120 protein-coding genes (1 of these 120 running past the window's edge) are annotated in these 115,343 nt (G+C 42.7%); 31 read left to right on the top strand and 89 right to left on the bottom strand.

Annotated features, from left to right (window positions below; translation table 11 throughout):
- The 8 genes from coaD to G4P54_RS07855 all read right to left on the bottom strand — a co-directional run.
- Positions 1–321, bottom strand: the 5' portion of a protein-coding gene (coaD, locus tag G4P54_RS07890; protein WP_024716161.1) for a pantetheine-phosphate adenylyltransferase. 165 nt of this gene lie to the left of the window's left edge; only the first 321 of its 486 coding nucleotides appear in the window; its start codon is at positions 319–321; the stop codon falls past the left edge of the window.
- A 4-nt stretch (positions 322–325) separates the two neighbouring features.
- The gene (rsmD, locus tag G4P54_RS07885) at positions 326–880 is read right to left on the bottom strand and encodes a 16S rRNA (guanine(966)-N(2))-methyltransferase RsmD (protein WP_167872294.1); all 555 of its coding nucleotides are present in this window, start codon (positions 878–880) and stop codon (positions 326–328) included.
- Between the two features lie 324 nt (positions 881–1,204).
- Positions 1,205–1,477 (bottom strand): YlbG family protein, encoded by a 273-nt coding sequence (locus G4P54_RS07880; protein ID WP_003221373.1) that lies wholly within the window; start codon positions 1,475–1,477, stop codon positions 1,205–1,207.
- Positions 1,478–1,531: 54 nt separating this feature from the next.
- A complete protein-coding gene (ricF, locus tag G4P54_RS07875; RefSeq protein WP_003221370.1) occupies positions 1,532–1,981 on the bottom strand; it encodes a regulatory iron-sulfur-containing complex subunit RicF in 450 nt (149 codons plus the stop codon).
- A 114-nt stretch (positions 1,982–2,095) separates the two neighbouring features.
- A complete protein-coding gene (locus tag G4P54_RS07870; RefSeq protein ID WP_024716163.1) occupies positions 2,096–2,335 on the bottom strand; it encodes a YlbE-like family protein in 240 nt (79 codons plus the stop codon).
- Between the two features lie 15 nt (positions 2,336–2,350).
- Positions 2,351–2,749 carry a YlbD family protein gene (locus G4P54_RS07865; RefSeq protein WP_024716164.1) on the bottom strand — a complete coding sequence of 133 codons (399 nt, stop codon included), beginning with the start codon at positions 2,747–2,749 and terminating at the stop codon, positions 2,351–2,353.
- A gap of 184 nt (positions 2,750–2,933) precedes the next feature.
- Positions 2,934–3,974: a CAP domain-containing protein gene (locus G4P54_RS07860; RefSeq protein ID WP_167872293.1), complete on the bottom strand. Its 1,041-nt coding sequence runs from the start codon at positions 3,972–3,974 to the stop codon at positions 2,934–2,936.
- Positions 3,975–4,058: 84 nt separating this feature from the next.
- Positions 4,059–4,505 (bottom strand): CBS domain-containing protein, encoded by a 447-nt coding sequence (locus tag G4P54_RS07855; protein WP_167872292.1) that lies wholly within the window; start codon positions 4,503–4,505, stop codon positions 4,059–4,061.
- Positions 4,506–4,644: 139 nt separating this feature from the next.
- Between G4P54_RS07855 and G4P54_RS07850 the strand changes: the two genes are divergently transcribed.
- Complete coding sequence (locus G4P54_RS07850; RefSeq protein WP_081719930.1) at positions 4,645–5,007, top strand: YugN family protein; 363 nt, start codon at positions 4,645–4,647, stop codon at positions 5,005–5,007.
- Between the two features lie 28 nt (positions 5,008–5,035).
- On the opposite strand, the gene ctaG is transcribed toward G4P54_RS07850, so the two are convergent.
- The 6 genes from ctaG to cyoE all read right to left on the bottom strand — a co-directional run bounded on the left by ctaG (position 5,036) and on the right by cyoE (position 11,047).
- On the bottom strand, positions 5,036–5,932 hold the full coding sequence (gene ctaG / locus G4P54_RS07845) for a cytochrome c oxidase assembly factor CtaG (protein ID WP_167872291.1): 897 nt from the start codon (positions 5,930–5,932) through the stop codon (positions 5,036–5,038).
- Between the two features lie 26 nt (positions 5,933–5,958).
- Complete coding sequence (gene ctaF, locus G4P54_RS07840) at positions 5,959–6,291, bottom strand: cytochrome c oxidase subunit IVB (RefSeq protein WP_024716169.1); 333 nt, start codon at positions 6,289–6,291, stop codon at positions 5,959–5,961.
- A 2-nt stretch (positions 6,292–6,293) separates the two neighbouring features.
- Positions 6,294–6,917, bottom strand: coding sequence for a cytochrome c oxidase subunit III (gene ctaE, locus G4P54_RS07835; protein ID WP_024716170.1), 624 nt, complete (start codon positions 6,915–6,917; stop codon positions 6,294–6,296).
- Entirely contained in the window at positions 6,917–8,785 is a 1,869-nt protein-coding gene (ctaD, locus tag G4P54_RS07830; RefSeq protein ID WP_167872290.1) for a cytochrome c oxidase subunit I, read from the bottom strand. Before ctaD ends, ctaE begins: the two co-directional genes overlap by 1 nt.
- A gap of 32 nt (positions 8,786–8,817) precedes the next feature.
- Positions 8,818–9,888, bottom strand: a complete 1,071-nt coding sequence (gene coxB, locus G4P54_RS07825; RefSeq protein ID WP_167872289.1) for a cytochrome c oxidase subunit II — start codon at positions 9,886–9,888, stop codon at positions 8,818–8,820.
- A 241-nt stretch (positions 9,889–10,129) separates the two neighbouring features.
- Positions 10,130–11,047, bottom strand: a complete 918-nt coding sequence (gene cyoE, locus G4P54_RS07820; protein ID WP_024716173.1) for a heme o synthase — start codon at positions 11,045–11,047, stop codon at positions 10,130–10,132.
- A gap of 357 nt (positions 11,048–11,404) precedes the next feature.
- On the opposite strand from cyoE, the gene ctaA reads away from it, so the two are divergent.
- Complete coding sequence (gene ctaA, locus G4P54_RS07815; protein WP_024716174.1) at positions 11,405–12,325, top strand: heme A synthase CtaA; 921 nt, start codon at positions 11,405–11,407, stop codon at positions 12,323–12,325.
- A 307-nt stretch (positions 12,326–12,632) separates the two neighbouring features.
- On the opposite strand, the gene pyc is transcribed toward ctaA, so the two are convergent.
- The 4 genes from pyc to glsA all read right to left on the bottom strand — a co-directional run bounded on the left by pyc (position 12,633) and on the right by glsA (position 18,873).
- Positions 12,633–16,079 (bottom strand): pyruvate carboxylase, encoded by a 3,447-nt coding sequence (gene pyc, locus G4P54_RS07810; protein WP_167872288.1) that lies wholly within the window; start codon positions 16,077–16,079, stop codon positions 12,633–12,635.
- A 74-nt stretch (positions 16,080–16,153) separates the two neighbouring features.
- Positions 16,154–17,365, bottom strand: a complete 1,212-nt coding sequence (ftsW, locus tag G4P54_RS07805) for a cell division protein FtsW (RefSeq protein ID WP_167872287.1) — start codon at positions 17,363–17,365, stop codon at positions 16,154–16,156.
- Positions 17,366–17,564: 199 nt separating this feature from the next.
- Positions 17,565–17,846 (bottom strand): Fpa/YlaN family protein, encoded by a 282-nt coding sequence (locus G4P54_RS07800; protein ID WP_024716177.1) that lies wholly within the window; start codon positions 17,844–17,846, stop codon positions 17,565–17,567.
- A 97-nt stretch (positions 17,847–17,943) separates the two neighbouring features.
- The gene (glsA, locus tag G4P54_RS07795) at positions 17,944–18,873 is read right to left on the bottom strand and encodes a glutaminase A (RefSeq protein ID WP_167872286.1); all 930 of its coding nucleotides are present in this window, start codon (positions 18,871–18,873) and stop codon (positions 17,944–17,946) included.
- Between the two features lie 102 nt (positions 18,874–18,975).
- Between glsA and G4P54_RS07790 the strand changes: the two genes are divergently transcribed.
- Entirely contained in the window at positions 18,976–19,461 is a 486-nt protein-coding gene (locus tag G4P54_RS07790) for a peptidyl-prolyl cis-trans isomerase (RefSeq protein WP_167872285.1), read from the top strand.
- A gap of 2 nt (positions 19,462–19,463) precedes the next feature.
- Here G4P54_RS07790 and G4P54_RS07785 read toward each other — a convergent pair whose 3' ends face one another.
- Positions 19,464–20,792, bottom strand: coding sequence for a PhoH family protein (locus G4P54_RS07785; protein ID WP_024716180.1), 1,329 nt, complete (start codon positions 20,790–20,792; stop codon positions 19,464–19,466).
- 154 nt (positions 20,793–20,946) lie between these two features.
- On the opposite strand from G4P54_RS07785, the gene G4P54_RS07780 reads away from it, so the two are divergent.
- The gene (locus G4P54_RS07780; protein ID WP_167872284.1) at positions 20,947–21,576 is read left to right on the top strand and encodes a YhcN/YlaJ family sporulation lipoprotein; all 630 of its coding nucleotides are present in this window, start codon (positions 20,947–20,949) and stop codon (positions 21,574–21,576) included.
- Between the two features lie 83 nt (positions 21,577–21,659).
- Positions 21,660–21,869, top strand: coding sequence for a YlaI family protein (locus G4P54_RS07775; protein ID WP_072183306.1), 210 nt, complete (start codon positions 21,660–21,662; stop codon positions 21,867–21,869).
- Positions 21,870–22,024: 155 nt separating this feature from the next.
- Here G4P54_RS07775 and ytaF read toward each other — a convergent pair whose 3' ends face one another.
- Positions 22,025–22,660, bottom strand: coding sequence for a sporulation membrane protein YtaF (gene ytaF, locus G4P54_RS07770; RefSeq protein WP_167872283.1), 636 nt, complete (start codon positions 22,658–22,660; stop codon positions 22,025–22,027).
- 147 nt (positions 22,661–22,807) lie between these two features.
- Between ytaF and G4P54_RS07765 the strand changes: the two genes are divergently transcribed.
- The gene (locus G4P54_RS07765) at positions 22,808–23,440 is read left to right on the top strand and encodes a helix-turn-helix domain-containing protein (RefSeq protein WP_167872282.1); all 633 of its coding nucleotides are present in this window, start codon (positions 22,808–22,810) and stop codon (positions 23,438–23,440) included.
- A gap of 760 nt (positions 23,441–24,200) precedes the next feature.
- On the opposite strand, the gene G4P54_RS07760 is transcribed toward G4P54_RS07765, so the two are convergent.
- Both G4P54_RS07760 and typA read right to left on the bottom strand, forming a co-directional pair.
- Positions 24,201–24,518 carry a YlaH-like family protein gene (locus G4P54_RS07760; protein WP_024716185.1) on the bottom strand — a complete coding sequence of 106 codons (318 nt, stop codon included), beginning with the start codon at positions 24,516–24,518 and terminating at the stop codon, positions 24,201–24,203.
- A gap of 56 nt (positions 24,519–24,574) precedes the next feature.
- Positions 24,575–26,413: a translational GTPase TypA gene (typA, locus tag G4P54_RS07755; RefSeq protein ID WP_003232278.1), complete on the bottom strand. Its 1,839-nt coding sequence runs from the start codon at positions 26,411–26,413 to the stop codon at positions 24,575–24,577.
- A 112-nt stretch (positions 26,414–26,525) separates the two neighbouring features.
- On the opposite strand from typA, the gene G4P54_RS07750 reads away from it, so the two are divergent.
- Positions 26,526–26,714, top strand: a complete 189-nt coding sequence (locus G4P54_RS07750) for a YlaF family protein (RefSeq protein WP_024716186.1) — start codon at positions 26,526–26,528, stop codon at positions 26,712–26,714.
- 274 nt (positions 26,715–26,988) lie between these two features.
- Positions 26,989–27,600 (top strand): hypothetical protein, encoded by a 612-nt coding sequence (locus G4P54_RS07745; protein WP_167872281.1) that lies wholly within the window; start codon positions 26,989–26,991, stop codon positions 27,598–27,600.
- A 41-nt stretch (positions 27,601–27,641) separates the two neighbouring features.
- On the opposite strand, the gene G4P54_RS07740 is transcribed toward G4P54_RS07745, so the two are convergent.
- The 4 genes from G4P54_RS07740 to G4P54_RS07725 are packed head-to-tail and all read right to left on the bottom strand — an operon-like array spanning position 27,642 to position 30,646.
- A complete protein-coding gene (locus G4P54_RS07740; RefSeq protein ID WP_024716188.1) occupies positions 27,642–27,935 on the bottom strand; it encodes a zf-HC2 domain-containing protein in 294 nt (97 codons plus the stop codon).
- Complete coding sequence (locus G4P54_RS07735) at positions 27,932–28,453, bottom strand: sigma-70 family RNA polymerase sigma factor (protein WP_167872280.1); 522 nt, start codon at positions 28,451–28,453, stop codon at positions 27,932–27,934. Before G4P54_RS07735 ends, G4P54_RS07740 begins: the two co-directional genes overlap by 4 nt.
- On the bottom strand, positions 28,453–28,722 hold the full coding sequence (locus G4P54_RS07730) for a hypothetical protein (RefSeq protein ID WP_167872279.1): 270 nt from the start codon (positions 28,720–28,722) through the stop codon (positions 28,453–28,455). The genes G4P54_RS07735 and G4P54_RS07730 overlap by 1 nt, the downstream gene beginning before the upstream one ends.
- On the bottom strand, positions 28,712–30,646 hold the full coding sequence (locus G4P54_RS07725) for a hypothetical protein (RefSeq protein ID WP_167872278.1): 1,935 nt from the start codon (positions 30,644–30,646) through the stop codon (positions 28,712–28,714). The genes G4P54_RS07730 and G4P54_RS07725 overlap by 11 nt, the downstream gene beginning before the upstream one ends.
- A 283-nt stretch (positions 30,647–30,929) precedes the next feature.
- Between G4P54_RS07725 and nprE the strand changes: the two genes are divergently transcribed.
- Together nprE and G4P54_RS07715 are read left to right on the top strand one after the other, a co-directional pair.
- Positions 30,930–32,495 (top strand): neutral metalloprotease NprE, encoded by a 1,566-nt coding sequence (nprE, locus tag G4P54_RS07720; RefSeq protein ID WP_167872277.1) that lies wholly within the window; start codon positions 30,930–30,932, stop codon positions 32,493–32,495.
- 362 nt (positions 32,496–32,857) lie between these two features.
- Positions 32,858–33,772, top strand: a complete 915-nt coding sequence (locus G4P54_RS07715) for a class I SAM-dependent methyltransferase (protein WP_167872276.1) — start codon at positions 32,858–32,860, stop codon at positions 33,770–33,772.
- Between the two features lie 62 nt (positions 33,773–33,834).
- Here the strand turns inward: G4P54_RS07715 and G4P54_RS07710 are convergent, their stop codons facing one another.
- The 3 genes from G4P54_RS07710 to G4P54_RS07700 all read right to left on the bottom strand — a co-directional run bounded on the left by G4P54_RS07710 (position 33,835) and on the right by G4P54_RS07700 (position 35,412).
- Positions 33,835–34,263: a GNAT family N-acetyltransferase gene (locus G4P54_RS07710; protein WP_167873845.1), complete on the bottom strand. Its 429-nt coding sequence runs from the start codon at positions 34,261–34,263 to the stop codon at positions 33,835–33,837.
- Between the two features lie 25 nt (positions 34,264–34,288).
- Positions 34,289–35,086 (bottom strand): inositol-1-monophosphatase, encoded by a 798-nt coding sequence (gene suhB / locus G4P54_RS07705; RefSeq protein WP_167872275.1) that lies wholly within the window; start codon positions 35,084–35,086, stop codon positions 34,289–34,291.
- Between the two features lie 137 nt (positions 35,087–35,223).
- On the bottom strand, positions 35,224–35,412 hold the full coding sequence (locus G4P54_RS07700) for a YkzI domain-containing protein (RefSeq protein WP_024716196.1): 189 nt from the start codon (positions 35,410–35,412) through the stop codon (positions 35,224–35,226).
- A 239-nt stretch (positions 35,413–35,651) separates the two neighbouring features.
- Here G4P54_RS07700 and G4P54_RS07695 point away from each other — a divergent pair, with 239 nt between their 5' ends.
- Positions 35,652–36,290 carry a YktB family protein gene (locus G4P54_RS07695; protein WP_167872274.1) on the top strand — a complete coding sequence of 213 codons (639 nt, stop codon included), beginning with the start codon at positions 35,652–35,654 and terminating at the stop codon, positions 36,288–36,290.
- Between the two features lie 32 nt (positions 36,291–36,322).
- Here the strand turns inward: G4P54_RS07695 and G4P54_RS07690 are convergent, their stop codons facing one another.
- A complete protein-coding gene (locus G4P54_RS07690) occupies positions 36,323–36,589 on the bottom strand; it encodes a UPF0223 family protein (protein WP_014663837.1) in 267 nt (88 codons plus the stop codon).
- A 183-nt stretch (positions 36,590–36,772) separates the two neighbouring features.
- On the opposite strand from G4P54_RS07690, the gene speA reads away from it, so the two are divergent.
- Positions 36,773–38,245 (top strand): arginine decarboxylase, encoded by a 1,473-nt coding sequence (speA, locus tag G4P54_RS07685; protein ID WP_024716198.1) that lies wholly within the window; start codon positions 36,773–36,775, stop codon positions 38,243–38,245.
- Between the two features lie 32 nt (positions 38,246–38,277).
- Here the strand turns inward: speA and G4P54_RS07680 are convergent, their stop codons facing one another.
- The gene (locus G4P54_RS07680; RefSeq protein WP_167872273.1) at positions 38,278–38,397 is read right to left on the bottom strand and encodes a GapA-binding peptide SR1P; all 120 of its coding nucleotides are present in this window, start codon (positions 38,395–38,397) and stop codon (positions 38,278–38,280) included.
- Between the two features lie 410 nt (positions 38,398–38,807).
- On the opposite strand from G4P54_RS07680, the gene slp reads away from it, so the two are divergent.
- The gene (gene slp / locus G4P54_RS07675) at positions 38,808–39,182 is read left to right on the top strand and encodes a peptidoglycan-associated lipoprotein Slp (RefSeq protein ID WP_024716199.1); all 375 of its coding nucleotides are present in this window, start codon (positions 38,808–38,810) and stop codon (positions 39,180–39,182) included.
- Between the two features lie 44 nt (positions 39,183–39,226).
- Here the strand turns inward: slp and lpdA are convergent, their stop codons facing one another.
- The 5 genes from lpdA to G4P54_RS07650 all read right to left on the bottom strand — a co-directional run bounded on the left by lpdA (position 39,227) and on the right by G4P54_RS07650 (position 45,272).
- The gene (gene lpdA, locus G4P54_RS07670; RefSeq protein WP_024716200.1) at positions 39,227–40,639 is read right to left on the bottom strand and encodes a dihydrolipoyl dehydrogenase; all 1,413 of its coding nucleotides are present in this window, start codon (positions 40,637–40,639) and stop codon (positions 39,227–39,229) included.
- A gap of 4 nt (positions 40,640–40,643) precedes the next feature.
- Entirely contained in the window at positions 40,644–41,972 is a 1,329-nt protein-coding gene (pdhC, locus tag G4P54_RS07665; RefSeq protein WP_167872272.1) for a pyruvate dehydrogenase complex dihydrolipoyllysine-residue acetyltransferase, read from the bottom strand.
- Positions 41,973–42,085: 113 nt separating this feature from the next.
- Positions 42,086–43,063: a pyruvate dehydrogenase complex E1 component subunit beta gene (gene pdhB / locus G4P54_RS07660; RefSeq protein ID WP_024716202.1), complete on the bottom strand. Its 978-nt coding sequence runs from the start codon at positions 43,061–43,063 to the stop codon at positions 42,086–42,088.
- Between the two features lie 3 nt (positions 43,064–43,066).
- Complete coding sequence (gene pdhA, locus G4P54_RS07655) at positions 43,067–44,182, bottom strand: pyruvate dehydrogenase (acetyl-transferring) E1 component subunit alpha (protein ID WP_167872271.1); 1,116 nt, start codon at positions 44,180–44,182, stop codon at positions 43,067–43,069.
- A 418-nt stretch (positions 44,183–44,600) separates the two neighbouring features.
- Positions 44,601–45,272: a YkyA family protein gene (locus G4P54_RS07650; protein WP_024716204.1), complete on the bottom strand. Its 672-nt coding sequence runs from the start codon at positions 45,270–45,272 to the stop codon at positions 44,601–44,603.
- Positions 45,273–45,486: 214 nt separating this feature from the next.
- On the opposite strand from G4P54_RS07650, the gene G4P54_RS07645 reads away from it, so the two are divergent.
- The gene (locus tag G4P54_RS07645) at positions 45,487–45,645 is read left to right on the top strand and encodes a YjcZ family sporulation protein (protein WP_032682171.1); all 159 of its coding nucleotides are present in this window, start codon (positions 45,487–45,489) and stop codon (positions 45,643–45,645) included.
- Between the two features lie 109 nt (positions 45,646–45,754).
- Positions 45,755–46,309 (top strand): peptide deformylase, encoded by a 555-nt coding sequence (gene def / locus G4P54_RS07640; RefSeq protein ID WP_024716205.1) that lies wholly within the window; start codon positions 45,755–45,757, stop codon positions 46,307–46,309.
- Positions 46,310–46,338: 29 nt separating this feature from the next.
- Here def and G4P54_RS07635 read toward each other — a convergent pair whose 3' ends face one another.
- The gene (locus G4P54_RS07635; RefSeq protein ID WP_167872270.1) at positions 46,339–47,112 is read right to left on the bottom strand and encodes a Cof-type HAD-IIB family hydrolase; all 774 of its coding nucleotides are present in this window, start codon (positions 47,110–47,112) and stop codon (positions 46,339–46,341) included.
- 382 nt (positions 47,113–47,494) lie between these two features.
- Here G4P54_RS07635 and rnpZA point away from each other — a divergent pair, with 382 nt between their 5' ends.
- Together rnpZA and rnjA are read left to right on the top strand one after the other, a co-directional pair.
- On the top strand, positions 47,495–47,704 hold the full coding sequence (gene rnpZA, locus G4P54_RS07630) for an RNA polymerase subunit omega 1 (RefSeq protein WP_024716207.1): 210 nt from the start codon (positions 47,495–47,497) through the stop codon (positions 47,702–47,704).
- A 5-nt stretch (positions 47,705–47,709) separates the two neighbouring features.
- A complete protein-coding gene (gene rnjA, locus G4P54_RS07625) occupies positions 47,710–49,377 on the top strand; it encodes a ribonuclease J1 (RefSeq protein ID WP_024716208.1) in 1,668 nt (555 codons plus the stop codon).
- Positions 49,378–49,411: 34 nt separating this feature from the next.
- Here the strand turns inward: rnjA and ade are convergent, their stop codons facing one another.
- From ade to abhA, 5 genes are all read right to left on the bottom strand, one after another.
- A complete protein-coding gene (ade, locus tag G4P54_RS07620; protein ID WP_167872269.1) occupies positions 49,412–51,145 on the bottom strand; it encodes an adenine deaminase in 1,734 nt (577 codons plus the stop codon).
- A 157-nt stretch (positions 51,146–51,302) separates the two neighbouring features.
- Positions 51,303–51,968, bottom strand: coding sequence for a Ktr system potassium transporter KtrC (ktrC, locus tag G4P54_RS07615; protein WP_003222311.1), 666 nt, complete (start codon positions 51,966–51,968; stop codon positions 51,303–51,305).
- Between the two features lie 71 nt (positions 51,969–52,039).
- The gene (locus G4P54_RS07610) at positions 52,040–52,867 is read right to left on the bottom strand and encodes a gamma-glutamylcyclotransferase family protein (protein WP_024716210.1); all 828 of its coding nucleotides are present in this window, start codon (positions 52,865–52,867) and stop codon (positions 52,040–52,042) included.
- 1 nt (position 52,868) lies between these two features.
- A complete protein-coding gene (gene kinC, locus G4P54_RS07605) occupies positions 52,869–54,167 on the bottom strand; it encodes a two-component sensor histidine kinase KinC (RefSeq protein WP_024716211.1) in 1,299 nt (432 codons plus the stop codon).
- A gap of 190 nt (positions 54,168–54,357) precedes the next feature.
- Positions 54,358–54,636 (bottom strand): transcriptional regulator AbhA, encoded by a 279-nt coding sequence (abhA, locus tag G4P54_RS07600; protein ID WP_024716212.1) that lies wholly within the window; start codon positions 54,634–54,636, stop codon positions 54,358–54,360.
- A gap of 282 nt (positions 54,637–54,918) precedes the next feature.
- Here abhA and mreBH point away from each other — a divergent pair, with 282 nt between their 5' ends.
- The 3 genes from mreBH (at position 54,919) to G4P54_RS07585 (ending at position 57,504) form a co-directional block, all read left to right on the top strand.
- A complete protein-coding gene (mreBH, locus tag G4P54_RS07595) occupies positions 54,919–55,926 on the top strand; it encodes a cell shape-determining protein MreBH (protein WP_167872268.1) in 1,008 nt (335 codons plus the stop codon).
- Between the two features lie 100 nt (positions 55,927–56,026).
- On the top strand, positions 56,027–56,161 hold the full coding sequence (locus G4P54_RS07590) for a protein YkpC (protein WP_032682172.1): 135 nt from the start codon (positions 56,027–56,029) through the stop codon (positions 56,159–56,161).
- A 110-nt stretch (positions 56,162–56,271) separates the two neighbouring features.
- Positions 56,272–57,504, top strand: a complete 1,233-nt coding sequence (locus G4P54_RS07585) for an aminopeptidase (protein WP_167872267.1) — start codon at positions 56,272–56,274, stop codon at positions 57,502–57,504.
- A gap of 28 nt (positions 57,505–57,532) precedes the next feature.
- On the opposite strand, the gene G4P54_RS07580 is transcribed toward G4P54_RS07585, so the two are convergent.
- Together G4P54_RS07580 and G4P54_RS07575 are read right to left on the bottom strand one after the other, a co-directional pair.
- On the bottom strand, positions 57,533–58,444 hold the full coding sequence (locus G4P54_RS07580) for a ketopantoate reductase family protein (protein ID WP_167872266.1): 912 nt from the start codon (positions 58,442–58,444) through the stop codon (positions 57,533–57,535).
- Between the two features lie 61 nt (positions 58,445–58,505).
- Positions 58,506–60,125, bottom strand: a complete 1,620-nt coding sequence (locus tag G4P54_RS07575; RefSeq protein WP_024716216.1) for an ABC-F family ATP-binding cassette domain-containing protein — start codon at positions 60,123–60,125, stop codon at positions 58,506–58,508.
- A 179-nt stretch (positions 60,126–60,304) separates the two neighbouring features.
- Between G4P54_RS07575 and G4P54_RS07570 the strand changes: the two genes are divergently transcribed.
- The gene (locus tag G4P54_RS07570; protein ID WP_167872265.1) at positions 60,305–60,574 is read left to right on the top strand and encodes a hypothetical protein; all 270 of its coding nucleotides are present in this window, start codon (positions 60,305–60,307) and stop codon (positions 60,572–60,574) included.
- A 35-nt stretch (positions 60,575–60,609) separates the two neighbouring features.
- On the opposite strand, the gene sipT is transcribed toward G4P54_RS07570, so the two are convergent.
- The 16 genes from sipT to G4P54_RS07490 form a co-directional block, all read right to left on the bottom strand.
- A complete protein-coding gene (sipT, locus tag G4P54_RS07565) occupies positions 60,610–61,191 on the bottom strand; it encodes a signal peptidase I sipT (protein WP_024716218.1) in 582 nt (193 codons plus the stop codon).
- 142 nt (positions 61,192–61,333) lie between these two features.
- Positions 61,334–63,238 (bottom strand): PTS fructose transporter subunit IIABC, encoded by a 1,905-nt coding sequence (locus G4P54_RS07560; protein ID WP_167872264.1) that lies wholly within the window; start codon positions 63,236–63,238, stop codon positions 61,334–61,336.
- A 14-nt stretch (positions 63,239–63,252) separates the two neighbouring features.
- Positions 63,253–64,164 (bottom strand): 1-phosphofructokinase, encoded by a 912-nt coding sequence (gene pfkB / locus G4P54_RS07555; RefSeq protein WP_024716220.1) that lies wholly within the window; start codon positions 64,162–64,164, stop codon positions 63,253–63,255.
- Entirely contained in the window at positions 64,161–64,916 is a 756-nt protein-coding gene (locus G4P54_RS07550) for a DeoR/GlpR family DNA-binding transcription regulator (RefSeq protein ID WP_167872263.1), read from the bottom strand. The genes pfkB and G4P54_RS07550 overlap by 4 nt, the downstream gene beginning before the upstream one ends.
- A gap of 279 nt (positions 64,917–65,195) precedes the next feature.
- Positions 65,196–66,389: a sporulation-delaying-protein transporter subunit SkiZ gene (gene skiZ, locus G4P54_RS07545; RefSeq protein WP_167872262.1), complete on the bottom strand. Its 1,194-nt coding sequence runs from the start codon at positions 66,387–66,389 to the stop codon at positions 65,196–65,198.
- The gene (yknY, locus tag G4P54_RS07540) at positions 66,386–67,078 is read right to left on the bottom strand and encodes an ABC transporter ATP-binding protein YknY (RefSeq protein ID WP_167872261.1); all 693 of its coding nucleotides are present in this window, start codon (positions 67,076–67,078) and stop codon (positions 66,386–66,388) included. Before yknY ends, skiZ begins: the two co-directional genes overlap by 4 nt.
- Positions 67,079–68,212, bottom strand: a complete 1,134-nt coding sequence (locus G4P54_RS07535; RefSeq protein WP_024716224.1) for an efflux RND transporter periplasmic adaptor subunit — start codon at positions 68,210–68,212, stop codon at positions 67,079–67,081.
- A 4-nt stretch (positions 68,213–68,216) separates the two neighbouring features.
- Positions 68,217–68,912: a YknW family membrane protein gene (yknW, locus tag G4P54_RS07530; RefSeq protein WP_024716225.1), complete on the bottom strand. Its 696-nt coding sequence runs from the start codon at positions 68,910–68,912 to the stop codon at positions 68,217–68,219.
- Positions 68,913–69,027: 115 nt separating this feature from the next.
- On the bottom strand, positions 69,028–70,842 hold the full coding sequence (locus tag G4P54_RS07525; RefSeq protein WP_167872260.1) for an ABC transporter ATP-binding protein: 1,815 nt from the start codon (positions 70,840–70,842) through the stop codon (positions 69,028–69,030).
- A 10-nt stretch (positions 70,843–70,852) separates the two neighbouring features.
- Positions 70,853–72,610 carry an ABC transporter ATP-binding protein gene (locus G4P54_RS07520; protein ID WP_167872259.1) on the bottom strand — a complete coding sequence of 586 codons (1,758 nt, stop codon included), beginning with the start codon at positions 72,608–72,610 and terminating at the stop codon, positions 70,853–70,855.
- A gap of 222 nt (positions 72,611–72,832) precedes the next feature.
- Positions 72,833–73,066 (bottom strand): molybdopterin converting factor subunit 1, encoded by a 234-nt coding sequence (gene moaD / locus G4P54_RS07515; RefSeq protein ID WP_167872258.1) that lies wholly within the window; start codon positions 73,064–73,066, stop codon positions 72,833–72,835.
- A complete protein-coding gene (locus tag G4P54_RS07510; RefSeq protein WP_024716229.1) occupies positions 73,059–73,532 on the bottom strand; it encodes a molybdenum cofactor biosynthesis protein MoaE in 474 nt (157 codons plus the stop codon). The genes moaD and G4P54_RS07510 overlap by 8 nt, the downstream gene beginning before the upstream one ends.
- Positions 73,532–74,053: a molybdopterin-guanine dinucleotide biosynthesis protein B gene (mobB, locus tag G4P54_RS07505; protein ID WP_167872257.1), complete on the bottom strand. Its 522-nt coding sequence runs from the start codon at positions 74,051–74,053 to the stop codon at positions 73,532–73,534. Before mobB ends, G4P54_RS07510 begins: the two co-directional genes overlap by 1 nt.
- Positions 74,014–75,306, bottom strand: a complete 1,293-nt coding sequence (locus tag G4P54_RS07500) for a molybdopterin molybdotransferase MoeA (protein ID WP_167872256.1) — start codon at positions 75,304–75,306, stop codon at positions 74,014–74,016. Before G4P54_RS07500 ends, mobB begins: the two co-directional genes overlap by 40 nt.
- Before the next feature lie 17 nt (positions 75,307–75,323).
- A complete protein-coding gene (locus G4P54_RS07495; protein ID WP_167872255.1) occupies positions 75,324–76,343 on the bottom strand; it encodes a MoeB/ThiF family adenylyltransferase in 1,020 nt (339 codons plus the stop codon).
- A 49-nt stretch (positions 76,344–76,392) separates the two neighbouring features.
- Positions 76,393–76,992 carry a molybdenum cofactor guanylyltransferase gene (locus G4P54_RS07490; protein WP_167872254.1) on the bottom strand — a complete coding sequence of 200 codons (600 nt, stop codon included), beginning with the start codon at positions 76,990–76,992 and terminating at the stop codon, positions 76,393–76,395.
- 135 nt (positions 76,993–77,127) lie between these two features.
- Here G4P54_RS07490 and G4P54_RS07485 point away from each other — a divergent pair, with 135 nt between their 5' ends.
- The gene (locus G4P54_RS07485; RefSeq protein WP_167872253.1) at positions 77,128–78,093 is read left to right on the top strand and encodes a coiled-coil domain-containing protein; all 966 of its coding nucleotides are present in this window, start codon (positions 77,128–77,130) and stop codon (positions 78,091–78,093) included.
- Positions 78,094–78,135: 42 nt separating this feature from the next.
- Here the strand turns inward: G4P54_RS07485 and rok are convergent, their stop codons facing one another.
- The 3 genes from rok to ahpA form a co-directional block, all read right to left on the bottom strand.
- Entirely contained in the window at positions 78,136–78,720 is a 585-nt protein-coding gene (rok, locus tag G4P54_RS07480; protein ID WP_167872252.1) for a transcriptional regulator Rok, read from the bottom strand.
- Between the two features lie 447 nt (positions 78,721–79,167).
- A complete protein-coding gene (gene ykuV, locus G4P54_RS07475; protein ID WP_167872251.1) occupies positions 79,168–79,626 on the bottom strand; it encodes a thiol-disulfide oxidoreductase YkuV in 459 nt (152 codons plus the stop codon).
- 70 nt (positions 79,627–79,696) lie between these two features.
- Positions 79,697–80,239, bottom strand: coding sequence for a biofilm-specific peroxidase AhpA (ahpA, locus tag G4P54_RS07470; RefSeq protein WP_024716237.1), 543 nt, complete (start codon positions 80,237–80,239; stop codon positions 79,697–79,699).
- A gap of 244 nt (positions 80,240–80,483) precedes the next feature.
- Here ahpA and mscT point away from each other — a divergent pair, with 244 nt between their 5' ends.
- Entirely contained in the window at positions 80,484–81,287 is an 804-nt protein-coding gene (gene mscT / locus G4P54_RS07465; RefSeq protein WP_167872250.1) for a small-conductance mechanosensitive channel protein MscT, read from the top strand.
- 36 nt (positions 81,288–81,323) lie between these two features.
- On the opposite strand, the gene G4P54_RS07460 is transcribed toward mscT, so the two are convergent.
- The 13 genes from G4P54_RS07460 to fadH all read right to left on the bottom strand — a co-directional run bounded on the left by G4P54_RS07460 (position 81,324) and on the right by fadH (position 91,088).
- Positions 81,324–81,569, bottom strand: coding sequence for a YkuS family protein (locus G4P54_RS07460; protein ID WP_167873844.1), 246 nt, complete (start codon positions 81,567–81,569; stop codon positions 81,324–81,326).
- 61 nt (positions 81,570–81,630) lie between these two features.
- Positions 81,631–82,755 carry an N-acetyldiaminopimelate deacetylase gene (locus G4P54_RS07455; protein ID WP_167872249.1) on the bottom strand — a complete coding sequence of 375 codons (1,125 nt, stop codon included), beginning with the start codon at positions 82,753–82,755 and terminating at the stop codon, positions 81,631–81,633.
- A gap of 68 nt (positions 82,756–82,823) precedes the next feature.
- Positions 82,824–83,534 carry a 2,3,4,5-tetrahydropyridine-2,6-dicarboxylate N-acetyltransferase gene (gene dapD, locus G4P54_RS07450; protein ID WP_003218680.1) on the bottom strand — a complete coding sequence of 237 codons (711 nt, stop codon included), beginning with the start codon at positions 83,532–83,534 and terminating at the stop codon, positions 82,824–82,826.
- Positions 83,535–83,637: 103 nt separating this feature from the next.
- Positions 83,638–84,093 (bottom strand): flavodoxin, encoded by a 456-nt coding sequence (locus G4P54_RS07445; protein WP_167872248.1) that lies wholly within the window; start codon positions 84,091–84,093, stop codon positions 83,638–83,640.
- 13 nt (positions 84,094–84,106) lie between these two features.
- Entirely contained in the window at positions 84,107–85,000 is an 894-nt protein-coding gene (locus tag G4P54_RS07440) for an exo-alpha-sialidase (protein WP_167872247.1), read from the bottom strand.
- Positions 84,990–85,466, bottom strand: coding sequence for a flavodoxin (locus G4P54_RS07435; RefSeq protein ID WP_024716242.1), 477 nt, complete (start codon positions 85,464–85,466; stop codon positions 84,990–84,992). The genes G4P54_RS07440 and G4P54_RS07435 overlap by 11 nt, the downstream gene beginning before the upstream one ends.
- A 112-nt stretch (positions 85,467–85,578) precedes the next feature.
- Positions 85,579–86,460: a transcriptional regulator CcpC gene (ccpC, locus tag G4P54_RS07430; protein ID WP_024716243.1), complete on the bottom strand. Its 882-nt coding sequence runs from the start codon at positions 86,458–86,460 to the stop codon at positions 85,579–85,581.
- Positions 86,461–86,595: 135 nt separating this feature from the next.
- Positions 86,596–87,039, bottom strand: coding sequence for a cyclic-di-AMP-binding protein CbpB (gene cbpB / locus G4P54_RS07425; RefSeq protein WP_024716244.1), 444 nt, complete (start codon positions 87,037–87,039; stop codon positions 86,596–86,598).
- Positions 87,040–87,177: 138 nt separating this feature from the next.
- The gene (abbA, locus tag G4P54_RS07420) at positions 87,178–87,375 is read right to left on the bottom strand and encodes an AbrB antirepressor AbbA (RefSeq protein WP_081719932.1); all 198 of its coding nucleotides are present in this window, start codon (positions 87,373–87,375) and stop codon (positions 87,178–87,180) included.
- 133 nt (positions 87,376–87,508) lie between these two features.
- Positions 87,509–88,027, bottom strand: a complete 519-nt coding sequence (locus G4P54_RS07415; RefSeq protein WP_167872246.1) for a ribonuclease H-like YkuK family protein — start codon at positions 88,025–88,027, stop codon at positions 87,509–87,511.
- 109 nt (positions 88,028–88,136) lie between these two features.
- Positions 88,137–88,376, bottom strand: a complete 240-nt coding sequence (locus tag G4P54_RS07410) for a YkuJ family protein (protein WP_003218671.1) — start codon at positions 88,374–88,376, stop codon at positions 88,137–88,139.
- A 660-nt stretch (positions 88,377–89,036) separates the two neighbouring features.
- On the bottom strand, positions 89,037–90,260 hold the full coding sequence (locus tag G4P54_RS07405; RefSeq protein WP_167872245.1) for an EAL domain-containing protein: 1,224 nt from the start codon (positions 90,258–90,260) through the stop codon (positions 89,037–89,039).
- 63 nt (positions 90,261–90,323) lie between these two features.
- Positions 90,324–91,088, bottom strand: coding sequence for a 2,4-dienoyl-CoA reductase (gene fadH / locus G4P54_RS07400; RefSeq protein WP_167872244.1), 765 nt, complete (start codon positions 91,086–91,088; stop codon positions 90,324–90,326).
- Positions 91,089–91,231: 143 nt separating this feature from the next.
- On the opposite strand from fadH, the gene G4P54_RS07395 reads away from it, so the two are divergent.
- The 4 genes from G4P54_RS07395 (at position 91,232) to G4P54_RS07380 (ending at position 94,595) form a co-directional block, all read left to right on the top strand.
- Positions 91,232–92,092 carry a metallophosphoesterase gene (locus G4P54_RS07395; RefSeq protein ID WP_167872243.1) on the top strand — a complete coding sequence of 287 codons (861 nt, stop codon included), beginning with the start codon at positions 91,232–91,234 and terminating at the stop codon, positions 92,090–92,092.
- 56 nt (positions 92,093–92,148) lie between these two features.
- Positions 92,149–92,637: a L,D-transpeptidase gene (locus G4P54_RS07390; protein WP_420809522.1), complete on the top strand. Its 489-nt coding sequence runs from the start codon at positions 92,149–92,151 to the stop codon at positions 92,635–92,637.
- Between the two features lie 75 nt (positions 92,638–92,712).
- Positions 92,713–94,005, top strand: coding sequence for an MFS transporter (locus tag G4P54_RS07385; protein WP_024716251.1), 1,293 nt, complete (start codon positions 92,713–92,715; stop codon positions 94,003–94,005).
- A gap of 125 nt (positions 94,006–94,130) precedes the next feature.
- Entirely contained in the window at positions 94,131–94,595 is a 465-nt protein-coding gene (locus tag G4P54_RS07380; RefSeq protein WP_024716252.1) for a YkyB family protein, read from the top strand.
- Between the two features lie 43 nt (positions 94,596–94,638).
- On the opposite strand, the gene cheV is transcribed toward G4P54_RS07380, so the two are convergent.
- Positions 94,639–95,550 (bottom strand): chemotaxis protein CheV, encoded by a 912-nt coding sequence (gene cheV, locus G4P54_RS07375; protein WP_024716253.1) that lies wholly within the window; start codon positions 95,548–95,550, stop codon positions 94,639–94,641.
- A 205-nt stretch (positions 95,551–95,755) separates the two neighbouring features.
- On the opposite strand from cheV, the gene G4P54_RS07370 reads away from it, so the two are divergent.
- Positions 95,756–95,917, top strand: a complete 162-nt coding sequence (locus tag G4P54_RS07370) for a hypothetical protein (protein WP_167872242.1) — start codon at positions 95,756–95,758, stop codon at positions 95,915–95,917.
- Between the two features lie 201 nt (positions 95,918–96,118).
- Positions 96,119–97,300, top strand: coding sequence for an aminotransferase A (locus G4P54_RS07365; RefSeq protein ID WP_024716254.1), 1,182 nt, complete (start codon positions 96,119–96,121; stop codon positions 97,298–97,300).
- Here G4P54_RS07365 and kinA read toward each other — a convergent pair.
- The gene (gene kinA / locus G4P54_RS07360; RefSeq protein WP_167872241.1) at positions 97,297–99,126 is read right to left on the bottom strand and encodes a sporulation histidine kinase KinA; all 1,830 of its coding nucleotides are present in this window, start codon (positions 99,124–99,126) and stop codon (positions 97,297–97,299) included. The two genes, G4P54_RS07365 and kinA, sit on opposite strands and share 4 nt — an antisense overlap.
- A 164-nt stretch (positions 99,127–99,290) precedes the next feature.
- Entirely contained in the window at positions 99,291–101,411 is a 2,121-nt protein-coding gene (locus G4P54_RS07355) for a peptidoglycan D,D-transpeptidase FtsI family protein (RefSeq protein ID WP_167872240.1), read from the bottom strand.
- A 336-nt stretch (positions 101,412–101,747) separates the two neighbouring features.
- Between G4P54_RS07355 and G4P54_RS07350 the strand changes: the two genes are divergently transcribed.
- A complete protein-coding gene (locus G4P54_RS07350) occupies positions 101,748–102,521 on the top strand; it encodes a CAP domain-containing protein (RefSeq protein ID WP_167872239.1) in 774 nt (257 codons plus the stop codon).
- 37 nt (positions 102,522–102,558) lie between these two features.
- On the opposite strand, the gene G4P54_RS07345 is transcribed toward G4P54_RS07350, so the two are convergent.
- Positions 102,559–103,440, bottom strand: a complete 882-nt coding sequence (locus tag G4P54_RS07345) for an NAD(P)-dependent oxidoreductase (protein WP_420809526.1) — start codon at positions 103,438–103,440, stop codon at positions 102,559–102,561.
- Positions 103,441–103,586: 146 nt separating this feature from the next.
- On the bottom strand, positions 103,587–105,554 hold the full coding sequence (gene mcpC / locus G4P54_RS07340) for a methyl-accepting chemotaxis protein McpC (RefSeq protein ID WP_167872237.1): 1,968 nt from the start codon (positions 105,552–105,554) through the stop codon (positions 103,587–103,589).
- Between the two features lie 356 nt (positions 105,555–105,910).
- On the opposite strand from mcpC, the gene G4P54_RS07335 reads away from it, so the two are divergent.
- Positions 105,911–106,165 carry a hypothetical protein gene (locus tag G4P54_RS07335; RefSeq protein WP_240939744.1) on the top strand — a complete coding sequence of 85 codons (255 nt, stop codon included), beginning with the start codon at positions 105,911–105,913 and terminating at the stop codon, positions 106,163–106,165.
- Positions 106,166–106,173: 8 nt separating this feature from the next.
- Here G4P54_RS07335 and splB read toward each other — a convergent pair whose 3' ends face one another.
- The 8 genes from splB to papB all read right to left on the bottom strand — a co-directional run bounded on the left by splB (position 106,174) and on the right by papB (position 115,282).
- Positions 106,174–107,202, bottom strand: a complete 1,029-nt coding sequence (splB, locus tag G4P54_RS07330; RefSeq protein WP_151267374.1) for a spore photoproduct lyase — start codon at positions 107,200–107,202, stop codon at positions 106,174–106,176.
- Between the two features lie 77 nt (positions 107,203–107,279).
- Complete coding sequence (gene splA, locus G4P54_RS07325; protein WP_024716262.1) at positions 107,280–107,519, bottom strand: splAB operon transcriptional regulator SplA; 240 nt, start codon at positions 107,517–107,519, stop codon at positions 107,280–107,282.
- A gap of 90 nt (positions 107,520–107,609) precedes the next feature.
- Positions 107,610–109,322 carry a phosphoenolpyruvate--protein phosphotransferase gene (ptsP, locus tag G4P54_RS07320; protein ID WP_024716263.1) on the bottom strand — a complete coding sequence of 571 codons (1,713 nt, stop codon included), beginning with the start codon at positions 109,320–109,322 and terminating at the stop codon, positions 107,610–107,612.
- A complete protein-coding gene (locus tag G4P54_RS07315; RefSeq protein WP_003218637.1) occupies positions 109,322–109,588 on the bottom strand; it encodes a phosphocarrier protein HPr in 267 nt (88 codons plus the stop codon). The genes ptsP and G4P54_RS07315 overlap by 1 nt, the downstream gene beginning before the upstream one ends.
- A gap of 96 nt (positions 109,589–109,684) precedes the next feature.
- The gene (gene ptsG / locus G4P54_RS07310; RefSeq protein ID WP_024716264.1) at positions 109,685–111,784 is read right to left on the bottom strand and encodes a PTS glucose transporter subunit IIABC; all 2,100 of its coding nucleotides are present in this window, start codon (positions 111,782–111,784) and stop codon (positions 109,685–109,687) included.
- 228 nt (positions 111,785–112,012) lie between these two features.
- Entirely contained in the window at positions 112,013–112,858 is an 846-nt protein-coding gene (glcT, locus tag G4P54_RS07305) for a glucose PTS transporter transcription antiterminator GlcT (protein ID WP_489687040.1), read from the bottom strand.
- Positions 112,859–112,941: 83 nt separating this feature from the next.
- A complete protein-coding gene (locus G4P54_RS07300; protein ID WP_167872235.1) occupies positions 112,942–113,907 on the bottom strand; it encodes a LacI family DNA-binding transcriptional regulator in 966 nt (321 codons plus the stop codon).
- Between the two features lie 280 nt (positions 113,908–114,187).
- Positions 114,188–115,282 (bottom strand): di/tri-peptidase, encoded by a 1,095-nt coding sequence (gene papB, locus G4P54_RS07295; RefSeq protein ID WP_167872234.1) that lies wholly within the window; start codon positions 115,280–115,282, stop codon positions 114,188–114,190.
- Between the last annotated feature and the right edge of the window lie 61 nt (positions 115,283–115,343).

Here is a 115,343-nt window from a genome sequence, read left to right as displayed (position 1 = left end):
ACGGTTTACGGATGTCCCCTGCATCTCGTATTCAAAATCAGATACCGCTCTCAAGCCTCTTAAAATCGCTTTCGCATTCTTTTTTTTCGCATAATCAATTAACAGCCCCTCTGACGTTTCAACTGTTATGTTTGGAATGTCTTTTGTCACTTCTCTCAAAAGCTCACACCGCTCTTCGACACTAAACAAAGGCTTTTTTGAAGAATTATTCAGCACACATACATACACCTGTTCAAAAATATTCGCCCCGCGTCTGATGATGTCCAGATGCCCGTAGGTCACCGGATCAAAACTGCCGGGACAGACAGCTATACTCGCCATATCGCTACCCCCTCTTTTTATAAATCGCCACTCCTGTAATTCCATAGGTTTCTTTTCTTGTCATCTCAAGATCTCCTACGGTTTCAGGAAGCTCGACTTCTTTGTCATGCTCAACAACGATAAAGCCGTCTTCCTCCAGCATTTGATATTCGTCTATCATCGTTAAAAGCGCTTTTAGCTTTTGTTCCTTATACGGCGGATCAAGAAAAATTCCGCGAAAGCCTGATTCTCTTTTCGCAGCGGCGTGCAACGCCCGTTCCGCATCATTGCGGTATACCTGTGCCCGTTTTGCAAGCTCCAGCGTTTTTACATTTGATTTTATCGTTTGAATCGCTTTAAAATCCCGGTCAACGAAAATACAATGCTCAAACCCGCGCGAAAGCGCTTCAATTCCTAGACCTCCGCTCCCTGCGAATAAGTCAAGTCCCCTGCCCCCGTCAAAATAAGGGCCGATCATATTAAAAATGGATTCCTTCACTTTGTCGGTTGTCGGTCTTGTTGATGTTCCCGGCACAGCCTTTAGTGAACGGCCTTTTTTTGATCCAGAAATTACTCTCATGTTCCACACCACTTTTTCTAAAAGCTATTTTGTTTTCTTGTTCGGCCGGACGCCGCTATGTACATAGAAAAAAATCAATCCTATCTTAACATAAAGCATTCTTTCAAACAACGAACACTCATCTTGATAAACAGGTGTATAGCCAGACTGATCCTTGTCCATACTATTAGCAACAGCATCTAGAGGATGTTGTTGCCAACCGCGGAGAAGACTTACGTTTCCCCATAAGTTCTTCCTCCGGTTTCTCCTCTCCCTTTGCCTTCTCCTTAACATGTTAAGGAATAGAAGGACCCCGCAGATGTCTGCGGGGATTTTTTTATACTGCTATATGCCGATTTTATAATCGTATTCCTTTGCTTTATCAAGCTTTGACTCGAATTCCAATTTTAAAAACGGTTTATAAGAAGGCTCCACTTTTTTCACAAACGAGTACGATGCGATCTTGTCCATTGTTTTTTCAATCTGGTCCATATCGCAATACAGCACAACATATTTTAAGCGTTTTGATACATAGTGCACATTTCCGAACTTTCTCAGCATTTTGCTTTGCTTGAGGGAATGCAGATACACAATCATACCCTGGCGCCTATTCTCCAATACAATCACCTGCCTGATTTCTCTTATATGTAAAAGACGAGACGGCCAGTCTCGTCATGACACTTTGCATCCGCAGCTTCCGCCTGAACCGCAGCCGCCTCCGCATGAAGACAAACCGTCAAAATAAGGGTTCCCCGTCGGAACTTTCACATGCTCCGAAACAGCTGTCCCGATCTCGACGCTGACCTCATCAAGAATGGACTGGAGCTCATTTTCAGCTCTCTTGAAGTCAGCCACCTTATCGTTCAGGTCCAGCTCGCGTTTGATCTCCCTCATTTTTCGGGATATTTCTCTATAGTCAGGATGATATTTGCCAAAACGCTGTACATCCTCATACTGCTCTTTTATTTTGATAAAAGAACGAATAATCCGCCCTGCCTCTTCATCTTCCTGGAGACGCTTGTAACAATTGCGGTAGTTCTCAGCCGTCTCCGACTGCAAAATCATCTCGGCAAGCTGCTGAGCTTCACTTTGAAGCCGCACGGATTCCATCGTCGCATACATAGCACGCACCTCCAGTTGTTAGTTTACCATGAAACCAGCCAATTGGAAAATGCTTAATCTCCGCCCAAACAATCTCCATATGACCGCATGAAAAAAGACCCTCTTTCGGGCCTTTTAATCTTTTGTCCGCATCGCTTGGAACATTTGCATCATCATTTGCGCCATTTGAATCCCGCTCGTAAATTGGTTCACCCGGTGCGGTATGGTTTTTTCATAAAAGTTCATCATCTCAAGCTGAAAGGAGGACAAATCATCCGGTTTTCTCGAAAGCCTGCGGTACCATATCGGCTGTTCTCTGATGAATCGCTTGCGTTCTTCAGTTGCTGAAATAAATTCCTGTACCTCTTTGCGCATATGAGCTCTCCTTTTTTAATCCTTTCGAAAAGAAAAAGGATGCTGTACAGAGCCTGGCTGAGATTGCTTCTGGCCGCTCCCGGAAAATGTATTAAGAAGGTTTTGCAAAGATGAGATTGACTGACTCATTTTATTGATTTGTTCGTTCATTTGATTGACATCCATCTTTTTCACCGCTGTCACCATTTTCGAGACAAAATCATTTTTCGGCTCTGTTTCAGGCACTTCTTCAGCCGCTTCTTCCGGTTCACGATATGGATCCCAAATCGGGTCGCTCTCCCCGAAGAGAACCCAATTTTCATATACGTCCTGCCAGCTTCTTTGTTCTTTACGTACTTCTTTTATCAGCTTGGGATGCTTTTTGACGAATTGTTTAAAGTCATTGATTGAATGATTGGCATGTTGATTTGCCACAATCCTCACCCCCTCCGAAAATCGCTGCCTACTACAATGTATCGTTTTGTGAAGCATTGTGTTCGCCTATATTCATTCGCGAATTAGCTTTACGAAAAAGGAAACAGCCTCATCTGTTGCTCACTTATTCAGACCAGCCTGTATGAAAACAAAAAAGCCGCGGAACCATTCACCCGCGGCTTCATTACCATCGCTTAATAAAATTTTGAGTGTAATATTTTCGATCTACCCCGACACCAAGATGCGTATAATCTGGATGCAGAAGCGCTTTTCGATGTCCTTCGCTATTGAGCCAGCCTTCTACAGCAGCCGGGCCGTCGACATAATTGTACGCAATATTTTCTCCCGCTTGCTGAAAGTCAACCTGTCCGTCTTCTAAGCGGTCTTTCAGTGTGCCGTATTTTTTAGAGTCATGGGAGAAATAATTATTATCCTTCATATCCTCGCTATGTCCAAAAGCCACTTCTGCCGTCGGCTGATCCCACTCAAGCTTCGCAAGCCCATGTTTGACGCGAATGACATTCGTCAAATCAAGTATTTGCTTTTCGCTCGTCGTTTGGATTTTTTTCCACTTATCATCTGAAACAGCTTCCGGTTTTATTAATTCACCGCGGTATACAACCTCATAAGGCCTTTGCTTTACAAAGGTTTGCGCATCAAACGCCCTGATGCTGGATAGCTTCCCTTCAAATTTGTCCATGTACAGCTGGACATACATCTTTCCTACCTTTACAGTCGGCCTGGTGTTTATATCCTCTTCAGAAAACTCAAACCGGTAGGAATTTCCTTTATACTCTACATTCACAAACGGTGCCACCTGGGTCGTCTTAAATACATCTCCGGTTGATTCACCAATTTTGAAAGGCTTTGCGTTAATGTCATTCCCAGCCGCAAATAATGTGACGACTTTATTGTGTAATACCCCGATTTGGATATATTGGTCCTTTCCTTGATTGTACACCCACCAATCGTAATCATAAGCTGACGGGTCGATGCGTTCAGGTTCCCCAAGCTTTTTCGTTACATCATCGGCGGACTTGCCCATAAAGGACAACAATCCTGAAGTCGGCATATGTATTCGTTTGCCGCTTTGCGCTTCCTCATTCGACACCTGCGGCTCACTGTCAGTTGATTTTTTTTCAGGAACAGATCCATATTGAATAAACAGAACGTAGGTTCCGCAGATAATCAAGAGGATAACCAATGCTCTCAATATATTTTTCAATCTATCACCCCCGTGGCGAATCACAATGTCTTGCCTTACATCTCATTCCAATACAGCCTATTTAACAAGTCAATGATTTATGTGTTAATGAAAAAAGCCTTCTTCTCTATTATCACCCTCGGAAATATCCGATAAGGCGCTGCCCGCACGTTTATCCGTTTGTTCAGATAAAGAAAGATCACCAAGCGTGACAATGCCAATAAGCTTTTTGTTTTTTGTAACAGGTATCCTTCTGAGCTGATGAGATGCCATCAAATGAAGAACCTCATCAACTGAAGCATCTTCCTCCACACTGACAGGTTTTTCGGTCATTGCGTCAGTGATTTTTTGCGAATTTGGTTTTTTTATGGCGATTCCTCTTAACACGAGATCACGATCAGTCACAATGCCAACCAGAGTTTCTCCATCCTCATCAACGACGGGAATCGCACCTACATTCGCATCTTTCATCTTTACTGCAGCTTCATATACATTATCTAATACCGTGCAATATTGCAAGTCGGCTGTCATCAGATCTTTTATTTTTGCCATCCGTAAAACCTCCTTTAGTCTAGTGCTATTGTCGTCAAAATTTGATTTTTGCATACTTTCAAAAGAAGAAGATTCATTGAAAGTTTAACGCTTTCATACTATGATTGTCAGGAAAGGTAATTTTTATAAGGAGGGGTCAGTGTTGAAGTTTACTGAAAGCGGACTTGAAGGGGTAAAGGCTGAGCTCAGCTTGCTGGACGACTTGATGGAAAGCAAAGGCCTCATCAGAGCAGGTCAATGGGATTACGAAAGAGTCACCTACGACAGGAAGTTTTCGACGATCGAGGGTACGTTTTATCTGCGGATACAGGGCATTGCGGCAGAGGGCGACGTTGGAAGCGGCCGCGCCGTGATTCAATTAATGTCCCCTCTCTTAGGCAAGCATTACTACCCGCACGGCGTAGAATATGGAGAAACGGAAGAGTTTCCCGTACAGGTTGTCACAAAAAGCAAGGCACTGATTCAGGAACTATCTGACATGTTAAAAACCGTTCAAATGTAATGAAAAGGTACAGCATTTGCTGTACCTTTTATGATATCGTTTGCTGAATATACGGCGGCGGCTCCTCCTGCCCGTCCTTTTCTCTTTCTTTCTTCACCCATTGGAAAAAGATAATGGCCAAAAAAGTACCGTACACAATTTCCTGAATGATCTTCATCATAACGGCTCCGAGCTGCTGATCCTCTAATAAAGGCAGTGTATTCAATATCTCCGGTCCTGTTAATGGGACCTGCCCCATCATATCCGCAGGCACACAAAGCCTCATTGCCTCAGCCCACGCAGACGGATCTGTATAGGTGGCGTATAACGGCGCGCCGCTGAACATAATCAAGGCGCAAGCCGGTGTAAGCAGCATACCGTCCGCCATAATATAACCCAGCTTCATCAAGCCGCTGAGCTGCCGAAGACGCTCTACCTTATGAACAAGCGGCCACCACATCAAAAACGCAAGCACAAAGATAAACCAGGTGATTACTGTATGATAAAACGGATCCGTTTTGACCGTATCAAAGATAAGCGGAACATGATATAAAGAAAAAATCCCGTTAAACAAAACCAAAGCAATTAAAGGTGTTGTAAAAAAGGAAAAAAACGGTTTAACGACAGGCCTGAAAATGATTTTTTCCCAGAGCCATGCAGGAATTCCCGCGATTAACAGCGGCGGGACAACCAAATACAGGACAGCCATCTGCACCATATGCGCGCTGAACATAATATGTCCGAGCAAGTCAACCGGGCTTCCCTCGGCCGCATACAAAAACAGCATCGCCGACAGAAAGCACACCATCTCTTTACCAGTTATTCGATTCGGCTTTGAAGACATTCGCCTGTAAAAATAAAGATAAAGCGCCGTAATGCCTAACAGAATACAAAAAAGATAAGGGCTCCACATCGCGCGAAACCCAAACACGTCTAACTGATTCATCTCTTCACCTCCGGCGGCTGCTCAAATCACCACCATATAATTGTGACAAACGCAAGTACAGTGATAAACGCGACAAACATGCCTGAATACAAAAACAGTGCCGGCACCTCATGCCCTTTTTGATTCATATGCATGAAATAATACAGCTGGAAGATGACTTGAATCGCAGCAAGCAAAATAATGAAAGGGATCGTAAACCAGCTGCCGACACCGTCTGTTGCCACAGTCAGAAATGCAACAATCGTAAGCCCGATCATTAAACCAAAAGACAGAACCTGATATTTCATCTCCTGGGCGTGCTTCTTTTTCTTAAATTCAAGGCCGCTGTTGACATGCTCCCTGCTTTTTTTATCGACCATGTTTATCCCACCATCCCCATTAAATATACAACGGTAAAGATGAAGACCCACACGACATCAATAAAGTGCCAATAAAGACTGGCAACATAAAACTTAGGCGCCGTATACAGGTTCAGCCCTCTCTTGGCATTGCGGATCATCAGTGTGCTGATCCACATAAGCCCAAATGCCACGTGTGCGCCGTGCGTACCGACAAGCGTGTAAAACGCAGAACCGAGCGCAGAGCTTGTGATAGTAAATCCAAATTCATGGATGTAATGCTTAAACTCATAGATTTCAAGTCCTAAAAAGCCCGCCCCCAATAAAATCGTAATTCCCAGCCAAAGCTGCATTTTGCCAAAGGAAAAGTTCTTCATGTGATACATCGCATACACACTTGTTAAACTGCTCGTTAATAGCAGCATTGTGGCGATAAATACAAGCGTCACATCAAACATTTCCGTCGTAGGCGGATCACCGGCGTTTGAATTCCGGAGTGCAAGAAACGTGGCGAAGAGAGACGCGAACAAAACTGTCTCTCCCCCAAGAAAAAGCCAAAAGCCTAAAAATTTATTTTTCCCTTCCAGTGTTACTTTTTCGGGAGAAGCCGGAAAGGTTTCTGCGGTGAATTTTTCTTGAATTTGCATTATGCCTTCACCCCTTTATCATCGTTCGGCAGTTCCTCTTTATGAATATGATAGCCGTGATCATCAATAATTGAACGAAGCAGCATCGTAATAAATGTGATGCCGAGCCCGATAAAGATCACCGGCAGGCCCCAAGCATAATCACTTCTGTACAGCAGCCCGAACGCTGCGACAAAAAGGCCGAAGGAAATGACAAACGGCAGGATTGAGCCGTTCGGCATATGAATATCATCAACTGGTTCTGCCGGTGTCATTGATTTGTGTCCTGCCTGCTTTTCGATCCAAAGCGGATCAAGTCCTCTGACAAAAGGAAGCTGTTTAAAGTTATACTCAGGCGGCGGAGAAGAAACGGTCCATTCAAGCGTACGTCCGTCCTGCCATGGATCAGCTCCGACATATTCGCCTTTTACTGATGTCCAAATGACATTGATCAGCAGAATAATAACAGCCGCCGCCATAAAAAACGCCCCGATTGTGCTGATCAAGTTGCCGGTTTCCAGACCCTGGTCTGGTAAAAACGTATAAACCCGGCGCGGCATCCCCATTAAACCGACAAAATGCTGAATGAAAAACGTGAGGTGAAAGCCGATAAAAAACAACACAAATGAAATTTTCCCCATCGTCTCATGCAGCATCTTACCGAACATTTTCGGCCACCAGAAATGCACTCCTGCTAAAAGGCCGAATACGACGCCGCCAATAATGACGTAGTGGAAGTGCGCCACCACAAAATACGTATCATGGAACTGATAATCAGCAGCAGCCGCGGCCAGCATGACACCCGTCACACCGCCAAGCACAAAGGATGGGATGAATGAGACAGCATACAGCATAGCGGTCGTATACTTTACATTTCCTCCCCAAATCGTCAAAAGCCAGTTGAAAATTTTAATCCCGGTCGGAATCGCGATAGCCATTGTGGCAACCGCAAAAATCGCGTTTGCGATCGGGCCCAGACCAGTCGTGAACATGTGATGCACCCACACCATAAAGCCCAGAAAGCCGATGAGCACGATTGCAAAAACCATTGAAGAATAGCCGAACAAACGCTTTCTGGCGAAAACAGGGATGACCTCGGAAAAAATACCGAACGCAGGCAAAATTAAGATATAAACCTCCGGATGGCCGAAGATCCAAAATAAATGCTCCCAAATGACCGTATTTCCGCCAAGCTCTGGATTAAAGAAATTGGTGCCGAACAGCCGGTCCAGCATCATCAAGGCCAATCCGGCCGTTAGCGGCGGAAATGCGAACAAAATCAATGCCGAGGCCACAAATGTCGTCCATGTAAACAAAGGCAGCCTCATGTATGTCATGCCCGGAGCCCTCATATTGATAATCGTGGCCAAAAAGTTAATCCCGGCTATCAGCGTCCCGAGCCCCGATATTTGCAGTCCAAGGACGAAAAAGTCTATGCCGTGCCCTTTTGAATGAAGCGAAAGTGAGGCATATGATGTCCAGCCCGCGTCTGGCGCTCCGCCCAAAAACCAGCTTAGATTTAAGAAAATCCCCCCGAAAAAGAACAGCCAAAAACCAAGAGCGTTTAAAAATGGAAACGAAACATCCCGAGCCCCAATCTGCAAAGGGACGACCGCATTCATCAAGGCAAATAAGAGCGGCATCGCAGCCAGAAAGATCATCGTCGTTCCATGCATCGTCATCACTTCATTGTACGATTGGGCGCTGAGAAACGCATTTTCCGGCTTTGCTAGCTGGATTCTGATAAACATCGCCTCTATTCCCCCGACGACAAAGAAGAGTCCCCCCGCCACTAAGTAAAGAATTGCAATTTTTTTATGGTCCACCGTCGTCAAATAATCCCAAAGCATAGATCCGCGCGGCCGCTTTTCTGTAAGCGTATTCAACATATGTGACCTCCCCCAATATCTCCCTTTCTTCCCTACTTGCTTTCCGCTTTTAAGCCTTTTAAGTATTCATAAAGCGCATCAGTTTCACTGTCTGAGAGCTTCGGATATGTGCCTGTCATTTTGTTGCCCGGCTTTATGCTGTCAGGATCCTTCAGCCAAGCCTTCACATTTTCTTCGTCGGCATCTTTCACTCCTGCCACTTTTGCCCTATCACCGAAGGTCGCCAAGTTGGGAGCCGTTCTAGCAGCTTCTGCACGCTTATCATTCGGCTCTACCGCATGACAGCTCAGGCAGTTCTTCTGTTTAAACAGTTCTTCGCCCTGCTTAGCCAAATCGCTCTCTGTTGTGGACTTATAGTTTTTCATTTCTTTTGTCCAGCCTTGAAATTCTTTTGCAGACATGGTTTTGACCTTAAAATCCATCAGCGCGTGTGAAGGACCGCAAAGTTCTGCACACTTCCCAAAAAACATATCCCCTGCCTCTTTGCTTCGTTTTGAATCAAATGTCAGGTAGAACTTATTTTCATTATCCGTATTCGTATCAAGTTTTCCTCCAACTGAAGGAATCCAGAAGGAATGTTTTACGTCTGAAGCTTTTAAATTAAAATATACACGCTGGTCTGTCGGCACTATAAGCTCTTGGCTTGTGATAATGCCGTAATCAGGATATTCAAACTCCCACCAATATAAATTTGCCCGGACATTGACGACAAGAGCATCCTCTGCTTTGCGGCCTTTCTTATCCATTGGTGATGTATCCGCCAGCTCAAGCGTATATAATACGACAGGGATCACAAGAATAACGAGCAGCAAAATCGGGATCACGGTCCATGTGATTTCTAAAAATTTGTTCCCCTCTACCTGTTTCGGTAACGTGTTCTCACCGACCCGAGATCTTCTGAATCTCACAATCACATAAAAGAAGATAACAGAAACTACTGCAACAACAACCACCATAATCAATGTGCTGAGCACTGTCAGGTCATACTGTTTATCAGCCACCTCGCCAGCAGGCTTGAGCGTGGATAAAAAAGGTTTTCCACATCCGCTTAATAGAAGCGGCACTAAGGCTAATAATGAAATAAGACGCCAATGCTTTACCATTTCACCCAACCCCTTTTCTGGTCAATACAAAGGCGGAGAGCAGACTTGAAGATCATCGCAATCCAGCCTGTCACCAATAAAGCACTTACATTTCCTCTTCTCTTAAATTATGAGTTTTTTTACTCAAAATGCCATCTATGTATAAAAGTAAAGCCGCCTGATTAAACAAGAGGTCAAGGCGGCATTTACTAGTTGTCATCGTTTATTTTGAAGCAATAAAACAAGCAACGTATCTATTTTTTTAGAAAAGAGTCAAGACAACCATGGCAACGAAATAGATTGTCATGTAGTTAAGCGAGTAAACGAACATCTGCGTTGCCCACTTCATGATATTTTTAGAGCGGAAGCCCATTAAACCGAGAATCAGCCAGCCGATATTTAACAGCAAGCCAAGGATGACAATCGGAAGGCCAAGGCTTCCAAGGAAAAACGGAAGCGGCATCAGACATGCAACCCATACAATAATTTGTCTTTTTGTCACTTCAAATCCGTATACGACAGGAAGCATCGGAATATTTGCAGCTCTGTAATCCTCCGTTTTCTTAATAGCCAATGCTAAGAAGTGAGGAATCTGCCAAATAAATAAAATCATGAATAAGACCCATGCAACGACACCGATATTGCCTTCCACTGCCGTCCATCCAATAAGCGGCGGCACTGCACCGGAAACACTTCCTACTACTGTGTTAATCGTATAGCGGCGTTTCGTCCACATTGTGTACAATACAACATACGTAAATACTCCGATAAACCCGATAACAGCAGCCGTGACAGTTGTCATCAGCAACATGATCAATCCTAAAGCAACTAGCAAAATTCCAGACCACAACGCCTGATTCGGCTGAATTTTACCCGTAACCGTCGGTCTTACTTTCGTGCGCTCCATAACATGGTCAATGTCTCGGTCATACCAGTTATTGATTGCACATGAGCCCGCAATAATCAGAGAAGACCCGATTAATGTAAGAAGAACGGTGTTTATATTGCCTAAAAAACTCAGACCGGAAATATGCAGTGCAAGCCACATTCCAGTAAAAGTCGTGATAAGATTAGAATTGACGATCCCTATTTTAATAAGGGACAGAAAATCTTTCCATGCCGTTGTTTCTTCAATTTGTCCGTCTATAGCTGTATCATTTAAGATTCTGGAGTTAGCCATAACGTAAACCTCCCTTACAAACCTAACGCAGGAGAATGAAAAACCTGCAACTCTTTCTATCATACAAGATAACATCTTGTAAAAAAACATCCTATTAAATATTAAACGACAAATAGGAATTTATTTGTGAACTTTTTATGAATTTTACCAAAGATGAAGGCAATCGCCAAATCGGCAGTGCGTTTACCTTATTTCTATCAGACCCGGCATGAATAATCAAGTGTACATTTTACGGAAGCCGTCATTCTATTATATTTTTGTGAACAAAAGGCGCTAAGAATTGCCACAAAACACATATTCGCTTACACTTGGAACGTATATAAAATTGCAGCAGTATGTTGAGAAGGTGATTATTGTATGAATAAAGCATTAAAGGCTCTCGGTGTTCTGACAACATTTGTCATGCTTATTGTTTTAATCGGGGGAGCCCTCGTTACAAAAACAGGTTCCGGCCAAGGCTGCGGCAGACAGTGGCCGCTGTGTCACGGCCGTTTTTTCCCTGAACTGAATCCGGCGTCAATTATTGAGTGGAGCCACAGATTCGCAAGCGGGATCTCCATTATCCTTGTGTTAAGCCTTGCATTTTGGTCATGGAGAAAAATCACGCCGATTTTCCGTGAAACAACGTTTCTCGCGATTATGTCAATTATCTTTTTATTTTTACAGGCACTGCTTGGCGCATTGGCTGTCGTATTCGGTTCAAACGCGCTGATTATGGCGCTTCACTTTGGTATCTCATTGATATCTTTCGCTTCAGTGCTCATTTTGACGTTGCTCATATTTGAAGCTGATAAATCAGTCAGAAAGCTGGTAAAGCCGCTTGAAATCGGCAAAAAAATGCAATTTCACATGATAGGGATTTTAATCTACTCCTATATCGTTGTGTATACAGGCGCTTATGTAAGACATACAGAATCAAGTCTGGCATGTCCGGATGTGCCTCTGTGCAGTCCGCTGCACAATGGACTTCCGACTCAATTCCATGAATGGGTGCAAATGGGCCACAGAACAGCAGCATTGCTGTTGTTTGTATGGATTATTGTAGCCGCTGTTCATGCAATGACTTTCTATAAAGATCAAAAGCAGATCTTTTGGGGCTGGATTTCATGTCTTGTTTTTATCACATTGCAGGCACTGTCAGGTATCATGATCGTATACTCTGAACTGGCTCTGGGCTTTGCGCTTGCTCACTCCTTCTTTATTGCCTGCCTGTTTGGCATTCTATGCTACTTCTTATTATTAATTGCACGTTTCCGTTATGAATCAAGACAATCATAATGACTCTAGACCAAAGCCTTCAGTGCTTTGGTCTTTTTTCACGGCATGTTTTTTTTACTGTGCCTCAATAAGAAAACAGATAATGTCCGAAAGAAATATTTATGGCTCGTATCATACTTCACATCCAGCAAGTACGGATGGATATGAAACATCGGCAGCAGATAAGCATTTTTTGCTTTAAATAAGAAATAGCTTGGAAGCCTTAAAATCTCTTTTGAACCATAAATCCCAACCTATCTTCACCTGTTTCACCCCGTTTTTTCTATAAAACAAGAGTGTATGTCAAAAGACATACACTCTTGTTTTATTATGCTTTTTCAATTTCGAGAAGCAGATCTCCCGTTTGAATCGGCTCGCCATTTTTCACATGAACCTGCTTGATTGTTCCTGAGAAAGGCGCTTGAACCGTCGTTTCCATTTTCATCGCTTCATTGATCATCAAATGATCACCTTTATTGACTTTTGTGCCTGCTTCCGTCAAAACTTTAATAACCGTTCCAGGCATGGAAGCTGCGATGTGGCTTGGGTTTGTCCGGTCCGCTTTCAGCCTTTCCTGAACAGAAGATTTGATGCTTTCATCTTTGATGACAACTTCACGCGGCTGCCCGTTCAGTTCGAAATATACGACACGAGTGGCATCAGGCTGAGGCTCACCGATTGAGATCAGCTTAACGATCAGCGTTTTTCCGCGCTCAATCTCCACTTCTATTTCTTCACCTAATGTCATGCCATAGAAAAATGTCGGCGTATCTAATACTGAAATGTCGCCATAGCTTTCTGCCGTTTTCACATAATCAGTGAAGACTTTAGGATAAAGTGCATATGCCAAAGCATCTTGATCTGAAATCTCCATGTTATGCTGCTCTTTAAATTCCTGTTTGATCGCATCAAAGGATACCGGCTCAAGCAGTTCTCCCGGTCTGACCGAAATCGGCTTCTGTCCTTTTAAAATCAGCTTTTGCAGTTTTTGCGGGAACCCGCCATGAGGCTGGCCGATGTTTCCTTTGAAAAGCTCCACGACAGAATCAGGAAAATCTAATTGTTCGCCTTTTTCGTAAACGTCCTTTTCAGTCAGGTTGTTTTGCACCATGTAAAGCGCCATATCTCCGACTACTTTGGAGGAAGGCGTGACCTTTACAATGTCGCCAAACATATCGTTGACGCGTCTGTACATTTCCTTGACTTCATTCCAGCGATCGCCCAAGCCTACTCCCTTCGCCTGCTGCTGCAGGTTACTGTATTGGCCGCCAGGCATCTCATGTTCATAAATTTCTGTATGCGGAGACTTCATGCCGCTTTCAAATTCGCTATAGTATTTACGAACTGACTCCCAATATTGAGACAGCAATTCAACGCCTTGAACATTCATTTCCGGACGGCGGTCGTTGCCTTCCATCGCATGATAAAATCCGCTCGCGCTAGGCTGAGACGTTAATCCCGCCATAGAACTGACCGCAACGTCTATGATATCAACGCCGGCTTCAACGGCTTTCGCATACATATAAATGCCGTTGCCGCTCGTATCATGCGTATGAAGGTGAACAGGAATATCGATCGTCTCTTTCAGCGCAGAAACGAGCTCATAGGCAGCCTGCGGTTTTAACAGCCCCGCCATATCTTTAATTCCGAGAATATTGGCTCCGGCAGCCTCAAGCTCCTTCGCCATCGACGTATAATAGGCAAGATCATATTTCGTGCGATTTTTATCAAGGATATCTCCTGTATAACAAATCGCAGCTTCTGCCACCTTACCGGTATCCCGAACAGCATCAATGGCTAACGTCATACCTTTTACCCAGTTTAAGCTGTCGAAAATACGGAACACATCAATACCGGCTTGAGCAGATTGCTTCACAAATTCTTTAATCACATTATCCGGATAATTCGTATAGCCGACTGCGTTTGATGAACGAAGGAGCATCTGGAATAAGGTATTCGGCACTTCCTTGCGAAGGTCCTCCAAACGCTTCCATGGATCTTCTTTCAGGAATCGATAGGCTACATCGAATGTCGCGCCTCCCCACATTTCCATACTGAATAGTTCAGGCCATAACGCAGCTGTCGGATTCGCGATTTTTTTCAAATCATGCGATCTGAATCTCGTCGCCAATAATGATTGGTGAGCATCCCTGAATGTCGTATCAGTTAAAAGGACAGATTTTTGTTCCTTCACCCAATTTGCAAGCCCTTCAGCACCTTTTTCATCGAGAATTTGCTTTGTTCCTCTGGCAGGCTGCTGATCAACGTCTACTTTTACATTTAACGGCTTGTCAAACGCCGGCTTTTCTTTTTTCCCGATTCCTGGGAAGCCGTTCACTGTCACATTGCTGATATAAGTAAGCATTTTCGTTCCGCGGTCCTTCTGCTTAGGGAAAATAAATAATTCAGGTGTTGTATCAATGAAGGACGTATCATATTGTCCCGTCAGGAATTTTTCATGCTTTGCAACGTTCTCAAGGAACGGAATGTTTGTTTTAATACCTCTGATTCTAAACTCCTGAAGATTCCGGACCATTTTAGCCGCCGCCTGTTCAAACGTTAAAGCCCAGGTTGAGAGCTTAACGAGAAGCGAATCATAATACGGCGTGATCACGGCGCCTTGGAAGCTGTTTCCGGTATCAAGACGGACACCAAAGCCGCCGCCTGAGCGGTAGGCCATGATTTTCCCGGTATCAGGCATGAAATCATTTTGCGGATCCTCAGTCGTCACGCGTGATTGAATCGCATAGCCGATTGTAAAAATGTCCTTTTGCTCAGGAATATTTACTTGTTTGCTGTGAAGGCTGTGCCCTTGAGCAACAAGGATCTGTGTTTGAACAATATCAACACCCGTAATCATTTCTGTAATCGTGTGTTCAACTTGTACGCGGGGGTTTACTTCAATAAAGTAGAACTCGTTGTTCGCAACAAGGAATTCGACCGTGCCCGCGTTGATATAATTTACATTTTTCGCAAGCGCAACTGCCGCTTCACAGATTTGATCTCTTAATTCAGTGGACAGCGAGACACTCGGCGCCACTTCAATGACTTTTTGGTGGCGTCTTTGAACAGAACAATCCCTCTCAAATAGATGAACGACATTGCCCTGCTTGTCTCCAATAACCTGAACCTCAATATGTTTTGGATTTTCAATCAATTTTTCTACATAAACTTCATCATTGCCAAAGGCTGCTTTCGCCTCTGATTTTGCACGCTCATATGCTTCTTTGACTTCGCTTTCAGATCTGACAATCCGCATACCGCGTCCTCCGCCGCCCAGCGAAGCTTTAATGATAATCGGATAGCCGTTAGCTTGTCCGAATTGTTCGACTGCTTCAAGCGTTTCTGCAGGTCCGTCGCTTCCCGGAATCACAGGAATTCCAGCTTTTTCTGCCTGCTCACGCGCTTTTACCTTGTCACCAAACATATCTAGATGTTCGGACTTTGGACCAATGAACACGATCCCTTCTTCTTCACATCGTCTCGCGAAATGGATGTTTTCAGATAAGAAACCGTATCCCGGATGAATCGCATCGACTTTGTTTCTTTTCGCAATATCAATGATTCCTTCAATATCCAGGTAAGCATCAATCGGTTTTTTCCCTTCACCGACCAGGTATGCTTCGTCCGCTTTGTACCGGTGGTAGGAACCGGAATCTTCTTTTGAATAAACCGCAACTGTACGAATATTCAATTCGGTGCATGCACGGAATATTCGGATTGCAATTTCTCCCCTGTTTGCTACTAATACTTTTTGTATCGATTGCTGAGACAAACTTTTCTCCCCCTTACCCGAATGGAATATAATCTATCATAGCGGAATATCCTTCCTGTGTACACACTTGTTTTTTACAGATAAACAGTTTTTTTCGGCTGCTTCTTTTTCATTCCCTTTGTCGGCATTGGCTCTTTCTTTTTCTTATTCTCTGAATATTTCACAAACATGCTGATATTCGCTAATATCCCCATACTGCCAAGCAAGAGCACTAAAGAAGAACCCCCATAACTGATAAATGGCAGCGTAACCCCTGTAATCGGAATTAATCCGCTCACGCCTCCGAGGTTAATGAACGATTGGATGGCTATCATGCTTGAAATGCCGATCGCTAGAAGACTTCCAAACGGGTCCTCGCATTTTCTGGCTATATAAAAACCTTTTATGACGACAAAACCCAATAGGAAAATCACAAACAAAACCCCAAAAATACCAAGTTCTTCGGATATGACAGCCATGATAAAGTCAGTGTGTGATTCAGGAAGATACCCGTATTTTTGGATACTTTCGCCGAGCCCCAGGCCAAAAATACCGCCTGAGCCAATCGCATAATAAGAATTGATCACTTGCAAACCTGATGTCTGTGCGTACTTAAACGGGTCTTCAAAACTATCAAAACGCGCTAAACGGCCTTTAGTTAAAATGTTGTCCTGATTCAAATAGATAATTGGACTGACCAAAATGAAAACAATTCCGCCCAGCAAAACCAGCCTCATCAGCGTCTTTCCGCTGAAGCCGGAGCACAAGATCATACATGTCGCAATCAGTCCGATAATCATGGCTGTACCTAAATCTGGCTGCATGGCAATTAACCCGCAAATCACAAGCGTCATGACAACAGGAGGAGCCACTCCCGTTAACAGATGGTCGATATAGCTTTGTTTTTTGGCATATACGGCCGCAAGATATAAAATCACGACCAGTTTCACAAATTCCCCCGGCTGAATACTCATTCCGCCGATTTTAAACCAGCTTTGGGCGTTTCCGGCAACATGCCCGAATACGAACAGCGAGATAAGCGCCAGAACAGAAGCAAGCAGTATCCCTTTCTGAAACTTTTGGTGGGCCAGTGCTTTATAAGGAAACAAAGCCATGAGAATAAACAGAGCACCACCCGCAATTAAGGCAAACAGCTGCCGCATAAAGAAAAAATTACTGCTTACTCCATATCGAGAGACAGCCGTAATCATACTTGAGCTATAAACCATCACCAAACCGAATCCGCACAGTAAAACAATTGCGAATATCAGTGAGTAATCATAAGATTTGAGCATTTTTTTTAACATAACATCCTCTTCCCTGCTTCTAACTTCCATTAACTATGGTTTTTAAGTATGTATCTTTTTTATTTTACTACAATTTATCAAACGAGACGAAGAATCTCTATACGATTCGGAAGGAATGTGTGAAAAAAGACCGTCTTTAAGAGTGAAAATTAGCGGTTATAAAAAAACCCAAACTGTTAATAAGTTTGAGTTTTATCATTTATTTACCTGTAAACGCGTCATGCAAAGCTGACAATTCGCGTTCCAATGTGTATAAAAGGTCTTTACCGTCTTTTTCATCAACCAATCCCAGGCGGACAGCAAAATCGATTTCCCTCGAAAGCCCGAACATTTGAGTATCTAAGACCTCTTCATATAGAGGACATTGAGGCATCGTTAAGTTATCCATTTGTACTCGGATCAGCTTCAAAATCTTCTCAGCATCAACTTTTAAGAGCTCAAAAGCTTTTTGTCGATGGTCAACCATCATCTCTGAAGCCAAAAGTATCCCTCCGTTCCCCAGGCGAGTACCTAATTCTTCTATTTATCATAAAGGGTATCAGCAGAAAATGCAAGTGGATTTAAGCACATGACATAAATTAAAAAATACTCAGCCTGTACATTTCAGACATTATTTCCAATAGCTTCACACCTGCGATACTGTTGCCTTTTTCGTCCAATGCCGGGCCGAATATACCGATTCCGAAATCGTAAGGTGAAATGCCCATTATCCCTCCGGATACGCCGCTTTTTGCCGGAATTCCGACCTTAATTGCAAATTCCCCGCTTGCATTGTACATTCCGCACGTCACCATAAATGTTTTGCAAATTCTGGCGACATCTTTTGAGATCACTTGCTCCCCTGTCTCAGGGTGTCTGCCGTTCAGCGCAAATACAGATGCGATTTTCGCCAAATCCAGGCTGTTCATCTCAATCGCGCATTGCTTCGTGTACAAATCCATTACCGTTTCTACCTCATCCTCAAAAATGCCGTACTGCTTCATATAGTAACACAATGCCCGATTAATCATTGATGTGCTGTATTCGGATTCAGCCACTTCTCGGCAGTATGTAATCTTTTGGTTGTTTGTCAGCCTTCTGATAAAAGACAGCAAATAATCAAGTCTCTCTTTCGCCGTTTTCCCTCTAATCAAGCTTGTCACTGCCAATGCCCCTGCGTTGATCATAGGGTTTAACGGCTTGCTTGGATTCATTGTTTCCAGCTTGATAATTGAATTAAACGGATCACCGGTCGGCTCCTGTCCGACATAGCTGAAGACCTTATCTTTGCCGTATTCCATTAACACCAAAGCAAGTGAGAGAACTTTCGATATACTTTGAAGCGTAAATGTTTTTTCTACGTCACCTGCTGACAGACAAATATTATTGGAATAATAAATCGCCACTGACAGATCGTGTTTATCGGCTTTTGCCAAGGCGGGAATATAGCTGGCAACCTCCCCCTCGTCCGTCACTTTTTTTGCCTCTTTCACTAAGGCTTCAAGCTCGTCATTATGCCGGCATACCATACAACCACCCTCGCTCCTTGAGCAATTCAATACACATAATTTGTACACAAAGTGACAATTCATGCGAAAACTTTTATAATTTTGAGAGAAGGGGGTTATGTCATGAGCGTTATACAAGTAAAAGGCAATGTTACATATCCGATCACCATTGATCCTAGCGTATGGATTTTTGATGACCGCAAATTTTCGTTTGACCGCAAAGGGGAAGGTCAAGACACACATTTTCAATCAGCCGGGGATGAATCCGATCTTGATCCTGAACGTGTCATTAGAGAGGGCCGGATTACTCCGCCGACCTTAAAGACAGAAAAACAATACGAGAAGCAAAAGCTAATGAATGGCAGTTTTGCAATGAAACTTGGGATGGTGCTTAAAAATGCCGAGCCGCTCAGTTCTGCGACACAATGCGTATTTGTGACAAGTTCAGGGAAAGCCGCCGTCCCTCTGGAAGCCGCTCTTAACAGTATTGTCCATTTCAGTGAGGCAGGCAAGCCGATTCAAGAAGGCGGTCCCGTTCATATTTACTTTGAAGACCCAGTTAATCACGAACAGCCGATCACCGATATAAAAGAAATCGAAATCATGTAATATTACAGCAAGTCAGCGGCAAGCTGGGCGAGACCTGACCTCTCGCCTTTTAACAGCTTCACGCTGCCTGAGACGGGTTGTCCTTTAAACCGCTCCACCACATAGGCCAAACCATTGTTCAGACTGTCTAAGTATGGGTGATCAATTTGTTCAGGATCGCCCATTAGGACAATTTTACTGCCTTCACCGACTCTCGTCAGCAGCGTTTTCACCTCATGCCTGGTCAAATTTTGCGCTTCATCAATAATAATAAATTGATCTGGAATGCTTCTCCCTCTGATATATGTCAGCGCCTCTACCTGAATAGAGCCAATCCCCGCCAGAATGGCCTCAAGCTCCCCCGGTTTTTTCGCATTAAACAGAAACTCCAAGTTGTCAAAAATCGGCTGCATCCAAGGCTTTAGCTTTTCCTCTTTTTCGCCCGGCAGGTACCCGATGTCTTTGCCAACGGGAACAATCGGTCTCGCCACGACCAGCTTTTTGTATATTCCCAAGTCTTCAGTCTGCAATAGCCCCGCCGCTAATGCTAAAAGCGTCTTGCCGGTTCCCGCTTTTCCGATCAGGGTCACAAGTGGAATATCTTCCCGCAGCAAAAGCTCTAATGCCATTGTCTGCTGTACATTTTTCGGCCTGATCCCCCATATATGTTCATCATCAAATACCAGTCTTTTTAATACCGTTCCGGTTTTATCCGCAATTCCGACTGCCGAGGCGGAACCTCCCAGCTCATCCTTCATTAACGCGAATTGATTCGGATAAAAAGCATGCTGTTTGATATCATTTACTGAAATTTGGTTTTTCCCATAAAAAGAGCTGAACAGCTGCTGGCTGATATATAAATCCTTATAACCGCTGTACATTTCATTATTGTCCACAACCCGGTCATTCAGGAAATCTTCGGCAAGCAGTCCGATTGCGTCCGCTTTAACCCTTACCAGTACATCCTTGCTGACGAGGATAACCGGCCTGCCATTTTCTTTGGTTTCTTCCTCAAGGCTTAGATTTTTCGCAACGGCTAATATGCGATTATCGTTCGTCTTTTCAATAAAGATCTCTTGCAGCTGGTGAAACGAACGATGATTCAGTTCAATTCTCAGTGTGCCGCCGGTATCAAGCGGAACATGCTCATGCAGCCTGCCCTTTTGTCTTAGCGCATCGATCAGTTTAGATACGTGCCTTGCATTCCTCCCAACCTCGTCCATATACCGCTTTTTTGAATCAACCTCTTCTAATACGACAGCAGGGATGACAACCTCATTTTCTTCAAAAGAAAATATCGCGTTAGGATCCTGTAATAACACATTCGTATCTAACACATAAATTTTACTCAAGTCTCAGCCTCCTGATATAAGGGTCAAAGTTCTTCCTGCTTCTCTTACGATAAAAAAGGTGAATGCCTGCTAAAATATATGTTTTTGTGCATAAAGATAGAAGGTTAATTCAACAATAAAATTAATAAATGCATTTCAAGGAGGGAACCCGCAAGTGCGAATTCTTTTCATTTTGATACAGCTGACGCTTATCTTGTCCGCATGTGCCTACCAGCAAGGAAGACAGGATCAGAATGTTGAAAAAGAATCAACAAGACAGCAGGAGACTAAACCGATTCACGTAAAGGACACAGCTCAAGAGACAAAAGACAATGGAACAAGGACGGATATTGCCAGGCATCTTGTCAGCGTTGCTGAAAAAAACCCTGATGTCAAGGACGCAACAGCCGTAGTGCTGGGCGGTTATGCCGTTGTTGGGATTGATGTCGATGATACTTTGGACAGAAGCAAAGTGGAAACCATTAAATATTCTGTGGCACAGGGTTTAAAAAATGATCGATACGGCGCTAATGCAGTTGTCATTGCCGATCCAGATACAGTCAGCCGCCTGAGGGAAATGAGCAGGGAAATCAGTGAAGGTCATCCGATAACTGGCATACTAGATGAATTAGCGGCAATTGTCGGCCGAGTGCTTCCCGAAATGCCTAACAATGTGATTAACAATGAAGACGAGCCGCAAACAAAGCAGCAAAATGACCAATTAAACAGAAAACAACGGCAGGAAATGGATCAGGAGCAAAACGATCAATCTGATCATCATATGAAAAAGAATACCAATGATTAAGCTATAGCCTCGGTGCTTTAGCTTTTTCTTATTTTAGACAGCTTCTGATCCGTGCTATAATACATGTTAGTGAAAGAGGTGATATGATGAGGGTCCAATGTTCTATTTGCGATAAAATTGAAACAATTGATGATGATACCCTGATCGCGAAACGGCTTCGAAACCGCCCAATCCATACATATATGTGTCAGGAATGCCACGACCGGATTGCCCAGAAAACAGAAGAACGGCTGAAAACGGGAAAATTCACTTTTCACCCGGGACAGCAGAAGAAAGAAAAAGTTAAAAAATAAAGCGGCCGCTTTACCATACAGAACAAAAAAGACTCAGCTGAGAAGCTGAGTCAAGCTGTCGAGATTTTCTCGACAGCTTGAGAGCGCGTCATGCGCTCTCACGAATAAGAACGTTCATATTTATGTTGTGCTTTTCATAAAATGAACGGGACAACTTAAAAAAGCAGCGTATTGACGGCAATGATGAGAATAATGACTCCGCTCAGCATCGTGCTGAACTGTCCGACGCGAAAAGATCCTATGCGTAATGACGCAGCTTTTTTTCCTAGCGAGCAGCCGATCCATATGGTCAGGAAACTTCCGAGTGCCGCAGTGATTGAAATTGCAGCGGGATTAAACCCGATCAGGCCCGCGCTTAATCCATTGGTCAGCGCATTTGCAGATACGGCCACCCCGAGAACTATAGATTCCAATATACTGATTTCTCCCGAACCATCAGCATCCGCTGTCTCCGGATTTTGTAACAGACCGGCAATACGGCTTTTTTTTCTTGATGACACATCAACACGCGCTGAATTTTCTTCTTTTCTCGGCACAGCCAGCAGGATGATGCGGATGCCAATGACAGACAAAATAAAAGCCGCCAGCAACACAGGAAGAAAACCGGGTAAAACGACTGAAATCCATTTACCGAAATAAATCCCCATATAGCTGAATAAAAAACAGATAAAAGCGATCATCATATTTGACGCGTGAGATATTTTGATCTTTCTGATGCCGTATGACATTCCTACTCCTAAATTATCAATGCTCGAAGACACTGCCAGACCTAAAATCAATAACCAAGCCATGTTATGTTCTCTCCATTCTTTGATGTCTTTTCAACATGTTGTGCTGTTCCAATCTACACTATCCTATTCCTCAGCACAGAAAAGGTACCTTTTCTGCAAAAATTATTGACTGATTATCATCATTCCGGCGGAAACGAGGTGACACCCTTGGAAGAAAATGAAAAAAAGACATTGGGCCCCCTTTTAAAATCACTGCTTGATAAGCATTCGCTCTCCATGAGAAAACTCGGTGCCTTAACCAACATTGATGCAGCTACCATCTCCCGGATTATAAACGGCAAGCAAAAGGCCAATTTAAAGCATCTTCAGGAATTTTCTAAACACCTCCGCACCCCGCTGGAGGAATTACTTGAGGCATCGGGCATATCTATCAGCCATGAAAAAGAAACTGCACTGCAAGACCCGATGCACGCGATTCAGGATATGCTGAATATGGCGGAGATGTTTGAACAGCCTTTTTCTCGGGAGCAAATTGAACGCGAGCTGACCAGATATGAACAATATGCCAAAACCCAGCAGGGCCATCGCCTGATTTGCGATGAATTTCAAAAGAAAATGGATAACGAAGAAAGCGTCGGCCCTTTTATTGATCATTTAAAAAACATGTATTGTCAGTATATGGACGGAGCAACACCAGCTGAAGACCGTGTGATTCTCGGGAGCGCGCTGCTGTATTATATTTTAGCGACGGACGTCATTCCGGATTATATGTTTCCGATCGGCTATCTGGATGACGCCATTGCCGTTCAAATCGCTTTGCACCGGCTGAAAAAAAAGTAAGGGCGCTTAAAAAAGCGCCCTTTTTTGTTGAAAAATATGAAACACCGCATTGCGGTTTTGTCAAAACAGAGACAGCTGTCATATGATACATCAACCTAACAAAAAGGAAGGTGTCTTCTATGGACAGCAACACAGTTGTGGCAGTATGCGCTCTGTTAAGTGTGGTAATTCAGATCGGAACGATATTTGCCGCGGGAAAGTGGAAAAAAGAATAAAAAACAAATTGAGGGTTTTTCACACAAACGGATGCTTATAAATAACCTTGTAAAAGATAGAAAGAAGATATGCATATTAAAAATCATTCTCCTCTTTGCCACCTCTGTCACATATATTTTGATCAGCATCAACTTTCAGGCGGATATAAAGATCCTGAAAAGGAACGGAGAACCGTTCCTTTCGTTTCAATAAATGGTTCAGCCGGCCAGAACCTCATGATGAAAGACAAACAAAATAATTGCATACAATTAAAACACAAGCTAGAAAACGGGCGAGTTAACTCCCTAAGGAAGAAGGCGAAATGATGAAGTAAACTGATAAACCGCTGAGCCTATTACGTTCTAAAGCGGCGTCGTCACCATACTAAACCGACCGTCTTTCTGTCGCACCAATGACACACTATTCTTCAAACGATAACGGAATGATTTCCGACCGTGAATTAAGCGGTGAAGTGACACCAGGGCGATTGAAGCCAGGATTTAAAAAGCGCAAAACAAAAAAAGCTTGTAGAAAAAACGATGTTTTTTCTACAAGCTGAGTCTTTTTATGAATTTGCAGACTGTCCTTTTTTCGACTGATACAGCCGGATTTTGTAAATGATTAAAATCAGAGCAGCGACAACCAATCCCTCTGCAACGGGCAAAAACACTCCTAAAAAGGTCAAAACAGTGCAGCCCAAAGCAAGAAACACATACACCACCGCTGATTTTAATAACGGAAGCCGTTTAGCAAATCCAAGCTTAAATACAATAACAGCCAATACAAAAATCGTACCGTACAGCAGCCACATGCCTGCCGCAGGCTGCCGGTCTACTTGATATAGAGCGGCGAAGAACGACAGGCGTTCGCTTACGTCATTCAAAAAGATTCCCTCCCCTGTAAACGTACGGGTTCTATCTTTTCAAATTCTGCACGAGATTAAGACAATCCTGCTGTTTTTTTCTTTTTAGCCGCTTTTTCACGTTCGTTCTTATTGAGGATTTTCTTTCTTAAACGGATGGATTCTGGTGTGACTTCACAATATTCATCTTCGTTTAAGTACTCTAGAGACTCCTCAAGAGACATGATGCGCGCTTTCTTAATTGTAGTTGTCTGATCCTTTGTCGCAGAGCGGACGTTTGTTTGCTGTTTCATTTTGCTGACGTTAACAACAAGGTCGTTATCACGGTTATGCTCTCCAACGATCATTCCTTCATATACTTCAGTACCAGGCTCAACGAAGATGACACCGCGGTCCTCAATTCCTTGAATACCGTATGATGTCGCTTTTCCGTTTTCCATTGACACAAGTACACCCTGACGGCGTCCGCCGACTTGGCCCGCCTGCATCGGCTGGTAGCTGTCAAACGTATGGTTCAGAATACCGAATCCGCGTGTTAATGATAGGAACTCTGTAGAGTAACCGATCAATCCGCGGGAAGGAACTGTAAAGATGAGTCGGACTTGGCCGTTTCCGTTGTTGATCATATCAACCATTTCGCCTTTGCGGGCACCCATTGATTCCATGACAGAGCCAGTATGCTCTTCAGGTACATCAATTTGCACACGCTCAACAGGCTCACAGCGTACGCCGTCGATTTCTTTGATGATAACTTCAGGTTTTGAAACTTGAAGCTCATAGCCTTCACGGCGCATATTTTCGATTAAAATGGACAAGTGCAGCTCACCGCGTCCGGAAACAACCCAAGCATCAGGAGAAGCTGTTGGCTCGACACGCAAGCTCACATCTGTCTGAAGCTGAGACTGAAGACGCTCTTCAATTTTACGAGCTGTTACATATTTGCCTTCACGGCCTGCAAAAGGACTGTTATTCACGACAAATGTCATTTGAAGTGTCGGCTCATCAATGCGAAGCACTGGAAGCGGATCTTGATGGTCTACAGGACAGACCGTTTCACCAACGTTAATGTCTTCCATGCCGGACACCGCAACGAGGTCTCCCGCTTTTGCTTCTTCAATTTCCACACGCTTTAAGCCTTGGAAACCGAAAATCTTTGTAACACGGAATGACTTAGCCGTTCCGTCAAGCTTCATAAGAGAAACCTGCTGACCAACTTTCATCGTGCCGCGGAATACGCGTCCGATACCGATACGGCCTACATAGTCGTTGTAGTCAAGAAGTGCAACTTGGAATTGAAGCGGCTCCTCTGCATTATCAACAGGTGCCGGAACATGCTTAATAATCGTTTCATATAAAGCTTCCATGTTTTCATCCTGCTGTTTTGGATCAAGACTCGCTGTTCCGTTAATCGCAGAAGCATATACCACTGGGAACTCGAGCTGCTCTTCATTGGCATCAAGCTCAATGAACAGATCCAGAACCTCATCGATCACTTCCTCAGGACGGGCAAAGTCACGGTCAATTTTGTTTACAACCACAACCGGATTCAGGTTTTGCTCAAGAGCTTTTTTCAGAACGAAACGAGTTTGAGGCATACAGCCTTCATATGCGTCAACGACAAGCACTACGCCGTCTACCATTTTCATAATCCGTTCTACTTCTCCCCCAAAGTCTGCGTGTCCAGGGGTATCCAAAATATTGATGCGTGTATCTTTATAGTTAATCGCAGTATTTTTCGCCAAAATTGTAATGCCGCGTTCGCGTTCAAGATCATTAGAGTCCATTGCGCGTTCAGCAACCTGCTCGTTGGCACGGAATGTACCAGCCTGATGTAAAAGCTGATCGACTAGAGTCGTTTTCCCATGGTCAACGTGGGCAATAATCGCGATGTTGCGAAGATCGTTTCGAAGTTTCACTTTTTCATCTCCTAAAAAAATTAGATAACTTTCATATTATACCACACATCCTCTTTAAAAGCGTCACGTTTTTCAGTAAACTTATTATAAGACGTAAAAGGGGATGGGAAATATGAAAAAAATGAATGGGCTTTTACTATTATTTGCATTTGCAGCGGTTTTCAGTATTATGCTGATCGGCGTCTTTATCGCTGAAAAAAGCGCTCTTGGCATTATCGCCAGCATTGTACTTGTTTGCGCCGTGATGGGCGGCGGATTTACATTGAAAAAGAAAATGCGCGAGCAGGGCTTGCTTGATTAAAAGCATTGCCCGGCCGGAGACGTTGTAATCAAAAAACACCGCAAAGAAAGCGGTGTTTTTTTCATGTCTTTAAGTCTTATCTCCCCTGTTTTTTAGTCGGGAAGATACAAAACAGCCTGTATACCTAGATAATCGTGCTTACGATGACACATGAGACCCGAAAAAAGCAGTTCGGCAATGTTATACATAAAATACCATAGAGCCTATTTTTATCACACCAATATATCCCTATAATGGAATCTGCATCACAGTTCATAAAAGGGAGAGAAGAAACATGAAAAAAACATTTGTAAAAAAAGCGATACTAACGACTGCCGCAATGACCTCAGCAGCTCTATTCACGTTCGGCCCTGATACAGCCAGCGCAAAAACACCGGCTGGTCACACTGATGTTTATGTTCAGCATCAGACAGTCACAACCGAAGATATCAATGCATTTATTGATATTTTAAATCAATCTATATACGAAAAAGACGGTGTATATTATTTCGACAGTAAAAAAGCTGTCGAGTTAGGAATGACAAAAGAAGAGGCTCAAGTCATCGCAAAATTATGGGAGTCGACATCGGAATTTTTCAATATTGTTTCACAGTGTGTATATATTGAAGATGGAAATTACAAATTTGATACAGAAAAAGCAGTTGAACTTGGCTTCACAGAAAAAGAAGCACTCGCACTCGACCAATTTTTCTCTGCTGTTTCCGTAAAGATACACATTCTTCAAGCAGCAATTGTATTACAAGACGGCGTGTACAGCTATGACAAAGATGCAGCCGTACAAGCAGGCGCGACACCTCAGCAAGCTGACATTTACGAAAAGCTTTTCGGTGCTCTGTCACAAGAACAACTTGCCGCAATCTATGATATGATTCATCCAAAAGCTTAATCTACAAAAGCGCTTGTCCGTTTTCCGGCAGGCGCTTTTCTTTATAACAGCAATTTGATGATCAGCATCACGACAGCCGCCGCTCCAAACCAACAGGCAGCTTTAACGATCATCAAACCATAATACCTCTGTTTAAACCGCCTTTCTTCTTCCGGCAGAAAGGCCTCCTCAACAGCCTGTCCGTCTTCCCATTCAAAGGGCTCAGCCATCATGTCATACATGTCTCTGCAGCTGCCGCAGGTCTTTAAATGTTCTTTAATCACGTGTTCCGTTTCTCTTTTACAATCACCTTCAAGATACAGAGGAAGCAGGTCTCTTACTAGAAAGCAGGTCATATCCGCTCCTCCTCTCTTCTTTTCATCACGTTTTTCTTTAGCTCTAATCTGGCCCGGTGCAGTGTAGTTTTCACCTTTGAAAGACTCCATCCTAATATCTCTGCAATTTCCTCATAAGAAAGCTCTTGGAATTCTCTTAAAATCAAAACGGATTGATACTGATCTTTTAACTGCAGGATCTCATGCCTTATGGTTTCGCTTTTTACCGTCCGCGACAAATACTCTTCAGGCTGCTCATAAGTTGTTTGCGTTAATCCATCACTTTTGCTGATATCAGAAAATTTGTATTTGGCATTCCTGCGGTACCAATTGACAAAGGTGTGATGTGCAATGGTGTAAAGCCACGTTCTGATGGAAGAATGGCCCCTAAACGAAGCCAGACCGTTAAGTGCTTTCACAAACGTATCCTGCGCTAAGTCCTTTGCTGTTTCAAGGTGACGAGTTCTTCTATATAAATAATTCAAAATTTCTTGGTAATACTGTCGATACAAGTCCTCAATAGAATCTCTATGCTTCATTAAAAGTAAAACCACACCGTCATCCAAATAGCCAATAAAATAAAACAGATATACATGGAAGACAGGTATACTTTCATATGTCTGATTTTGCTCTCTTCTTCAGCACCCGGGCTTCTCTTCGTACTAGAATCACTCCTTAAGAATTCCGCATTCTTTTGATATAGGGGCTCGTGCTGTTTCATCCATTCCATTGATTCACTCTCTAGCTCTCCTTCTTTATATAGGTCATATAAATCTAAAAAAACAGATTCTTTTTCTTTATGATTCATAAAGACTTTTCACCTCTCGTGTTTCTCCATCCACCACATAAGCGTCATGGCGGTTTGAGCCGAACGGCTGAATAATGATCAGCCATGCATAATGCCGTTCATCCCCTCTTTGAACGATAATTGGACGCATGCGTTTTTTGTAAATGACATCCTGATATAGAGAAGCTACTTTTTCATAAGCCAATGTTCCGTTACGATACGTATATGGGAAAGGCTGCTCGGGTGTATCACTGTACACATTAACGTTTAGCTGACCCTGATCTTCAAAAAAATTATATGTTTTAGAAGAATCAGTATACATCACCATGTCACTCTGACTTTTTTTCTTTATTTCAGCTCCATGAGCATCGAAGATCGATAATATCTGCTGCTGCAATTGGTTGTTGTCCATTGAAATATTCTTCTTCATCGGAAGCGAAAGGCTATGTAAAGAACCGGATTCACTCTCAAATTCCAACACAATCGCGCCTCTCGTTTCCACACGCACCAAGCTCCCGAGCAGGCTGTCGCTTTCAATATCAGTGATCTGATAAGGCTGTTTCGGTATGTTCAAAGCTGTAAACATTTGATTCAATTTGTCTTGTATGTCTTGTTCTGTCACATGAACATGAAAAAGAGAATCAAGCTGATAAATAGAAGGGTCTTCACTAAAGCTCATTAAAGTTTCTTTTTCCCAATAAAATAGCGTTCCATCATCATTATCTTTTTTATGAAGTTGATTTTTCAGATATATACGAACGACTGTCTGACCGTTTTCTTTAGATACCTTAGTTTCGATCTGGTCCTTATTTAACACACGGCCGTGCCGTTCGAGAAAAGCGATAGACCTCCGCATGTACTCTTGATCCGTCAGCTTTTTTCCATGGGGTTTTTTTACGTATTGATAATTACGAATCAGCTGTGAGACTTCGTCTACCTCAGCTTTATAGCTCTTGCTTTCAAATGAGTAGAAATAATGCACATCCATGTTTGTATCGTGCAAATAAAGTGTTTCATTCGTAGGAAAAAATGACTTCACAATCTGTTCCGCTTTTTCAGATGAAATGTGCTCCCCGACAAAATTGAATGAATCATGGACATCTAAAGGCTTTGATACAGCAAAAGCGGCGGTTCCTGCGTTATATATCGGATTTAAGAGCAAGACAAAAAACACAACGACAGCCATCGTCAGCCGCTTATTCACACGCATATAAAACTTGTCTGACTTTTGGAAGAGATGATAGCTCATCAAAAATCCCGCCATTGCCAAATAAATCGTATAAGGCATTACTGCACCATAATCTATGGTGATTTGATGGGAAAATGGAACAAGCAGCTTGACAAGCAGTCCGATAATCAGCGTATAAAATAACCCTAGTAAAATCTTATTTGTTCTCCAATACAGCTTGAAAAACAGTACATTCAAAACAATTGGAAGAATGATGATAAAAAACAGGAACACGAATTCAGTTGGCTCGACTTCATCAGGATATTCCTTCCAATAAGAAAAGAAACTGAATATCATTTGTACGATCGGCAAACTGACAACGGCCAGATCGAATGTATAAAACATGCCTTTTCCGCCATGATCACGCGGCATCAGCATGTAGTGAAAAGCCGTCAGCAGTACATACCCGTATAACAAAAAATGCACCAGCGGCAGCAGTTCTTTGTCGTCCTCTCTTAAGTAAGCGCTGGTAAAGTTTGTCGCCTGCACCTGATGAATGAGTTCAACTGACACCCCAGCCAGCAGCACAATCCGCAATAAGACACCAGCTAAGAACATTGTGCGGCACCGGTTTATCTTGGGATGGTGCACCACAACATATAAGCCCACAAGAACTACAACTGCCCATTGAATCAGCAAGGTGCTTTGTCGGCTTAATATAAAATAACGTTCGAAATGCAATACATAATGACTGAATAACTCCAACACGAACAACAATCCTTTTCTTCTTATTAAGGCCTCATTCGGTTAGACAGCGGGATTTTCAAAAAGTTTCAAGAAGAAACAAAAATATCTCATCTTCCCCTTGATATGTAAAAACATAACTCCGTAATGAACCATCACATGACACTTGACTCATCTTGATATTATTCAAAAAAAACAAACGCAGGACAATACTATCAATTTTGTCTAGTTATGTTAGTTTTTGTTGAGTAATCCAGAATGCTAGTTTAATATAACAATAAAGATTATTCAGTATTTTCAAAAAGGGGGATTTAATGTGGGTTTAGGTAAGAAATTGTCTGTTGCTGTCGCCGCTTCATTTATGAGTTTGTCAATCAGCCTTCCAGGTGTTCAGGCTGCTGAAAGTCATCAGCTTAAAGAGAATCAAACACATTTCCTGTCCAAAAACGCAATTGCGCAATCAGAGCTGCCTGCACCAAATGACAAGGCTGTCAAACAGTTTTTGAAAAAGAACAGCGGCATTTTTAAAGGCGACCCCGCTAAAAGGCTGAAGCTTGTCGAAAGCACGACTGATGCCCTTGGGTACAAGCACTTTCGATATGCGCCTGTGGTGAACGGAGTGCCTGTTAAAGATTCACAAGTGATCGTTCACGTTGATAAATCCGATAATGTCTATGCGATCAATGGTGAATTACACAATCAATCAGCGGCAAAAACAGAAAACAGCAAAAAAGTCTCTTCTGAAAAAGCGCTGGCACTTGCTTTCAAAGCCATCGGCAAATCACCGGATGCTGTTTCTAACGGAGCGGCCAAAAACAGCAATAAAGCGGAATTAAAAGCTGTAGAAACAAAGGACGGCAGCTATCGTCTTGCTTATGATGTGACGATTCGCTATATCGAGCCTGAACCTGCAAACTGGGAAGTCTTAGTTGACGCTGAAACAGGCAGCATTTTAAAACAGCAAAATAAAGTAGAACATGCTGCTGCCACTGGAAGCGGAACAACTCTAAAGGGCGCAACTGTTCCTTTGAACATCTCATATGAAAGCGGAAAATACGTTCTAAGAGATCTTTCAAAACCAACAGGCACCCAAATCATCACATATGACTTACAAAACAGAAAAAGCAGCCTTCCGGGCACGCTTGTCTCAAGCACAACGAAAACATTTACCTCTTCATCACAGAGGGCAGCCGTTGACGCACACTATAACCTCGGTAAAGTGTACGATTATTTTTATTCAAACTTTAAACGAAACAGCTATGATAACAAAGGCAGTAAAATCGTTTCTTCCGTTCATTACGGCACTAAGTACAACAATGCCGCATGGATAGGAGACCAAATGATTTACGGTGACGGCGACGGTTCATTCTTCTCTCCGCTTTCCGGCTCATTAGATGTGACTGCACATGAAATGACTCACGGCGTCACTCAAGAAACGGCCAACTTGATTTATGAAAAGCAGCCGGGGGCATTAAACGAATCATTCTCTGACGTATTTGGTTACTTTAACGATACAGAAGACTGGGACATCGGTGAAGACATTACAGTCAGCCAGCCTGCTCTCCGCAGCCTGTCCAATCCGACAAAATACGATCAGCCTGACAATTACGCCGATTACCAAAACCTTCCAAACACAGATGAAGGCGATTACGGCGGTGTACACACAAACAGCGGAATTCCAAACAAAGCCGCTTACAATACCATTACAAAGCTTGGTGTTTCTAAATCACAGCAGATCTATTACCGTGCGTTAACAACGTACCTCACGCCTTCTTCCACGTTCAAAGATGCCAAGGCGGCTCTCATTCAATCTGCCCGTGATCTTTACGGCTCCACTGATGCCGCTAAAGTTGAAGCAGCCTGGAATGCTGTTGGATTGTAATGTTAGGAAAAGCCTGAGAAATCTCAGGCTTTTTCTGTTACATGTATTTCTCTCTTCAGCAGAAATAACGAAAGGATAATGTTAGTAAACAGAAACCGCTTCTGATTTGCAAAAAAGAGGAAGTACAGCCCCAAGTGTGCAGCAAAGGGAAAGCGGCAGTCGATCTTCCTGATTCAACGCACAAGATTGATAGAGAAATTCTTCTAGCGGACACTAGCTATGTGAAGGATTGCGCGTTCAGAAAAGAGCAAAAACATTGACAAAAAAACTTATTTATGCTAAAATTTACTATTAATATATTTATGTGTATAATAAGATTCTCCTGGCCAGGGGAATCTTATTTTTTTATGGAGGATCATTTCATGAAAAAAAATGAGTCCAGTTTAACGTCTTTGATTTCAGCTTTTGCCCGTGCGTATCACAGCCGATATGATACGCCTCTCATTTTTGATGATTTTATTGCAAAAGATCTCATAAATGAAAAAGAGTTTACAAGCATCAGTGAGAACATGATTCAAGGAATCTCGTTTTTCAACAAAGAGATTGCTGAACGTCTGCAACATGATCCTGAAGAAATATTAAAATGGGTTATACAAATCCAGCTGTCGCCCACGCCCTTAGCACGTGCTGCGTATTGCGAAAAAGTCTTACACAACGAATTGATGCTGGGAGCAAAACAGTATGTCATTCTTGGGGCCGGGCTGGATACTTTCTGTATCCGGCATCCAGAATTAGAAAACAGCCTGCAAATTTTCGAGGTTGATCATCCGGCTACACAGCAAGTCAAAAAAGATAAGCTGCAGGATGCAAATCTGGCAATTCCGGGACATCTTCACTTTGTTCCTATGGATTTCACCAAAATGTTTTCATATGAGCCTCTCTTAGATAAAGGATTTAAGAGCACAAAAACATTCTTCAGCCTTCTCGGAGTGTCTTATTATTTAACCCGAGAAGAAAATGCAAACTTGATCAGCCATTTATTTTCGCATGTCCCATCCGGCAGCTCGATCGTTTTTGATTATGGGGACGAAACACTCTTTACAGCAAAAGGAACGTCAAACCGAGTTGAACATATGGTGAAGATGGCTGCCGCAGGCGGTGAACCGATGCAATCGTGTTTCACCTATCAAGAAATTGAACATATGTTAGAGTCATCGGGATTACTGATCTATGAGCATTTATCACCGGACGACATTCATGACCTTTTCTTTTGCAATCGAGCGGACGATTTGTCAGCTTTTGAAACAATTCATTATATTCATGCGGTAAAAAAATAATGTTTTATTCAACAAAAGCCTCCCCTTTTTCGGGAGGCTTTTATAAAAAGAAACTGCCATCATCAAACGGCCGCTTCCGCTAAAGGCTTCACAAGGATCATAAACGATTTGCCTCTTTCATCTTTCTCCGTTTTCAGCTGTTCAAAGCCGCATTGGCTCAAAAACAGGATCCATTCACTGCGATCAATGGGAACTCCGGCAAACATCGCTTTATGCTTGTCTCTGAGCGATTTGCTGATCTGTTCAATGATCATCCTCGCATACCCCTTGTTTTCTTCAGCCGGATCGACCAGTACCGTTCCAAGCCACGGCTTTCCGTTTGAAGGCGCCCACTCAAGATGATAGCTGACGGCAACAGGATGACCGGCTGTTTCCCATACAAGCCATGACCCATTGTACATAGAGTAGGAGATAATATAGCTTTCTGCATCTTTTCCCCCAAACTCCTCCTCTTTCCATTCAGGATGAGCCTTGGCGAGCTTCTCTAACAAGCAGAGGTCGTCCTGTTCAAACGGCCTATTTCTCAGCATGAAGATACTCTTCAAATATCGTTTTATGTATGGATGGGTTTCCGGCAAGCACACTGTGATTTTCTAAAAAGCTAAACGGCTTTCCCTCAATGGTCGAATAAATGCCTCCTACTTCATTTAACAGAATACAGCCCGCTGCATAATCCCATGGCGCAAGCCGCATTGTGATGTAAGCATCGATTCTTCCTGCCGCGACATTCGCCAGCTCTAAAGCGGCAGATCCGTAGGAGCGTGTGCCCCTGACTCTTTTCACAAGGGGCGCCAGTACACTTGAATCAATTCTTCTGTTTTCCGTTACCCATGTCGCATTAATAGCAAGAATCGCTTCTTCAATGACAGTTTCTTTTAAAGGAGCCAGCTTTGTTTCATTCATATAAGCTCCTCTTCCGCTAAATGCGTGATACAGCTCATCATGCACCACATCATAGATCAAACCGATTTTTCCTTCTCCGTTTTCAAAAATCCCAATAGAAATCGCAAAGTTTCTTTGCTGGTGCACAAAATTCATCGTCCCGTCAATTGGGTCAATAATCCAGACGACTCCCTCAAGTGAATGGAGTTTGTCTCCTTGACCTTCTTCGCCGAGTATGCGGTGTCCCGGAAACGTTTCCTGAATGCGTTCAATGAAAAACTTTTCCGTTTCTTTGTCAATATTGGTGACTAAATCATTCGGATTTGATTTCGTTTCAATCGTCAGACTTTCATGCATAGATTGTTTAATTCTTGTGCCTGCTTCTCTTATCCATTTCTTTGCAATCTCATCAATTTCCGTCCAATTTGTCATTCATGTGTACCTCTCTTCTATGTAGACCTTTATTTTATAGGATACTGATAACGGCGGTGAAAAAGCAAGGGAAATGAAAAATATGCCTTCTCATGTAAAAACGAACCATTCATGCGGTTCGTTTTCACTATCGCTTTTTACCCGTTAATCCGATTCCATTCTTTTCTGAGTCGCTCAAGTTTGTTTTTGCTTTGTTCGATCTGTTCTTCATTTTCTTTTTGCATCGCTTCATATAGGGTTGCCAATTCATAATCAACCTCTAGTCTCCAGACAGCTACACGATTGTTTTTCTCTTCCTTAAATCCCTCTTTTACAACTTGCCTCATTGTCTTTCGCCCCTTCCAGAGATCATTTGTTTGTAAAAAAGCATCCCATTTTGCCATTCAACAATGATGACTTCTTATATCGTATGATTGTTCTATTTACGCGTAACAGGATTCTAAAAATTGTGTGTTTACCTATTCGTTCATTACCACATTTCCCCTTTCTTAAAACGCGCGCAATCTTTTTGCCGCTCGTCCTAACTGTGATAAAATATGTATACTGAGCATGAAGGAGGAAAATCATGACACAAATGCGTTTTACTGAAGAAGACTTTAACACATTTACAATAGAAGGCTTAGACGCGCGCATGGAGGTTTTAAAAGAGACGGTCCGCCCGAAGCTTACAGCACTAGGCGAACATTTTGCCCCGACTTTATCAGCTTTAACGGGAGATGAAATGTTTCCGCATGTGGCAAAGCACGCAAGAAGATCCGTCAATCCTCCTGCTGACAGCTGGGTGGCGTTCGCAAACAGCAAAAGAGGCTATAAAAAACTGCCGCATTTTCAAATTGGTCTATGGGAAAGCCACGTATTTGTGTGGTTCGCGATTATTTATGAATCTCCTATCAAAGAAGAATACGGCAAATGGCTTGAAACAAACCAGGAAACCATCACCAGAAATATTCCAGACAGCTTCGTTTGGTCCGCAGATCACACCAAACCGGGAGTACATAAGCAGTCTGATATGGACAAGGAACAGCTGAAGACACTGTTTGAGCGTTTGCAGATTGTAAAAAAAGCTGAGCTTTTATGCGGCATCCAGCTTCAAAAGGAAGAAGTGCTGAAGATGAATAACCAGGAATTCCTTCAGCGTATCGATGATGCGTTTCAGAAACTTGCTTTTCTGTATCGTCTCACCCAAAAAGTGTCACAAGCATAAAAAAGAGCCGGGATATTCCCCGGCTCTTTTTCCTACATCTTAATCTTCGCCTGATCAGATTCTCTCGCCTGTTTGACAGTGCGATAAGGCGAATATGTACTTTGTTCCTCAAACTCGCCGCATAGCTTTTTTTCCTCGGCCTTCCCCGGGACAATTTCCTTAAAACGGCGGTAAGCTTTCAGCAGTTCTTCGCGATCAGCGCCTTTTTCATATGCAAGCTCAACCTGCTGGAAAAACGCGATCACATCCACTGCTTCTTCGGTTGTCCAGTCTTCATTCATCGGATATTGGTACTCCATTTTCTTCACTCCTTATCATTTGCTTCCTTTAAGAAAAAGCATCTTCATTTGATCATAAATTGTTCTTTACATTCTTTCAAGTTCATAATATAATTCATTTGTTTTACGTCTAAAAAACGGTTGAGAAACTGATTTTAATACACACTATTATGCATAGGTATGATTACAAAGGTGGGAAAACAATTGTCGCAACACGAAACACCCTTATACACAGGACTGAAAAAGCATGCAAGCAGACAGCCTGTTCAATTCCACATTCCCGGCCATAAAAAAGGGGCAGGAATGGACCCAGAATTCAGACAATTTATCGGTGAAAACGCATTAAGCATAGATTTAATCAATATTGAACCATTAGATGACCTGCACGCGCCAAAAGGCATCATCAAACAAGCACAGGATCTTGCGGCTGAAGCATTTGGCGCGGACCACACATTTTTCTCTGTCCAAGGAACAAGCGGCGCCATTATGACAATGGTGATGGCTGTTTGCGGACCTGGAGATAAAATTATTATTCCGCGAAATGTGCACAAATCAATTATGACAGCTATTGTATTTTCCGGAGCGATCCCAATCTTTATTCATCCTGAAATTGACAATGAATTGGGCATCTCCCATGGTATTACACTTGATTCTGCTAAACGGGCGCTTACGGAGCACCCAGATGCAAAAGGGCTGCTCGTCATCAATCCGACATATTTCGGGGTTGCAGCCGACTTAAAAAGCATTGTAGAGCTTGCCCATTCGTTTGATGTACCTGTGCTTGTCGATGAGGCACACGGCGTGCACATTCATTTTCACAGCGAATTGCCGCTTTCAGCCATGCAGGCAGGAGCGGACATAGCAGCAACTAGTGTACACAAGCTGGGCGGCTCACTGACGCAAAGCTCTATTTTAAACATGAGAGAGGGCCTTGTTTCCAAAGACAGAGTGCAATCCATCCTGAGCATGCTGACAACGACGTCGACTTCTTACTTGCTTCTCGCCTCACTGGATGTCGCTAGAAAACGCCTTGCAACAGAAGGGCATCAGCTTGCTGAGGAGACACTGAAGCTTGCCAACCAGACGAGAAACCGCCTCAATCAGATTGAAGGTATTTATTGTGTCGGTGAGGAGATTCTCGGGTCAAAAGCAGCTTACAGCTATGACCCGACAAAATTGATTATCTCTGTTAAAAATCTTGGGCTTACAGGCCATGACGTGGAAAAATGGCTTCGTGAATCCTTTAATATTGAAGTTGAGCTTTCGGATCTATACAATATTTTGTGTATTTTTACCCCTGGTGACAGCCAAAATGATGCAGACCGGCTTGTAGAGGCTTTAACAGAGATTGCACATCATATGGCAGAGAAAGATGTCACACATCGGCAAACTGAGGTTCTGCTTCCGGAAATACCTTTATTGGCAATGACGCCTCGTGATGCTTTCTATGCAAATACGGAAGTCATCCCCTTAAAAGAAGCATCAGGACGGATTATCGCTGAATTCGTCATGGTATATCCTCCTGGTATTCCAATCTTTATTCCGGGTGAAATCATTACTGAAGAAAATATCAGCTACATTTTCAAGAATCTTGACGCGGGTCTCCCTGTTCAAGGACCTGAGGACTCGACCCTCACGATGATCCGGGTCATTAAAGAACAAAAAGCGATTCAATAAAGAAAGCATGCGGCTTAAGCCGCATGCTTTCTTTACTCTTTTTCAACAGGACATTGGCATTGTCCGCAGCACGTTCCGTATAATGTTGTCACTTTCTCATCTTCAAAGTAATGAATGGCTTCGTTGCAATCTTGACAAACGATCGTACCCATCTCTCATTCCCCATTTCTTTGAATTTTGAAAACGCTTAATTTCTTTTGTTGTTATTATATTAATATGTCACATTTAAAATGTCAATAATAAATTGTATAACACATTTGAGGTGAATATCGATATATATCACGTGTTTTTTCATTCTTCATCATACATTACCTTCTTCTTGTAACCGCTTTAACTGATACATATGCCAAAACCTATCATAAGATTTCATGCTATCTTGAACTTTTCAGCAATAAATCCTATACACCCTCAGATTCGCTATTTTAACCGAGTGATACGGAATGTAATCATACTTTAAAAACGGTTTCAATTATATAACAATTAGGTAACAAGGAGCAGATTAAGCTGTATCTCATGATAAACTAAAGCTAGTTTACTATTGTTTAAACAGAGGAGAAGATAGATGCGATACCGCGTGATATTCCCCATGCTGATAATAGTATTTGTTTTATCGGGCTGTACACTTTCCACCATCAACCCGATGAAAAAAAACCGGATTGATAACATTCATCATACACAAATCTTGTTTTTTTCTGATGAGAACCAAATTGATCAGGAAGCGCCATATTACGATGCCCTGCTGGATTTAGAAAAAGATTATCCCGAGCAAATTGATAAAATGAAGGTCTATGATAACAAAAAAGGCTGGGAAGATGAGATCAAAACCGTCCCTACCCTTATGGTTGTAGATCAGCGCCATGTCGTGGTGAAAATCGAGGGATGTGTGAAAAAGAAAGAAGACATCATTAAACCATTGCAGCATGTGCTGCCAAAATAAAAAACAGCCCCCGCTTAAAGGGAGGGCTGTTTTTTATACGAGCATTATTTTACGATGTGAATCGGACTTCCGATTGCCACTTCAGCTGCTTCCATTGTGATTTCGCCCAATGTTGGGTGAGCGTGAATTGTCATCGCGATATCTTCAGCAGTCATGCCGCCTTCGATCGCTAAGCTTAATTCAGAAATCATATCAGAAGCACTCGCGCCGGCGATTTGCGCACCGATCACAAGACCGTCCTCTTTACGAGTGATCAGCTTCATGAAGCCGTCTGTTTCGTTAAGAGAAAGCGCACGGCCGTTTGCTGCAAATGGGAATTTAGCTGCAACAATGTCAAGCCCCTCTTCTTTCGCCTGTGCTTCAGTGTAACCGACTGACGCAAGTTCAGGCTCAGAGAAGACAACCGCAGGAATACCAAGGTAATCGATTTCTGCAGGCTCTCCAGCAATAGCTTCTGCTGCGATTTTACCTTCGTAAGACGCTTTGTGAGCAAGCGGCGGTCCTTCGATGATATCACCGATTGCATAAATGTTAGGTACGTTAGTGCGGCACTGTTTATCAGTTTTTACGACACCGCGGTCCGTCATTTCAATACCGACTTGCTCAAGACCAAGCTCATCAGTATTTGGACGGCGTCCTACTGTAATCAGTACGTAATCAGCGTCAACAGTTTTTTCTTCGCCTTTTACTTCAAATGTAACTGTTACGCCGTCTGGTCTTTCTTCGACACCTTTAGCCATCGCATTTGTATGGATTTCAACGTTGCCTTTTTTCTTCAGTCTGCGTGTAACAAGAGAACTCATTTGTTTTTCGAAGCCAGGAAGAATTTCATCTCCGCCTTCAAGAATAACAAGCTCTGTACCGAAGTTAGCATACGCAGTTCCAAGCTCAGTTCCGATGTATCCGCCGCCGATAACAACGAGCTTTTTAGGAATTTCTTTAAGAGCTAAAGCGCCTGTTGAATTTAGGACGCGCTCAGAATATTTGAAGTTTGGCAATTCGATAGGACGAGAACCAGTTGCAATGATTGCGTTTTTGAACGTGTATGTTTGAGCAGAATTCTCATCCATTACACGAACTGAATTGCTGTCTACAAAGTAAGCCTCACCTTTTACAACATCTACTTTGTTGCCTTTAAGAAGACCTGCTACACCGCCAGTAAGCTTATTTACAACAGAAGTTTTCCATTCTTGAACTTTAGTGAAATCAACTGATACGTTCTCAGCAGTGATTCCCATGTCGTCAGAATGCTTTGCATTCTCATAACGGTGGCCTGCATTGATCAGCGCTTTTGAAGGGATACATCCAACGTTTAGACAAACGCCTCCAAGCGTTGCTTTTTCAACGACAGTTACTTTTTGTCCAAGCTGTGCAGCGCGGATGGCAGCTACATAGCCGCCAGGTCCCGCACCAATTACAAGAGTATCTGTTTCAATAGGGAAATCTCCTACTACCATAACATTACGCCTCCATTAAAATTAATTGTGGATCGTTCAGTAAACGCTTGATGTGATTTAAAGCATTTTGCGCAGTTGCTCCGTCGATCATACGGTGGTCGAAGCTGAGAGAAAGAGCTAAGACTGGAGCTGCTACGATTTCGCCATCACGAACAATCGCTTTTTCTGCAATGCGTCCGATACCAAGAATCGCAACTTCTGGATGGTTGATAACCGGAGTAAACCATTGTCCGCCAGCAGAACCGATGTTTGTAATTGTGCAAGATGCGCCCTTCATTTCAGCTGGAGCAAGCTTGCCTTCACGAGCTTTTGTAGCAAGGCCATTGATCTCATCAGAGATTTCAAAGACAGATTTACGATCTGCATTTTTCACAACCGGAACAAGCAAGCCTTTTTCAGTGTCAGCTGCGATACCGATATTGAAGTAATGTTTTTGGACTACTTCTTCTGTTTTATCGTCAATTGACGTGTTTAAAACAGGGAATTTTTTCAGTGCAGATGTAAGAGCTTTTACAACGTAAGGCAAATAAGTCAGCTTGATTCCTTGATCAGCAGCAACCTGTTTGAACTGTTTACGATGTGCAACAAGGTTTGTTACGTCCACTTCGTCCATTAATGTTACGTGAGGAGCTGTGTGTTTAGAGTTAACCATCGCTTTCGCAATTGCTTTACGGATACCGCTCATTTTTTCGCGTGTTTCTGGGAATTCACCCTCTGGAACTGAAGCAGCAGCCGGTTTAGCAGCTGTTTCTTGCGGCGCAGCCGTTTCTTGCGGCGCAGCTTCTTGTGCTCCTCCGTTTACAAAGCTGTCGATATCTTCTTTCACAACACGTCCGTTGTTGCCTGAACCAGTTACTTTACGGATGTCTACGCCTTTTTCACGAGCATATTTACGTACAGAAGGCATAGCGATCACGCGTTTGTTCGGGTCAACTTCAGCTTGATCCTGCTGTCCAGCGCCAGTTGCTTTTGCAGGCTCTTGAGCTTGCCCTTCTTTCGCAACGTCTTGTCCCGCTTCTGCAGTTGACTGAACTTGTGCTTCAGTTTTCGCATCGTCAGACTCATCGCTGCCTTTAAATTGAAGGTCTTCGTAACCAGGTGCATCAAACGTAATGATCGTTTGTCCAACAGTTGCAACCGTTCCCTCTTCAACTTTTAATTCTAATACTTTTCCTTTAACAGGTGAAGGAATTTCTACTACTGCTTTATCATTTTGGACTTCAGCCAGTACATCATCTTCGTCTACCTCATCGTTAGGCTTGACAAACCATTTTACGATTTCGCCTTCGTGGATACCTTCCCCGATATCCGGAAGTTTAAATTCAAATGCCACAGTTCTCGACCTCCTAGTTGATTAAGCAATTTTACAGTTTACATCGTAAGCATTGAAAACAGATATATTATAGAGGGAAAACGTTCATCTTCCCTCTCGATTATGCGGTTTGATTAAAATTCAAGTACTTTTCTTGCAGTTTCAAGAACGTCTTTATGGTTTGGAAGCCATACACTCTCAGCTTGTGAGAAAGGAAATACTGTATCAGGCGCAGCCACGCGAAGGACAGGTGCTTCCAAGCTCAAGATTGCGCGGTCATTAATTTCGGCTACTACGTTTGCAGCAATACCGGCTTGTTTTTGTGCCTCTTGAACCACAATCGCGCGACCTGTTTTTTCTACAGATGCGATGATTGTATCGATATCTAGCGGGCTTACAGTGCGAAGGTCGACAACTTCAGCAGAAATGCCGTCTTTTTCAAGCTCCTCGGCAGCTTTTAATGATTCATGAACCATTGCGCCGTATGTGATGATTGAAAGGTCAGTACCTTCACGTTTTACGTCAGCTTTGCCAAGCTCGATTGTGTATTCTTCTTCAGGAACTTCCTGACGGAAAGAACGGTAAAGCTTCATGTGCTCTAAGAAAACAACTGGATCATTGTCTCTGATCGCAGAAATTAAAAGTCCTTTGGCATCGTAAGGAGTTGATGGAATAACAACTTTGATACCAGGCTGCTGTGCAACAAGACCTTCTAAGCTGTCAGCGTGAAGCTCAGGAGTGTGAACACCGCCGCCGAATGGAGAACGAATTGTTACAGGTGAAGTCCAGCGTCCGCCAGAACGGTAGCGCAAACGAGCCATTTGGCCGGAAACTGAATCCATTACTTCGTAAACAAATCCGAAGAATTGGATTTCCATAACCGGACGGAAGCCGTTTAAGCCTAAACCAAGGGCAAGACCGCCGATACCAGATTCAGCAAGTGGCGTGTCAAACACACGGTCTTCACCGAATTCTTTTTGCAATCCTTCTGTCGCACGGAATACGCCGCCGTTAACACCAACGTCTTCTCCGAAAACTAAGACATTTTCGTCATTTTTCAGTTCTGTGCGTAACGCATCCGTGATTGCTTGAATCATTGTCATTTGCGCCATGGCTTACTTCGACTCCTTCTGTGTATAAATTTCAAATTGCTCCTCAAGGTTGTGAGGCATTTTTTCGTACATGATTTTCATTAAATCAGTTACTTTTTGCTTCGGCTCAGCATCAGCTTTTTTGATCGCTTGCTTAATTTCTTCTTTCGCATCCTCAATTACTTTTGCTTCTTCTTCTTCAGACCATAAGCCTTTGTTTTCAAGGAACGCGCGGAAGCGTACAAGCGGGTCTTTTTGTTCCCATTCATTTTCGATTTCTTTTGTGCGATATTTAGTCGGATCGTCGCCGGCCATTGTGTGCGGACCGTAACGGAAAGTAAGTGTTTCAATCAGTGTCGGGCCTTCGCCGTTGATCGCGCGCTCGCGTGCTTCAGCAGTTGCAGCGTATACAGCAAGCGGATCCATTCCATCTACTTGTACGCCGACAATACCTGCAGCTACAGCTTTTTGTGCAATTGTTTCAGCCGCTGATTGTTTTTCAACCGGAGTTGAAATTGCGTAGCGGTTGTTTTGCACCACGAAGATTGCAGGTGCTTTATAAGCGCCGGCAAAGTTAATTCCTTCGTAGAAGTCCCCTTGTGAAGCTCCGCCGTCACCAGTGTAAGTGATTGCGACAGCTTTCTTACCGCGTTTTTTAAGACCTAGCGCAACACCGGCAGTTTGAATGTATTGAGCACCGATAATGATTTGTGGAGAAAGGGCATTCACATCATCAGGCATTTGGTTTCCTCTGAAATGTCCGCGAGAGAAAAGGAACGCTTGATATAACGGGAGGCCATGCCAAATTAACTGAGGCACATCACGATATCCTGGAAGAACAAAGTCTTCTTTTTCAAGCGCAAAATGCGTTGCGATCTGAGAAGCTTCTTGACCCGCAGTAGGAGCGTAAAATCCGAGACGTCCTTGACGGTTTAATGAGATAGAGCGCTGATCAAGCACACGCGTAAATACCATGCGGCGCATGAGCTCTTTTAATTGATCATCAGATAAATCAGGCATTGCCGCTTCATTCACGACTTCTCCCTTTTCATTTAAAATTTGGAACGTTTCGAACTGCTTTTTAATGGCATCAAATTGCTTCTTACTGTCAGCGATAGCTTTTTTCGTTTTTGCAGCCATACTAAGTCACCTCTTCCTTTCTTTTAAACAGTCATTAGACGTGCATTCCTTTTATACATACAAACTTAGGGTACCCTAAAGTATCAGCAGTAAGTCGTATATATTTAGCCGATCCCCAGTTTGCCAAAACCTTTTATGTAGGATGGTTACACTCTGCTTTGAACTGTATTATTTCGAAGTTGTAAAAAACTAATACAACACCGCTTAACATGGATTAGTTTACACCAGATCAAGAAGAACCGTCAATCGTTTTCATCGTTGATTTTAAATAAATGTATTCGCTTTACATTTTTACAAAAAAAACAGATGCTGACGGCAGTCAAAACTGTACTAGTATACATCGGTATACTGTACTACAATAGAATTCAAAATTTTGAACTAAATTGGCATCGTGTTTATTAAAAAAAGAGCTGATCAATCAGCTCTTTTTCACGTGGTAGCCGGCGGCATCATAAAGATCATTCCGGGCTTTATTATATTTTTCTGTTTGTTCATTAAATTCACCGCTGTATTTGAGGACCTTTTCATAAGAGGCGTTGACTTTATCGATCTGCCGCTCCAGGTCATCTCGTGTCAAGTCTTTGTCTTTCAGCTGATTATACAGCTTTTTATTAAACTGAAGCGCTTTTTTATATTCTTCATACATGGACCCATATGATGTATATCTTTTCTCCATATGGCTTGCTGCGGCATCAGCCTTTTCTTTTATGTTTTCATCCTTAATATGTTCAGCTGACGTTTTTGCTTCCTCAAATTCCGATTCTGATTTTTTCATGCTGTCATTTTCAATCTTTAGATGTTCTTCGCGCTTATTGACATTTTCAAGCGCCTCGTTAGATAAAGCAACGATATTCTTATAATCATCCATGTTGAGCTTCATGACATCACCATAAAGCTGATTTTCTTTCGCCTCTAAATCCTCGAGTGTTTTCTGTTCCTCTTGAAACGGCTTTTCCGATTCTGCGGCTTTTTCTAATGAATGATGAAGAGAATCAACCGGGTCCTGTCCCGTGCATCCTGTTATCATCAGTGTCATCGCACAAAAAGCTCCGATTTTCATTCCGAACCGCCGTTTTATTGCGTCTTTCACGTTAAATCCCCCAATCTTGACAATTTCTACTATAGAATCCAAAAGCACATTTGGCAATAGATGTACTTTATGAATGCAACGTTAAAATCAAATCAAAAATAGTGAAAAATCAGGGCAGATGACCATACAACTTTTTTGTTTTTACATAGGTTATAGTAGACGCTATGCCTACTTCTAAAGGCTCTGGCGTAATTAAAAGAGGAGGTAATGCAATATGTTTGGATATGGTTTCGGCGGAGGATGCTGCGGTTATGGTGGTTACGGATATGGCGGTTGCGGTTACGGACATGGCCGCACCTTTGCGTTAATCGTTGTTTTATTCATTCTGTTAATCATTGTCGGAGCTGCTTATTTAGGCGGAGGCTGTTGCTAACCACACAGCATGAAATTGACCAGCCATCTACGGCTGGTCATTCATTTCGTTGCACCACTGTGAACAAATCCGATATAATTTACATATTAAGCTTTAGGAGTGAATTTTCTTGATTACTATGGAAAACATCGTACGTGACGGCCATCCAGCCCTAAGAGAGACAGCCAAACCTGTTGAGCTGCCTGCAACCGATGCAGAAAAACAGCAGCTGGCCGACATGATCGAATTTGTGAAGAACAGCCAAAATCCTGAATTAGCCGAAAAACACAATTTACGCCCGGGCGTAGGGCTCGCTGCCCCTCAAATTAATATTAAAAAACGAATGATCGCCGTTCATGCTGAGGATGCTTCCGGTAAGTTATACAGCTATGCTCTGTTTAATCCGAAAATCGTCAGCCATTCTGTTGAAAAAAGCTACTTAACAAGCGGTGAAGGTTGCCTGTCTGTCGACGAAGCCATTCCCGGCTATGTTCCCCGCTATGCTCGAATCCGAGTAAAGGCAACAACGCTTGAAGGCGAAAGCATTGACATTCGTTTAAAAGGATTTCCGGCTATTGTGTTTCAGCACGAGATTGATCATTTGAACGGTGTTATGTTTTATGATCATATCGATAAGGAGAATCCTTTCAAAGAACCTGAGAATGCAATCGCGATTGATCGCTAAAAAAAACGGCTGGCACAGTGCCAGCCGTTTCATTTTAAAAGGCCCAGTTCTTTGACAGCGAACGCAATTCCATCCTCGTCTACCGGCTTTGTTACAAAGTCTGCGATTTCTTTCAATTCAGGAACAGCATTTCCCATAGCTACGCCTGTCCCGACATATTCAATCATTTGCAGATCGTTTAATCCGTCGCCAAAAGCATATGTATCACTGATATCAAACGGGAGACGCTCGATGACTTTTTTAATCCCTTCCGCTTTCGAACCTCCGTGCGGCAGAACATCAGTCGAAAACTCATGCCAGCGCACTAAGTCAAATTCAGGAAAAGCGGCATAAGCTTTTTCTTCTTCATCCTGGCAAAATAAAAGGAGCTGGAAAATTTCTTTTCCTTCATAAAAAAGCTCGTCGGTTTCTGGATAATCAGTTTTAAGGCTGCCGATTCCCTCCAGAACATGAGGATGATCCGCCACAGTCGCTTTCATCGTATCCTCTGCCATAAACACAACAGGATGTTTGCCCTCTCCTGCCTGCTTTAGTAATCGTCTGATTGCCTCTTCAGGGAGTGGATTTTTATAAATCACTTGATTTTCAAAAACAACATACTGCCCATTATAGGAAATGAATGAGTGTATACCCAATTCTTCCAAAATCGGCTTAACCAAAAACGGAGACCGCCCGCTGGCGATAAACACATGATGACCTTGGCGCTGCAACTCCGCCACCGCTTTTCTCGTACTTTCCGGTATATTCTTGTCATGATCATATATCGTACCGTCAATATCAAAAAAAATTAATTTTGAATCCATCGCAACTTCCCCTTTATCGTCTTGATCTGCAATTCCCACCCCCATCATACAAAAAGATTGTCTTTCAGCAAACTCATTCATTCAAAAAATCATATTATATTCCATTAATAACCACGAAAAGTCTTCCTCAATCTCCGTATACTATGTGTATAAAAGAACTCTGGACAAATGTTTATTAAAGGAGGAAAGGCAAATGCTGCGCAAATTAAGAAAGAAACTCAGAAGACAATGGAACGGAATGCTCCGCAAGAAAGCGATTGCCTGACAAGGGATTCTTCACTTTTCGGTAGGCCCTTATTTTGCTCAAGGCTTTCCTTATATTCCGTTTTCGAATATAATAGAGGAAGCGAGTCTAACATACGGCATTTAAGGAGAGATTTGGATGATTTATAAGGTATTTTATCAAGAAAAGGCTGCTGAAGTACCTGTTCGGGAAAAGACAGATTCACTTTTTATTGAAGGCGTATCTGAACGTGACGTCAGAACAAAACTGAAAGAAAAGAAATTTAATATTGAGTTTATCACACCTGTTGATGGTGCATATTTAGAATATGAACAACAGAGCGAAAATTTTAAAGTATTGGAGTTATGAGCGGTATGAAATTTGTAAAAAATGATCAGACTGCTGTTTTCGCCCTCGGAGGTTTGGGCGAAATCGGTAAAAATACGTATGCAGTTCAATTTCAGGATGAAATTGTGCTGATTGATGCAGGGATCAAGTTCCCCGAGGACGAACTCCTCGGTATTGACTACGTTATCCCTGATTACACGTATTTAGTCAAAAATGAAGATAAAATTAAAGGGCTTTTTATCACCCACGGACACGAAGACCACATCGGTGGTATACCATACCTGCTCAGACAAGTGAATATTCCTGTTTACGGCGGTAAACTCGCGATCGGCTTACTTCGGAATAAACTTGAAGAGCATGGATTATTAAGACAGACGAAACTGAATATTATCGGTGAAGATGATATCGTAAAGTTCCGCAAAACGGCTGTGTCATTCTTCAGAACTACACATAGTATTCCTGATTCCTACGGTATTGTTGTAAAAACACCGCCAGGAAACATTGTACATACTGGAGATTTTAAATTCGACTTTACTCCAGTCGGCGAGCCGGCAAACTTGACGAAAATGGCCGAAATCGGAAAAGAAGGCGTTCTGTGCCTCCTTTCTGACAGCACAAATAGTGAAAACCCTGAGTTCACTATGTCTGAGCGCCGAGTTGGAGAAAGCATTCATGACATTTTCCGCAAGGTAGACGGCCGAGTTATCTTCGCTACATTTGCGTCGAATATCCACCGCTTGCAGCAAGTAATTGAGGCCGCTGTATTAAATGGAAGAAAAGTTGCCGTATTTGGACGCAGTATGGAATCGGCTATCGAAATCGGACAAACTCTCGGATATATTAACTGTCCTAAAAATACGTTTATTGAGCATAACGAAATCAATCGCATACCTGCCAATAAAGTAACGATCCTATGTACAGGAAGCCAAGGGGAACCGATGGCGGCGTTATCAAGAATTGCAAACGGCACACACCGTCAGATTTCAATCAATCCCGGGGATACAGTCGTATTTTCTTCATCTCCAATCCCAGGCAACACAATCAGCGTGAGCCGGACGATTAACCAGCTGTATCGCGCAGGGGCAGAGGTTATTCACGGACCTCTAAACGATATTCATACATCCGGTCACGGCGGACAGGAAGAACAGAAGCTGATGCTTCGTTTAATCAAGCCTAAATTCTTCATGCCGATTCACGGTGAGTACAGAATGCAAAAGATGCATGTTAAACTTGCAACAGATTGCGGCATCCCTGAAGAAAACTGCTTTATCATGGATAATGGTGAAGTATTGGCGCTTAAAGGCGATGAAGCTTCAGTCGCCGGCAAAATCCCGTCCGGTTCTGTCTACATTGACGGAAGCGGCATTGGTGATATTGGCAACATCGTGCTTCGCGACCGCAGAATTCTTTCTGAAGAAGGACTTGTCATCGTGGTTGTAAGCATTGACATGGATGGCTTTAAGATTTCAGCTGGACCTGATTTGATTTCCAGAGGCTTTGTGTACATGAGAGAATCCGGCGACTTAATCAATGACGCTCAAGAGCTTATTTCAAACCACTTACAAAAAGTGATGGAACGAAAAACAACTCAATGGTCTGAAATCAAAAACGAGATTACAGATACGCTCGCGCCATTCTTATACGAAAAAACGAAACGCCGTCCGATGATCCTTCCGATCATTATGGAGGTTTAAAAAAAGATGCACTCACTTAGGAGTGCATCTTTTTTTATTGCAGGGATATATGCTGAAATGATTTTACATCAAATAGTCCTGTTGTCGTCATTTTGATGTCAGGAATAACAGGCAAAGCTAAAAACGACAGTGTCAAAAATGGATTAAATTCGCCCTTAAATCCGATTAACGACAATTTTTCATGCAGCGTCAGCAAGCTTTGATTCACCTGCTCTGCAGATTGGTCGGATAATAAGCCCGCAATCGGCAGCGGTACTGAATGGAGCTCTTCCCCATTTTTTATAATCGTTAGTCCTCCTCCAATTTCCTGCAGCTTATTTACTGCAGCTGCCATATCGGCGTCATTTGTTCCGACAGCTATCATATTATGGGAATCGTGCGAAATGGTTGTGGCAATCGCTCCGCTTTTGAATCCAAATCCCTTCACAACACCAAGTCCTGTTTCTTTTAATCCTTTATGCCGCTCAACAACTGCAATCTTTAACAAATCAAGGTCAGTGTCAGGCTCAAAAACGCGGACAGCTGGAGCCGGCTCATGTATCAATCGTGTTTCAAGCTGATTTGGAATGATTTGAATGACATTGATTTTCCGCTTTGGATCGATTGGCATATGAAAATTCTGTTTATTAAGAGGGGCAGCAAGCTTAACAGAATCAAGCAGTGCCGGGTCTGGTACAGCTGCTGCAGCGCTATCTTGATAGACAGCTTTACTGCCTTCAGCAACAGTCTGTCCTTTTACCATCGTCATTGTGACAGTGACGTTTTCCAGATCAGATACAAAGAGCAAATCAGCGTCAAAGCCAGGAGCAATCGCTCCCTTTGTATCTAGTCCGTAGCATTCGGCTGCATTGAGGCTTCCTAATTGATAGGCTAAAAAAGGGTCGAGCCCGGCTTGCATCGCCATTTTCACCTGATGATTTACACTTCCCTCTGACAATAAATCATCCACATGCTTATCATCCGTACAGAAAAAGAAACGGCGTGCGTTCTTTTCATTCACCGCCGGCAGCACTTTTAGAGTATTTTTGGCGACTGATCCTTCACGCATCATGACATACATTCCCCTTCTAATACGATCAAGAGCTTCTTCCTTCGTCGTTACTTCATGATCGTTTAAGACAAATGCAGTGCGATAAATGTTAATGAGATCTGTTGATAAACCAGCTAAATGACCGTCAATCCGCTTACCTGCAACACGGGCATCAAGCAGTTTTTGAACCATATCTCCTTCAGCCTGCTGAACCGACACATAATCCATAACTTCAGCCAGCCCCAATACTTCTTCCTCTTCGTAAAAAGGCTTTAAATCGGCAGCTTTGAGTACTGCGCCTGATCGCTCAAAGCTCGCCGCAGGCACACTGGAGGGGAGCATAAAATGGATATTCAGCGGTGTTTGCCGAGCCTGTTCAATCATAAATGCTATCCCTTTTTCTCCAGACACATTTGCGATCTCATGCGGATCGGTAACAACGGTCGTCACCCCATGCGGCAGCACCGCTTTAGCGAACTCAATCGGTGTAACCATTGATGACTCAATATGTACATGTCCATCAATAAAACCCGGAACAATCATTTGTCCCTCAGCATCAATGATGTTTTCACCTTCATACTCGCCGAGGCCCACTATGACTCCATCTGTAATCGCAATATCTTCATAAATCCACTCTTGATTAAATACGTCCATGATTTTTCCGTTCTTGATGACGATATCAGCTTTTTGTCTTCGGGCTGAAGCATTCAGCCTATTGACAAGCGCTTCTTTATTCAAATAGGCCCCTCCTCTTTTTTATTATATGGTACAATATGCTATCGGAACGCCTATCCTTAGTCAATAAAATTTTAAGAAATTGCCGCTCATTTCATTAAAGTTGTTATATTCTGATAATAATAAAAAACCGCCCTTTGAGGACGGCTTGTTTTGCTTGCTATTTAGTATGAAGAACTCTTTTTTCAAAACGGGAAATGTCGGTAACTGATCCAATGACGATGAGAATATCTTCTTGATGTATGACTTCGGTCGCAAGCGGCGACACGATGACTTCCTTGCCTCTTTTTATGGCTACGATATTGATACCATATTTCGCACGGATATCTAAATCAAGAAGCGTATTTCCTGCCAGGCGGCTGTTGGCTACGATTTCGACGAGGCTATGCTCTTCAGACAGCTCCAAATAATCAAGTACGTTGTTGGAGACGATGTTATGGGCAATTCGCTTTGCCATATCGCGCTCCGGATGGACGATGTGATCCGCTCCGATTTTGGACAGCACTTTTTCATGATAATCGTTTTGCGCCTTAACTGTTATAGTATGAACGCCAAGTTCTTTCAGAATAAGAGTCGTTAAAATACTCGCTTGAATATTTTCTCCAATTGCTACAATTACGTGATCAAAATTCCGCAGACCTAAATTTTTCAGGACAGATTCGTCAGTTGAATCACCGATAACAGCGTGAGATGCGATCTTGGCATATTCGTTGACTTTATCTTCATCAATATCCATCGCCATAACTTCGACGCCTTCTTCGCTTAATGCTTTGCAAATACTGCCACCAAAACGGCCTAGTCCAATCACCGCAAATTCTTTTTTCATAGTGGTGCTCCTTTACCTAACATCATATCGATCAAATTTTATCATATTCTTTTGTAACAGTGTTAATGTCGTTACCCCTTTGGCAGGGAATTCATATGCCGCTTGAGCTTTTCAGCAAACCTCGGTGACAAATACATCTCCGCTCCGCGTTCAATTTCAATCTGATAGTGCTGAGGCGGGGCTATTTCCGCTTCTTTTTGGAGGACGAGAAAGGTTAAGCAGTCTGTGTAGCGCCTGCCGCCCGCTTCAACGTCTACAAATGCCGGCCGATACGTAAGCGATTCAACGCCCTCTCTTTTATATAGATAGGAAAGAGCAGAAAAAGGGATACGATATAAAACACCTTCTGTCGTTCCGCCGTCTTCCATCATATCCGCTCTTGAGCCGTCTTCCCTTTTTAGCGTAAAACGGGTTGTGTATCCTTTTAAAACAGCTCTTCCGACTGGATCTTGAAAAAATTGATCAACTCCCGCCTTTTGAAAGCGTGCATTGTCCATGCAAGACCCATAGGCAAAATAGTAAACAGGATGTTGCGATTTGCTGATCATCTGATGTTCTTTCCAGTCACCGCTGCTTATTTTTTGGAAGCCAGAACATTCGCTTTTGTTCCTAAAATAGATAAGCGCTGTTTTGATCCCGGCATCTGTTTCTACAAGCACCGTTTGTTTATGATAACCTTGAAAAAATTGATCGAGCTTATGTATACATAAGCTATCTGCTTCATATAGCTCACCGCATATATAGCTTTCATCTTCTAAAACTGCTGCGGGTCCCTCTTTTGCAGCAAACAGACATCCTCTTGTTCTGGCCTGCTCATTGATACGTGGCGACTGTGATAGCAAATGATGATTTTTTTCATGTTTTCTTAATGTCCCGTATACAAACAGAAGCGAGTTCATCCTATTTTCCCCTCTCAGCGTCTGATGTTAAAGGCAAAACAACTTGAAAGACGCTGCCTTTTCCAGCTTCACTTTCGATTTTCAATTCCCCGTCATGTTCCTTCAAAATTCTCAAACAAATCGCAAGTCCGAGTCCGGTGCCCTTTTCTTTTGTTGAATAAAAAGGTTTGCCGATCAGCTTAAGCTTTTCCTGCGGCATGCCGTTTCCTTCATCTTTAACGCTTATCACTGCGTAAGAGGCTGTTTTTGCAGTGGAAATCGTTACGACACCGCCTTTTGGCATTGCCTCAATCCCATTTTTGATGATATTGATAAAGACTTGCTTCAGCTGATTTTCATCCCCGTTAATGATACAGCCGTCTGTCTCTTTGAAGTTTTTTTCTATGACGATATTGGACAGAATTGCATTGGTATCTAGTAATGTCGTGACTTGTTTTAAGATCTCATTAAGCTGATGCATTTTAAATGTAATCGTCTGCGGTTTTGCAAGCAGCAGCAGCTCGCTGAGCACCAAATCGATTCTTTTAATCTCTGAAAAAATGATGTCAAAATAGCCTTTTCTGTCCGGATATTGTGTTTTCATAATTTGAAGGAAACCGCTGACAGATGTTAAAGGATTCCTGACCTCGTGTGCAATACCTGCGGCGAGTTCACTTGTGATTGACAGTTTCTGTGATTCTCTCGCCAGCCGTTCATTTATCTCAATGAGCTCATCTTCAGCCTCTTTCCGTTCAGTGATATCTGACATTGTACCCAGGCTGCCCGTAAATTGGTCATCACGGTCGTAGTAAAGTTTATAATGAACTTCTCCCCAAAAAATCGTGCCGTTCTTTGTGATGTATTTTGCAGTAAACATACCGGAAGACGCTTTGTTTTGAATTTGGGTGTTAATGTGGTCGGCTACGTGCTTTTCTTTTATGAAGTAATCATTATACATCGTTCCCATACATTCATTGATTGAAAAACCGGTTATTGATGCCCACGCTTGATTTAAATATGTAATTTCGCCTTTTGCATTCGTTTGAAATACGATTTCCTGCAAATTATCCATAATACGGTTTTTTTCTTCAGAAAGCTGTTTATACTTCCATTCGTTATCCTTCATTTTCTTAACCAGCTGCTGTTTCTCATCAATATAATAAGCCAGCATCCAGACACTTACCAGCGTGACTGCCGTATACACAATATCAACAGGCCAATTAATCGGATTTTTGCCTATAAAATAAAATAAATAATCCCAAAACATGATAAAAATCATTGCCAAAACGATGGAAATGATACGAGCTTGATATTTTCTCATATGACCACCTGCCGATTGTGTTTCTCTCTCTATTGTACCATTCTTCGACAAATAATTGAGTAAAATATGTAAAGTATCCCAAATCATTCATTACCTGATGTTCATGAATGCCGTATATAAGGCGGCGGTAATCAGAAATTGGCACGCAAAAAAGGCGGAGATTATACTGTTCCGCCTTTTTTACATGATATTATTCTTTTAAAGCGGCTTGAATTTCTTCGAGAAGCAGCTGTGCACCTTCAGGACTCAGCGTAATTTTACCATTTCCGTAATCTTTATTTTCTGGAGTAATTTCTCCAGTCATTAAACAAACGCCATGAGGTTTGTACTTTTTCAAGATAATTTTATCCCCGTCAACAAAAAACTCAATGCTGTCTTTTATGGCAATATCCAGCGCCCGTCTTAACTCTATCGGCATGACAATACGGCCTAATTCATCAACTTTTCTCACAACACCTATTGATTTCATAAAAACCCTTCTTCCTTTAAATGTTTCTTTTCTCATGTAATATTTAAGGATGTACCTCAATATATCGTAGACGTACGAAACTTAGAAAAAGTTTCCCGTTTCCGATGAGAATCAAAAGATATTTTTTCCATAAAACCGAAAAATATATTACTTCTGTTACACGGTTCCGCGTTTTTTTACAAAAACATTTCTTTCTCGACGCACACCCCCAAAAATCGCTTCATTTCTTAGAAACTTTAAATGTAGAATCATATAAAATCAGGATAGAGATTGGGTGAAGACATGTTTCAATCAACTGAAATTGGGATTGACTTAGGAACAGCTAATATACTTGTTTACAGCAAAAATAAAGGGATTATTTTAAATGAGCCATCTGTTGTCGCAGTGGATACAACGACAAAGGCAGTCCTTGCAATCGGAGCGGACGCCAAAAACATGATCGGTAAAACACCGGGGAAAATTGTGGCTGTGAGACCGATGAAAGATGGCGTTATCGCAGACTATGATATGACAACTGATCTGCTGAAACACATCATGAAAAAAGCCGCGAAAAGCATCGGCATGACGTTCAGAAAACCGAACGTAGTCGTTTGCACACCGTCAGGCTCAACAGCAGTAGAACGCCGCGCCATCAGTGATGCTGTGAAAAATTGCGGCGCGAAAAACGTTCACTTAATTGAAGAACCGGTAGCAGCCGCTATCGGAGCGGATTTACCGGTTGATGAGCCGGTTGCCAATGTGGTAGTAGATATCGGCGGAGGGACGACAGAGGTTGCCATCATTTCCTTCGGCGGCGTTGTTTCCTGCCACTCAATCAGAATAGGCGGGGATCAGCTTGATGAGGATATCGTTTCTTTCGTCCGGAAAAAATACAATTTGCTGATCGGCGAACGCACAGCTGAGCAGGTAAAAATGGAGATTGGCCATGCACTGATTGAGCATGTTCCAGACGCAATGGAAATTCGAGGACGTGATCTCGTAACAGGCCTTCCAAAAACCATAATGCTTCAATCTAACGAAATTCAAGATGCGATGCGCGAATCCCTCCTGCACATTCTTGAAGCCATCAGAGCTACACTTGAGGACTGTCCGCCTGAATTGAGCGGAGATATCGTTGACCGCGGCGTTATTTTAACAGGAGGCGGCGCGCTCCTTAACGGCATTAAAGAATGGCTCACAGAAGAGATTGTCGTGCCTGTACACGTGGCGCAAAACCCTCTTGAATCTGTAGCAATCGGCACAGGCCGTTCTTTAGAAGTGATTGATAAGCTTCAAAAAGCGATTAAATAGTCTTTTCCTGCAAAAATCTCATATTCAGCAAAATTCTTGCTTCTTTTTTTCTGATTCCCTTCATATTGTGGGAAATGGAGAAACGTTAAGGAGGAAACAAATGCTAAGAGATTTAGGAAGAAGAGTAGCAATCGCAGCCATTTTAAGCGGAATCATTCTTGGCGGCATGAGCATTTCTTTGGCAAATATGCCCCATTCGCCTGCAGGCAGCACTGTAAAACTGAATCATCCATAATCCGAAAAACCCAAAACATGTTGTTTTGGGTTTTTCACATTGCCCTCCTTTCTTTCCTTTATAGGATTATATTTGATATGATGAGAAAAAAGCTTGAGGAGGAATGAATCATGGGTTCATTTTCACAGAAATTAAATACATATGCAAAGCTGGCGGTAGAGGTCGGCGTAAACGTCCAAAAAGGCCAGTATGTAGTCATAAATGCTTCAACCGATGTACGGGATTTTGTCCGCTTAATTGTGAAGCATGCATATGAAAAAGGCGCAAAAAATGTCACAGTGAATTGGCAGGATGACGAAGTCGCCAAATTAAAATATGAATTCGCTCCGTTTGAAGCATTTGAAGAATATCCTGAATGGGAAGCAAAAGGGAAAGAAGAGCTTGCTAAAAAAGGAGCCGCTTTCATCTCAGTTGTCTCGTCAGACCCAGACTTGCTAAAAGGTGTAGATTCCAAGCGGATTGCTGCCTTCCAAAAAGCGGCAGGCAAAGCATTACATACATACAGACAATATATTCAATCGGACAAAGTCAGCTGGACCGTCGTTGGGGCGGCATCAGCAGGCTGGGCTCAAAAAGTGTTTCCTGGCAGATCAGAGGAGGAAGCGATGCAGCTTCTATGGGAAGAAATTTTTAAAGCAACGCGCGTAAACGAAGACAATCCGGTTCAAGCTTGGATCAAACATGATCAAAATCTTCATGAAAAAGTTGACCATTTGAATGAGAGGCATTTCGCTGCTTTACATTATCAAGCAGAAGGAACTGATTTAACCATTAAACTGCCGAAAAAGCATGTTTGGGCAGGAGCGGGAAGCGTAAATGAAAACGGCCATGAGTTTATGGCCAATATGCCGACAGAAGAGGTATTCACCCTGCCGCAAAAAGACGGGGTTGACGGAGTCGTCTCAAGCACAAAACCGTTAAGCTACGGCGGAAATATTATTGAAAACTTCACCCTCACGTTTGAAAATGGCCGTATAGTCGACATTAAAGCCGAAAAAGGCGAGGACATTTTAAAAGAGCTCGTGGATACAGATGAGGGTTCTCACTATTTAGGTGAGGTGGCGCTTGTTCCTTACGATTCGCCTATATCGCAATCCAATATTCTTTTCTATAACACATTGTTCGATGAAAACGCGTCAAATCATTTGGCGATCGGGAGTGCGTATGCCTTTAACATTGAAGGCGGAAAGCAAATGTCTCGTGAGGAGCTTGTCAAAGAAGGATTAAATGAAAGCATTACACACGTGGACTTTATGATTGGCTCTAAGGATATGAATATCGACGGAATTACGGCGGACGGAAAAAGAGAGCCTATCTTCAGGAACGGAAATTGGGCTTTTTAATAAACAAAGGAGGCTTTTCGCCTCCTTTTTATTTTTCTGCTTCATACATTTGCAGATTGGCATAAACCGTTTCTAATATTGGTGCCGCAAGAGATAAATGCTTTGCTTTTTCAAGCAAAAAGCCGTGCAGGTGGTCTCCTTCCGTCGTTTGTCTGTTTTCCATATCACGAAGCATAGAGGACTTCATATGATAAGACATGCTTGTCATCGTACGGAAGCTCTCTTCCTCTAGATACGGATCGACTGGGACGCCTTCTTTTCGCAAAATAGCGCCAATTTCTCCGATAAGAGTTTGGGCCGTGTGACGTCCGCCTTCTGTTGCGAGAATCGGGCCAAGCGGTCGTTGAAATAACGTTGTGATCCCCGCTTGCGCTGCAATAAACAGATACTTTTTCCAAATGTCCTTCTCTATATGCCCGCTGATAATGACTTCCGCCTTCACGCCTGAAAACGCCTCTTCAAGTGCTGTTATTCGTTCCGTACGTCCGCCATCCCATTCTCCGAATACAAAACGATGCGATGCGCTTGTATGATGAATGTCTCCCTTGTTGTCTAATGCGCTTTCTATAAAACACAGACCGCCCAGCACCTGTTCTTTTGAAAATACACTAAACAGCTGCTCATAATGGCGATACCCGTTTAAGAAAGGGATAATGACAGATTCATGATCAATAAACGGTTTGACATCGTCTATCACCTGCCCAAGTGAATAAGCTTTGGAAGCGATGATAACGACATCAAACCGCCCTGTTTCTCCGGCAGTGATTAATGCGGGCTGAAAAGATACATCGCCCTTTTCGCTATGGATGACAAGCCCGCTTTCTTTTAACTGCTCAGCTCTTTTTTTGCGCACGAGAAATGTCACATCATTTCCTGTCTCTGCAAGCCGTCCGCCAATATACCCGCCTACTCCTCCTGCTCCGACTACTAAAAATTTCATACCGTGTTCTCCTTTCATACCTATGTATCAAAAAAAGCAGAGAAATCTCTCTGCTTTTTTATTACGCGTATAGTTCAGTCAATTTTTTCTGCACATCAGCATTTTCAAGGAACTCATCGTAGCTCATTTGCTTATCGACGATGCCGTTAGGTGTAATTTCTATAATTCTGTTGGCAATGGTCTGTACAAACTGATGGTCATGGGATGTGAACAGCATAGCGCCTTTAAAGCTGATTAAGCCGTTATTAAGTGCTGTAATGGATTCTAAGTCTAAATGGTTGGTCGGTTCATCCAAAATTAAAATATTGGCGCCGGAAAGCATTGCTTTCGACAGCATACAGCGAACCTTTTCTCCCCCGGAAAGTACATTCGCTTTTTTATGGACTTCTTCTCCGGAGAACAGCATCCGTCCTAAGAAGCCGCGTAAGAAGCTTTCACTTTGGTCATGAGGAGAGTATTGGCGAAGCCAGTCTACAAGATTCAGATCACTGCCTTCGAAATATTCACTGTTGTCTTTTGGAAAAAACGCTTGAGATGTTGTGACGCCCCATTTAAACGTTCCGCTGTCGGCTTCCATTTCTCCGGAAATGATTTTAAACAGCGTCGTAACAGCAAGTTCGTTGCGGCCAGTAAAAGCAATTTTATCTTCTCTATTCATAATAAAGCTGACATTGTCAAGCACCTTTACGCCATCAATTGTTTTCGATAAGCCTTCCACTCGAAGAACATCATTTCCGATTTCCCGTTCCGGCGTAAAGTTAACGTAAGGATAGCGGCGGGAAGACGGTTTAATATCATCCAGCGAAATTTTATCGAGAAGTTTCTTTCTAGATGTAGCCTGCTTAGATTTAGACGCATTGGCGCTGAACCTTGCAACAAACTCTTGAAGCTGTTTGATTTGCTCTTCTTTTTTCTTGTTGGCTTCTTGAGAAAGCTTTAACGCCAGCTGACTTGATTCGTACCAGAAATCATAGTTTCCGACATAGATTTGGATTTTGTTAAAATCAAGATCAGCAATGTGTGTACAGACTTTATTTAAGAAGTGACGGTCATGGGATACGACAATAACAGTGTTTTCGAAGTTAATCAGAAACTCTTCCAGCCACTGAATCGCCTGAAGGTCCAAGTGGTTCGTCGGCTCATCAAGCAGCAGTACATCCGGCTTGCCGAATAACGCCTGTGCCAATAGCACTTTTACTTTCTCTGAACCGCCAAGGTCTTCCATTTTCTTCGTATGAAGATCTTCTGAAATACCAAGCCCTTTCAAAAGGATTGCAGCTTCACTTTCCGCTTCCCAACCGTTCAGCTCTGCAAATTCACCTTCGAGCTCAGCAGCACGAATGCCATCCTCATCAGAGAAATCAGGCTTCATGTAAATGGCGTCTTTCTCCTGCATGACTTCATACAGGCGTTTGTGGCCCATCATTACCACTTTCAGCACTTCATACTCTTCGTACTCAAAATGGTTCTGCTTTAAGATAGCAAGACGCTCGCCAGGACTCATATGAACGTCGCCTGTTTGAGGCTCGATTTCACCTGACAGCACTTTCAGAAATGTTGATTTACCGGCACCATTTGCACCAATTAACCCATAACAGTTGCCTGGGGTAAATTTAATATTGACATCTTCAAATAACTTACGATCCGCAAACCGCAAGCTTACATTATTTACAGCAATCATTTATTATCCTCCATCATGTCTATCATCAATAAAAGTATACCATGAATACAGGGCAAGAGAAATGATTCCCTGATAAAACGGAGAGAAACCACTTATACACTAGAACCGGCAGCTATGTTACAATGGAAGAGAGAGGATGCATCCGGCTGGGAAATTACACACTCTCATGGAGGAACACGTTGAGGCTTTTCACACTTACTGAATATTGCTTATTGATCTTTTTTACAGGCTTTTACCTCGCCGTAACAGGCTTTACCGCCAAGGATATCGGCTTGTATATTGGCATAGCCCTTATTTACATATTTTCGCACATTTTTTCTAAACGGATTTTAGAAAAGCGCGGAAAAGAAAACAAACAGGTGCACCTTTTCTTCAGTGTGCTGGCCATTATCGGTTCAGTGTTCATCACGGTGTTATGCATAGCACTGGTCGCTTCTTTTTCAAAATAAAAACGCCTGCTGCACCAAAGGCCAGCAAGGCGTTTTTATTTTGTTCGACGCATTTCGTTAAATGGGAAAAAGACAAACTTCGATGTGCCGACAATCCGGTTTTCCGCAATCAGCCCCAGACCGTTTCGGCTGTCCATAGAATTTAAACGGTTATCTCCCATGACAAAATATTTGCCTTTCGGAACCTTAACCGGTCCAAAATCGCCTGTCAGACTGACACCCAGCTTTTCCGCTTCCTTTTTGTTTTTAGACAAGTAAGGCTCGGCTACTTTTTTTCCGTTTATATAAAGCGTGTCATCCTTCATTTGAACGGTTTCTCCAGGCTTTCCGATCAATCTTTTTACATAATGGATTTTCGACGTCTCACCGTTGATAATCACAATATCTCCGCGCTTAATCTCGCCGATATAGTTGACGGTTTTATTCACAAACAGCCTTTCTCCGTCATGTAATGTGGGATACATAGATGACCCTTCAACTAAATAAGGTTCAAACAAAAAGTGACGGATCAAGAGAGCCAGCAGAACAGCGATGACAATCGCTTTTCCCCATTCCAAGTACGTGTTGGTTTTTTTCTTCGCCTTTTTTTCAGTATTCGCGTTTTTTTCCTCGGTCAAAGTGTTTCCTCCTAGACGATTGCTATGTCAGTTGTTTCTCTTCTTTTACTTTATCATAAAAGATAATAAAATACATAACTTAACCGCGCTCCCCCAGCACAATAAAGAAAAAGCGTCCTTTCGAATCAAGGACGCTTTTTTCTTATTTCTCTGTAACAGGTTTTTTTACGATACCGAGGATAATTGCCATCACGACAGCACCGATCACGATACTTAATAGGTAAAGCAGCGGATGGTTTGTGATGAAGGCTACGAACACTCCTCCGTGAGGTGCCGGAAGCGTTACACGGAAGAATTCAGTCAATCCGCCGGCAACCGCTGCACCAACGACAGCAGCTGGAATGACGCGAAGCGGATCTGCCGCAGCAAACGGGATCGCTCCCTCTGTTACGAAAGCAGCACCCATGAAGTAGCATGTAATACCAGCTTCACGGTCACGCTGAGTGAATTTGTTTCGGAAAAATGTTGTTGCAAGTGCGATACCAAGCGGAGGAACCATACCGCCGGCCATGATAGCCGCATGAGGTGCATAGTTTCCTGCATCGATCATTGCGATACCGAACGTAAAGGCTGCTTTATTCAGCGGACCTCCCATATCGATCGCCATCATACCGCCTAAGATAATACCCATTAATACAAGGTTTCCAGTACCTAGGCTTTCAAGCCAATCTGTTAAGAAATTCATAAATGCTGCTACAGGTGTATTGATGACAAATTGCATTAATACGCCAGTGATAAAAATACCGAACAGCGGGTAAATCAGAACAGGTTTTAATCCATCAAGTGACTGAGGGATAAACGTAAATACCTTTTTCAGTAAAACCACGACATAACCGGCAAGGAATCCGGCAATTAATCCGCCTAAGAAACCAGCATTTGCTTGAGTTGCCATAAATCCGCCGACCATACCAGGTGCAAAACCAGGACGGTCTGCAATACTCATCGCGATGAATCCGGCAAGCACAGCCACAATTAATCCTAATGCGTTGTCACCGCCGATAAACTTAAGGGCTGCAGCGAACGCGTTGTAAGTAGGATCTTTCGGATCAGCAGAATGTATTCCCCAGAAAAATGAAATCGCAACGAGGATACCGCCGCCGACTACAAACGGCAGCATGTTGCTGACACCGCTCATCAAATGCTTATAAAATGCATTTCCGATGCCGCTTCCAGACTTGCCTCTCTCTTCATCTTCATCGCTTGAAGCTGAAGAACCGCCGCTGCCTTGATAAATCGGGGCATCTTGGTTCATCGCTTTTTCGATTAGCTCTTGCGGGCGTCTGATCCCTGCAGTAACAGGTACTTGAAGCACGCGCTTGCCTTTAAAGCGTTCCATTTCAACCTGCTTGTCCGCTGCAACAATGATGGCAGGTGCATCTTCGATTTCTTGGGCAGTCAGCTTATGCTTGATGCCGCTTGAACCATTTGTTTCAACCTTAATGTCCACACCAAGCTCTTTCGCTTTTTCTTTAAGCGCATCCGCGGCCATGAATGTGTGTGCAATACCTGTCGGACACGCAGTAACCGCTAGGATTTTTCCTTTTCCAGCAGGAGCTGGTGCCGCTTCTTCTTCCTCTTCCTCGTCGTCATCATCTTTATCATGCTGATTAATAATGTCAATGATGGCATCTTCTGACTCAGCTTCAAGCAGCTGCTTGCGGATTTCTTCACGCATTAATAGTGTTGAAAGTCTTGACAATGCTTCAAGGTGAGTGTTGTTTGCGCCTTCAGTCGCTGCAATCATGAATACCAAGTGAGCCGGCTGGCCGTCTAGTGATTCATAATCGACACCGTCTTTTGAGCGTCCGAACGCGATCGCCGGGTTGATAACGCTTGCTGTTTTGGCATGCGGAATAGCGATTCCTTCACCAATACCCGTTGAGCTTTGGCTCTCACGATTTAAAATGGCTTCTTTGTAGGCTTGTCGGTCATTTAACTTACCAGCCTTATCAAGAACTGTGACCATTTCGTCAATAACATTTTCTTTTTCTTTGCTCTCAATATTAAGCTTTATCGTATGCTTCGTTAAAAGCTCAGTTATTTTCACTTTTGTTTCCCCCTCTATAGACGTGTGACCTTAACTTCGGGAAGAAGCTGCTGGACAAATTCTTCTGTTCCAAGTTCTTCAGAGAAAGCCGTAGCGCTTCCTGATGTAACTCCTAAGCGGAATGCATCTTCAAGCGGCAGCTGTTTAGAAATGCCGGCAAGGAAACCTGCCACAACGGAATCTCCTGCTCCGACTGAGTTTACCAATTTACCCTTTGGCACATTCGCAAAATAAACAGCTTCCTTCGTAAACAAAAGCGCCCCGTCTCCGGCCATGGATACGATTACATGTTCAGCACCTTGTTCTACAAGCTTTTTCCCATAAGGGACTGCTTCTTCAACAGATGAAATTGTCGTGCCGAACATTTCTCCAAGCTCATGATGGTTTGGCTTCATCAAAAACGGTTTCATTTCTGTCGCTTTCAAAAGCGCCTCTCCTGAGATATCCAGAACTACCCGTGCGTTCTGCTGTTTGCAGGCTTCTGCGATTTTTTCATAAGTATCGTGAGGCAGTGAAGATGGAATGCTTCCTGCAAGGACAACGATATCTCCCTCTTGCAAAGATTGGAACTGTTCTAAAAAGGCTTTGAAATCTTCATCCGAAATTGTCGGTCCCTGCCCGTTAATTTCAGTTTCATCACCAGTTTTCAGTTTTACATTGATACGAGTATCTTCTTTCACTTCAGAAAATGCTGTTTCCAGATTTTCTTCCTGCAAAAATGTTTTGATATATTCTCCGGTAAATCCGCCGACGAATCCGAGTGCTTTAGACGATACATGGTGTCTTTTGAGCAGTCTCGATACGTTGATGCCTTTGCCTCCTGGATACTTTGTATCGTAAGAAGAACGGTTCAGGCCTCCTACAGTAAAATCTTCAACGTGAACAATATAATCGACAGATGGATTAAGTGTTACAGTATAGATCATGGTTTCACTACCTTTACGACAGTTTTTTCTTGGTAATTATCGAATGTAAGCTCTTCAGCGTCAGTCGTAATGATTGTTGCGTCGCCTATTCCGGCGAATGCCGAAAATGAAATTTCCCCGAATTTTGAAGGGTCTGCTAAGACATAAGCATGTTTTGCCTGTTTGACAGCTTTCTGTTTTAAAAGGGCCTCATCAGGGTCCGGCGTTGTAAAGCCGGCCTCTGTATGGACACCGTTTGTCCCCAGAAAACTCTTATCGAATCTGTACTGATCCATGGCAATCAGTGAAGCGCCTCCAATAACCGCACCCGTTCTGTGCTTTACGTATCCTCCAAGAAGATAAAAAGAAATTTCTTTCCTTATTAATGCTTCGACATGCATCACCCCGTTTGTGACAACGACGATATCTTTGCTTTTATCCATAAAATCAATCATGTGCAAAGTTGTCGTGCCTGCATCAAGGTAAATGCAATCCCCTTCTTCTAAAAGTGAAACTGCTTTTTCAGCAATTTTCAATTTATCGTGAAGGTTTTTGGATGATTTTTCAAGCATATCGGGTTCAAGTCTGATATCGGAAAGCTTGGCCGCTCCCCCATGAACACGCTTTAAAAAACCGCGTTCTTCAAGTGTCGATAAATCTCTTCTAATTGTAGATTCAGAAGCATTTGTCAGATTTATGAGCTCTTGAATTTTTACCACATCAAACTTTTCTATTTGATCAATAATCAATTGATGCCGTTCAGGAGTTAGCATGCTTCACCTCCCAATGAAAACGTATTCATTTTGAGTACAATTTCATTGTAAACGCTATTTTCAAATTAGGCAACTAAAATCATTCAAATTCATTCAATAACTATCAAAATCTTTCACGTTTATCCATATTAACGTATGTCTATAGGGTTTGTAAACTGTAAATTCGACAAAAACAAGGACAATTGTACGACAATTTCTTCTTATTTTAATGAAAAGAATCTTTTATATTCATAGTAGAAATCATCAACCATAAAAAAACCTCATGCAGGTTGCACGAGGCTACTCATAACGCAGCGCTTCAATCGGATTCAGCTTTGCGGCTTTATTTGCAGGAAGCATGCCGAAAATAACGCCAATGAGCATACTGAACAGCACACCTCCGCATACAACCTGCCAGGATATAAGTGACGGCCAGCCTGCAATGGCAGAAACTAGTGCGGCTCCTCCGTATCCGATCCCAATTCCAATCAGTCCGCCAATCAGCGTCAATACGACTGATTCAATTAAAAACTGAGTCAGAATCTGCCCTCTCGTTGCACCGAGTGATTTACGGATTCCGATTTCCCGCGTCCGTTCTGTGACTGATACAAGCATAATATTCATGACACCGATCCCGCCGACCAAAAGTGAGATGCCAGCAATTGAGCCGATAATCGTCGTCATAATCGCCGTTACTTTGCCAATTCCGGCAGCAATCTCTTCCATGTTCATCACTTGATACGAATCCTCTGTACCATGATTATCATTGACCAGCTGCGCCGCTTCTTTTCCAGCTGGTTTGATGTCGTCTGTTGATTCGACTTGCAATGATACGTTACTGAAATCATTTGTTCCAAAAGAGGATTTCATCATATTAAATGGCACGTACATTTCACTTAAACCGAAAGAAAGCAAGCCTGTTTCTTTTTTCAGCACGCCGATAATTTCAACAGGCTGGCCGTTGATCCAGACTACTTCACCGAGAGGGGAGGTTTTATCAAACAGCTTCTCTGCCATCTTTTGAGAGATGACTCCGGCTCTTTTCCCCGCGAGAAAATCATTGTCGGTAAAGGTTCTGCCGCTTTCGATTTCTAAAGAATTGACATTCATGTACCCATCGTTTATTCCGTTAATTGTAACATCGGTTTCTTCCTCATGATAACGCGCTGTCATACTTTTAGAAGTAGAGGCAACGACTTGTTTGATACCCTCTATCTCTTTTAAACTTTTAATATCGTTTTCCGTAAAAGTAGATCCTGCTAAGGCGTTCGGATTGTTTGCAAGCTCCTCGTCGCTCGGCATATAGTACAGCTCAACAGTGTTTCCCGGGCCGCTAATCGACTGCTTCAGCATTTGCTCGCCGCCCTGCCCTACCGCAACGACGACAATGACAGAGCCAACACCAATGATAATGCCGAGCATCGTTAAGATCGAACGCATTTTGTGGGCAAGGACCGAACTTAGAGCCATTCTGATGTTCTCTAACAGACTCATTCTCCCACACTCCTTTGTTCGGAGCTGGCGGAAACAATATGTCCGTCACGCACCATGACGATCCGATTCGTGCAGTCTGCAACTTCCGGCTCGTGAGTAACAAGAACGATTGTCGTTCCCTCGGCATTTAATGCTGTAAATTGCTCCATAATCGCCGCGCTGGTTTTTGTATCCAGGGCGCCAGTCGGTTCATCAGCTAAAATCAATTTTGGTTCATTCACGATTGCTCTTGCAATCGCCACCCGCTGCTTCTGTCCGCCCGACAGCTCATTGGGCATGTGGAACATTCGATCGGCTAACCCGACTTTTTCCAGCGCTCTTTCCGCCCGTTCTAGCCGTTCTTTTTTGCCTATACCGGAATAAATCATCGGAATCTCGACGTTTTTTTTGGCGTTCAGCCGCGGAAGAAGCTGAAATTGCTGAAACACAAAACCGATGGACCGGTTACGGACTGCGGCCAATTCTTTATCTTTATATGAAGAAATATCTTCGCCGTCCAGTTTATACGTACCGGAAGTCGGCCGGTCAAGACAGCCGATGATATTCATGATTGTCGATTTCCCTGATCCTGACGGCCCCATAATTGACACATATTCTCCTTGTTGAATGTCCAGTTGAATGGAATGGAGAACATCAAACGTTTCTCTGCCGATCTGATAGCTTTTTCGCACATTAGAAAGCTGAATCATTTATGCTTTCACTTCCGTTCCATCGGTCACCTGATCAGAAGGATTCAAAATGACTTGATCATCCTGAGAAATCCCCTCTTTAATTTCTGTCAAATCATCAGTCACTTCTCCGATTTTGACATCAGTACGTTTTGCTTTTCCGTCTTTTACTGTATATACATAATATTGATTATCTTCTTTTTTAACTGCCTTTGAAGGAAGCGTATTTGCTTTCCGCTTGTCTGTTTCAATATTCATGATGAATTTAAAGCCGGGTTTTCCCTCTGGAAGACTCCCTTTTATTTTCACTTGAAGAGGATATTGCACTGCTTGTTCTGTCCCTTGCGCCGCAGTGCTTTCTTGCTGATCCGGAACAAGTCCGACTGCAGAAACCGTGCCTTTCCATGTTTTATCCTGGATAACATCAGAAGTGAGTGTGACCTTCTGGCCTTTTTTGACTTTCAGTGTATCGTACTCAGACAATTTCCCTGAGACGACAAGGTCTTTTGGGTTTCCGATATGTATGACAGGCTCTTGAATATCTGATTTTTTGGATGCCGCTTCTTGGTTGACAGAAATAACGGTGCCCTCGATTTCGCTTTTCACTTCAAGATCTGATACCCGATTGGCAAGTGACTGCCGCTGAAGCTCGGTTTGTTTTAATTCGATCTCCGCTGTTTTTTCCTGCATCTGAAGCTCCGTCCGTTCAGATTCAATTTGTTTTTCTGCTTCTTTCTTCCCCACCTGTTTTGCCAGTTCTTTTTCTTTTTTGTCTAACGCTTTAATTTTTTCTTGAGTTTGGTCAATTTGAAGCTGATTGGATTCAGCCGTTAACTGGTTTTGTTCTTTTTCAAGGCTCAGCTGCTCATTTGTATAGGTGACTAAAGGCGTGCCCTTTTTAACTTTGTCGCCTTCCTTCACTTTAATGTCTTCTAATGTCCCTTTATCCGCTTCATAAAAGACATACTGTTCATTTGAAAATTTAAGTGTGCCGGGAACCATAACTGTTGACGAGATGTCTTTTTCTTCGAGGCTTCCCGTTTCTATCTTCTGTCCGGCGCTGCCGCTTGTCGGCGCGGCAGACCGGTAAATATTGATTCCGATAAAAAGAGCGACTAAAGCGGCGATTCCAATTCCGATCCAGACTTTTTTCATGAGCTTATGCACCTGCCATAGAATTGATTAAACCCGAAAAGAATGAAAATGCGACCAAAATGCCGAAAAGAACAATTGCTGAAATCCATCCGGCTTTTTTTGAGATGCCGCCTGTTTTGTGAAGTCCGATCGCCAATAATACAAAGCTCCATACACTGAATATCTCAAAGTTATTTAACACGCTGGCAAGAACCCCGTCAGACTGGATAATTCCTGCCAGTGACGTTACGCTGTAAAGAGGATTTGCATTCGTTGTAAAAACAACAATTCCGTTAATCAATAATCCAAAACTGCTAATCAACGAGACAAACAGTCCGAGAGAAAGCATTTTTTTGTATGTCGTAACCCCGCCTGATATTTTGACACAGAGCCAATAAATGAGAGGGGCGATAAATAATGCTGCGATGCCGCCGAAAATGGCACCTGCCATCGCTCCAAATTTGGTTATTGTCCCGACCGTTTCCATTTGTTCAGCTGTTAACCCTTGGGGATCCGTGCTTTTCAAAATCTCACTATAATCTGTACCGAGTGATTGCAGCACCGCTCCAACAATGATAATCACCGCAACAATGAAAAGCGGCCCCCATACCGCCGGTCGTTCTCTTATTCTTTCAAATTGAACAGACGGGCTTGTGATTACTCCAAAAAGTGACGGTTTTTCCGTCGCCGTTCCGCTGTTTTTTTCTACATTTGTTTCCATTTCAAAACCTCCTTAAAAAATGTCTAACAGATAATACGGGAGAGGAATCGAAAAGTTTCATGTTTTTCTCATACATTTCCAAAAGCCTTCAATCGATAACTGAAGGCATTTTGTCTTATTCTATCGCTGTTGTGTATTGCGCTTTCACAAGCCCGGCATAGATGCCTCCTTTAGCGAGCAGCTGCTCATGGTTTCCTTCTTCTATTTTCTTGCCGTGATCAAGAACAATGATGCGGTCAGCGTCACGGATCGTGGACAATCTGTGAGCGATCATCACTGCTGTACGCCCTTTCAGCAGCGTTTTTAACGCCAGCTGAATTTTGACCTCGGTCTCTGTATCGATACTTGCCGTTGCTTCGTCAAGGATGATAATAGCTGGATCGGCGAGCAATGCTCTTGCAAAAGAAATGAGCTGGCGCTGTCCGGCAGACAGGACGCTTCCCCTTTCCTCCACCTCTGTTTTATATCCTTTTGCCAAACCAGTAATAAACTCATCCGCCCCAACCGCTTGGGCTGCTTTCATCACCTCTTCGTCTGAAGCATTCGGCCGTCCAAAACGTATATTTTCCATGATGGTCCCGGAGAAAATAAACGTATCTTGCAGCACAATGCTGATTTGAGAGCGCAAACTGGCAAGGGATAGATCCTGAATCGGAACACCGTCTATTTTAATAATGCCTCCCGTGGCATCATAAAAACGGCTGATTAAATTGGCGATCGTCGTTTTCCCGCTCCCTGTATGCCCGACAAGCGCAAGTGTCGAACCCGCCGGAATAGAGAAGGAAACAGCGTGAAGAGCTTTTCGTTTTTCATCATACGAAAACTCAACCTCTTCAAAGCTGATCTCCCCATTTATCTTTTTCTTATGAATGGCATCCGGCTTTTCCTTAACATTTGGCTGTTCGTCCAGAAACTCAAAAATCCGTTCTGATGATGCCATCCCCATTAACAGCTGGTTATAGACCTGGCCAAGTCTCGATATGGGTTCCCAAAACATACCCAGATAGAAAGCAAAAGAAACAAAGACGCCAATCGTGATGGTTTCATTCATGATGAGTGCAGCGCCATACCAAATCAAGACAGCCGTTCCGATCGCATTTGTCATTTCTACCAGCGGACGGAACATGGCATTTTTTCTTGTTGCTTCTCGCCATGATTGGTAGTTCTCCTGATTGACGCCGTCAAAATACGCCATATTTTCTTCTTCCTGCGTAAATGCCTGTGTGACACGGATGCCTTGAATGCTTTCGTTCAGATGAGAGTTGAGCTTCGATTGTTTTAGACGTACCGTTTGCCAGGATCGGCGGATTTTTTTTCTGAGACTTGTTGAAATAAAAAACATTATTGGCAGTGTCACCATAATGGCGATCGTCAGCTCAGGGCTCAGCGTAAATAAAATGATGATCACGCCTGCCAGAAGCAGCAAGTCAGTCAATAGATTAATGACTCCGCTTGTAAAGAGCTCCTGAAGAGCATTGATATCATTCATAATCCTGACCAGAATCGATCCGGCTGACCGCTGATCAAAAAATCGGTGGGATAAGCGCTGCACATGGGTAAATAAATGCTGCCGCAGATCGTAAATAACATGCTGGCCAAGCTGGTTCATCCATCTGATTCTGAACACGTTGGCGGCGTAATTGAGAATATATAACCCGCTAATGATAAAAACGAGCTGGATCAATAGCTCAGAGTTTCTCGCTGTAATGGCTTGATCAAGAACATAAACGCCGATCAGAATGGGAATCACAAGCTTTACGGCAGTCCCAATCAATACGGTGAGAAAAGAAAGCGACAAAATTGTTTTCCGATACGGTTTAACATAGCTCAGCAGCCGCCACATTTGAGCCCAGTTAAACGGCTTTTCAATGATTTCATCTGAAGAATAATAGAAACGCTCCAAAAGCCCCTGTTTTTTTGCTTGTTTCATATGGTCCTCCCTATCCGACCTGATGCGGCTCATTGGTCATTTTGACATCGCGGTATTGCAGATCGTAAATTTTTTTATAGTAGCCGCCCTGTTCAAGAAGCTCGTGATGGGTTCCCCTTTCACAAATACGACCTTTTTCAAAAACGAGAATTTCATCGGCGTGTTTCAGTGAAGAAATGCGGTGAGCGATGATAAAGGTTGTGCGATTTTTCATGACTTCTTTTAAAGCAAGCTGTATGCTGTGCTCTGTTTGCATATCTACTGCGCTTGTGGCGTCGTCCAATATTAAAATGCCCGGGTTCAAACAAATGGCTCTCGCAATGGCGATACGCTGTTTCTGTCCGCCGGAAAGCCCCATTCCCCTCTCTCCCAGCATGGTGTCATACCCATTAGGCAGCTCCATAATAAAATCATGAGCCTGCGCCCTTTTTGCCGCTTCGATGATGTCTTCCATTGAGGCATCCGGCCGCCCGTACGAAATGTTTGATCGAATCGTAGATGAAAACAGAAACGATTCTTGAAGGACGACCCCGATATTGGAGCGAAGGGTGTTTAACGAATAATCTGTGATAGGCTTGTGATCAATGGTAATCATTCCGCCAACAGGGCTGTAAAATCTTGTGAGGAGCTGTGTCACTGAGCTTTTGCCTGAACCTGTCGGGCCCAATAGTCCGATTACCTTCCCGCTGTTTGCCTCAAAGCTTATATTGCACAACGCGTTTGTTTGTTCTTTTCCATATGCAAGAGAAACATTTTTGAAATGGACGCTGCCTATTAATTTTTGTTTATGCAAAGCACCAGCATGGTCTGTGATCTCTTCTTCTTTTTCGAGAATCTCCAAAAGGCGCTCACCCGAAGCTTTTGCTTGCGAGAACGTATTGATGACAAAGCCTAAGTTCATAATCGGCCACATCATATAATTGACGAGGCTGAAAAAAGCGACAAGTTCACCGGGATTGAGCTGATTTTGCATAACCAAGTAACCGCCATATGAAAGGAGAGCTACAATACAAATATTTCCGATGAACTCCATTAGAGGGAAATACGCAGACCAGATGGAGGATGTTTGCAAATACTTTTCTCTGTACTCTGAGTTGGCTCTATTGAAAGTGCTGATCTGAAAATCTTCTCTGGAAAGAGATTTAACCGTATTGATGCCGCTGATATTTTCCTGGACTTTTGTATTCAGTTTCGCAAATGATTTCCGGATGCCTCTAAAGGCGGGATGGACTCTTTTGTCAAACTGATATACCGAAACAGCGAGAAATGGCAGAACGGCTATTGTCACAAGTGTAAGAGGAACAGAATAGTAAAACATGACCGATAGGCTGATGGCTACCAGCAGGCCGAAGCGAATGAGCTCAGCGAGACCGTATGATAAGAAAAAACGAAGGCCCTCAACATCAGCTGTCAGCCTGGACATCAAATCTCCTGTTTTCGCGTTATCATAATAAGAAAAAGAAAGCCGCTGCAGTTTTTCATATAAGCCATTTCTCAACCGATAAACGGATTTAATCCCGAACATATCACCCAAATATTGATGAAAAAAAGTCGCGGTTCCTTTCAGGCCCATTACCGCAACAAACCCTAAGCTGACCCATACGGCAAGCTGATACTGCCCTCCCAGTACGATCTCATCAATCGTAATTTGCAGGATAATCGGGTAAACGACAGTAATGACAGTCATCAAAAGCATGGCCAGCAGCGACCACATAAACACTTTTCTGTACGGCCAATAAAACAGTTTTAACCTTTTAAATGTCTCCATATCCAGCACCTTTCTGATTTTTATCTTCTTTACTATATCGATACCAGAAATAAACTTCTATTATTTTTTGGAAATTCAGTCCAATTGTGGAGTAAGTCTCTTACTTTATAGGGAGTCCTTTATGTAAAATAAACGCTTACAAAAAATCATTGTATGCTGGGGCTACTTGGGGATATGCGAATCGCACAAAAAAAACCGGATGGCTCAATGCCATCCGGTTTTTCATCCTCCGCTGACTGGCGGAATGATGGCTACCGTGTCACCTGAGAATACAGAAGTATTTTCTTTTACATAGCTTTCGTTAACGGCAATCATAGCTGTATCAATGGATTCGAGGCCGTATTGTTCTTTTAGACTCGCTTTTATTTCGTCTGTCGTTGCTTGTTCCATATCTAGCTCCAATGATTGTGTGCCAGCCTGTTCGGCAAGCCCTGCAAATAAAAGAATCTTAATCATGCTGCTCTCCCTCACTAAGATCTGGTTTTCCGTTCGGATAAGCTGTTGTTTCAAGCTGGTCGCCGATCCATTGCTCACCGTCTTCCCAAATTTCTTTTTTCCAAATGGGCACAATCTGCTTAATTCGTTCGATCGCATACTCATTGGCTTCATATGCGGCTTTTCGATGGGGAGAAGACACAGCGATCACGACCGCTGCTTCACCGATATCCAGCACACCTATACGGTGCGTGATCGCAGCTGAAGCGCCTTCCCATTTTTCTTCGATTTCAGCGCCGATTTGAGCCAGCATCTGTACGGCCATTGGTTCATATGCTTCATATTCAAGCCGAACCGTTCTTTTTCCTTTTGTCCATTCCCGAACCGTGCCAATAAATGTGGTAATGGCCCCTGCTTCCCGTTTCTCCACTTTTTTGATAATGTCTTCAGTAATAATGGGTGTTTTCGTAATTTCAAACCGTTCCACTATGCAGATTCTCCCTTCAGCTGTGAAATCATAAAATCCACGGCAGCCGGATCATCCGCATGAAAAACGGGTAATCCGTGATGCTCTGTCATATGCTCTTTTTTTCTATAGATGATGGCGATTATATTCACTGCCTGCAGCGCTTCTAGATCTTCCTTTTCACTCAGGATAACTACTTTAGGATAAGGGGCTTTTTTAAAGCCTTCAATCAGAAGGCAGTCTGTTTCAAGAAACCGATATAACTCGATCAGCCGCGGCAAATCCCAATTTCGGCGGGCTGTCAGCTGTAACATACCGGCACCTTCTACCGCTGTCACATCAGCACCCGCAGCCTTATAACGGTCCGTGTCTTTTCCTTCGGTGAACGTTTGCGGTTCACCGCCGTGACCATGATGCTTCAGACAGCCCAAATGAACCCCTTGTTCAGAGGCTTTTTCAAGAATACGCTCAATAAACGTTGTTTTCCCGCTGTTTTGAAATCCTACAACCTGGACGATCGGGAAAGGACGGACCAAGGCCATTCACTTCCATTCTCTTCTCTGATGAGCAGCACTTGAACTGTTCTGCCTGATTCGTAGCCCCGCGTGCCGCCCGGCAGGATAATAAATGCATTTGCTTCTGCAAGTGATGTGACAGAGCTCGACTTATCTAATCCGACGGGTGTCGCCAACAGCTTTCCTTCTTGATGATGTACAAGCGCACGAACAAATCGAGTAAATGGGTTCGGCTTCGGAAAATCCTTCGTCAAAACCGCTTCCGCGCAAATTGAATGCGGTTTTTCGTTGAGCAGCCATGTCTGAATCATCGGTTTAACAAACAGTTCAAAGCCGACATAGCATGCCGACGGGTTGCCTGAGAGGCCAAACAGCAGCATATCGTTTGCATGCGCCACCGTTGTCACACTGCCCGGACGCATGGCAACTTTATTAAAGAGCACATCCGCTCCGAGTTTTTCATAGATCGCAGGCAAAAAGTCAAAATCACCCACTGATACACCGCCAGTTGTGATCAGGAAATCCACCTTTTTCATGGCTTCTTTAACTGCAGCAAAGCTTTTATCCAGATCATCAGAGATTTTCCCTAAATAAAGCGGTGAACCGCCTGCTTCTATCACTTGCGCATACACCATACTGGCATTGCTGTTGCGGATTTTCCCCGGTTCCAGCGGATCACTGACATTCAGTAATTCGGTACCTGTTGCAATAATCCCGACAACAGGCTTTCTCACGACAGGTACGGAAGCGTATCCGAAGGTAGCCAAAAGCGCAGTCACTCCTGGTGTCACTCGGGTTCCCTTTCTCAATAAAACACTCCCTTTTAGAGCGTCTTCACCTGTTTTTGAAATATGATCCCCAGGCTGAAAGCGGCGTTTTAAAGACATAAACACCTTCCCATTCTCCTCAAAGGTTTGCGTCAGTTCAATCATCACGACGGCATCTGCCCCTTCAGGGATTTGCGCGCCAGTCATAATCCTCACGGCCTGAAAGGGGCCGAGTTCTTTTTCAGATACAGCCCCTGCTCCAATATGGTCAACGACCTCAAACCGAACCGGTTTTTCACGTGAAGCTTCAGCCGTATCGCACGCTCTGACAGCAAAACCGTCGTATGGAGAACGGTCAAACGCAGGTACATTGTGATCTGCTGTTACATCTTCAGCTAAAGATCGATGAAGGCTGTCTTCAAGCGCTACCCATTCTATTTCCCCTTGTTTTTGAAAATGGCTGACACGCCGAACTGCCTCATCTACCGGTATCGGTGTTCTTTTCTCCAGCATTCTGACCCCTCCTGTTGTTACAATCCAATCACTCTTGCCAACACGGAATTGGCTTCTTTCACATCATTTGTTCCATGCACCAGTGCCCGTCCGTCATTAAAGATGACGATTCTGAAATTCTCGTAAAAAATATGCATCAAAAACGCATTGGCCTCGACCTTGCCGATTGTTTTCAGCCGCTTGATGAGCTCCTGTTTCGGAATTCTTTTTAATGATTCCGACCTTATCTGAACTGTATCACGGCCGCAAAGCACAGCGGCTTTTGGTGTGTTCCAATCTTGGAGATACGGATAAACCGCATGTGCTCCGCAAGACGGGCAATCCTCACGGCGTACATGATTCACGTTAATGTTCATATGCGAGTTGTTCCAGACATCAAACGTCACAAAACCGCGCTGTATCGCTTTTGTTTGGCCGGTTAACAGCTTTAAGGCCTCAGCCTGCTGATAGGCCGAAACGATATGCACAGCGGGCGGAATGATGCCGGCAGTATCACACGTCGCCCCGCCTACAGGAATTTGCTCAAACAAACAAGACAGACAAGGCGTTTCTCCCGGAATAACCGTCATAAACATCCCTTGGCTGCTTACACAGGCGCCATAGACCCACGGTGTCTTTGTTTTCTGGGCAAGATCGTTTATCAGCATGCGGGTTTCAAAATTATCTGTCGCGTCGATCACAACATCTGCCTTTTCAATCAGCGGTGCAAGCGTTTCAGCTGTTCCTTCGGCCACATGGGCCTCAATATGTATTCCGCTGTTAATCACTGATAGACGCTCTTTGGCAGCTATGGCTTTCGGCATACGGAGCTTGGCATCGCTTTCTGTATAAAGCTGCTGTCTTTGCAGATTGCTCCACTCCACATAGTCACGGTCAATAATGGTAATGGTGCCGACTCCCGCTCTGGCAAGCCCTTCAGCTCCAGCAGTGCCAAGCGCTCCCGCTCCGACAACAAGGACATGGCTGTCTGCCAGTTTTTTCTGGCCCTCTTCCCCAATTTGCTTAAATCTGATTTGCCGTGAATAACGCTCCTTCATCAATCTGTTCTCCTTATCTTTTATGCCATCTTAACACGTTTTTGCCCCATCAGTCCCGCCTGAAGGAGTGCGTTTTTTCTTCCAAGCGCCTAAAATCATGACGTGTATTGACGTTGATAAACTCCGCCGGGTCTGCCCCAATCTCTTCAGCCTGTACGTAACTAACCGAAATACGGCCTAACAAATCTGATATTCTTAGTCTCTTATTAGAAAGCTGATCATATAGGACGGGCATAATTCGTTTATGGTACATGGCAATCAATGGCTGCTCCCGGCCGTCTGAAATCGGGACGACCGCATCTGCACCGGCAGTCATCAGACGCTCAAGCTCCAGCATTGTCCTTCTTTGTATCAGCGGCGTATCACAGGAAAGAACAGTATAAAGATCACCGTCTGTCTTTTTAAATGCGGTATATATACCAGCCAATGGCCCCATGCCTTGAAAAGGCTCAGCATCTTGATACACTTCATTTTCACCGTTTTCTTGAAATCTATCAATAAACTCAGACCGGCTGATGATAACGGTATGTTCTCCCAGCGCCTTTTTGGCCCATTCGTAAAGCATCTGGCCCCTCCATTTCACAAACGCCTTCGGTTCCCCGAAGCGCCGTGAGGCTCCTCCAGCCAGCAGTACGTTGATATGTTCCATATTCTCTCACCTCTAGTTCGTTAAAAGCATAGCAAAAGCAAAGCTCCCACGCCACTGCTTGTCTGTTTATTAAAGAGGAATAGCTGTTCAGTATTTGCATATTGTAGTGTTAACATCATGAGGGAGATGGTTCGAATGAAAAGATCAGGTCCTTTTTTCCACGACGTATCTCAGGAGAACCTTTATTTAAAATCAGAGCTTTCAAGGTGTCATAAGCTGATTGCCGAACTTGAAGCAAGCTACTTCCACCAGAAAAATAACAAGCTGCTCAAGGAAAATAACGATATGAAAGAAAAACTCCAGCAGTTGTCTGCCGAATTGACAAACATGTCAACGAAAGAAAAACACGCCTCCCATACCAGCCAAACCCTGCACCAAATCAGAGCTGAACTGCTTGATAAAATCGTAGCTTTGCAGGAGCTTCTTTCTGCTGAAACCTACAAACGAAAAACTGAAATCCAAGAAAAACAGAAGCTTCATATTGCTAAAATTAAAATTGAAGAAGAAAATAAACATCTGCATCAGCGAATCAGCCATCTTGAAGCCTCTATTGAACAGGAACAGAACGCCCTGCTTCAGGCAAAACAAAAAACAGAATTGATAAAATCCGAAAACGGCCGTCTAAAAGAGCAAATGGTAGAAAAAGAATATCAGCTAAAACATATTAAAATAGAAGTTGATCATATGAAAGACCGAATCATAGAAACGAAAGAAAGGCTACTCGAAATAGAAAAATCGAAAGAAAAATTATTTCACGAAACTATTATATCGTATAAACGGCAGCTTGATGAAAGCGATGCCTGGATTGCTTCTCATTTTGCCGATATTGATGGCGGCACGAAACAAAAAGAAAAAACAGAAGAAGAAACTCCAGCGGTCTATCCGCAGCCAAACCATGTAGAAACCATACTTGAAGATGTCACCAAACAGATACATGTGCTTCAAAAACAGCTTGCCCGCGCCCAATCATCAGACCAGGCCATGAGCCATACAATCGAGAAGCTGAAAAGCAGAGCCACTGAAGAAAAACCTTATCAAAAGTGGGTGTATAAGCTTAACCTTGAAAAAGAAAACAAACCTTCACAGAAAAAAACTCAATAAAAAAACTGCTTGAGCCACGCCAAGCAGTTTTTCTGTGTATATTTATTCATTTGCAGATTCTGCTGATTCCGCAGATTCAATTTCGCCTTCTAAAATGTACTGGCCGCGATACGGCTTTTTCACTTCCGGATACATTTTAATTAAGCTTTGCATAAACGTTGTCATATTAGGGATTTCAAGACCGCTTTCTTTTTCAATCTCCTTTTGAAGCTCGGAGCTCTTAATCGCGGCATTGTGTCGTTTCAATGTTTTAATTGCAGCTTCACGCAGCTTAGCTGCTTTTGACCCCGGTCTTGCCGTTCCTCTTCTTCTTCGTGTTGTTCCGTCTGGTATACCGGCAGGAAGAGAGGAAATAGATTGAAGCTGAGGCTGAACAGACTGCTGCTGTGATTGCGGCTGATAGCTTCTGATTTCTTGAGCTGCAAGCTCAGCGAGAACCGGCAGAGGGTCAGATTTTTTTTCAGAACGGAAATCCTTTTTGATGTCGGAAGGGCTTCCATTTCTGTCCAGCTCTCTTAATTTTGCGTATATTTTGTCGCGTTCAATTTGATATTCACGTATGACTTTCACTTCAGCTTCATTTAATTGTTCCAACCGCAAACGCAAAGCTTCTCTTTCATTAAACATTCCTCAATGTACCCCCTATCAAAATTAACATCATAATTAAGATATTAGATTACAAAAGTAATTTTATCAACTATTATTTTAGCATTTTACTATTATATTTACTCTATGAAAAATTCCTTATTTTCTGAAAAGGTTTTATTTTTTAAAAGAGTCCTTTATTCTCAAGGGATCAAGGGCTTTTGAGTCTAATTGGTATAATGTTGAAAATATATATTTTACTTACTTCTTTATTGAAATTTAGTGTATTATCTACAATTTTCGAGTTTTGGGGCATGAAATTTATCTAAAATTGCGGGAAAACATCAGAAATCAGCTTACTTTTTAGCGTATCAATCAAACAATCCACCATTTCTCATGCCCAAATTTGGAAAAATAATCTTCTTACTCTTCTTCATTTACTTTTTTGAACAAATAAAAAACCTGATGAATATCAGGTTATGATGAAGACTATTCAGATGCCTGTTCTGTTTCAGCCAGAACGCGGTTCACACGTTTTTCAAGCATTTTCATACCGCTCCCGCCAGCTTGGAAGTGACGGAGCTGCCCTGTTTGATCAAACACATAGTATGCAGGCACATATTCATTTTCAAACGCATCGGTTAATGCATGATCACTGTCGACAAAAATCGGCTGAGTGATGTCATGCTCAGCAGCTGTTTCTTTAATTTTTCCAAGATCAAGATCATCTTCGGAACGAGGTATATGCACAGCTACAACGTTCAATTTATCTTGATATTTATCCCGAAAGTCATTCACTTGCGGCATCGCCTCTTTGCACAAATGGCAGCTGATCGACCAGAAGTGAATAAGCGTCGGCTTTTCCCCGACCAATTGCTCTCTCGTTACTTCACCATTTAACCATGCTGTTTCCCCAGTCAATTCAGGCATTGGCTGCCGTAATTTCATTGCTTTACCCTCCTATTAAACAGAAAGGTCTAACCATGATGTCAGACCCTTTTTTCGTTCTTAGAAAGAATTAAAGTGTTTTTTGGCCTGGTTTCCAGTTGGCAGGGCAAAGTCCCCCAGTTTGAAGCGCTTGAAGAACACGAAGCGTTTCGTCAACGTCACGGCCAATATTGTTATGAAAAACAGTTTGATATTGAAGCTCGCCTTCAGGATTGATAATAAACAATCCGCGCAGAGCTACACCTTCTTCTTCAATTAAAACGCCATATTCACGGGATACTTCGTGGTTTGTGTCAGCAGCAAGCGAATATTTCAGCTGGCCAAGACCGTTTTCTTTACGGTCAGTATTAATCCACGCCAAATGAGTATGGATGGTATCAGTTGAAACCCCGATGACTTCAGCATCAAGGTCTTCGAACTCGTCATAGCGGTCAGACATTGCTATAATTTCTGTCGGACAAACAAAAGTGAAGTCCATTGGATAGAAGAACAGCACTGTCCATTTATCACTTTTCATGTTTTCCTCAAGACTTACTTTGCCAAATTCTTTACTTGCAAGGACTGCTTCCATTTCAAAACGAGGAGCTTGTTTACCTACCATACGTTCTGCCATATGTATCCCTCCAATTTATTATTTGGCTTAAAAGCCGAATTTACATGAAAATAAAGGATGTTATTCCATATTTCGTTAACACCATCACAATGCCTATTATATAAGAGCAGATTTTTCGAGTCAATTTTTAACAAATCACAGATGTCTTTGGTTTCGACATTTTTGAATAAAACGTTTAACATGTTTATGTATAGGGTAACAAATCTCAATGTGCAGCAATCAATTCAGAAAAGGAGCTCCAACAATGGATTTTATTAAACAATACGATTGGGCGGGTCTAATTACAAATGCCGGTGTTCTGCTCATTAAACTCATCATTATGTTATTGCTCTATTTTATTATTCGATCATTAGGCATGAAAATCATTAAACATCTGTTTGCAAAATTCGAGGAGCAAAACAGTTTGTCCATCGGGCGTGCCCATACGCTCCGAAGCCTGACTCTTAACATATTTGCTTACATATTGATTTTTATATTTTTCGTCATGGTTCTGGATTTGTTTCATTACGATCCAAGCGCTCTTTTAGCGGGAGCAGGAATTGTCGGACTGGCTGTCGGATTTGGCGCCCAAGGGCTTGTCAGCGACATCGTGACAGGTTTCTTTATTTTGCTTGAAAAACAATTGGATGTCGGAGATTATATTACCGTTTCCACCTTTGACGGAATTGTCGAGCAGGTTGGCTTAAGAACAACTCAAATCCGCAGCTTTGACGGGACACTGCACTACATCCCCAACAGAAACATCACAAACGTGAGCAACCATTCTCGGGGCACCATGCAGGCTCTTGTTGATATTAAAGTGCCGGCTGAAAGAAACATTGATGAAACGATTCACATTTTACAGCAAGTATGTGATGAAACAGCCGCCGCTCTCCCCCAAATAAAAGAAGGCCCAAATGTCATTGGGATTCAAGAACTGGGAACTTCCGAAATTGTGATCAGAGTCATTGCCAAAACAGAAAATATGGAACAGTGGCGGGTCGAGCGAGTGCTTAGAAAGGAAATAAAAACCGCACTTGACCGCGCTTTCCCTAAAGAAACAGAATAAATAAAAGAACCGAAGCTCTTTGCTTCGGTTTTTCATTTACTGGATTCTGCTTTCAACTTCGCTGCAAATCTCTTCAGCCGTCATCCCGGAAGCTGTAATGACAGATGCTTGTGTTACCGTATCGGCTATCCCCTGCACATTGTTATCAAGTCCTGTTACGACACAGCAGTCACAGCCTTTTGCATCGGCAGGGCTTTTCATCATGACAACGTCATATCCTTTTTCTTTTAATGCAGCTTCTACATCTGACAGCGATTGTTCAATTCCAATTTTTTTAGCCATCATTGAACACCTCCGTTTACTAGAGTGCTCATTTCATGGTACTTTATTCTTTCATTTGTATTTAATTGGCATATACAGAAAAATAACCTGTCATGACGTTAACCGCTGTTTCTATTGCGTTTTCATCAGGATCCAGCTTAGCGTGATGAAGCCCATGTTCAGAATCAGCGCCGAGCCAGAACATGAAGCCTGGGTATTTTTTCAGCATGTAGCCAAAATCCTCTCCAGTCATTGCTTCTTTTGCTTCGATTACTTTTGCCAGTTGATGTTCAGAAACAAAAGACATAAATTCTTCTGTCAGTCCGCTCGTATTATAAACTTGGTGATATACAGAAGGATATGTCACTTTTCCTTTGCAGCGGAACCCTATTTCGATTCCTTTTACCAAATCTTCAATCCGTTCCTTTACCCGCTTCATCGATTCTTCAGAAAGCGTGCGGATCGTGCCCTCCAAGTGCGCTGTTTGAGCGATGATATTTTGCGCTGAGCCGCCGGTAATGGTACCGACTGTTATAACGGCGCTGTCCAGCGGATCTGTGTTTCTAGAAATGATTGTTTGCAGCTGGGTGACAAGTGTGCTTGCCGCTACAACCATGTCCTCGGCCAAATGCGGATAAGCCGCATGTCCCCCTTTTCCTTCCAGATCAATGACAAGCTCAGAGGTATTCGCAAAAAGGAGGCCGCTTTTTGTCGAGATGGTGCCTACCGGCAGCTCTGGAGCAATATGCAGCGCAGTGATCAAATCAGGTTGCCACTTTTTTAATACATCGCTCTCAAGCATTGGTTCCGCACCGCCAGGCCCTTCCTCTGCCGGCTGAAACAGAAACAGCAAATCATGTTTGACTGGATGGTGGACAAAATGGTCAATAATGCCGAGAGCAATCGTCATATGCAGATCGTGTCCGCAGGCGTGCATGTTGCCGTGATGCTCTGATGCGAATGGGAGGCCGGTCTGCTCTTCAATTGAAAGAGCGTCGATATCCGCTCTGTACGCCAGCATTTTTTCCGGTGCCGTCCCGTTCACTTTGACAAAAAGCCCTGTTCGCCATTTCTCAATTTCAATTCTGTCTTGCGGATATTGTTCCAAGACCTGTAATAAATACTGCTGGGTTTTGAACTCCTGAAATCCAAGCTCCGGTATACGGTGCAGATCCCTGCGTATTGCGATGAGCTCCTCTTTCTTCATTTTCATTCCTCCTGCCTATACGAATAAGGCGTGGATATATTATCCACGCCTTTTTATCAAACGATTCCTTACAGCTGGCGTAATTCCTGCTTGATTTCAGTTTTGCCTTTTGTTTTCTCATCAATGTCTTTGATTTTTTTAGCAGGTGTTCCTGCAACGACTGTGTAAGGCTCAACATCGTTTACTACGATCGCTCCCGCAGCAACAACGGCTCCTTTACCTACTGTTACGCCTTCAAGCACAACAGCATTTGCACCGATCACAACATCGTCTTCAATGACAACCGGTTTAGCGGATGGCGGCTCAATAACACCCGCAAGCACAGAACCCGCGCCGATATGGCAGTTTTTTCCGACAGTAGCTCGTCCGCCAAGGACAACATTCATATCGATCATTGTGCCTTCGCCGATGACTGAACCGATATTGATAGAAGCACCCATCATGATGACTGCGTTATCACCGATTTCAACTTGGTCGCGGATGATCGCGCCCGGCTCGATACGCGCTTTGATATTTTTAAGATCAAGCATTGGAATCGCAGAGTTGCGGCGGTCATTTTCAACCACATAGTCTTCGATTTTGCTTTGATTTTCTTCAATTGCGGTTTGGATTTCGCTCCATTCACCGAAAACGACCCCGGTGTTTCCGTTAATAAAAGCTTTCGCAGATTCGCCGAAATTGATTCCTTCCAGCTCACCTTTCACGTAAACCTTTACAGGTGTAGATTTTGTACTATTTTGAATAAATGAAATAATTTCATTTGCATCCATCATTTTCATATGTAAAGTCCTCCTCCTGATTTTCTACCTCATTACTGTATCAAAGGAAAGATGCAAAGACAAGAAAAAAAGGAACAGCCGCTTGAGCAGTTCCCAGTGGTGGTCAGACAGCGCAGCCGCTTTTCTTTGCGAATTGTCTCCCGAACTCCATTAATTCTTCCTCTTCTTCACCTTCTGGATTATTTTCGATTTTCACTGAAGGCAGCACAATTTCGCCTCCGCGCTCTTTTATTTTTGCTTCGAGCGTATCTACTGCCCCGCAGAAAAATTCATACGCTGTATCACCGGAGCCGAATACAGCGCATGTTTTTCCGGAAAAATCTATTTCATCCATGTCTTCAGCTAGGTCTAAAAATTCATCGGGCAGATCTCCGTCTCCCCACGTATAGGTTCCCATCATAATATGATCATAATTATTAAACAGCTGTGCATCATCAATATCCATCGCTTCGAAACGGTCTGCTTCCGCTTTCACCTCCAGAAGCCCTTTCTCAATCAAATCTGCCATTGCTTCAGTGTTGCCTGACATTGTTGCATAAACGAGCAAAATCTTCCCCAATGCCTTTCCTCCTCTACTGAATCATTGCTGAAACTTTGTACGGCTGGACAAACTTACATTCATACAAGCCTGCACAAAAGAAATTCTCTTTGCGATTGGCCACTCTCCATCCGTGCCCCTTAATGGTATCGAACCATTTTAACGACCGGGCTTCGAGATCCGCCTGGTAAATTCTCGAATAACCATTTTCATCTTGCGTTGCAGTGACATATATAATTCCATCATCCTCTGAAAGATCAAGAAACGATTCTTCTTTTCTAATCAAGCTGGATTGTACGGTGAACTCTTCATCAGTCAGCATATTGCGTACAGTGACAGCACCATGATTTCCTTTCACAGAACCCATCGCCGCCACCAGCCATTTTCCATGAAATACGAGCATGGATGCCGTCATTCGGGTTTCCTCTTTCTTAACGATTTGGACAGTATCACGTGTAAGGTCGTAAGCCCAAATGCCTCCAAAATATTCGTGTATTTGCGTTCCGATGAAAAGACTGCCGCCATGCAGGCACAGCGAACGGATAACAGGCGGGTTATGAAAGTCCGCAAAAGGTTTGGCTACGCGCCATGTACCCCCAAAATCCTCCGATACATAAATGCAGTGCTTGCCATGGGCGCAAACAAACCCGTCGTTTCGGCCGGCAATCGTCCACACTGCTGCATTTGTGGGAAAGCTCGACATCGTCCAGGTTTTCCCGTCGTCAGACGAACGTATGACCGTCCCTTTTTCACCGACCCCGAATAAGTAAGGCCCTATGTAGCTGATGCAATGTATTTTGCTTTTCAAACGAAAAAGCTTTTTCCAGCCCTGTTCCAAAGAATAATGAAAAATGCCTTCTCTTTGTACCGCCACAAAATAACCGGAAAATGCAGATGCCGTGACAGCAGTCGCTCCTTTATGAAACATGGCTTTTTTCCTTGTTCATATAATCAGCCCAAGCAAGAAAACCTTTCGCAAACGCTCGGCAGCTTTCTGCATCTTCATCTGTTTCAGGCGCCAGTTCGATTTTCAATGTTTCCTGGTAAACAGCAGCTCCCGCCTCTTGCAGCATGGAACTGAATAAATTGACGGCTTCACAAAACTTTGGATATGAATAATCTCCTGATCCGAAGCAGGCTGTTTTTAAACCATTAAGCTGAAGCTGTTTAACCGCTTCAAAAAAATCCTCCGCTTCGTAAGGCAGATCGCCATCGCCCCATGTATAGGTGCCAATCAGCACATAATCGTAGGATGTCAAAGCAGTTACATCTACATCTTCTATCTCGATACAGTCAATGTCCAGCTCATATTCTTGAAGCGCATCTCTTATAATCACAGCAATATCTTCTGTATTTCCTGACATGCTGGCATATGTAATCAAGGCTTTAGCCATGTTATCACCCCATCAATTGATAATGATTTTCAATACCATATGTATCACTTTAAATGATAATGATTTTCATTGTCAATACAGAAAATAAAAAAAGACAGCACATCGCTGTCTCTTAAAATGGATTTTCCTGATCAAGCATATCCTTTATTACTTGAACAAAAGCTTGAACTTGCTTCAGCTCAAAGGCAGGTTCATAGCCTAATAGCCATGTATCCCGTCCGATCGGATGCTCTTTCGTATCTAGCAGAGGCATTTTGTTGACTTTATCTTCGTTTTGAAGGGTAACAGACGGCAAAATGGCATAACCGATTCCGTGCAGTGCCATTTGTTTGCACGTTTCAATCTGGTCAACCAAGATCGTCTGTTTTGGCGACGTTTTAAATTTCTGATGCCACCAGTGCTGAATTTCCTGATAATACGTGCTGTCGCTTTTAAACTGGATAAACGGCCGTTCTGTATGGGCAATATCTTCGATGCAGGATATTTCAGTATCTACTAAATACAGGTGATCTGTCATTAAGTAGTCTTTACGGCCCTTCCACTCAGGGTTTCCCCTTATAATGCCGATATGAACCTGATCCTCATATAAGCTTTTCAGCATTTCGCTGCTCCAGCCGGTAATGAGCGATATCTTTGCATTCGGATACTTTTCCACATACGCCTTTAGGACTTTTGGGAGCCAATGCTGACCGATTATGGAGGCGACGGCAAGCTTCAGTGTGCCGTGAATCTCACCTTCAAGCTCATCAATATTTTCTCTTATTCTTTCCTGCTCTAACGTCGCATCATTCGCGAACTGAATAATTTTCTCACCGGCCGGCGTTACCGTTAATCCTTTTTGGGATCTTAAAAAGATTTTTGTGCCCCACGCCTTTTCAATTGTTTGTAAGCGCTGAGATAAAGCCGGCTGAGACACAAAAAGCCGTTCAGCCGCCTTTCTCATGTTTAACTCCTCAGCTAAAACTACGAGCATATGAAGCTCTTGAAGCTGCATGTCGTCCTCCTTTTTATCATCAATAAGGTTTTCTTATCTCCCATTCTAATAAAATCTTAGTTTCCGGTTCAAGTCCTAATTATGTATGCGCTTTCTTTTATAACATGGCAATATAACAAAAATAGGCTGAATAGCCTACTTATTTAATGAGCGTATATGCTTATTCAATTCCTTTAAAACCACTCTTCTTGTAAAAATCCCTTCAAATACCTGCTCGTCATTTTCAACACAGACAAATCCGTTATTAATGACCATGCCAAATCCTTTCATAATCGGATCATTGATATGGAGACGCGGAATATCAGTCAGCATGACCTCCTGAACCGTAATTTGGTCAAGCTTTTCAAACTCAATTCGTTCAAGCCCGAAAATGCTGTTCATGATCATATTTGTACCGATTAAACCATGTAAACGATAGGAAGGATCAAGAACCGGGATGGCTGTGTATCCGGTTTTTGTCAGCACTAATAATGCGTGCTCAAGATTGTTGCCGACTTGAACGTGCGCTACTTTGTCCGCCTCAATCATAAACTGTCCGACTGTTGCCTCAAGAAGCTGGTCTGATTGTAAGCTTATCATGTTTTCGACCCCTTTTCATTTTCATCAACAATACATTCCCTATATTACAATAATATAAACTTTATCAGTATTTGTCGAAAAGTTTCCTTTCATTAAAAAAGATACTCTTTGTGTGAGTATCAATTATAGAGTGTTCCATTAATTTTCAAATCGAAATCGGTCGTAAAGCGTTACAAGTTTTTTGTAGGTGATTCCGTCAACGTTTTTGGTTCCTGTCTCTATATCGTTGATCTCACTGCTCAAAAGCTCGATGGCATATTCATGATTGATCAGGATATTCAGCAGAAGTTTTTGTTCTTCTTCTGTAAATCGTTCACTGATAAGACTCATTTGCAATCAGGCCCCCTGTTTTATACTGAATACCTCTGAAAGCAAGACAACTTACTTTCAGCTCTACCGCTAGAATAAGTAATCAGAAAACAAACGTCAACCGCATAATTCGACATTTCCCTTGGCTTTTCAGCCTGAATTATTTTGTGAAACGATTTGCATAGCTGAAGGCAGTATAGGAATCTGGTTTTATTTTCGCCTCAATTCCCATGGAAGTGATGCGTCCTGTCATTTCTTGAATCAGATCTTTCGTGAGCCCTTTTTTCCCAATATCCAAGTGAACTTCAAAGGTAAGATCCGCCCCCTCACCGGTAAAGGGCAGGAGCAGATCGGTAATATCCATTAAGTGTCCATCAAGAATATAAGCGGCCGTTTCTTGGCTGTACGCCGTTTCTAACGAAATCTTTTCCCGAAGGCTATGTATGGGTCTGTCGACTGTATGATTTTTCAAGCAGCCCCAAGCTCCCTTGCCTGTACGATGCAAATGCAATGCGGTAATAAACTTTGTGTAATCGCGGTAGACCTGTGAATCGGTTCCGATCGATAACACATAGGAAGAACGGGGATCCTTTCGAACAAAGGCTTTAAGCCGTTCCATCACATCTTGAAAGGTCATCTGTGCTTCTGAAAGATTATAAAATAGAAAAGAATCAGCCATGACGACACTCCTTTTCAAGGATTTACAACCATGAAACAAGTATGTTCCTTATCGTTTATTTCGATTACTTTTTGCAAAACGGAAGCTTGCTCTCCCCAGTTCAGGAAACCTACTGAAGAAGTTCAAAGATTTCGATTGAAACCATGTCGATATTATCAAACGGATATGTGTTAGGTTTTTCACCTTTTTGGAAAACCGTCAGTTCAAACGTTTGATTTTTTTCGAAATATTTAACACTGCATATTTTCTCACCATTCACTTCGAAATAACGCTGCATTGGCTCGTTAGCCGCTTCCGCCGTTTCTTGCAGACTTTGCAGCCGTGTGATGATACCCATTAATTGTGACATTCTAAAAAAAGACTCCTTTCAAAAAGCAACTTCAAATCAACAAGTATTTATTATAATACAAGTTCTATTGAGCATCATACCATAAAGTCGGACTGGATGGCATTTTCACTGCTGAATTTAAGAAAAGAAAAAAAGTGAAAAAACGATTTTCCTTTAGTTTGAGGCTTTTTTTGAATGTCATACACACAATTATGATTTTTTTCAAATATCCAATCATCAAGAAAGCTTTTTTGCCATTTGATTAAAAAATTTTTTTGACATTCCTAGTGAAACTCACATGGCCAAACTACTCAGCAGTCGTAATGAATACGAGACCTTAAAACGGATTATGGCTTCAAAATTATGTAATAATAAAATGAGGACTTCCCACCGTCATTCCGTGTAACAGCTCTTGCACGGCGCTGCAGCATTGGTTCGGGAGTTCGGGCCAACGTTTTCCACTAATAAGGTTTATTGTTTCATTGGATTGTCTTATGCTCTAGGCAAATAAAAAAACTTGGCGGGGGTAGCGCCAAGCTTTTTTGGATCTTGATCTGATAGAGGGGTTGGGGAACAGAGAGTAGCTTCTCTCTATAAATAAATGATAATGATTCTCATTGTCAATGTCAATCGTTTTTTGATATTTTTTTCAATTCATAAAAAAAGACGGCCTTTCAGCCGCTAAATCAGTCCATCCTGCTCATATAAATAAGAATAAGGCAAATCTATAAATAAATACATCTGATCATCCATCGGATAAGAAAACGTTCTGATCATTTCACCTGTTTCCAAATCACTGTACAAATCACTGAAAAATCCTTTTCTGAGATTTCTCATTCTCATGATGTTCTCCAGAAAATAAGGACGCCAGCTCCAATTCTTTTCCGCGTATTCCGGCTGGTAAACCCATTCGCCATCTTGTTTAAACACATTTCCCGTCAGCTGATCGCCTTCTTCATCACACATGTAAATTCGAAAGCTGCAATCTGTCAGCTCTTCCGCCAGCTTTTTAATAAACTCATCATCAGAAGACAGACTGTTTTTTCTCAAAGATGTCACAGCTTGATGCACTCTTTTGTAAAACTGTTCAGAGTGCTCATAGACGGTTTCAAGCTTCTTTTTCTCATGTGTGATAAATTGGTGAAATTCAGTTTTGAGTCTTTGTTTTAATACATCTCTCTCTAAAAACGTTTCGGACGGAGACACCAAGTAATAGCCTTGAAAATAGCGGCCTCCGTTTCTCCAAGCGTACTGAAGCTGGAAGTTGGCCTCAATGTCTTCATACAGCAGCGCCGCACCGATTTTTCTGGCCAATAAAGAGATGCTGTACAGCACATGCTCATATGAAGGTGACGGCTGTGATACTTTCAGCGCCTGCAAATCAATTTTTAACAGATCTGGTGAGAGCAGGGCAATTCTGTCCAAGTTGCTGCTTTCTTTTCCGATGTTATCGACTGCGATTTTAATTCCGTATGTACGATAGTAGGCAAGCATATGGTAGAGCTGCTCAATGTCTCCTTCAAAATTGTGCTCCGTAATTTCAAGCACAAACCGATGAAGTTCGATTCCTTTTGCTTCATATTCTTTCAGAAGCTCGAGAAAGCTTTCGCCATGATCAAGCATCAGCAGATTGGCATCCTGATTCATAAAAATCAGCAGATCTGAATCGGCCTCTAAAAAACGGTCAAGAGCCTGGCGGATAATTCTGTTATCAACCTCTAGTTTATATTCTTCGGGTATCCCCGCGTCTAAAAAGAAGGGCCCGAGGCTTTGGATTTCTGAATCTGCCAAAATGCGTCCAAGCACCTCATATCCGACAATTTTCTGTTCCTCAGCACTGAAAATCGCCTGGTAATATGGGAGGACATCATCCATGTTCGTTAAAATATCAAGTGGATCCAACATGTTATCACCTGCTTCTCTATCTTTGTCTGATTATACCACATTGAATCCAAAGATTAATATGCTTTAAAACGGATAAGGATTCAGCCATTGCCCCCCGTCCATTGTGATACAATCCCCGTTTATATAGGATGCTTCGTCAGAAAGCAAAAACGCAGCCAATGCGGCGATCTCCTCCGGTGTGCCCAGCCGGCCGAGAGGAACACTGTTCATTGTGCGGGCCTTCGCTTTTTCCGATTCAAAAAGCTTCTCTGCCCCTCCTGTTCGTTCAATCGGTCCGGGGGCGATCGCGTTTGAGCGGATTCCGTATTGGCTTCCCCACTCAACGGCCAGCGTTCTTGTCAGTGACAAAACCCCTGCTTTAGCTGCAGCGGAATGAACAACCCCAGCTCCCGCTCCCCAAGCGTACGTAGCGGCCATATTTAAGATAACGCCCTTCTGCTCCTGCTCGATCCAATGCTTTGCCGCGGCTTGGCTGCAAAAGAATGTGCCGTTTAAAACAATCTCAATAACAGCTTTCCATCCATTGGGCGTCAGCTTTTCCGCCGGGCAAATAAAATTACCGGCCGCATTGTTAATCAGCGCATCAAGCCTGCCAAAGGCTTTTATCGCTTCTGTAATCATGTCTGAAGCAGCGGAATCTGAACGGACATCCATTTGAAAACAGGCAATCTGTCCCTCAAAGGTCTCAATTTCTCTTTTCGTTTCCTCAAGCGCCTCCCGTTTCCTCCCTGTCACCATGACGTACCAGCCTGATTCAGCCAGTTTTTTTGCTATCGCTTTTCCCATGCCGCTTGACCCGCCGGTAATGATAACCGCTTTTTTTCCCATGTTTCTCCCTCCCTGTTATGAATGAATATTCATTCAATTTTATTCTATCATTATATGCATGCCTCTGTCAGTACATGCTGACATGAGATTTTTTCAAGATACAGATGATATAATAGAAAAACTCTATTAAAGGTTGGTTTGAAATGAAAAAGATGTCCAGAAGACAATTCCTAAAAGGAACGTTCGGAGCTCTTGCTGCCGGGGCTTTAGCGGCCGGCGGCGGATACGGCTATGCCCGATATCTGGAGCCGCATATGATCGAGACAATCGAACGCACAATCAAAAGCTCTCTCATTCCGCACGGATTTGACGGTTTTAAAATCGTACAGTTCAGTGATACGCACTTGAGTGATTATTTTACTCTTGAAGATTTACAAACTGTCATCCTGACAATTAATGAATGTACACCTGATCTGATTGTTTTTACAGGTGATATTATTGATAATCCTGATACGTATCAGCACCATCAAGCAGTCATTCCATTACTGAGAAAACTGAATGCTCCCTTTGGCAAACTTTGTATATACGGCAATCATGATCATGGGGGTTATGGAACAGCTGTTTACAAAAGCCTGATGACGGCCGGCGGTTTTACGGTATACCGCAATGGCTATCAAACAGTGCCGCTTGCAGATGGCAGCGAAATCGAGATTGCATCACTTGATGACTTAATGCTCGGAAACCCAGATTATGAAGGCATCCTTTCACGGCTTAGCGAAAAACTTTTTTCCATCCTGCTCGTCCATGAACCTGATGCGGCCTTGAAAACAACTGGATATCCGGTGAATCTTCAGCTTTCCGGGCATACACACGGCGGCCAGATTCAGCTGCCTTTTTACGGACCGATTATTACACCTCCATATGGAAAGGTCTACACAGAAGGAATGTATCAAACAGGAAACACTCATATTTACGTAAACCGCGGCCTCGGGATGACCAGACTGCCGTTGCGGTTTCTATCCAAGCCAGAAATCACTGTCTTTACCTTAAAAAGCACGAATTAATGTAGCAGGATGGACTCCTCCTCAATACTAATAAGTAAAAAAGGAGGCTGTGGAAATTGCTCACATACCATGTCATACCAAGTGATGTCCCGGACATGATGCCCCCCATTTTTGGAATCAGCACAGATGTTTTATATCAGTCATTTAGCGGGCTGCAATCGGCTGCCAGACCGGGACGTTTTTTTGTCACCCCCGTGCTTCGTGCCCCCAATTCGTATCATATCGCGGTTTCAATCGGAGCGAAAACCCTGACTCTGTTTCAAAATAACCGAGTCATTAAAACGTATCCGATTGCTGTCGGGAAAATTCTGACACAAACGCCTTACGGAGATTTTTATATTATCAATCGCCAGCGGAATCCCGGCGGCCCGTATGGTGCGTATTGGCTGGGACTTTCTAGACCGCACTATGGCATTCACGGGACGAATAATCCTTCTTCAATTGGCAAGGCTGTTTCTAAAGGCTGCATTCGCATGCATAATAAAGACGTGATCGAACTCGCTTCAATTGTGCCAAACGGAACAAGAGTCACCATTAACCGGTAATGTTTTCTTATTTGTTTCAAAAACAGGCGGTTTATAATATGATAAAGTGGGACCTTTAGGGTAAGGAGCGTTTTTATGGATATATTTAAAAATCGTAATTTTGTTCGTCTATTTTTCGCAGCACTCGCTTCTCAAATGGGCACGACAGTAGGCAACATGGCATTTGCTTTTTTCTTGCTGGACCGCTTCAGCAGCCAGCCTTCATATACGACCTTGGCGGAGCTGATGTATTCTCTTCCGACCGTATTTGTATTTCTGATCGTGGGAGTTGTCGCGGACCGGTTTGACAGAAAGAAGGTAGCGGAAAACTGTGATTGGATCAGAGCAGGCCTGACTGTCGTTCTTTTTTTCACATTATTTACCGGCAATATTCCTCTTGTTTTCTGTATTTTATTTATCAGAAGCGCTGTAACGAAGTTTTTCTTTCCGGCAGAAAATAGTTTGGTACAAGCCATCCTGCCAAAGGAGCACTATGCGAAAGCGGCGGGGCTTAACCAGATGCTCTTTAGTATTTTTATGGTATTCGGTGTTGGAATAGGTGCTTTCATGTACAACACAATCGGTATTGAAGGCGCCATTGCTCTTGATTTTGTCAGCTTTATCATTTCCGGGCTTTTGATCCGCAGCTGCCGGATTCCGAAAGAAGCCAGACAGCCAAACGGTGCATACAGCTGGAGAAAAGCTTCTGTTAAAGATTCAATACATGATTTTAGGGAAGGCGTTCTCTATATTTTAAAGAACAAACTGCTTGCGTCTCTCATTTTCGGCTTCTTCATTTTTGGATTTGTCAATGGAGGATTCGCCGTATTGCCGATGTTTACAATGAAATACGGATTGGCGCCTGACCGTTATGAGTGGCATACGTCAGTATTTACGATCGCACTCGGGTTTGGGCTGCTGGCTGGAAGTGTAATCGGTACGGTCATCTCTAAAAAAGTGAAGCCGCATTTTTTAATGTCGATACCGATTTTCATTGCCGGCTTGCTGATTTTTGTCCTCGGCTACACGAATGTTTTATGGGTTTATTACGCGGCTTCTTTTACTCTGGGAATGTGTATCGGACCGATCAACATTGCAATCGGCGGATGGATGCCAAAGATTGTTCATCCAAAGCTGATGGGACGTGTAAGCGGCCTGCAGGATCCATTTATGATGTTTGCACAGTCTTTGACACTCGGCTTAGTTGCGTTGTTATTCCCTAAGTTCGTTTCCAACATAGACTATCTTTATTACGGCATGGGCGTCATCATCCTGCTTGTTTTTGTTTTTTATTTTGTTGCATTGCCAAAATACAGTGCACAGGCTGTGGAAGTGAATGTTCAGGAAGTATTTCAAGAGCGGCCGAAAAAGAAAGCAAAATCTGTATAATATACGTTAAAACTGCGCTTTTTTTCTTAGAAAAAAGCGCATTTTTACATTCAATATTTGCATTTCAACTTTAAAAAAGTATAATCTAATCATATAGAACTTGATAAGAGCAAAGGAGAGAAATAATGGACGACCATGCATATACGAAAGATCTGCAGCCAACAGTAGAAAATCTTTCAAAAGCAGTTTACACTGTGAACCGCCATGCAAAAACCGCCCCCAACCCTAAATACCTATATCTGCTGAAAAAACGGGCTTTGCAAAAGCTTGTTAAAGAAGGTAAAGGAAAGAAAATAGGGCTTCATTTTTCAAAAAATCCAAGGTTCAGCCAACAGCAATCGGACGTGCTTATCTCAATCGGAGACTACTATTTTCACATGCCTCCAACTAAAGAAGACTTCGAACATCTTCCGCATTTAGGTACACTTAATCAATCGTACCGAAATCCTAAAGCTCAAATGTCTTTAACAAAAGCGAAACACCTATTGCAAGAATATGTCGGCATGAAAGAAAAGCCGCTTGTGCCAAATCGCCAGCAGCCAACCTATCATAAACCTGTCTTTAAAAAACTTGGTGAAAGTTACTTTTAAAATAAAAACAGCCGTGCCCCTTCGGGCACCGGCTGTTTTTTATTTATTCGATGACATACGTATCCACTTTTTTAATTAAATCACTGATCTCAGGCTTGCTGATTTGCTCATCTGCGCCAACGACTTCTCCGCGGTGACGCAAATCATCCGTAATTAATGATGAGAAAATCATAACCGGCACGTCTGCGCTTTTCGGATTTTCCTTCAGAAGCTTCGTCAGCCTGTGCCCGTCCATTTTTGGCATTTCAATATCAGTAATGATCATGTCAATCTGTTCTGATAAATCCGTTTCCGTTTCGGCCAGGTTCATAATATAGTCATATGCTTCTTTTCCGTTTTCAAACGAAGACACATTGTTGTACCCTGCTTCTTTTAACTCATCCTGTAAGAGACGCATCAACAGCGGTGAATCCTCTACAATGATAAGCTTTTTATCAGCTCTTCTTTCATCGAAGCCCTCAGTATGCATATTGTACGTATCCACACCTGAGTCAGATTCAATGTCATAAATAATTTTTTCATAGTCAGGCAAAAAGATCATCAGGTCTTCAAGCTTAATAATCCCAGTAAGGTGCCGCTCCATGCCTTGATTTAAAGATGTCGGTTTTTCAATTGCTTCCCAGGATACTCTGTGAATTTGAGAAACAGAGCCGACATGAAAAACAATTTTCCGTTTATTGAATTCAGTCACGATATATTTCTCGTCTTTTGATCCGTCTGGCTCAACTCCAAAAAATGAGAAGAGGCTGATCACAGGAAGAATTTCTCCCCTGAGCTTAATCATTCCTTCTACATGCTGATGGGAGTGAGGCACAGATGTCACCTCGACTGGCTGAATAATTTCCCTTACTTTCATCACGTTAATTCCGAAAGCATTATCGCCCACGCCAAACTTCACAATTTCTAATTCATTTGTTCCAGAATCCAATAAAATTTCGTATTGTTGTAACGACAATTCAATCCCTCGCTATTCGCATTCAGTATTGTACTGTATATATCGGCTTAAATTGTAAAAAGTGAATGGCAAGCCGCTTCAAAATCGGATTCTGGGAGCGGTAAGCTGCAATTCTTGAAAAAGAAACTTTTTTCCTAATCCCCATTGACTTTCCAACTGACAATGATAAAATAGTCAAGGATTTTTCGAAAGAAGGGTGTAAATAATGGGTACCTTAGTAATATTTAAAGAAAATGAAATGACTGTTTTAGAAGATATCAGTGAAGAGGCTTACGAGCATATGAAGAAAGAATCAGCTGATCTTCAAGAAGAACATCCCCCGTATATGCTTTGGCACGAAGACCTTCATTTTGATTATGGTTATTAATGAATTTGGCACATATAAACAATAATAGAACGTGATACAATAAAGACAATCAAATCGCTGGTTGTCTTCTTTTTTTCTGAACAGAAAGGTATGTTTGGAAAATAGGCGCATACAATCGATATATATCGGCTAAAAAGGTGACAAATGATCAGCTAGTGGTAAAATAGGATAAACTCATTATATTTGTTAAGGTGATGAATTATGGAACATTTGCTGAATCCGAAAGCAAGAGAGATTGAAATTTCAGGAATACGCAAATTCTCAAATCTTGTAGCTCAACATGAAGATGTCATTTCACTTACAATCGGCCAGCCTGATTTTTTCACACCGCATCATGTGAAGGCTGCCGCAAAAAAAGCCATTGATGAAAATGTGACATCATATACTCCGAACGCCGGCTATCTGGAGCTGAGACAAGCTGTACAGCTTTATATGAAGAAAAAAGCGGATTTCAACTATGATGCTGAATCTGAGATCATCATCACAACAGGCGCAAGCCAAGCCATTGATGCTGCATTCCGGACAATTTTATCTCCCGGTGATGAAGTGATTATGCCGGGGCCGATTTATCCAGGCTATGAACCAATCATCAATTTGTGCGGCGCCACGCCTGTTATTGTAGATACTACGTCACATGGCTTTAAGCTTACTGCCCGGCTGATTGAAGATGCGCTGACTCCTAACACCAAGTGTGTCGTGCTTCCGTATCCGTCAAATCCTACCGGTGTGACTTTATCTGAGGAGGAGCTAAAAAGCATCGCTGATCTTTTAAAAGGCAGAAATGTCTTCGTATTGTCTGATGAAATATACAGTGAATTAACATATGACAGACCGCATTATTCCATCGCAACCCATTTGCGAGATCAAACGATTGTCATTAACGGCTTGTCAAAATCACACAGCATGACCGGTTGGAGAATTGGGTTTTTATTCGCACCGAAAGACATTGCAAAACACATTTTAAAAGTTCATCAATACAATGTGTCATGTGCATCTTCGATTTCTCAAAAAGCCGCTCTTGAAGCTGTGACAAACGGCTTTGACGACGCCCTGATTATGAGAGAACAATACAAAAAACGGCTTGACTATGTGTATGACCGCCTTGTTTCCATGGGACTTGACGTTGTAAAACCGTCTGGCGCGTTTTATATCTTCCCTTCTATTAAATCATTTGGAATGTCTTCATTTGAATTTAGTATGGCTCTATTGGAGGATGCTGGTGTGGCACTCGTGCCAGGGAGCTCGTTCTCAAAGTATGGTGAAGGATATGTGAGGCTGTCTTTCGCATACTCGCTGGACACGCTTAGAGAAGGCTTGGACCGATTGGAATTATTTATATTAAAAAAACGAGAATCCATGCAGACGATAAACAACGGCGTTTAAGCCGTTGTTTTATTTTTTGGAAATGAAATTTTAAACGCTGTGCCTTTTTCGGGGTGGCTGTCCACATGAATGACTCCCTTATGATTTTCAATAATATTAAATGTCACCATCAGCCCAAGCCCCGTGCCTTTTTCTTTTGTTGTTAAAAATGGTTCTCCAATCCGGTTCAGCACCTTTTCAGGTATGCCTTCCCCTTCATCTTTTACAGTGACATGAACAGAATTCTCATCCTCGGTTATGATAATGTCTACTGTTCCCCCGTGAGGCATTGATTCAACTGCATTTTTAATTAAATTAATGAATACCTGCTTTAATTGGTTTTGATCTCCGTTTATATAAATACTGTCCTTTTCATAGCTGGTTCTGATAAAAATGCCGTTCAAATTTGCCTGCGTTTCTAACAGGGCTGAGACCTCACCAATTAATTTTTTTAAGTTCAAGTATTCTTTCATGGCATTTTGCTGGGGTTTCGCAAGCATAAGCAGCTCACTGAGTATTACTTCGATCCGGCTGAGTTCAGAAAATACAATATCAAAGTAATGATCGTTTCCTTCCATCGTCGGTTTCATCAGCTGTAAAAAACCTTTAATCGCTGTCAACGGGTTGCGTATCTCGTGTGCGATTCCCGCCGCGAGCTGCCCTGCGATCGATAATTTTTCTGATTTCAGCATTAATTCTTCTGTTTGTTTTCTCTCAGAAATATCCCGAAGAATGACTTGGACGGCCGCTTCACCAAAAAAGGTCGTTGGAATGCAGACCATCTCCGTATAGATGACCCTGTTCTGTAAGGTGAACCAGGATTGCTTGACAATTTCCGATTCTGTTTTTTGCTCTGCGATGTTTTGGATTCTCTCTTTTACATCCTCGTGATCGCAAGGATGCAGCTGATCGTATATGTTTTTGCCAATTAAATCTTCATAAGTAGCCGCTTCAAACAGTGAAATTCCCGACTCATTCATAAATACCCATTTACCGTTATGAATCACCGCAATGGTATCGATTGAATTTTGAATCAGCAGCTGATATCGTTCACGGCTTTTTTGCAGTATGGATTGGAATTTTTTCCTTGAAGAGATGTCAATCAGCAGCAGCAGTTCAGCCTGCTGGTTTTTGTAGATGGTCGGGGTCGCTTTCACTTCTAAATGAACAGGTGTTCCATCAAGCCTTTTCCACGTCTGTTCGATCATTCCGACTTCCATTCCTTTTTGCATTCTTATAATCCTGTTTTTCACGATATCATGATATTCTTCTTCAATAAATTCATAGGACCATTTCCCAATAATAGCATCCTTGCTTTTTGCTCCCAGCATGGAAAGCATCGCGCTGTTTACATAGACGATCTTACCTTTGATACTGATGCAAAGCGGACTCGGGAGATTTTCAACTAATCGTTCATAATCATTCGTGATATATGTAGTCGATTCCGGGCTTTCAGGCTCGATTTCATGTTTTTCGCAGTTTATGGATTTATTTCCTTTCTCTTCAAGAACCTTCATTTTCAAAATGATTTCCCGTTCTGTCCGCTCAGCTCTTGTCGTAACGATTTCTACCGCAGCCTCCACCCACACAATCGTATGATCTTTTTTAATCAAACGAAAGGTGCACGGCATCAGATGATGTTCATTATAAAAATAGCTTTCAACTAAAAATTGATCTTCCTCATGCAGAAACGTTTTGAGGAATGATCCGATCATCTCTCCTTGGAGATAGCCCAAATGCAGTTTGGAGTTGGCAGATATATAAATGATGCGTCCATTAGAGGCCAATACTGCATGAATATCAGTTTTCGTTTGAAATGGTTTAACATGCTGCGTATCCTGTTCCACAGAATCCCTCCTTTGCATGATCATCGTGTTTAAATATATACAGATTGACTTTTACCTAGTATGATTCGCTAGAAATTGAGTATTCTCCTTCTATTCTTATGGTGAACGTCAATTTTTGAATAAAAGAAAGGGTGCACAACCTTTCAGTTGTACACCCTTTCTTTTTATTTTTTACCGTGTTTCTTTTCGAGCTCTGCATAAGCGTGGATAACTCTTTTGGCAATAATTTTATTGATCTTATCATCATCCTTTACTGAAGGTACAACGACACTGAAAGCCACTTTTGGATTTTTCGACGGGTAATAGCCGACAAATGTCAGATTGTATGTTTTTTTTCCCCACCAGTTGCGATTTGTACCGTAGTAAAATGTTTCCGCTGTTCCTGTTTTTCCTGATACATCTTCTGTAAACGTATTTTTAGCTGTTCCTGAAGCGGTAACTAATTTCATTCCGGTCTTTACCTGCTGTATATCACTTTCTGTGTTGTTAATTTTATTGAGAATGTTTGGCTTTCTCTGTTCAATTGTTTTTCCGAGACCCTCTTTCTTGCTGGGCTCATGGATACTTGTAACAATTCTCGGCTGAACACGGTAGCCGCCGTTGGCAATGGCTGAGATGTACTGCGCCATTTGAAGCGGTGTGTATGTATCATATTGACCGATTGCCAAATCTAGTATTAGCCCTCCTACTGCATCAGGAGTGGTTTGCATTCCGGCTGATTCCTGCGGCAGATCAATACCTGTCTTTACGCCCAGGCCAAATTGGCTGTAGTAATTTCTCATTTTGTTTAGATCCTTCTGATCAGCTGGGAGAGGCCCGTGCGGCTTGTATGTGACACCCGCAATATGCATGGCGACATTGAACATATATACGTTTGAACTTCTTTGCAAAGCGGTTAATTCATTAATGATTCCCATATTCGTGTAGGATTTCTTTGGTTTGTTGCCATTTCCCGCTAAATAAAGAGGCGTATCGACAAAATATTTATAATGCGGAATTCCGTCCTGATAGCCGGCAAGTACGGTAGCGCCCTTTACTGCTGACCCCATTTCATATTGGGTTGTGAATGCCCCGATCGCATAATCTTGAATTTTATTTGTTTCTAAATCTATCTTTTTTCCTGCCATCGACAAAATATCGCCGTTATTCGGGTCCATCATTACCGCAAAGGCTCTGTCAAGCATATAGTTTCCGCGTGCGCGGCTGTTTCTTACTTCTTCTTCAATGATTTTTTCTACTTCCGCCTGAAGCTCCATATCAAAAGAAAGCCGAAGATCGTATCCCCTGCTGCCTTTATCAATGGTTTTTTGGCTGACGACATTTCCTTTGTTGTCTTCTACGTATTGCACTTTTTCCTTGTGGGAATTTAAATAGTCTTCATATTGATACTCTAAATAACTTTTTCCCACCCTGTCATTATTCGCATAGCCTCTTGTTAAGTAGAAATCTTTCCGGTCGCTCAAAAGACCCTGATCTGGTGTCGTGACGCCTCCAAAAACGGAATACAGCGTTTTGTCGTACGGGTATTTTCGTGTCCAATAGTTTACGATGTCGATTCCCGGAAGCTCTTCTAAATGCTCAGAAACAATTGAAATTTCATCATATGTTAAGTCATTTTTTGGCCGCTGCGTGGAGCTTTTCTTCTCATCAAGCAGCGTTCCGTTTTTTCCATTTCTGTTGCTTTCATTTGGGTTCATCGCCTTAACGATTTGAGGTTCGTAAGCATTTGCGCTTGAAAACCTTGTATATATCGCAGCGATTTCCATTTCTTCGTCATCTTTCTGAATAGCCTTCAATTCTTGATCCGGGATTCGATCAATTTGGAGCTTGTAAGCCTGCGCCCCTTTCAGATTGCTTTCAGATTTCTTAAGCAGAGCAAGGGCTTTTTTCGGATGTGACGCGATCCAGTAATCACGCAAATCTCTTTCCTTCAAAAATTCGGTGTCAATATGAATGAAAGCAGCAAGCCGCTTCGCTGTTTTGATTTTATCCTCTGTTTTTGTGCTTGATGTTGAAACATACACAATTTCAGGCACGCTCTGGTTATCCACAGCCACTTTCTGATTTCTGTCGTACATTTTCCCTCGAGGCGCGGGATAGTACGCTGTTTTTGCATTTGCTCTTTCAGCGTCTTCTTCATGCTGATCACCTTCAACAATTTGAACAAAGCCAAGCTTAAAGATTAATGCAGTGAAAAGAACAAAGACAGCAAGGAAAAAAAGGTTCATTCTGATTGCCCGGTTTCCTTTGCGCTTTTTCTTTGGTTCACGTCCTATTTCAGTCACTTCTGGTTACTCCTCTCAAATCATTCAATATATTTACATATACTGAAATTAATTGTAACACCTTTGTAATAGTTGTTACAGCAAAAAGGGGTAAAAAAAGCTGTCAATATAAAAACATATTAAAATATAACTAATGATTCAAAAAAAAGGAAGCTATGTAACTGTATGATAAAATCATGACATGCGCTGATTCGCTTCATTTCAGCAGTTCAGCACACATTGGTTACAAACATGACAATCTCTTTTTGTCAAAGGAAACGGATGGATTCTTTATGACAAAAAAGCTATGTTATGATTTTTTTGTAGAAACAAACAACTCTAGGAGGTTACGAACTAATGAAGAAAGCATTTATTTTATCTGCTGCCGCTGCGGTTGGTTTTATCACATTCGGAGGCGTACAGCAAGCATCAGCGAAAGAACTCTCCTGCCAGCCTGTGGTGACGGTAAAAACGGGGAACACAGTGCAAAACATGTCACTTAATGATGCAGTGAAAAAACTGCATGTTAACACAAATATGAAAACCTTAAACACTGCAAACGAAAAAGAGCTTGAGCAGCTTCTTCAAAAACATGCCAAGCAATCTAACATGAATATTCAGGATGTTCAAAAGACACAAACGGCAAAACCAGTGCAAAAAGCGACAGAAAAAGCACCTGCTGAACAAAATACTGCTTCTAAAGCACCTGCAGCAGCTGCAAAAACTAACACAACAACATCTGCACCTTCATCTGTAAGTGCATATGAGAAAAAAGTTGTTGAGCTTACAAATGCAGAAAGACAAAAACAAGGCTTAAAACCGCTTCAAATTGATGCAACGTTAAGCAAATCTGCACACGCAAAGTCTCAGGATATGAAAGACAAGAACTACTTTGATCACCAGAGCCCAACTTACGGCTCGCCGTTTGACATGATGAAATCTTTCGGAATCAGCTACAAAACAGCAGGTGAAAACATTGCTAAGGGTCAAAAGACACCGGAAGAAGTAGTAAAAGCTTGGATGAACAGTGAAGGACACAGAAAAAACATTCTAAACCCTAACTTTACACACATCGGCGTAGGCTACGTTGAGTCTGGCAGCATCTGGACACAGCAATTCATCGGAAAATAATAAAAAAGATTGCCTGTTTCGTACAGGCAATCTTTTTTTATTTCACCCAAAGCTTATATATACTCTGTGTTCCGCTGTTTTCTTCACCTTGTGCTGCGAGCTTGTCATATAAGGATTTCGCAAGCGACAAGCCTGGCATGTCTTCCCCCATTAATTGCGCTTCCTCTAGCGCAATTCCCATATCTTTTATAAAATGCTTCACATAAAAACCTGGTTCAAAGTTGCCTTGCAGCATACGGGGGGCAAGATTCGACAATGACCAGCTTCCAGCTGCACCCGTCGTAATGCTTTTTAAGACATTTTCAGGCTGCAGGCCTGATTTTTGAGCATATGCCATCGCTTCAGCAACACCAATCATTCCTGCTGCAATTGCAATCTGATTACACATCTTGGTATGCTGGCCGCTTCCGGCCGGCCCTTGGTACTGAATATTTTCACCCATTAAAGAGAAAATCGGCAGGCAGGCTTCAAATGCTTCTTTTTCTCCCCCGACCATAATTGCGAGTGTTCCGTTTTGTGCACCGATATCTCCGCCGGAAACAGGAGCATCTAAAGCGAACAATGCTTTTTCTGTCGCTGCTTCAGCAATCTTCTTCGCAAGCGACGGTTTAGATGTCGTCATATCAATGAGATATGCGCCTTCTTTTGCGTTTTCAATAATTCCGCTTCTTCCGAAATACACTTCTTCAACATCACTGGGATAGCCGACCATTGTAATGATAACGTCCGCTTCTTTTGAAAGATCTTTGACCGTATCTTTCCATACCGCGCCTTTTTGCAGTATGCTGTCTGCTTTTTCTTTTGTCCGAGTGTACACCAATACAGGATGGCCGTCATTGAGAATATGTGATGCCATGCTTTTTCCCATCACTCCAAGACCGATAAAACCAATTGTTTTTTTCAAGGTCATTCCTCCCAGATGTTTCGTTTTGTTTTGTTTTGTTTTTAGTTAAAATTTATCATTTTTCCTTCATTTTCTAGACTATCATATCTATTCTTTATATTGTAGACTCAAAAAATAAAAAAAATCTCCAAAACAAATCATGTTTTGGAGATGAAATTGGATTACAATGTGAATTTCGCAATTGTGTTCATAAGCTCTTGGCTTGCATGTTTTAACGTTTCTGTTGAGTACTTGACTTTATCAAGAGTGATCAGCTGTTCATCAGTTGATGCGTTCACTTCCTCTGCTGCGGCAGCTGATTCCTGTGATATGGCTGAAATGCTTTGAATGGCTTCAGATATCGCGAGCTGTTCGTCACTCATTCTTTGAATTTCTTCATAAATATGATCAATGCCTTGTACCAGCGATTGCATTTCTGTGGTTATCGTGTTTAATACCTCTCCTGTCTCATGAATGGCATTGTTTTGTTCATCATTCATTCTGCTTGCCTCAACCATTGCGTGAGAGGCCTCTTTTGTCTCAAGCTGGATAAGCTTCACAGTCTCGCTGATATGCTTTGTAGATAAAGCTGATTGTTCGGCAAGCTTCCGCACTTCATCGGCTACGACGGCAAAACCGCGGCCGCTTTCCCCGGCTCTGGCTGCCTCAATGCTGGCATTTAAAGCAAGCAAGTTGGTCTGGTCAGAAATATTCGAAATCGCAGTAACGACCTCTTCAATATTCTTTGTTTGATCTTCCAAATCAAGCAGCATCGTTTCAACCTTTTTCGTTTCCATGTTGGCTTCGTTTGACTTCATCAGCAGCTGGCCGAGCGCGTCAAGTCCCTTATAGCTTGCATCCTCAGACGATTTTGAGCGTTCTTTCATTCCGCCCGCCTCCTGAGCGATCTGCCTGATTTTTGTTGACAGGTTTTCTGATTTTTCGTTGATGGTCTCAACTTCAGAAGCCTGTTCTGATGCTCCTGCGGCAACCTCCTCAATCGCTTTTGCAATTTGTCCGCTTGTTTCATTTGTTTCCGCAGAGACAGCCGTTAATTGCTCAGAGGTATCATATACTTTCCCTGAAGAAAGTCTCACCTGCTCAACCATTTCCTTCATATTTTCAACCATCTGGTTAAAGTCTCTTGTTAACATACCGACTTCATCCTTGGATTTGGATTCCGCGTGCACTGTTAAATCGCCAGCGGAAACTGCTTTCGTTTTTACGATCAGCTGCTGTATCGGCCCGGTTATCGTTTTGGCCAGAAAGTAGCTGAGAATTATTGTGATGATGAGCGCAATCAATGAGATCCAAAGATTCGCCCGATTCATTTTATCTGAAATCCACATTAATTGATCAGTATCAAATTGCGTTCCGACTTTCCAGCCCGTTTCACCAATGGTTTGATACACAACCATTTTCCCATTTTCATCCTGTATCCCATTTTTCTCAGATGCAATGGCTTTCAATGTTTGATCCTTTGATATATTTTTCCCTTGGTTTGACGGGTGGGCTAATAGATTGCCGCTCGCATCAGCTAAAAAGGCAAATCCATTGTAAGGCACTTTTTGCTTATTGACCATACTCTGAATCGCAGAAAGTTTTAAGTCATAGCTGGCAACCCCGATTACTTTTTGCCCGTCAAGAACCGCTTTCGAAGCAGTGACAATCATATCTCCTGACACGACATCCTTATAGGGCTCGGTCCAAACGACTTGATCCGGTGTTTCAGCAGCAAGCTTATACCATGGTCTTGAAGTCGGATCATAATCATCAGCGAAATGGGCTTTCGGATATGTAAACATTTCTTTTTTTGCGGTGCCTATGTAAGCCATCGCAACATAATCATCGCTATCTTTGATTTGCTTAATGTCATCATTAAACAGCCGAGAAGCTTCTTTACTTGGTTTTGTTATAAATGTATGAGTTAATTCCCCATTAGCCAATCTTGATAAAGAAATAGCATAACTCTTTAATTGCAATTCAATATTTTGTTCAAGTGACTGTGTCACGTTTTGAGTTGTATTTTTCCCTTCCTCTGTAATCATCGGTTTTAGCGTCAAATAAGAAGACAGCATTAAAAGAACAACTGTGACAATTAACATCAATGAAACAAAAACAGCAACCTTCATGTGAAGTTTTTTAAACAAACCAATCCCCTCCTAATTTCTATATCGGCCCTTTCGTTAAATAAATGAATAATCAAAAAATAAATGATATGAAAATCAGATTATATTTACTGAAGATTCAATTTTCTTTTTCGAGGACACATACGGGGAGTGGGCATTATAATCAAACAAATGGATGTGCAAACAGCAGAAAATTTGAGGCTCTGACCATTAGAAACTAAAGTGAGAGTGGTATAAAAGGGCTGATTACTCTTCAAAGAAAATGTTCTCTGCCTGTTTTTCACAAGAAAGAACCATTGAATCTCCTAACCATACATGGGCGCAGGCAACAGACAACGGGGCTATTAGAAAGCACGGCCTTCTTCGAAATACTTTCAATGGAAATCAGAAAATGGCTGATGTACGAGCTGACTGTTGACGTGACGGGCGGCTGGAACCCTTCCCGGCGGCGGGCGCTTTCAATATGTTGGAGTGGCGGGCAAGAAAAAAGACATGCGCTGTCCTTTCTCCCCCATTGCGGCCGTTCACCGATTCGTGTTGCCAGACATGATTTAGAGGACAAAGAATCATTGAATTCTGGTGTTTTGATGGAATGGAATCCTTTTTATAAAAAAGCGAGCTGTTCATCATAACAGCCCGATTAAGTGAAATATTCGATTTTTGCGTTAGGGAAATAAGTATCAATATAGGATTCAAGCGCTTCTCGAAGAGCGTGCTCCTCATCTTTTTGATAAATATATTTTCCGATCCCGTAACGGCCCCATTTATATCGTCGCTTTTCTTCATCTAATTCGAGCTTTGTCTTCGGATAATTCTTCTCTATGACCCGTTTGGCCGGTTTGGTAAAACGGTGCTGAATTAATTCAAAAGTAATGTCATGTCTGACATCCTGCGGCAAAGCAGCATCAAGCTTTTCAAACAGATGTCTGTACCCTTCCTCCCAGCCTTCATGAATATAAATCGGCGCAACGATAAAACCTAGCGGATACCCTGCTTTTGCAACCTTTACTGCCGCTTCTATCCGCTTATCAAGAGGGGAGGTTCCCGGCTCAAAGTTTTTAATCACATAGTCGGCATTAATACTGAATCTGAATCTCGTTTTCCCGTTATGCTTTGCATCTAATAGGTGATCGACATGATGGAATTTCGTTACAAATCTGAGCTTTCCAAGCTCACTTTGTCCAAAATGTTCAATGGCGCGCTTCAGCGTGTGTGTCAGATGATCGATTCCTACTATATCTGATGTACATGAGGCTTCGAACCTTGTGAACTCTGGTGCGCGCTCCTTCATATACTTATCCGCCTGGTCTAATATTTCTTCGACGTTTACGTAGGTTCTGATATACGGCTTAGACCCCATCGTTGTTTGCAGATAGCAGTAATGGCAATGCCCCATACAGCCTGTTGCAAACGGAATGGCGTATTCTGCCGAGGGTTTGGAAGAGTCAAACTTTAATGTTTTCCTCACACCGATGACTAAGGTTGACTTCGCGTTGCGATATTGCTGAAGATGATTTTTCCCTGGAATGTTACGAACCTGATTGTGGGATGTCGTTTCTCTGATTTCAATCCCCATTTTCTCAAATTTATCTTGCAATTCTTGGGCCAGCGGATATTCCAGCGCTCTCGGTTCAATATACACAAGCTGCGGAACAAATGGATTTTGCATAATGCCACATCCTTTTCCTTTACTAACGTTACTTTTCTCATAAAACGGAAAGGATATGAGTTGTAATGATTTCCTTGTTACTCATACGGGTCGATATCAAATAGTTCTTTGTAGAGAGATTTAGCTTCCTCATAATTTGAAAACACAGCATCGTCCTCTGCAAACGGATGATAGGTTTCATAAATAAACAGCGAAAGCTCACCCTCATGGTATGGATGATGCACGATTTCAGCTTCCTTTATGTGGGCAACATTGGCGGCGTGCGGATTTCTGTAGATCACGTACACTGTATCTCCTGCATTAAATTGGTTTGACATACTATCCCTCCTAGCCATGTTATTGTGCCCTTCAATCCCCTTGCTTATGAAAAAAACCAGACGGGCCGGAGGCCGTCTGGTTTTTAGATATTACTTGAATGTTTCTTTTACGAACGCGACAACTTCTTCTGTCGTGCTCATAGATAAGATTTTTTCTTTGAATGACTGTGCTTCTTCTTTAGACAATTTGCTGATTTGTGTTCTTGCCGGAAGGATAGACGTTGCGCTCATTGAGAACTCATCTAAGCCTAAGCCGAGAAGGATCGGAATCGCAATCTCGTCTCCTGCCATTTCTCCGCACATGCCAACCCATTTACCTTCTTTATGTGCCGCTTCAATTACGAGTGTAATCAGGCGAAGGATTGCCGGGTTGTATGGCTGATACAGGTAAGATACACGCTCATTCATACGGTCAGCTGCCATTGTGTATTGGATCAAATCGTTTGTTCCGATACTGAAGAAGTCAACTTCTTTAGCAAACTGATCAGCGATGACTGCAGTTGACGGAATCTCAACCATCATACCGACTTCAATGTCGTCAGATACAGTCTGTCCCGCTTTTACGAGCTTTTCTTTCTCTTCAAGAAGGATCGCTTTTGCTTCTTTGAATTCGTTAACTGTCGCAATCATAGGGAACATGATTTTCAAGTTTCCGTATGTACTTGCACGAAGCAGCGCGCGAAGCTGTGTTCTGAAGATTTCTTGCTCTTCAAGACAAAGACGAATCGCTCTGTAACCCAAGAACGGGTTCATTTCTTTAGGAAGCTGCAGGTAAGGAAGCTCTTTGTCTCCGCCGATATCAAGTGTCCGCACGACAACTGATTTTCCTTCCATACGCTCAAGAACCGTTTTGTAAGCGTCAAATTGCTCATCTTCTGTAGGAAGCTGATCTCTTCCCATGTAAAGGAATTCAGTACGGTACAGGCCGACTGCTTCTCCGCCGTTTTCAAGAACGCCTTTTACATCATCAGGAGTCCCGATGTTCGCTGCAAGCTCGACATGATGGCCGTCTTTTGAAACAGTCGGTTCATTGACAAGCTTCGCCCACTCAGCTTTTTGAGCCAGATAAGCATTATGTTTTTCTTCATACTCTTTTACAGTTTCCGCAGCTGGGTCGATAATGACATCGCCATTAATACCGTCAACGATAACAGTCACGCCGTTTTGGATCGTGCCTGTAGCCGCTTTCGTTCCGACAACTGCAGGAATCTCAAGAGAGCGCGCCATGATGGCAGAGTGAGATGTGCGTCCGCCGATATCAGTTGTGAATCCTTTTACGAACTCACGGTTTAATTGAGCTGTATCAGACGGTGTTAAGTCTTCAGCTACAATAATAACCTCTTCTGAGATCATGCTTGGGTTTGGAATTTCAACGCCAAGCAGGTGGCCGGTTACGCGTTTTGTAACGTCGCGGATATCTGCCGCACGCTCTTTCATATATTCATTGTCCATGGATTCAAACATGGTAACAAACATAGAAGACGTTTCTTTTAAAGCGAATTCAGCGTTCACTGAATCAGTGCTGATTTTTTCTTTCACAGGGTTCAGAAGCTCAGGGTCACTGAGAACTAAAAGGTGAGCAGAAAAAATATCAGCTTTATCCTGACCCAGTTCTTTCAAAGCGTGCTCTTTGATTTTTTCGAGCTCTTCTTTTGAACGTGCAATCGCTTCATCGAAACGGCTTACTTCCGCTTCAGAATCAGAGATGTTTTTCTTTTCAACCGTTAAATCTGGCTCTTCAAGCCGGTACGCTTTTGCAATCGCGATGCCGGCTGAAGCGCCAATCCCTTTTAATTCTTGCATTACTCGCCGAGTCCTTCGCTTTTCATTGTTTCTTCTAAAGCGTTAAGAGCATCGTTTTCGTCAGCGCCAGTAGCAGAGATTGTGATCTCAGCGCCTTTAGCGATACCTAGAGACATAACACCCATGATAGATTTAAGGTTAACTGTTTTTCCGTTATATTCCAAGTTAACGTCAGCGTCATATTTGCTTGCAGTTTGTACTAGAACTGTCGCAGGACGAGCATGGATTCCAGAATCTGCAGTTACTTTAAATGTTTTTTGTGCCATTTTTATCATTCTCCTTTTAACTAAAAGCTATATTACTCCACAATATTATATCATACAGCCGTACTTGTCATCTGACAAGCACAGCGTACAAACACCTTATTTCTCAATCTTCACAATATCTTCTTGTTCTCTCTTGACTGAGCCGCTTGCTTGAATGCTGACTGATTCTCCTTCAGCAAGATTCGTAAATACAATCGGTGTCATGAGAGACGGTACATTCGGTTTGACTGCATCAAGATCGACTTCAAGAAGTTTTTGTCCGGGTTCAACGCGGTCTCCTTCTGATACGAAAGACGTAAATCCTTCGCCCTTCAAGCTGACAGTATCAATACCAAAGTGGATCAAAATTTCTCTTCCGCCATCAGATTGCAGGCCGATCGCATGTTTCGTCGGGAACACATTTAGAATTTTCCCTCGAACCGGTGATACGACAATACCTTCTGAAGGGAGAATCGCAAAACCGTCACCCATCATTTTTCCTGAGAAAACTTGGTCAGGAACATCGGTAATCGGGTGAATTTCCCCAGTGATCGGAGAAACGAAAACTTCTTCGCCGATTTCATTTTGCAGCGGTTCTGCAATCACTTCCTCAACCTGCTGACCTACTTCTTCCTGTGCGGATGTTTTCGGTTCAGGTCTTGGTTTGCGTCCCGCAATGATATCTTGCATTTGTGTTTTTAAACCGTCAGAACGCGGTCCGAAAATAGCCTGAATGTTATTGCCGACTTCAAGCACACCGGATGCGCCCAGCTGTTTCAGACGGTCTTTATCAACCTTTTTCTGATCGTTTACTGTCACACGCAGTCGAGTGATACAAGCATCAAGATGTTTGATGTTTTCCTGGTCACCCATTGCCTGAAGGATCTCATAAGGAAGATCTCCTGCTTCACCAGTTTTCCCAGATGCTGCTGTTTCAGTATCAGCATCCTCGCGTCCCGGTGTTTTCAGATTGAATTTGCGGATCGCAAATCGGAATCCGAAGTAGTAAATGACCGCAATCCCTAAGCCGACAGGGATAACAAGCCACCATGCCGTCCGGTTCGGCAATATACCGAATAGGAAGTAGTCTATTAAACCTCCGGAGAATGTCATACCAATCTTAACATTCAACAGCTGCATGACCATGAATGAAAGTCCGGCGAACAGGCAGTGAATCGCAAACAGGATAGGGGCAACGAATAAGAATGAGAATTCCAATGGCTCTGTGATCCCTGTTAAGAAGGATGTCAAGGCTGCTGATCCCATAATACCTGCAACAAGTTTTTTGTTTTGCGGTTTTGCTTCATGGTAAATCGCAAGCGCCGCAGCAGGCAGACCGAACATCATAAATGGATATTTCCCCGTCATGAACGTACCTGCTGTTAATTGTACGCCGTCTTTAATCTGCGCCATAAAGATACGCTGATCCCCGCGGATGATTTCCCCTGCTGCACTCTTATAGCTGAAGAATTCATACCAGAACGGCGAATAGAAAATGTGGTGCAAACCAAATGGGATAAGCGAACGTTCAATCACCCCGAAGATAAACGCAGCAAGGGTTGGATTCGCTTCCACTAATCCTGTTGAAAAGGCATTCAATCCATGCTGGATCGGAGGCCAGATCACTAACATAATAAGACCCAGAATCAGTGCAGAAATTGACGTAACAATTGGAACGAAACGTTTACCCGCAAAGAAACCAAGGTATTGCGGCAGTTCAATTGTGTAAAATTTGTTAAACAATAGTGCGGCTAACACACCGACGATAATACCGCCGAACACGCCAGTCGCCAAGGTAGGTATACCAAGCATGTTTACATAAGCAGGATGGTTTTCCGTAAAGAATTTGGCTCTTTCAATTGAATCAGAAGGAATGGTTCCGTTTGCAAGAAGAACCGCACTCATGGATACGTTCATTACCAGATAACCGATAATCGCCGCAATCCCTGCAACTCCATCACCGTTAGCAAGCCCGATGGCTACACCTACTGCGAAAAGAAGCGGAAGGTTATCAAAAACAATCTGCCCAGCGCTTTCCATCACACTTGCTACAAGCTGAACATTGTCATTGCTCAAGAAATGCAGGACTTGAATCATGTCCTTATTTTGCATCGCATTCCCAATCGCAAGCAAAATACCCGCAGCCGGAAGGATCGCAACTGGAAGCATAAGCGCACGCCCAATTTTTTGAAGAACGCCGAATAATGCTTTAAACATAGAATTGACCTCCTCTTTTTACTAGTCTGACCTTACAGCTAAAAATCATGACAACGAATTCACAGGCGTAAGTCTTCCAGTTTAACCGTTTACATTTGCCCTTTTACACAACAAAAAGGGCATGAGCAAAATTGGGTGCGCAAAAGAACGAGAATGGACTTCCCGTTTTTTCCCCTCAATCACTCATGCCTGATCGGATCAGTAACACGTTATAAGGATAAACTGAATCTATGAAATTTTATTGGTTAATCGGTACAGATGAAGCGTGAGATAAACCGCTTCCGCCTCATGAACTGGTTTCTTCAATGTTTGCTGTAAGATTTTAATCAATTTCCAAGCTGTATTGTAGCATAGCGGATATTCATTTTTCAATAATAACATTAATTTTTCTGGTTCTTTCGTCGGTTCTTCTTGTTTAATTCTTTCTATTGTATATCTGATATGCCGGATCAGCCGCAAATAGTTGACACTTTCCTTATTCACTTTCATTTGAAACGCGTCTTCAATCACTTCAACAAGTTGCGCCATCAGCTGCGAATGCTGATTGACTTCAGACAGCGGACGGTTTGTCAAAGCTGAATGGATGTGCAGGGCGATAAAACCAATCTCCCCTTCCGGAAGGCAGATTCCCGCTTTTTCATTGATCATATCTATGACTTCTGTGGCAATTTGGTACTCCTCTGGATAAAGTGACTGAGTCTCCATTAAAAATGGATTTTTCATATCAAATCCCTGCTGCTGTCTTTTGATCGCAAATGCGATATGGTCTGTCAGCGCAATGTGAATATGTTCATTTAATGAGTGGTTCGTCCTGTTGCTAATGTGATAAATGACATCGTTTGAAATATCAACGAGCTTTTCATCTACATAGTCAAGGAGCTTTTTATACTGCTTTTGTTCCTTCTCGTCTTTTAAAATGAACATTTTATCGTAGCCTTTATCTTCAATGACATCATCTTGTTTTTTTCCGAAACCAATACCTTTTCCGATTAAAACGACTTCGCTGTATTTATGATGAGAAGCAATTAATACGTTATTATTCAGTACCTTTTTCACTGTGAAGGACCCATTCACGATCCTCAGCTCCTTTGTCATTCAATACCTCATATCGTACATAACGAACGGAATGCACGTCAAACCTTTTTTCGATGCTTTCACTAAACAGTCGATCTTTCGATGAGACGGTAATCCAGAACTTTCCTTTCATTCGATTGACCCTGAATTCTTTTTTTCAGCATGGCAAACGCCTGCTTTCCCATTTCCTTTGTCTGAATATCAATGGTTGTAATACCAAGTGCTTGGCTGATTTCGTGGTTATCAACGCTTAAGATTGCCAGCTCTTTGGGTACTTTTACTTTATGGGCCCTTGCTTCCAGTAACAGCCCTGCTGAAACCTGATCATTAGCTACAAAAATAGCCGTCGGCTTTTCCTCCCACTTTTTCCACTTATGAAAAAGCGCCTTCCCGTCATTAATTGTAATCGCTTTCTCCATCACCCAACCTTCACGAAATACCTCACCGATCTCTTCCAATGCTTCTTTATAGGCTTTGATTCGAAAATGGCTGTTCATGCCTTTTTTTCTTGCCAGACAGATGGCTATTTTTTTGTGCCCTTTGGCAATTAAATAGTCCAAGCCGTACCGGAATGCTTCTTGGTGAGGAATGCTGATCGTTGGGAAACGGCTGATATCTGAATTCTGGCATAGCAATATCGGGCCCTCCCATTCCATAAGTTTCTCATCGGCTATCGCCTTTGAGCAAAAAATCAATCCGTCAACCTGGCGCTGCTTTAATTGGGACAGCGCAAAAATTTCTTTCTGTACATCGTAGTTTGTTTGGAATAAAGAGAGGTGAATTCCGGATTCCGCTGCTGCATCGGCTATTCCTGCGATCAGCTCTGCAAAATAAGGCAGGTTAACCGTCGGCAAGACTATACCAATCATGTTTGAACATCCTTTCGACAAATGTACAGCGTGAATATTTCTCGTGTACTCCAATGCTTCCATTGCTTTAAGCACTCGATTTCTTTTGTCTTCACTGACGTAAGGATGATTGTTTATGACTCGGGAAACCGTTGTAACGGAGACACCTGCTTTTTCAGCAATGTCTTTGATATTAGCCATAGATTCCCTTCTTTCTAAATCCCTTGATCTGGAATGCGTTTCATACAATATGATAAGAGCGTACCAGACATATTTTATGTTTTTTGCTGAAAGGAGAAGATCACATGGGTTTCTTCATTTTAATTGGGTTATGTCTCACTGTTCTAGGCGGCAGCTGTCTTGCTGTGAAACCTCTCAACCAAAAACATGAAATTAAACCATTTCGAACATTTGATGATTTTTTTATTTAATGAAGATAAAAAAGGACGATGTCGAGAACAAAGTCCTTTTTTACTTCCTGTTACGGCAGTATGATTAATTCCTTCGGATATTGAGTCAGAGCAACCGCTCCGTCCTTTGTTACATGGACGTCATCCTCAATACGCACGCCGCCGATCTCAGGCACATAAATCCCCGGTTCGATCGTGTAAACCATGCCTTCCTGCAGCAGTGTATCGTTGGCTTGGCTCATTGATGGGTACTCATGGACAGAGATTCCGAGTCCGTGTCCCAGCCGGTGAGGAAAATAATCACCGTAACCTGCCTTTTCAATGATTCCGCGGGCAGTCAAATCCAGATCTCCGATTCTGACGCCGGGTTTGCTTGCCTCAATCGCGGCTTTTTCTGCTTGAAGCACGGTTTCATAAATATCCTCTTGCTTCGAATTGATGGTTTTATATGCAAACGTTCTTGTAATATCGGAGCAGTAGCCGTCAAGAATGACACCGAGATCGAATAAAACAAAATCACCCTTCTTCAACGTGGCTGTACCCGGATTTCCGTGAGGCTGGCCTGATTTCCCCCCGAATAAAACCATTGTGGAGAAAGACATGCCCTGAATTCCTTTTTTCTTCAGTTCATACTCGATTTGAGCGAGCACTTCCACTTCACTGATCCCTTCGCGCAAAGCGGCTGTGCCGACTTCAACACCATAATCGGCAAGCTTTGCCGCCTCTTTCAGCAAACGAATTTCATTGTCGTCTTTAATCAGGCGAAATTGATTGAGTGTTTCTTCTGCTGAAACAAATTGAGCCTCGCCCACTGAATGCTTCAGCTGTTCTGCACGAGAAAGTGAGATTGAATCCTTTTCTATCGCGAGTTTATGTATGCTGATATTTCGCTTTTTCAAGGCTTTCTCTATCAGCTCCCACGGATTTTCGTGATCTGCATAGCCAATGATTTCATGATTCAATCCTGCGTTGCGGGCCTGGGCTGCTTCCATTCCAGGACAGACGAAGAAAGGCTCCTCTTCTTGAAAAATAAATAAACCCATTAATCTTTCATGCGGCTCTGTGTAGAAACCGGTTAAATAAAAAACATTTTCTTTCGTATGAATAAATGCGGCAGTATGCCCTGCTTCCTTCAGCCATGAAGAGACGCGCTGTATTCTATTCACTTCTTGTTCCTCCCTGCCATTTGCAATACATTGTTCTGTCTTTATTGTAACAGGTTTTACG

This window comes from Bacillus tequilensis (assembly GCF_012225885.1).
Lineage (GTDB): Bacteria > Bacillota > Bacilli > Bacillales > Bacillaceae > Bacillus > Bacillus tequilensis.
This window is presented reverse-complemented; position numbering and strand designations above follow the sequence as displayed.

Bases quoted from the DNA above. Each gene is read 5' to 3' on its own strand.
- rsmD (WP_167872294.1), bottom strand. From the start codon at position 880: ATGAGAGTAATTTCTGGATCAAAAAAAGGCCGTTCACTAAAGGCTGTG.
- ricF (WP_003221370.1), bottom strand. From the start codon at position 1,981: ATGTATGCGACGATGGAATCCGTGCGGCTTCAAAGTGAAGCTCAGCAG.
- G4P54_RS07870 (WP_024716163.1), bottom strand. From the start codon at position 2,335: ATGCGCAAAGAGGTACAGGAATTTATTTCAGCAACTGAAGAACGCAAG.
- G4P54_RS07855 (WP_167872292.1), bottom strand. From the start codon at position 4,505: ATGGCAAAAATAAAAGATCTGATGACAGCCGACTTGCAATATTGCACG.
- ctaG (WP_167872291.1), bottom strand. From the start codon at position 5,932: ATGAATCAGTTAGACGTGTTTGGGTTTCGCGCGATGTGGAGCCCTTAT.
- ctaF (WP_024716169.1), bottom strand. From the start codon at position 6,291: ATGGTCGATAAAAAAAGCAGGGAGCATGTCAACAGCGGCCTTGAATTT.
- ctaE (WP_024716170.1), bottom strand. From the start codon at position 6,917: ATGCAAATTCAAGAAAAATTCACCGCAGAAACCTTTCCGGCTTCTCCC.
- ctaD (WP_167872290.1), bottom strand. From the start codon at position 8,785: ATGTTGAATACGCTTACAGAAAAGCGGCCGCGCGGATCTATGCTTTGG.
- coxB (WP_167872289.1), bottom strand. From the start codon at position 9,888: ATGGTAAAGCATTGGCGTCTTATTTCATTATTAGCCTTAGTGCCGCTT.
- cyoE (WP_024716173.1), bottom strand. From the start codon at position 11,047: ATGGCTAACTCCAGAATCTTAAATGATACAGCTATAGACGGACAAATT.
- ctaA (WP_024716174.1), top strand. From the start codon at position 11,405: ATGAATAAAGCATTAAAGGCTCTCGGTGTTCTGACAACATTTGTCATG.
- ftsW (WP_167872287.1), bottom strand. From the start codon at position 17,365: ATGTTAAAAAAAATGCTCAAATCTTATGATTACTCACTGATATTCGCA.
- glsA (WP_167872286.1), bottom strand. From the start codon at position 18,873: ATGGTATGCCGGCATAATGACGAGCTTGAAGCCTTAGTGAAAGAGGCA.
- G4P54_RS07790 (WP_167872285.1), top strand. From the start codon at position 18,976: ATGAGCGTTATACAAGTAAAAGGCAATGTTACATATCCGATCACCATT.
- G4P54_RS07775 (WP_072183306.1), top strand. From the start codon at position 21,660: ATGATGAGGGTCCAATGTTCTATTTGCGATAAAATTGAAACAATTGAT.
- ytaF (WP_167872283.1), bottom strand. From the start codon at position 22,660: ATGGCTTGGTTATTGATTTTAGGTCTGGCAGTGTCTTCGAGCATTGAT.
- G4P54_RS07750 (WP_024716186.1), top strand. From the start codon at position 26,526: ATGAAAAAAATGAATGGGCTTTTACTATTATTTGCATTTGCAGCGGTT.
- G4P54_RS07745 (WP_167872281.1), top strand. From the start codon at position 26,989: ATGAAAAAAACATTTGTAAAAAAAGCGATACTAACGACTGCCGCAATG.
- G4P54_RS07740 (WP_024716188.1), bottom strand. From the start codon at position 27,935: ATGACCTGCTTTCTAGTAAGAGACCTGCTTCCTCTGTATCTTGAAGGT.
- G4P54_RS07735 (WP_167872280.1), bottom strand. From the start codon at position 28,453: ATGAAGCATAGAGATTCTATTGAGGACTTGTATCGACAGTATTACCAA.
- G4P54_RS07730 (WP_167872279.1), bottom strand. From the start codon at position 28,722: ATGAATCATAAAGAAAAAGAATCTGTTTTTTTAGATTTATATGACCTA.
- G4P54_RS07715 (WP_167872276.1), top strand. From the start codon at position 32,858: ATGAAAAAAAATGAGTCCAGTTTAACGTCTTTGATTTCAGCTTTTGCC.
- suhB (WP_167872275.1), bottom strand. From the start codon at position 35,086: ATGACAAATTGGACGGAAATTGATGAGATTGCAAAGAAATGGATAAGA.
- G4P54_RS07700 (WP_024716196.1), bottom strand. From the start codon at position 35,412: ATGAGGCAAGTTGTAAAAGAGGGATTTAAGGAAGAGAAAAACAATCGT.
- G4P54_RS07695 (WP_167872274.1), top strand. From the start codon at position 35,652: ATGACACAAATGCGTTTTACTGAAGAAGACTTTAACACATTTACAATA.
- G4P54_RS07690 (WP_014663837.1), bottom strand. From the start codon at position 36,589: ATGGAGTACCAATATCCGATGAATGAAGACTGGACAACCGAAGAAGCA.
- G4P54_RS07680 (WP_167872273.1), bottom strand. From the start codon at position 38,397: ATGGGTACGATCGTTTGTCAAGATTGCAACGAAGCCATTCATTACTTT.
- slp (WP_024716199.1), top strand. From the start codon at position 38,808: ATGCGATACCGCGTGATATTCCCCATGCTGATAATAGTATTTGTTTTA.
- lpdA (WP_024716200.1), bottom strand. From the start codon at position 40,639: ATGGTAGTAGGAGATTTCCCTATTGAAACAGATACTCTTGTAATTGGT.
- pdhB (WP_024716202.1), bottom strand. From the start codon at position 43,063: ATGGCGCAAATGACAATGATTCAAGCAATCACGGATGCGTTACGCACA.
- pdhA (WP_167872271.1), bottom strand. From the start codon at position 44,182: ATGGCTGCAAAAACGAAAAAAGCTATCGCTGACAGTAAGAAGCAATTT.
- G4P54_RS07645 (WP_032682171.1), top strand. From the start codon at position 45,487: ATGTTTGGATATGGTTTCGGCGGAGGATGCTGCGGTTATGGTGGTTAC.
- G4P54_RS07635 (WP_167872270.1), bottom strand. From the start codon at position 47,112: ATGGATTCAAAATTAATTTTTTTTGATATTGACGGTACGATATATGAT.
- rnpZA (WP_024716207.1), top strand. From the start codon at position 47,495: ATGATTTATAAGGTATTTTATCAAGAAAAGGCTGCTGAAGTACCTGTT.
- rnjA (WP_024716208.1), top strand. From the start codon at position 47,710: ATGAAATTTGTAAAAAATGATCAGACTGCTGTTTTCGCCCTCGGAGGT.
- ktrC (WP_003222311.1), bottom strand. From the start codon at position 51,968: ATGAAAAAAGAATTTGCGGTGATTGGACTAGGCCGTTTTGGTGGCAGT.
- G4P54_RS07610 (WP_024716210.1), bottom strand. From the start codon at position 52,867: ATGAACTCGCTTCTGTTTGTATACGGGACATTAAGAAAACATGAAAAA.
- kinC (WP_024716211.1), bottom strand. From the start codon at position 54,167: ATGAGAAAATATCAAGCTCGTATCATTTCCATCGTTTTGGCAATGATT.
- abhA (WP_024716212.1), bottom strand. From the start codon at position 54,636: ATGAAATCAATAGGTGTTGTGAGAAAAGTTGATGAATTAGGCCGTATT.
- mreBH (WP_167872268.1), top strand. From the start codon at position 54,919: ATGTTTCAATCAACTGAAATTGGGATTGACTTAGGAACAGCTAATATA.
- G4P54_RS07590 (WP_032682172.1), top strand. From the start codon at position 56,027: ATGCTAAGAGATTTAGGAAGAAGAGTAGCAATCGCAGCCATTTTAAGC.
- G4P54_RS07585 (WP_167872267.1), top strand. From the start codon at position 56,272: ATGGGTTCATTTTCACAGAAATTAAATACATATGCAAAGCTGGCGGTA.
- G4P54_RS07580 (WP_167872266.1), bottom strand. From the start codon at position 58,444: ATGAAATTTTTAGTAGTCGGAGCAGGAGGAGTAGGCGGGTATATTGGC.
- G4P54_RS07575 (WP_024716216.1), bottom strand. From the start codon at position 60,125: ATGATTGCTGTAAATAATGTAAGCTTGCGGTTTGCGGATCGTAAGTTA.
- pfkB (WP_024716220.1), bottom strand. From the start codon at position 64,164: ATGATCTATACTGTAACACTTAATCCATCTGTCGATTATATTGTTCAC.
- G4P54_RS07550 (WP_167872263.1), bottom strand. From the start codon at position 64,916: ATGCTAACTCCTGAACGGCATCAATTGATTATTGATCAAATAGAAAAG.
- skiZ (WP_167872262.1), bottom strand. From the start codon at position 66,389: ATGAGTCTGTTAGAGAACATCAGAATGGCTCTAAGTTCGGTCCTTGCC.
- yknY (WP_167872261.1), bottom strand. From the start codon at position 67,078: ATGATTCAGCTTTCTAATGTGCGAAAAAGCTATCAGATCGGCAGAGAA.
- G4P54_RS07535 (WP_024716224.1), bottom strand. From the start codon at position 68,212: ATGAAAAAAGTCTGGATCGGAATTGGAATCGCCGCTTTAGTCGCTCTT.
- yknW (WP_024716225.1), bottom strand. From the start codon at position 68,912: ATGGAAACAAATGTAGAAAAAAACAGCGGAACGGCGACGGAAAAACCG.
- G4P54_RS07525 (WP_167872260.1), bottom strand. From the start codon at position 70,842: ATGAAACAAGCAAAAAAACAGGGGCTTTTGGAGCGTTTCTATTATTCT.
- G4P54_RS07520 (WP_167872259.1), bottom strand. From the start codon at position 72,610: ATGGAGACATTTAAAAGGTTAAAACTGTTTTATTGGCCGTACAGAAAA.
- moaD (WP_167872258.1), bottom strand. From the start codon at position 73,066: ATGATTAAGATTCTTTTATTTGCAGGGCTTGCCGAACAGGCTGGCACA.
- mobB (WP_167872257.1), bottom strand. From the start codon at position 74,053: ATGGCCTTGGTCCGTCCTTTCCCGATCGTCCAGGTTGTAGGATTTCAA.
- G4P54_RS07500 (WP_167872256.1), bottom strand. From the start codon at position 75,306: ATGCTGGAGAAAAGAACACCGATACCGGTAGATGAGGCAGTTCGGCGT.
- G4P54_RS07495 (WP_167872255.1), bottom strand. From the start codon at position 76,343: ATGAAGGAGCGTTATTCACGGCAAATCAGATTTAAGCAAATTGGGGAA.
- G4P54_RS07490 (WP_167872254.1), bottom strand. From the start codon at position 76,992: ATGGAACATATCAACGTACTGCTGGCTGGAGGAGCCTCACGGCGCTTC.
- G4P54_RS07485 (WP_167872253.1), top strand. From the start codon at position 77,128: ATGAAAAGATCAGGTCCTTTTTTCCACGACGTATCTCAGGAGAACCTT.
- rok (WP_167872252.1), bottom strand. From the start codon at position 78,720: ATGTTTAATGAAAGAGAAGCTTTGCGTTTGCGGTTGGAACAATTAAAT.
- ykuV (WP_167872251.1), bottom strand. From the start codon at position 79,626: ATGAAATTACGGCAGCCAATGCCTGAATTGACTGGGGAAACAGCATGG.
- ahpA (WP_024716237.1), bottom strand. From the start codon at position 80,239: ATGGCAGAACGTATGGTAGGTAAACAAGCTCCTCGTTTTGAAATGGAA.
- mscT (WP_167872250.1), top strand. From the start codon at position 80,484: ATGGATTTTATTAAACAATACGATTGGGCGGGTCTAATTACAAATGCC.
- G4P54_RS07460 (WP_167873844.1), bottom strand. From the start codon at position 81,569: ATGGCTAAAAAAATTGGAATTGAACAATCGCTGTCAGATGTAGAAGCT.
- G4P54_RS07455 (WP_167872249.1), bottom strand. From the start codon at position 82,755: ATGAAGAAAGAGGAGCTCATCGCAATACGCAGGGATCTGCACCGTATA.
- dapD (WP_003218680.1), bottom strand. From the start codon at position 83,534: ATGAAAATGATGGATGCAAATGAAATTATTTCATTTATTCAAAATAGT.
- G4P54_RS07440 (WP_167872247.1), bottom strand. From the start codon at position 85,000: ATGTTTCATAAAGGAGCGACTGCTGTCACGGCATCTGCATTTTCCGGT.
- G4P54_RS07435 (WP_024716242.1), bottom strand. From the start codon at position 85,466: ATGGCTAAAGCCTTGATTACATATGCCAGCATGTCAGGAAATACAGAA.
- ccpC (WP_024716243.1), bottom strand. From the start codon at position 86,460: ATGCAGCTTCAAGAGCTTCATATGCTCGTAGTTTTAGCTGAGGAGTTA.
- cbpB (WP_024716244.1), bottom strand. From the start codon at position 87,039: ATGATAAGCTTACAATCAGACCAGCTTCTTGAGGCAACAGTCGGACAG.
- G4P54_RS07415 (WP_167872246.1), bottom strand. From the start codon at position 88,027: ATGGCTGATTCTTTTCTATTTTATAATCTTTCAGAAGCACAGATGACC.
- G4P54_RS07410 (WP_003218671.1), bottom strand. From the start codon at position 88,376: ATGTCACAATTAATGGGTATCATCACACGGCTGCAAAGTCTGCAAGAA.
- G4P54_RS07405 (WP_167872245.1), bottom strand. From the start codon at position 90,260: ATGTTGGATCCACTTGATATTTTAACGAACATGGATGATGTCCTCCCA.
- fadH (WP_167872244.1), bottom strand. From the start codon at position 91,088: ATGGGAAAAAAAGCGGTTATCATTACCGGCGGGTCAAGCGGCATGGGA.
- G4P54_RS07395 (WP_167872243.1), top strand. From the start codon at position 91,232: ATGAAAAAGATGTCCAGAAGACAATTCCTAAAAGGAACGTTCGGAGCT.
- G4P54_RS07385 (WP_024716251.1), top strand. From the start codon at position 92,713: ATGGATATATTTAAAAATCGTAATTTTGTTCGTCTATTTTTCGCAGCA.
- G4P54_RS07380 (WP_024716252.1), top strand. From the start codon at position 94,131: ATGGACGACCATGCATATACGAAAGATCTGCAGCCAACAGTAGAAAAT.
- G4P54_RS07370 (WP_167872242.1), top strand. From the start codon at position 95,756: ATGGGTACCTTAGTAATATTTAAAGAAAATGAAATGACTGTTTTAGAA.
- G4P54_RS07365 (WP_024716254.1), top strand. From the start codon at position 96,119: ATGGAACATTTGCTGAATCCGAAAGCAAGAGAGATTGAAATTTCAGGA.
- G4P54_RS07350 (WP_167872239.1), top strand. From the start codon at position 101,748: ATGAAGAAAGCATTTATTTTATCTGCTGCCGCTGCGGTTGGTTTTATC.
- G4P54_RS07335 (WP_240939744.1), top strand. From the start codon at position 105,911: ATGGAAATCAGAAAATGGCTGATGTACGAGCTGACTGTTGACGTGACG.
- splB (WP_151267374.1), bottom strand. From the start codon at position 107,202: ATGCAAAATCCATTTGTTCCGCAGCTTGTGTATATTGAACCGAGAGCG.
- splA (WP_024716262.1), bottom strand. From the start codon at position 107,519: ATGTCAAACCAATTTAATGCAGGAGATACAGTGTACGTGATCTACAGA.
- ptsP (WP_024716263.1), bottom strand. From the start codon at position 109,322: ATGCAAGAATTAAAAGGGATTGGCGCTTCAGCCGGCATCGCGATTGCA.
- G4P54_RS07315 (WP_003218637.1), bottom strand. From the start codon at position 109,588: ATGGCACAAAAAACATTTAAAGTAACTGCAGATTCTGGAATCCATGCT.
- ptsG (WP_024716264.1), bottom strand. From the start codon at position 111,784: ATGTTTAAAGCATTATTCGGCGTTCTTCAAAAAATTGGGCGTGCGCTT.
- G4P54_RS07300 (WP_167872235.1), bottom strand. From the start codon at position 113,907: ATGGCTAATATCAAAGACATTGCTGAAAAAGCAGGTGTCTCCGTTACA.